This is a genomic window from Microbacterium marinilacus (assembly GCF_019753765.1).
GTDB lineage: Bacteria > Actinomycetota > Actinomycetes > Actinomycetales > Microbacteriaceae > Microbacterium > Microbacterium marinilacus.
In genome coordinates, this window is sequence record NZ_JAIJZW010000006.1 from 1 (window position 1) to 112803 (window position 112803).

Annotated in this window: 110 protein-coding genes and 2 pseudogenes (1 of these 112 only partly in view); 74 read left to right on the plus strand and 38 right to left on the minus strand. The window is 71.7% G+C overall.

Features of this window, described 5'->3' with window-relative positions; translation table 11 throughout:
* Positions 1-92: 92 nt before the first annotated feature.
* On the plus strand, positions 93-1418 hold the full coding sequence (locus K5S26_RS10915; RefSeq protein ID WP_221858022.1) for a transcriptional regulator: 1326 nt from the start codon (positions 93-95) through the stop codon (positions 1416-1418).
* A gap of 19 nt (positions 1419-1437) precedes the next feature.
* Here K5S26_RS10915 and K5S26_RS10920 read toward each other — a convergent pair whose 3' ends face one another.
* Positions 1438-1893: a DoxX family protein gene (locus tag K5S26_RS10920; RefSeq protein WP_246603905.1), complete on the minus strand. Its 456-nt coding sequence runs from the start codon at positions 1891-1893 to the stop codon at positions 1438-1440.
* An 84-nt stretch (positions 1894-1977) separates the two neighbouring features.
* Between K5S26_RS10920 and K5S26_RS10925 the strand changes: the two genes are divergently transcribed.
* Complete coding sequence (locus K5S26_RS10925) at positions 1978-2529, plus strand: TetR/AcrR family transcriptional regulator (protein ID WP_221858023.1); 552 nt, start codon at positions 1978-1980, stop codon at positions 2527-2529.
* A gap of 17 nt (positions 2530-2546) precedes the next feature.
* Here K5S26_RS10925 and K5S26_RS10930 read toward each other — a convergent pair whose 3' ends face one another.
* Entirely contained in the window at positions 2547-2915 is a 369-nt protein-coding gene (locus K5S26_RS10930) for a VOC family protein (RefSeq protein WP_221858024.1), read from the minus strand.
* Between the two features lie 63 nt (positions 2916-2978).
* Here K5S26_RS10930 and K5S26_RS10935 point away from each other — a divergent pair, with 63 nt between their 5' ends.
* From K5S26_RS10935 to K5S26_RS10960, 7 genes are all read left to right on the plus strand, one after another.
* Positions 2979-3437 (plus strand): MarR family winged helix-turn-helix transcriptional regulator, encoded by a 459-nt coding sequence (locus K5S26_RS10935; protein WP_221858025.1) that lies wholly within the window; start codon positions 2979-2981, stop codon positions 3435-3437.
* A gap of 120 nt (positions 3438-3557) precedes the next feature.
* Positions 3558-5105: an acetaldehyde dehydrogenase ExaC gene (gene exaC / locus K5S26_RS10940; RefSeq protein ID WP_221858026.1), complete on the plus strand. Its 1548-nt coding sequence runs from the start codon at positions 3558-3560 to the stop codon at positions 5103-5105.
* Positions 5106-5163: 58 nt separating this feature from the next.
* On the plus strand, positions 5164-5547 hold the full coding sequence (locus K5S26_RS10945) for a DUF779 domain-containing protein (protein ID WP_221858027.1): 384 nt from the start codon (positions 5164-5166) through the stop codon (positions 5545-5547).
* Positions 5548-6101: 554 nt separating this feature from the next.
* Positions 6102-7475 (plus strand): replicative DNA helicase, encoded by a 1374-nt coding sequence (gene dnaB, locus K5S26_RS10950; protein WP_221858028.1) that lies wholly within the window; start codon positions 6102-6104, stop codon positions 7473-7475.
* A gap of 416 nt (positions 7476-7891) precedes the next feature.
* Complete coding sequence (locus K5S26_RS18995) at positions 7892-8023, plus strand: hypothetical protein (protein WP_281427247.1); 132 nt, start codon at positions 7892-7894, stop codon at positions 8021-8023.
* A gap of 119 nt (positions 8024-8142) precedes the next feature.
* Positions 8143-8907, plus strand: a complete 765-nt coding sequence (locus tag K5S26_RS10955; RefSeq protein ID WP_221858029.1) for a TIGR04255 family protein — start codon at positions 8143-8145, stop codon at positions 8905-8907.
* Positions 8894-9358 carry a hypothetical protein gene (locus K5S26_RS10960; protein ID WP_221858030.1) on the plus strand — a complete coding sequence of 155 codons (465 nt, stop codon included), beginning with the start codon at positions 8894-8896 and terminating at the stop codon, positions 9356-9358. The genes K5S26_RS10955 and K5S26_RS10960 overlap by 14 nt, the downstream gene beginning before the upstream one ends.
* 883 nt (positions 9359-10241) lie before the next feature.
* On the opposite strand, the pseudogene K5S26_RS10965 reads toward K5S26_RS10960, so the two are convergent.
* The 3 genes and pseudogenes from K5S26_RS10965 to K5S26_RS10975 all read right to left on the minus strand — a co-directional run bounded on the left by K5S26_RS10965 (position 10242) and on the right by K5S26_RS10975 (position 13615).
* Positions 10242-11504 (minus strand): annotated as a pseudogene (locus K5S26_RS10965) (ISL3 family transposase).
* A 163-nt stretch (positions 11505-11667) separates the two neighbouring features.
* A complete protein-coding gene (locus K5S26_RS10970) occupies positions 11668-12969 on the minus strand; it encodes a hypothetical protein (protein WP_221858031.1) in 1302 nt (433 codons plus the stop codon).
* A gap of 235 nt (positions 12970-13204) precedes the next feature.
* On the minus strand, positions 13205-13615 hold the full coding sequence (locus K5S26_RS10975) for a RidA family protein (protein ID WP_221858032.1): 411 nt from the start codon (positions 13613-13615) through the stop codon (positions 13205-13207).
* 78 nt (positions 13616-13693) lie between these two features.
* Between K5S26_RS10975 and K5S26_RS10980 the strand changes: the two genes are divergently transcribed.
* Positions 13694-14077 carry a winged helix-turn-helix transcriptional regulator gene (locus tag K5S26_RS10980; RefSeq protein ID WP_221858033.1) on the plus strand — a complete coding sequence of 128 codons (384 nt, stop codon included), beginning with the start codon at positions 13694-13696 and terminating at the stop codon, positions 14075-14077.
* Between the two features lie 51 nt (positions 14078-14128).
* Here the strand turns inward: K5S26_RS10980 and K5S26_RS10985 are convergent, their stop codons facing one another.
* Positions 14129-15169, minus strand: a complete 1041-nt coding sequence (locus K5S26_RS10985; RefSeq protein WP_221858034.1) for a DUF418 domain-containing protein — start codon at positions 15167-15169, stop codon at positions 14129-14131.
* Positions 15170-15410: 241 nt separating this feature from the next.
* Here K5S26_RS10985 and K5S26_RS10990 point away from each other — a divergent pair, with 241 nt between their 5' ends.
* The 3 genes from K5S26_RS10990 to K5S26_RS11000 all read left to right on the plus strand — a co-directional run bounded on the left by K5S26_RS10990 (position 15411) and on the right by K5S26_RS11000 (position 17956).
* Positions 15411-16193, plus strand: a complete 783-nt coding sequence (locus K5S26_RS10990) for a siderophore-interacting protein (RefSeq protein WP_308122913.1) — start codon at positions 15411-15413, stop codon at positions 16191-16193.
* 128 nt (positions 16194-16321) lie between these two features.
* Positions 16322-17449 (plus strand): serine hydrolase domain-containing protein, encoded by a 1128-nt coding sequence (locus K5S26_RS10995; protein WP_221858036.1) that lies wholly within the window; start codon positions 16322-16324, stop codon positions 17447-17449.
* 63 nt (positions 17450-17512) lie between these two features.
* Positions 17513-17956, plus strand: a complete 444-nt coding sequence (locus K5S26_RS11000) for a MarR family winged helix-turn-helix transcriptional regulator (protein WP_221858037.1) — start codon at positions 17513-17515, stop codon at positions 17954-17956.
* A 6-nt stretch (positions 17957-17962) separates the two neighbouring features.
* Here K5S26_RS11000 and K5S26_RS11005 read toward each other — a convergent pair whose 3' ends face one another.
* On the minus strand, positions 17963-18928 hold the full coding sequence (locus K5S26_RS11005; RefSeq protein ID WP_221858038.1) for an AraC family transcriptional regulator: 966 nt from the start codon (positions 18926-18928) through the stop codon (positions 17963-17965).
* 191 nt (positions 18929-19119) lie between these two features.
* Between K5S26_RS11005 and K5S26_RS11010 the strand changes: the two genes are divergently transcribed.
* Together K5S26_RS11010 and K5S26_RS11015 are read left to right on the plus strand one after the other, a co-directional pair.
* Entirely contained in the window at positions 19120-20598 is a 1479-nt protein-coding gene (locus K5S26_RS11010) for an aldehyde dehydrogenase family protein (RefSeq protein ID WP_221858039.1), read from the plus strand.
* Positions 20595-21710, plus strand: coding sequence for an NAD(P)-dependent alcohol dehydrogenase (locus K5S26_RS11015; RefSeq protein WP_221858040.1), 1116 nt, complete (start codon positions 20595-20597; stop codon positions 21708-21710). The genes K5S26_RS11010 and K5S26_RS11015 overlap by 4 nt, the downstream gene beginning before the upstream one ends.
* A gap of 14 nt (positions 21711-21724) precedes the next feature.
* Here K5S26_RS11015 and K5S26_RS11020 read toward each other — a convergent pair whose 3' ends face one another.
* The 8 genes from K5S26_RS11020 to K5S26_RS11055 form a co-directional block, all read right to left on the minus strand.
* Complete coding sequence (locus K5S26_RS11020; RefSeq protein ID WP_221858041.1) at positions 21725-22351, minus strand: hypothetical protein; 627 nt, start codon at positions 22349-22351, stop codon at positions 21725-21727.
* Positions 22352-22368: 17 nt separating this feature from the next.
* Positions 22369-22719, minus strand: a complete 351-nt coding sequence (locus K5S26_RS11025) for a transcriptional regulator (RefSeq protein WP_221858042.1) — start codon at positions 22717-22719, stop codon at positions 22369-22371.
* Between the two features lie 79 nt (positions 22720-22798).
* Positions 22799-24103: an MFS transporter gene (locus tag K5S26_RS11030; protein ID WP_221858043.1), complete on the minus strand. Its 1305-nt coding sequence runs from the start codon at positions 24101-24103 to the stop codon at positions 22799-22801.
* 70 nt (positions 24104-24173) lie between these two features.
* Positions 24174-25349 carry an acyl-CoA dehydrogenase family protein gene (locus K5S26_RS11035; protein ID WP_221858044.1) on the minus strand — a complete coding sequence of 392 codons (1176 nt, stop codon included), beginning with the start codon at positions 25347-25349 and terminating at the stop codon, positions 24174-24176.
* Positions 25346-26233, minus strand: coding sequence for an amidohydrolase family protein (locus K5S26_RS11040; protein WP_221858045.1), 888 nt, complete (start codon positions 26231-26233; stop codon positions 25346-25348). Before K5S26_RS11040 ends, K5S26_RS11035 begins: the two co-directional genes overlap by 4 nt.
* Positions 26230-27876, minus strand: coding sequence for an AMP-binding protein (locus K5S26_RS11045; protein WP_221858046.1), 1647 nt, complete (start codon positions 27874-27876; stop codon positions 26230-26232). Before K5S26_RS11045 ends, K5S26_RS11040 begins: the two co-directional genes overlap by 4 nt.
* A 29-nt stretch (positions 27877-27905) precedes the next feature.
* Entirely contained in the window at positions 27906-28811 is a 906-nt protein-coding gene (locus K5S26_RS11050) for an SDR family NAD(P)-dependent oxidoreductase (protein ID WP_221858047.1), read from the minus strand.
* The gene (locus K5S26_RS11055) at positions 28808-29272 is read right to left on the minus strand and encodes a MaoC family dehydratase (RefSeq protein ID WP_221858048.1); all 465 of its coding nucleotides are present in this window, start codon (positions 29270-29272) and stop codon (positions 28808-28810) included. The genes K5S26_RS11050 and K5S26_RS11055 overlap by 4 nt, the downstream gene beginning before the upstream one ends.
* Positions 29273-29504: 232 nt before the next feature.
* Between K5S26_RS11055 and K5S26_RS11060 the strand changes: the two genes are divergently transcribed.
* Both K5S26_RS11060 and K5S26_RS11065 read left to right on the plus strand, forming a co-directional pair.
* Positions 29505-29945 (plus strand): hypothetical protein, encoded by a 441-nt coding sequence (locus tag K5S26_RS11060; protein ID WP_221858049.1) that lies wholly within the window; start codon positions 29505-29507, stop codon positions 29943-29945.
* A 189-nt stretch (positions 29946-30134) separates the two neighbouring features.
* Complete coding sequence (locus K5S26_RS11065; RefSeq protein ID WP_221858050.1) at positions 30135-31109, plus strand: diacylglycerol/lipid kinase family protein; 975 nt, start codon at positions 30135-30137, stop codon at positions 31107-31109.
* Between the two features lie 80 nt (positions 31110-31189).
* Here the strand turns inward: K5S26_RS11065 and K5S26_RS11070 are convergent, their stop codons facing one another.
* Both K5S26_RS11070 and K5S26_RS11075 read right to left on the minus strand, forming a co-directional pair.
* Positions 31190-31825 (minus strand): NADPH-dependent F420 reductase, encoded by a 636-nt coding sequence (locus K5S26_RS11070; RefSeq protein WP_221858051.1) that lies wholly within the window; start codon positions 31823-31825, stop codon positions 31190-31192.
* A gap of 70 nt (positions 31826-31895) precedes the next feature.
* Positions 31896-32237, minus strand: coding sequence for a CBU_0592 family membrane protein (locus K5S26_RS11075; RefSeq protein ID WP_221858052.1), 342 nt, complete (start codon positions 32235-32237; stop codon positions 31896-31898).
* A 145-nt stretch (positions 32238-32382) separates the two neighbouring features.
* Between K5S26_RS11075 and K5S26_RS11080 the strand changes: the two genes are divergently transcribed.
* The 7 genes from K5S26_RS11080 to K5S26_RS11110 all read left to right on the plus strand — a co-directional run bounded on the left by K5S26_RS11080 (position 32383) and on the right by K5S26_RS11110 (position 41107).
* Positions 32383-33315 carry a LysR family transcriptional regulator gene (locus K5S26_RS11080; protein WP_221858053.1) on the plus strand — a complete coding sequence of 311 codons (933 nt, stop codon included), beginning with the start codon at positions 32383-32385 and terminating at the stop codon, positions 33313-33315.
* A gap of 84 nt (positions 33316-33399) precedes the next feature.
* Positions 33400-34953 (plus strand): ABC transporter substrate-binding protein, encoded by a 1554-nt coding sequence (locus tag K5S26_RS11085; RefSeq protein WP_308122916.1) that lies wholly within the window; start codon positions 33400-33402, stop codon positions 34951-34953.
* On the plus strand, positions 34950-35945 hold the full coding sequence (locus tag K5S26_RS11090) for an ABC transporter permease (protein WP_221858054.1): 996 nt from the start codon (positions 34950-34952) through the stop codon (positions 35943-35945). Before K5S26_RS11085 ends, K5S26_RS11090 begins: the two co-directional genes overlap by 4 nt.
* The gene (locus K5S26_RS11095) at positions 35942-36796 is read left to right on the plus strand and encodes an ABC transporter permease (protein ID WP_221858055.1); all 855 of its coding nucleotides are present in this window, start codon (positions 35942-35944) and stop codon (positions 36794-36796) included. The genes K5S26_RS11090 and K5S26_RS11095 overlap by 4 nt, the downstream gene beginning before the upstream one ends.
* Positions 36793-38502 (plus strand): dipeptide ABC transporter ATP-binding protein, encoded by a 1710-nt coding sequence (locus K5S26_RS11100; RefSeq protein ID WP_221858056.1) that lies wholly within the window; start codon positions 36793-36795, stop codon positions 38500-38502. The genes K5S26_RS11095 and K5S26_RS11100 overlap by 4 nt, the downstream gene beginning before the upstream one ends.
* Positions 38499-40490, plus strand: a complete 1992-nt coding sequence (locus K5S26_RS11105; protein ID WP_308122918.1) for a CocE/NonD family hydrolase — start codon at positions 38499-38501, stop codon at positions 40488-40490. Before K5S26_RS11100 ends, K5S26_RS11105 begins: the two co-directional genes overlap by 4 nt.
* Complete coding sequence (locus tag K5S26_RS11110; RefSeq protein WP_308122919.1) at positions 40487-41107, plus strand: TetR/AcrR family transcriptional regulator; 621 nt, start codon at positions 40487-40489, stop codon at positions 41105-41107. The genes K5S26_RS11105 and K5S26_RS11110 overlap by 4 nt, the downstream gene beginning before the upstream one ends.
* Before the next feature lie 27 nt (positions 41108-41134).
* Here the strand turns inward: K5S26_RS11110 and K5S26_RS11115 are convergent, their stop codons facing one another.
* A complete protein-coding gene (locus K5S26_RS11115; RefSeq protein WP_221858057.1) occupies positions 41135-41614 on the minus strand; it encodes a MarR family winged helix-turn-helix transcriptional regulator in 480 nt (159 codons plus the stop codon).
* Between the two features lie 92 nt (positions 41615-41706).
* Here K5S26_RS11115 and K5S26_RS11120 point away from each other — a divergent pair, with 92 nt between their 5' ends.
* The gene (locus K5S26_RS11120) at positions 41707-42330 is read left to right on the plus strand and encodes an NADPH-dependent F420 reductase (protein ID WP_221858058.1); all 624 of its coding nucleotides are present in this window, start codon (positions 41707-41709) and stop codon (positions 42328-42330) included.
* A gap of 74 nt (positions 42331-42404) precedes the next feature.
* Positions 42405-43235 (plus strand): VOC family protein, encoded by an 831-nt coding sequence (locus K5S26_RS11125; protein WP_221858059.1) that lies wholly within the window; start codon positions 42405-42407, stop codon positions 43233-43235.
* A gap of 70 nt (positions 43236-43305) precedes the next feature.
* On the opposite strand, the gene K5S26_RS11130 is transcribed toward K5S26_RS11125, so the two are convergent.
* Entirely contained in the window at positions 43306-44160 is an 855-nt protein-coding gene (locus K5S26_RS11130; protein ID WP_221858060.1) for an SDR family oxidoreductase, read from the minus strand.
* A 104-nt stretch (positions 44161-44264) separates the two neighbouring features.
* On the opposite strand from K5S26_RS11130, the gene K5S26_RS11135 reads away from it, so the two are divergent.
* Entirely contained in the window at positions 44265-44627 is a 363-nt protein-coding gene (locus K5S26_RS11135) for a winged helix-turn-helix transcriptional regulator (RefSeq protein WP_221858440.1), read from the plus strand.
* A 24-nt stretch (positions 44628-44651) separates the two neighbouring features.
* Here K5S26_RS11135 and K5S26_RS11140 read toward each other — a convergent pair whose 3' ends face one another.
* A complete protein-coding gene (locus tag K5S26_RS11140; protein ID WP_221858061.1) occupies positions 44652-45266 on the minus strand; it encodes a TetR/AcrR family transcriptional regulator in 615 nt (204 codons plus the stop codon).
* 127 nt (positions 45267-45393) lie between these two features.
* Between K5S26_RS11140 and K5S26_RS11145 the strand changes: the two genes are divergently transcribed.
* Positions 45394-46983, plus strand: a complete 1590-nt coding sequence (locus K5S26_RS11145) for an MDR family MFS transporter (RefSeq protein ID WP_221858062.1) — start codon at positions 45394-45396, stop codon at positions 46981-46983.
* Positions 46984-47019: 36 nt separating this feature from the next.
* Here the strand turns inward: K5S26_RS11145 and K5S26_RS11150 are convergent, their stop codons facing one another.
* Positions 47020-47580, minus strand: coding sequence for a TetR/AcrR family transcriptional regulator (locus K5S26_RS11150; protein ID WP_221858063.1), 561 nt, complete (start codon positions 47578-47580; stop codon positions 47020-47022).
* Positions 47581-47662: 82 nt separating this feature from the next.
* Here K5S26_RS11150 and K5S26_RS11155 point away from each other — a divergent pair, with 82 nt between their 5' ends.
* From K5S26_RS11155 to K5S26_RS11165, 3 genes are all read left to right on the plus strand, one after another.
* On the plus strand, positions 47663-48880 hold the full coding sequence (locus K5S26_RS11155) for an MFS transporter (protein WP_221858064.1): 1218 nt from the start codon (positions 47663-47665) through the stop codon (positions 48878-48880).
* Between the two features lie 203 nt (positions 48881-49083).
* Positions 49084-50469: an O-acetylhomoserine aminocarboxypropyltransferase/cysteine synthase family protein gene (locus K5S26_RS11160; protein ID WP_221858065.1), complete on the plus strand. Its 1386-nt coding sequence runs from the start codon at positions 49084-49086 to the stop codon at positions 50467-50469.
* A gap of 33 nt (positions 50470-50502) precedes the next feature.
* Positions 50503-51519 carry an aldo/keto reductase gene (locus K5S26_RS11165; RefSeq protein ID WP_221858066.1) on the plus strand — a complete coding sequence of 339 codons (1017 nt, stop codon included), beginning with the start codon at positions 50503-50505 and terminating at the stop codon, positions 51517-51519.
* Between the two features lie 106 nt (positions 51520-51625).
* On the opposite strand, the gene K5S26_RS11170 is transcribed toward K5S26_RS11165, so the two are convergent.
* A complete protein-coding gene (locus tag K5S26_RS11170) occupies positions 51626-51970 on the minus strand; it encodes a carboxymuconolactone decarboxylase family protein (RefSeq protein WP_221858067.1) in 345 nt (114 codons plus the stop codon).
* A gap of 422 nt (positions 51971-52392) precedes the next feature.
* On the opposite strand from K5S26_RS11170, the gene K5S26_RS11175 reads away from it, so the two are divergent.
* Genes K5S26_RS11175 through K5S26_RS18735 form a run of 5 tightly spaced genes read left to right on the plus strand, consistent with a single transcriptional unit; the run spans position 52393 to position 59713 of the window.
* Positions 52393-53949, plus strand: a complete 1557-nt coding sequence (locus tag K5S26_RS11175) for an ABC transporter substrate-binding protein (protein WP_221858068.1) — start codon at positions 52393-52395, stop codon at positions 53947-53949.
* A 58-nt stretch (positions 53950-54007) separates the two neighbouring features.
* Positions 54008-54949, plus strand: a complete 942-nt coding sequence (locus tag K5S26_RS11180) for an ABC transporter permease (RefSeq protein ID WP_221858069.1) — start codon at positions 54008-54010, stop codon at positions 54947-54949.
* 23 nt (positions 54950-54972) lie between these two features.
* A complete protein-coding gene (locus K5S26_RS11185; RefSeq protein WP_221858070.1) occupies positions 54973-57609 on the plus strand; it encodes an ABC transporter ATP-binding protein/permease in 2637 nt (878 codons plus the stop codon).
* The gene (locus tag K5S26_RS11190; protein ID WP_221858071.1) at positions 57606-58613 is read left to right on the plus strand and encodes a LacI family DNA-binding transcriptional regulator; all 1008 of its coding nucleotides are present in this window, start codon (positions 57606-57608) and stop codon (positions 58611-58613) included. The genes K5S26_RS11185 and K5S26_RS11190 overlap by 4 nt, the downstream gene beginning before the upstream one ends.
* A complete protein-coding gene (locus K5S26_RS18735) occupies positions 58610-59713 on the plus strand; it encodes an alpha/beta hydrolase fold domain-containing protein (protein WP_221858072.1) in 1104 nt (367 codons plus the stop codon). The genes K5S26_RS11190 and K5S26_RS18735 overlap by 4 nt, the downstream gene beginning before the upstream one ends.
* Before the next feature lie 114 nt (positions 59714-59827).
* On the opposite strand, the gene K5S26_RS19000 is transcribed toward K5S26_RS18735, so the two are convergent.
* Positions 59828-59953, minus strand: a complete 126-nt coding sequence (locus tag K5S26_RS19000) for a hypothetical protein (RefSeq protein WP_281427252.1) — start codon at positions 59951-59953, stop codon at positions 59828-59830.
* A 25-nt stretch (positions 59954-59978) separates the two neighbouring features.
* On the opposite strand from K5S26_RS19000, the gene K5S26_RS11200 reads away from it, so the two are divergent.
* The 3 genes from K5S26_RS11200 to K5S26_RS11210 are packed head-to-tail and all read left to right on the plus strand — an operon-like array spanning position 59979 to position 61832.
* Positions 59979-60650, plus strand: a complete 672-nt coding sequence (locus tag K5S26_RS11200; RefSeq protein ID WP_221858073.1) for a FadR/GntR family transcriptional regulator — start codon at positions 59979-59981, stop codon at positions 60648-60650.
* Positions 60647-60979, plus strand: a complete 333-nt coding sequence (locus K5S26_RS11205) for an L-rhamnose mutarotase (protein WP_246603906.1) — start codon at positions 60647-60649, stop codon at positions 60977-60979. The genes K5S26_RS11200 and K5S26_RS11205 overlap by 4 nt, the downstream gene beginning before the upstream one ends.
* Positions 60972-61832 carry an amidohydrolase family protein gene (locus K5S26_RS11210; protein WP_221858074.1) on the plus strand — a complete coding sequence of 287 codons (861 nt, stop codon included), beginning with the start codon at positions 60972-60974 and terminating at the stop codon, positions 61830-61832. The genes K5S26_RS11205 and K5S26_RS11210 overlap by 8 nt, the downstream gene beginning before the upstream one ends.
* Positions 61833-61860: 28 nt before the next feature.
* Here K5S26_RS11210 and K5S26_RS11215 read toward each other — a convergent pair whose 3' ends face one another.
* Both K5S26_RS11215 and K5S26_RS11220 read right to left on the minus strand, forming a co-directional pair.
* Positions 61861-62823, minus strand: a complete 963-nt coding sequence (locus tag K5S26_RS11215) for an aldo/keto reductase (protein ID WP_308122921.1) — start codon at positions 62821-62823, stop codon at positions 61861-61863.
* Positions 62796-64091, minus strand: coding sequence for an enolase C-terminal domain-like protein (locus K5S26_RS11220; RefSeq protein ID WP_221858075.1), 1296 nt, complete (start codon positions 64089-64091; stop codon positions 62796-62798). The genes K5S26_RS11215 and K5S26_RS11220 overlap by 28 nt, the downstream gene beginning before the upstream one ends.
* A gap of 111 nt (positions 64092-64202) precedes the next feature.
* Between K5S26_RS11220 and K5S26_RS11225 the strand changes: the two genes are divergently transcribed.
* The 6 genes from K5S26_RS11225 to K5S26_RS11250 all read left to right on the plus strand — a co-directional run bounded on the left by K5S26_RS11225 (position 64203) and on the right by K5S26_RS11250 (position 70344).
* Positions 64203-65042 carry a fumarylacetoacetate hydrolase family protein gene (locus K5S26_RS11225; protein ID WP_221858076.1) on the plus strand — a complete coding sequence of 280 codons (840 nt, stop codon included), beginning with the start codon at positions 64203-64205 and terminating at the stop codon, positions 65040-65042.
* Entirely contained in the window at positions 65039-65782 is a 744-nt protein-coding gene (locus tag K5S26_RS11230) for an SDR family NAD(P)-dependent oxidoreductase (protein WP_221858077.1), read from the plus strand. The genes K5S26_RS11225 and K5S26_RS11230 overlap by 4 nt, the downstream gene beginning before the upstream one ends.
* Positions 65783-65933: 151 nt before the next feature.
* Complete coding sequence (locus tag K5S26_RS11235; RefSeq protein WP_221858078.1) at positions 65934-67154, plus strand: ABC transporter substrate-binding protein; 1221 nt, start codon at positions 65934-65936, stop codon at positions 67152-67154.
* A 13-nt stretch (positions 67155-67167) separates the two neighbouring features.
* Positions 67168-68103 (plus strand): carbohydrate ABC transporter permease, encoded by a 936-nt coding sequence (locus K5S26_RS11240; protein WP_221858079.1) that lies wholly within the window; start codon positions 67168-67170, stop codon positions 68101-68103.
* The gene (locus K5S26_RS11245; RefSeq protein ID WP_221858080.1) at positions 68096-68950 is read left to right on the plus strand and encodes a carbohydrate ABC transporter permease; all 855 of its coding nucleotides are present in this window, start codon (positions 68096-68098) and stop codon (positions 68948-68950) included. The genes K5S26_RS11240 and K5S26_RS11245 overlap by 8 nt, the downstream gene beginning before the upstream one ends.
* A gap of 47 nt (positions 68951-68997) precedes the next feature.
* Positions 68998-70344 carry an alpha-L-fucosidase gene (locus K5S26_RS11250; protein WP_221858081.1) on the plus strand — a complete coding sequence of 449 codons (1347 nt, stop codon included), beginning with the start codon at positions 68998-69000 and terminating at the stop codon, positions 70342-70344.
* Positions 70345-70700: 356 nt separating this feature from the next.
* Here the strand turns inward: K5S26_RS11250 and hutH are convergent, their stop codons facing one another.
* Entirely contained in the window at positions 70701-72251 is a 1551-nt protein-coding gene (gene hutH / locus K5S26_RS11255; RefSeq protein WP_221858082.1) for a histidine ammonia-lyase, read from the minus strand.
* Between the two features lie 81 nt (positions 72252-72332).
* On the opposite strand from hutH, the gene K5S26_RS11260 reads away from it, so the two are divergent.
* The gene (locus K5S26_RS11260) at positions 72333-73121 is read left to right on the plus strand and encodes an IclR family transcriptional regulator (RefSeq protein ID WP_221858083.1); all 789 of its coding nucleotides are present in this window, start codon (positions 72333-72335) and stop codon (positions 73119-73121) included.
* A 46-nt stretch (positions 73122-73167) separates the two neighbouring features.
* On the opposite strand, the gene K5S26_RS11265 is transcribed toward K5S26_RS11260, so the two are convergent.
* Together K5S26_RS11265 and K5S26_RS11270 are read right to left on the minus strand one after the other, a co-directional pair.
* Positions 73168-73668, minus strand: coding sequence for a HutD/Ves family protein (locus K5S26_RS11265; protein WP_221858084.1), 501 nt, complete (start codon positions 73666-73668; stop codon positions 73168-73170).
* 11 nt (positions 73669-73679) lie between these two features.
* A complete protein-coding gene (locus tag K5S26_RS11270) occupies positions 73680-75149 on the minus strand; it encodes an aromatic amino acid lyase (RefSeq protein ID WP_221858085.1) in 1470 nt (489 codons plus the stop codon).
* Between the two features lie 132 nt (positions 75150-75281).
* Between K5S26_RS11270 and K5S26_RS19175 the strand changes: the two genes are divergently transcribed.
* From K5S26_RS19175 to hutI, 13 genes and pseudogenes are all read left to right on the plus strand, one after another.
* Positions 75282-75959 carry an IclR family transcriptional regulator gene (locus K5S26_RS19175; protein ID WP_221858086.1) on the plus strand — a complete coding sequence of 226 codons (678 nt, stop codon included), beginning with the start codon at positions 75282-75284 and terminating at the stop codon, positions 75957-75959.
* Entirely contained in the window at positions 75956-77050 is a 1095-nt protein-coding gene (locus K5S26_RS11280) for an ABC transporter ATP-binding protein (RefSeq protein WP_221858087.1), read from the plus strand. Before K5S26_RS19175 ends, K5S26_RS11280 begins: the two co-directional genes overlap by 4 nt.
* The gene (locus tag K5S26_RS11285; RefSeq protein WP_221858088.1) at positions 77047-77697 is read left to right on the plus strand and encodes an ABC transporter permease; all 651 of its coding nucleotides are present in this window, start codon (positions 77047-77049) and stop codon (positions 77695-77697) included. Before K5S26_RS11280 ends, K5S26_RS11285 begins: the two co-directional genes overlap by 4 nt.
* On the plus strand, positions 77670-78407 hold the full coding sequence (locus K5S26_RS11290) for an ABC transporter permease (RefSeq protein ID WP_308122922.1): 738 nt from the start codon (positions 77670-77672) through the stop codon (positions 78405-78407). Before K5S26_RS11285 ends, K5S26_RS11290 begins: the two co-directional genes overlap by 28 nt.
* Positions 78408-78503: 96 nt before the next feature.
* Positions 78504-79418 (plus strand): ABC transporter substrate-binding protein, encoded by a 915-nt coding sequence (locus K5S26_RS11295; RefSeq protein WP_221858089.1) that lies wholly within the window; start codon positions 78504-78506, stop codon positions 79416-79418.
* Positions 79419-79455: 37 nt separating this feature from the next.
* On the plus strand, positions 79456-81126 hold the full coding sequence (gene hutU, locus K5S26_RS11300) for a urocanate hydratase (RefSeq protein ID WP_221858090.1): 1671 nt from the start codon (positions 79456-79458) through the stop codon (positions 81124-81126).
* Between the two features lie 286 nt (positions 81127-81412).
* Positions 81413-82771: pseudogene (locus K5S26_RS11305) on the plus strand (HAL/PAL/TAL family ammonia-lyase); the annotation flags it as partial.
* Entirely contained in the window at positions 82768-83970 is a 1203-nt protein-coding gene (locus K5S26_RS11310) for a CaiB/BaiF CoA transferase family protein (protein ID WP_221858091.1), read from the plus strand. The pseudogene K5S26_RS11305 and the gene K5S26_RS11310, both read left to right, overlap by 4 nt.
* Positions 83970-84866 carry a 3-hydroxyacyl-CoA dehydrogenase family protein gene (locus K5S26_RS11315; RefSeq protein ID WP_221858092.1) on the plus strand — a complete coding sequence of 299 codons (897 nt, stop codon included), beginning with the start codon at positions 83970-83972 and terminating at the stop codon, positions 84864-84866. Before K5S26_RS11310 ends, K5S26_RS11315 begins: the two co-directional genes overlap by 1 nt.
* A complete protein-coding gene (locus tag K5S26_RS11320) occupies positions 84863-85630 on the plus strand; it encodes an enoyl-CoA hydratase-related protein (protein WP_221858093.1) in 768 nt (255 codons plus the stop codon). Before K5S26_RS11315 ends, K5S26_RS11320 begins: the two co-directional genes overlap by 4 nt.
* Positions 85631-86842 carry an allantoate amidohydrolase gene (locus tag K5S26_RS11325; RefSeq protein WP_221858094.1) on the plus strand — a complete coding sequence of 404 codons (1212 nt, stop codon included), beginning with the start codon at positions 85631-85633 and terminating at the stop codon, positions 86840-86842.
* On the plus strand, positions 86839-88149 hold the full coding sequence (locus K5S26_RS11330; RefSeq protein WP_221858095.1) for a formimidoylglutamate deiminase: 1311 nt from the start codon (positions 86839-86841) through the stop codon (positions 88147-88149). Before K5S26_RS11325 ends, K5S26_RS11330 begins: the two co-directional genes overlap by 4 nt.
* Entirely contained in the window at positions 88146-89306 is a 1161-nt protein-coding gene (hutI, locus tag K5S26_RS11335) for an imidazolonepropionase (protein ID WP_221858096.1), read from the plus strand. The genes K5S26_RS11330 and hutI overlap by 4 nt, the downstream gene beginning before the upstream one ends.
* 142 nt (positions 89307-89448) lie before the next feature.
* Here the strand turns inward: hutI and K5S26_RS11340 are convergent, their stop codons facing one another.
* Positions 89449-90600 (minus strand): ROK family transcriptional regulator, encoded by a 1152-nt coding sequence (locus tag K5S26_RS11340; protein WP_221858098.1) that lies wholly within the window; start codon positions 90598-90600, stop codon positions 89449-89451.
* Positions 90601-90773: 173 nt separating this feature from the next.
* Here K5S26_RS11340 and K5S26_RS11345 point away from each other — a divergent pair, with 173 nt between their 5' ends.
* From K5S26_RS11345 to K5S26_RS11375, 7 genes are read left to right on the plus strand one after another with little or no spacing between them, the layout of a single operon-like run.
* The gene (locus K5S26_RS11345) at positions 90774-92090 is read left to right on the plus strand and encodes an alpha-L-fucosidase (protein ID WP_221858099.1); all 1317 of its coding nucleotides are present in this window, start codon (positions 90774-90776) and stop codon (positions 92088-92090) included.
* Complete coding sequence (locus K5S26_RS11350; RefSeq protein WP_221858100.1) at positions 92087-93355, plus strand: ABC transporter substrate-binding protein; 1269 nt, start codon at positions 92087-92089, stop codon at positions 93353-93355. Before K5S26_RS11345 ends, K5S26_RS11350 begins: the two co-directional genes overlap by 4 nt.
* Positions 93356-93359: 4 nt before the next feature.
* On the plus strand, positions 93360-94289 hold the full coding sequence (locus K5S26_RS11355) for a carbohydrate ABC transporter permease (RefSeq protein ID WP_308122923.1): 930 nt from the start codon (positions 93360-93362) through the stop codon (positions 94287-94289).
* Positions 94279-95154, plus strand: a complete 876-nt coding sequence (locus K5S26_RS11360) for a carbohydrate ABC transporter permease (protein ID WP_221858101.1) — start codon at positions 94279-94281, stop codon at positions 95152-95154. Before K5S26_RS11355 ends, K5S26_RS11360 begins: the two co-directional genes overlap by 11 nt.
* Before the next feature lie 27 nt (positions 95155-95181).
* Positions 95182-96714, plus strand: a complete 1533-nt coding sequence (locus K5S26_RS11365) for a M81 family metallopeptidase (RefSeq protein WP_221858102.1) — start codon at positions 95182-95184, stop codon at positions 96712-96714.
* Positions 96711-97481, plus strand: coding sequence for a copper homeostasis protein CutC (locus K5S26_RS11370; RefSeq protein WP_221858103.1), 771 nt, complete (start codon positions 96711-96713; stop codon positions 97479-97481). Before K5S26_RS11365 ends, K5S26_RS11370 begins: the two co-directional genes overlap by 4 nt.
* Entirely contained in the window at positions 97478-98383 is a 906-nt protein-coding gene (locus tag K5S26_RS11375) for an ROK family protein (RefSeq protein WP_221858104.1), read from the plus strand. The genes K5S26_RS11370 and K5S26_RS11375 overlap by 4 nt, the downstream gene beginning before the upstream one ends.
* A 27-nt stretch (positions 98384-98410) precedes the next feature.
* On the opposite strand, the gene K5S26_RS11380 is transcribed toward K5S26_RS11375, so the two are convergent.
* On the minus strand, positions 98411-99328 hold the full coding sequence (locus K5S26_RS11380) for a J domain-containing protein (protein ID WP_221858107.1): 918 nt from the start codon (positions 99326-99328) through the stop codon (positions 98411-98413).
* Positions 99329-99446: 118 nt separating this feature from the next.
* On the opposite strand from K5S26_RS11380, the gene K5S26_RS11385 reads away from it, so the two are divergent.
* Positions 99447-99698, plus strand: a complete 252-nt coding sequence (locus tag K5S26_RS11385; protein ID WP_221858108.1) for a DUF4287 domain-containing protein — start codon at positions 99447-99449, stop codon at positions 99696-99698.
* A 118-nt stretch (positions 99699-99816) separates the two neighbouring features.
* On the opposite strand, the gene K5S26_RS11390 is transcribed toward K5S26_RS11385, so the two are convergent.
* A complete protein-coding gene (locus K5S26_RS11390; RefSeq protein ID WP_221858109.1) occupies positions 99817-100836 on the minus strand; it encodes a LacI family DNA-binding transcriptional regulator in 1020 nt (339 codons plus the stop codon).
* Positions 100837-100925: 89 nt separating this feature from the next.
* Entirely contained in the window at positions 100926-101456 is a 531-nt protein-coding gene (locus K5S26_RS11395; protein WP_221858110.1) for a CGNR zinc finger domain-containing protein, read from the minus strand.
* A gap of 25 nt (positions 101457-101481) precedes the next feature.
* On the opposite strand from K5S26_RS11395, the gene K5S26_RS11400 reads away from it, so the two are divergent.
* Positions 101482-101685 carry a hypothetical protein gene (locus K5S26_RS11400; RefSeq protein WP_221858111.1) on the plus strand — a complete coding sequence of 68 codons (204 nt, stop codon included), beginning with the start codon at positions 101482-101484 and terminating at the stop codon, positions 101683-101685.
* A 26-nt stretch (positions 101686-101711) separates the two neighbouring features.
* Here the strand turns inward: K5S26_RS11400 and K5S26_RS11405 are convergent, their stop codons facing one another.
* From K5S26_RS11405 to K5S26_RS11415, 3 genes are all read right to left on the minus strand, one after another.
* A complete protein-coding gene (locus tag K5S26_RS11405; protein WP_221858112.1) occupies positions 101712-102308 on the minus strand; it encodes a flavin reductase family protein in 597 nt (198 codons plus the stop codon).
* A 44-nt stretch (positions 102309-102352) separates the two neighbouring features.
* Positions 102353-103312: an ATP-grasp domain-containing protein gene (locus tag K5S26_RS11410; RefSeq protein ID WP_221858113.1), complete on the minus strand. Its 960-nt coding sequence runs from the start codon at positions 103310-103312 to the stop codon at positions 102353-102355.
* Positions 103313-103383: 71 nt separating this feature from the next.
* On the minus strand, positions 103384-104346 hold the full coding sequence (locus K5S26_RS11415) for an alpha/beta hydrolase family protein (RefSeq protein WP_246603907.1): 963 nt from the start codon (positions 104344-104346) through the stop codon (positions 103384-103386).
* Between the two features lie 133 nt (positions 104347-104479).
* Between K5S26_RS11415 and K5S26_RS11420 the strand changes: the two genes are divergently transcribed.
* On the plus strand, positions 104480-105067 hold the full coding sequence (locus tag K5S26_RS11420; RefSeq protein ID WP_221858114.1) for a TetR/AcrR family transcriptional regulator: 588 nt from the start codon (positions 104480-104482) through the stop codon (positions 105065-105067).
* A gap of 85 nt (positions 105068-105152) precedes the next feature.
* Here the strand turns inward: K5S26_RS11420 and K5S26_RS11425 are convergent, their stop codons facing one another.
* Genes K5S26_RS11425 through K5S26_RS11435 form a run of 3 tightly spaced genes read right to left on the minus strand, consistent with a single transcriptional unit; the run spans position 105153 to position 107528 of the window.
* Positions 105153-106133 (minus strand): NAD(P)-dependent oxidoreductase, encoded by a 981-nt coding sequence (locus tag K5S26_RS11425; protein ID WP_221858115.1) that lies wholly within the window; start codon positions 106131-106133, stop codon positions 105153-105155.
* The gene (locus K5S26_RS11430) at positions 106130-106717 is read right to left on the minus strand and encodes an RraA family protein (RefSeq protein WP_221858116.1); all 588 of its coding nucleotides are present in this window, start codon (positions 106715-106717) and stop codon (positions 106130-106132) included. Before K5S26_RS11430 ends, K5S26_RS11425 begins: the two co-directional genes overlap by 4 nt.
* Before the next feature lie 40 nt (positions 106718-106757).
* Entirely contained in the window at positions 106758-107528 is a 771-nt protein-coding gene (locus K5S26_RS11435) for an IclR family transcriptional regulator (protein WP_221858117.1), read from the minus strand.
* 102 nt (positions 107529-107630) lie between these two features.
* Between K5S26_RS11435 and K5S26_RS11440 the strand changes: the two genes are divergently transcribed.
* The 5 genes in view from K5S26_RS11440 to K5S26_RS11460 are tightly spaced (each overlapping or abutting the next) and all read left to right on the plus strand, a layout consistent with a single transcriptional unit that may run on beyond the window.
* Positions 107631-108617, plus strand: a complete 987-nt coding sequence (locus K5S26_RS11440) for a Bug family tripartite tricarboxylate transporter substrate binding protein (protein ID WP_308122924.1) — start codon at positions 107631-107633, stop codon at positions 108615-108617.
* Entirely contained in the window at positions 108614-109255 is a 642-nt protein-coding gene (locus K5S26_RS11445) for a tripartite tricarboxylate transporter TctB family protein (RefSeq protein ID WP_221858119.1), read from the plus strand. The genes K5S26_RS11440 and K5S26_RS11445 overlap by 4 nt, the downstream gene beginning before the upstream one ends.
* Positions 109255-110763: a tripartite tricarboxylate transporter permease gene (locus tag K5S26_RS11450; RefSeq protein WP_221858120.1), complete on the plus strand. Its 1509-nt coding sequence runs from the start codon at positions 109255-109257 to the stop codon at positions 110761-110763. The genes K5S26_RS11445 and K5S26_RS11450 overlap by 1 nt, the downstream gene beginning before the upstream one ends.
* Complete coding sequence (locus K5S26_RS11455; RefSeq protein WP_308122925.1) at positions 110760-111980, plus strand: CaiB/BaiF CoA transferase family protein; 1221 nt, start codon at positions 110760-110762, stop codon at positions 111978-111980. The genes K5S26_RS11450 and K5S26_RS11455 overlap by 4 nt, the downstream gene beginning before the upstream one ends.
* Positions 111977-112803, plus strand: partial view of a citryl-CoA lyase gene (locus K5S26_RS11460; RefSeq protein WP_221858121.1) — the 5' portion only. It continues 7 nt past the right edge of the window; 827 of the gene's 834 nt are visible here — the first part of the coding sequence; it begins with the start codon at positions 111977-111979; its stop codon lies beyond the right edge, outside the window. The genes K5S26_RS11455 and K5S26_RS11460 overlap by 4 nt, the downstream gene beginning before the upstream one ends.

Here is a 112803-nt window from a genome sequence, read left to right on the forward strand (position 1 = left end):
CCCGCCTCTTTCGTCGCCGCCCTGGCCCGCCGCGCGGGTCGCACCTACACTGAGCGTCACACCCGCCTCCCTCGACGACGAACGGAGCGGCCATGGCGTCCACGTGGGTCACCGGTCTCGCGCCGCTGTTCGACGCCCCGAGGTCGCTGCTCGAGCGCGCGCATGACGAGCTGATCGCGGGGAACCTCGAGGATCCGCGGCTGCAGCTGGTGCGTCCGCTCGTGCGGGACTCGTGGGGCCGCTCGATCGCGCGGTTGGTGGGCGCGGAGGCGCTGCCGCCCCTCGACCTGGACGGTGCCGAGCTCGAGCGCTACCGTGCCGAGCACCCCCTCGCGGCCAGCCTGCCGCTGATCCGGCAGCTGCTGCTGCCGGGAGGAGCCGAAGATGCCGGGGTCGTGCTGGCCGTGGGAGACGCGTCCGGCCGGCTGCTGTGGGTCGAGGGAGACGCGGGCGTCCGCGCGCTCGTCGACGGCATGGGCTTCAGCCCCGGTGCGAACTGGGCGGAGGACCGCGCCGGCACCGCCGCGCCGGGCACCGCGCTCGCACTCGGGCGCACGGTGCAGATCCGCGGAGCCGAGCACTTCAACCGGCTGGTGCACCCGTGGTCCTGCACCGCGTCGCCCGTGCGCGATCCGGAGACCCGACGCATCATCGGGATCATCGACGTGACGGGCGGCGACGCCGCCGTGTCGCCGCAGGCGCAGCTGGCGGTCGACGCCACCGTGCGGGCCGTCGAGGGCGAGCTGCTGATCGGCAGGCTGCGGGCCCGGGAGGAGGTGGGACCGCGGCGCATCGGGGCGCGGCGGTCCGCGTCGCGGCGGCCGGTCGCCCTCGGGGTGCTCGGGAGGGATCGCGCCGTCACCGAGTCGACCGGTCCGGTGGCGACGCCGCCGGTGGAGCTGGGGCTCCGCCACTCCGAGATCCTGCTCATGCTGGCCACGCACCCGCACGGGCTCACCGCCGAGCGTCTCGCCGAGCTCGTCTACGGCACGGCCGCGGTGGCGACCCTCCGTCCCGAGATGGTGCGGCTGCGGCGCCGTCTCGAACGGGATGTCCCCGGTCTGCGACTCGAGTCGCGTCCGTACCGGCTCGTCGGTGCGCTCGAGACCGATGCGCAGCATGTGCTCGCCCTGATCGACCGCGGCGCCCACCGGCTCGCGCTCGCGGCGTACCGAGGCGACGTGCTGCCCGACTCGCAGGCGCCCGGGGTGGCGGAGCTGCGCGAGACGCTGCGCCTGACGCTGCGCGACGCCCTGGTCGCGGAGGCGAGCGTCGACGTGCTGCTGCATTACACCGACTCGGACGTCGGGGCCGACGACGTCGAGGCGCTGCGTCAGTGCCTGGCCCTGCTGCCGCCCCGCTCGCCGCGCCGGGCCGGGTTGGTCGCGCGGCTGGAGCGGCTCGAGTCGGACGCGTAGGCGCGTCCTCCGCCGCCGTTCACGTCGCGAGGGCGACGGTCAGCGCCGCGAGCACGAAGAGGGCCTGCAGCGGGGCCCTGAGTCGCAGCGGGGTGTGCGGGGCGTGCGGCGAGCGCCGGGCGCGGGACGCGTACACGTTGGCGGGGAACATCGCGACGAGGAGGGAGGCGAGCGCCCACGCGCCCAGGACGCGGAGGGGGCCGACGGCGGGCGGCACGAGCAGGCAGGCCGCTCCCGCCAGCTCCAGCACGCCCGTCACGGTCACCACGTGCGCCGGCGCGGGGAGGGAGGGCGGCACGATCGCGATGAGTCCCGCCCGCCTCGTCGTTCCGAAGTGTGCGAGACCCGTGACGACGAACATGGCGGCGAGCCCGATCGCCAGCGCGCCCGGCCAGGTCGCCGTGTACTCGAGGCCCCATGCCCCCATGGCGCGCGCCGCCAGGGTGACCGCGACGAGAACGACGAACGGCGCCATGGCATACCCCAATCTAGACATTGACAAGTCGAGCGTACGGCGACCGCTTGTCAATGTCTAGATGCTCCTGCCTACAATGCAGGGATGGGCGACGGCTACCACCATGGCGACCTGCGCCGGGCGCTGCTCGACGAGGCGGTCCGGGCGATCTCCGACTCCGGCGTCGGCGCGCTGTCGCTGCGTGAGGTGGCCCGGCGGGCGGGGGTGTCCCACGCGGCGCCCGCACACCACTTCGGCGACCGGCGGGGCTTGATGACCGCGCTGGCGGCCGACGGGCTGCGACTGCTGGCCGAGGAGCTCGGCGCCTCCGTCGAGCGGGGCTTCGACGAGACGGCGGTCGCCTATGTGCGCTTCGCGCGGGATCGTCCCGGTCACTACGCCGTCATGCACCGCCCCGAGCTGGTCGACGCCGCCGCTCCCGAGCTCGTCGAGGCGCGAGCGGCGGCCTCCGCGCGGCTGGCGGCGGGCGTGCGCTCGATCCCCGCCGCCCGTCGGCGCCACGTCACCGAGGAGCAGGCGGCGCAGGCCGCATGGGCGCTCGTGCACGGGCTCGCGTCGCTCGCCGCGGAGGGCGCCGTCCCCGCAGACGACGTCGAGGAGCTCACCCGGAGCTCCGCCCGCCAGCTCTTCGGCTGAGCCGGCGGGCACGCGGCTCAGCCGCGGTCGTGCAGCGTGACCCGGTATCCGTCGGGGTCGGCGAACGTGAACGTGCGCCCGAAGGGGCCGTCGATCGGCGCCGAGGCGATCTCGTGTCCGTCGGCGGCGAGCGCGTCGTGGATGCCCTGGACGTCGGTGGCGTGAAGCCAGATGGCCACGCCGGCGCCCGGCTGCGCGGTGCTCGCGAGATCGGTGCCGGGCACGATGTCGCGCAGGGCGAAGGCGATCGGCTTCGTCTCGAAGACGACGGCGTGCGGCGGGCCGGCAGGAGAGCGGACCAGGCCGAGGTAACGCTCGTAGAACGCCTGCGACGCGACGAGGTCGCGGACCTGGAGGGAGATGAAGTCGGGGCCAGTGGCGGGCATGAAGGGTCTCTTTCCGTCTGTGTCAGTTTTCTGACATGCATCAATGTATGTCAGAATGCTGACATGAGTCAAGACGGCGCCGGCATCCAGCTGGAGACCTCCCTCGGCTATCTGCTCAAGGAGGCCTCGAGCGCCCTGCGCGTCGCGATGGAGGAGGTGCTGAGGCCGCTCGGCATGAGCGTCACGCACTACTCCTGCCTCGAGCTGCTCGCGCAGCGCCCGGGCCTTTCGAACTCGGAGCTCGCACGGGGGGCGTTCGTGACGCGGCAGTCGATGAACGTCCTGCTCCAGGCGCTGGAACGGGACGGCTATGTGACCAGGCCGGCGACGCCGCCGGCGGGAAAGGCGCTCCCCGCCCGGCTCACGCCGCGCGGGCGGCGGAGCCTCGAGAAGGCCTCCGCCGCGGTCCGATCCGTCGAGCTCCGGATGCTCGCCGGGATGACCGAGGGGCAGCAGGCGGATGCGCTCCGCAGCCTGCGGAGCATGATCCGCTCGCTGCGCGACCCGGCCGGCGACGCGTAGCGCCCCGGGCGCAATCGGGTGCAACCTCGCCGGACGTACCGTGGCGACGATCGCACGGCGACGGCGCCGTCACCCGTGGCGCCCGGCACCTCGCGCGATCCGCAGTCGAAGGAGACAGTGATGACGATCGTGGAAGAGGGCGTCTCGAACGTCTACGCAGCCCCCGGTCAGCGCGGCGCGGTGGCCGAGTATCGGGCCCGGTACGGCCACTACATCGGCGGCGAGTTCGTCGAGCCGGTCAAGGGCCAGTACTTCGAGAACATCACCCCGGTCACCGGCAAGCCCTTCACGGAGGTGGGCCGCGGCACGGTCGAGGATGTCGACCGCGCCGTCGACGTCGCCTGGAAGGCGTTCGAGTCGTGGAAGAGGACGACGCCCGCCGAGCGCTCGGTCATCCTGAACCGGATCGCCGACCGCATCGAGCAGAACCTCGAGCGGATCGCGGTCGCCGAGACCTGGGAGAACGGCAAGCCGGTGCGCGAGACGCTGGCCGCCGACATCCCCCTCGCCGTCGACCACTTCCGCTACTTCGCCGGCGTCCTGCGGGCTCAGGAGGGCACGCTCAGCCAGATCGACGAAGACACCGTGGCCTACCACTTCCACGAGCCGCTGGGCGTGGTCGGCCAGATCATCCCGTGGAACTTCCCGATCCTGATGGCGACGTGGAAGCTGGCTCCCGCGCTGGCGGCGGGGAACTGCGTCGTGCTGAAGCCGGCCGAGCAGACGCCGGCATCGATCCTGTTCCTGTTCGACATCATCGGCGACCTGCTGCCGGCGGGCGTCGTGAACATCGTGAACGGCTTCGGCATCGAGGCCGGCGCGCCGCTCGCGCAGCATCCGCGCATCCGGAAGGTCGCCTTCACCGGGGAGACCACCACCGGGCGCCTCATCATGCAGTACGCGGCGCAGAACCTCATCCCCGTGACCCTCGAGCTGGGCGGCAAGAGCGCGAACGTGTTCTTCGAGGACGTCGCGCGCGACCGCGACGCCTACTACGACAAGGCGCTCGAGGGCTTCTCGTTCTTCGCGCTCAACCAGGGCGAGGTCTGCACGTGCCCGTCCCGTGGGCTCATCCAGCGCTCGATCTACGACCAGTTCCTCGGCGACGGGCTGGAGCGGGTCGGCAAGATCGTGCAGGGCAACCCGCTCGACCCGAACACGATGATCGGCGCGCAGGCGTCGAACGACCAGCTCGAGAAGATCCTGTCGTACATCGAGATCGGCAAGCAGGAGGGCGCGAAGGTGCTCACCGGCGGCGAGAGGATCGACCTGGGCGGCGAGCTCAGCGGCGGCTACTACGTGGCGCCGACGGTGTTCGAGGGCACCAACGACATGCGGATCTTCCAGGAGGAGATCTTCGGTCCCGTCGTCTCGGTCACCTCGTTCGCCGACCTCGACGACGCGCTCTCGATCGCGAACGACACCCTCTACGGCCTCGGGGCCGGTGTCTGGAGCCGCTCGGCCGACACCGCCTACCGCGCCGGACGGGGCATCGAGGCGGGCCGCGTCTGGACGAACACCTATCACCAGTACCCTGCGCACGCCGCGTTCGGCGGGTACAAGCAGTCGGGCATCGGGCGGGAGAACCACCTGAAGATGCTCGACCACTACCAGCAGACGAAGAACCTGCTGGTGTCGTACGCCGAGGGGCCGATGGGCTTCTTCTGAGCCGCACGCGGAGGCCGGCCGGTGACGGTCGGTCTCCGCTCCGAGGAGAGGAACGGACATGGTCGACACGGATCGCGTCGCGGTGACGCCGGAGGCCGCCGCGCTGCTGCGCACGCTCACCGCGCAGCACGGGCCGCTGATGTTCCATCAGTCGGGCGGCTGCTGCGACGGCAGTGCGCCGATGTGCTACCCGGTCGGGATGTACCTGACGGGGCCGGGCGACGTGCTGCTCGGCGCGCTGGACATCGGTCTGGACGACCCCGTGCAGGTGTACATGTCTCGGGCGCAGTTCGACTACTGGAAGTACACGCACCTCACGATCGACGTCGTGCCGGGGCGCGGTGCGGGCTTCTCGGTGGAGGCGCCGACCGGGAACCGCTTCCTGACGCGTTCGCGGATGCTGACCGGCGCCGAGCTCGACGGGCTGGGGATCGCCCGCTGACGGCACGCGGGGGAGGGGCGGCGGGGGGGGGGGGGGGGGGGGGGGCCCCCCCCCCCCCCCCCCCCCCGCCGCGTCGGGGTGCCCGGGTGTGTGGGCTCGCACATGGGTACCCGCCGAATCTTTGTGGACACGAACTGTTCACCGTCTCTTGACATATGCGCCTCAAGCGGGTGCTGGACGGGTCGGAGTTGTACACACCCATGGCGTGTCGCGCCAACCTTCAAGCGCGTGTTTAATCACAACGTCATCCACAGGGTGTGGGAACCCTGAATCCCTGGTCAGAGGCAAAATAAAGCGTTGAAACTCTCGGGCGCGTCGCCGCTCTCCACAGGACGTTTCCACACCCGTGTCCGTTGTTTCCGCAGATACTCCACAGAGTTATCCACAGGCAGGTTTGCGTGGGGAAAACCCCGCGCCTACGGTGAACGGGCGGATGTCGGAGGCCCCTGCTTTCCTTGTCGCAGTCGTGCCGCGCCGATCCCGTCGCCCGACGTCGGATCGACCCGCAGAACCGCTCGCGTCCCGGAGTCCCGTCGGGGAGGAAGGAAGTCAACGTGTCGATCGCCGACATCTCCGACGACCGTCTCGGTGCCCCCCGAGAGCACGAGCGCACGCCCCCGCACGACCTGCTCGCCGAGCAGTCCACGCTCGGCGGAATGCTGCTGTCGAAGGACGCCGTCGCCGACGTCATCGAGTCGCTGCGCGGGGCCGACTTCTACATCCCCAAGCACGAGCTGATCTTCGAGGCCGTGCTGTCGCTGTACTCGCACGGCGAGCCGACCGACGTGGTCGCCGTCACCGACGAGCTCATCAAGACGGGCGACCTGCAGCGGGCCGGCGGCGCCGACTACCTGCACTCGCTGACCTCCATCGTGCCGACGGCGGCGAACGCCGGCTACTACGCCAACATCGTCGCCGAGCGCGCGCTGCTGCGCCGCCTGGTCGACGCCGGCACGCGCATCGTGCAGATGGGCTACGCGGGCGAGGGCGAGGCCGTCGACCTGGTCAACAACGCGCAGGCCGAGATCTACGGCGTCACGGGCACCGAGAAGACCGAGGACTACGTACCCCTGTCCATCGCGGTCGACGCCGCGATGGAGGAGATCGAGGCCGCCGGCGGCCGCGACGGCGGCATGACCGGCGTCCCCACGGGCTTCCACGAGCTCGACGAGCTCACCAGCGGCCTGCACGGCGGCCAGATGATCGTCGTCGCCGCCCGCCCCGCGATGGGAAAGTCGACGCTCGCCCTCGACTTCGCGCGCGCCGCCGCCATCAAGCACAACATGCCGGCCGTGTTCTTCTCGCTCGAGATGGGCAAGGCCGAGATCGCCATGCGCCTGCTCAGCGCCGAGGGCGCCATCCCGCTGCAGAACATCCGCAAGGGCACCCTCGACTCACGCGACTGGACGAACATCGCCCAAACGCGCGGCCGCATCCACGAGGCGCCGCTGTTCATCGACGACAGCCCGAACATGACGCTCGTCGAGATCCGCGCCAAGTGCCGCCGGCTCAAGCAGCGCGCCGGCCTGAAGATGGTCATCATCGACTACCTGCAGCTGATGACGAGCGGCAAGAAGGTCGAGTCGCGTCAGCAGGAGGTCAGCGAGTTCTCGCGCGCCCTCAAGCTGCTCGCGAAGGAGCTGCAGGTGCCGGTCATCGCCCTGTCGCAGCTGAACCGAGGCTCCGAGCAGCGCACCGACAAGCGCCCCCAGGTCAGCGACCTGCGCGAGTCGGGATCGATCGAGCAGGACGCCGACATGGTGATCCTGCTGCACCGCGACTCGGTCTACGATAAGGACACCCGCCCCGGCGAGGCCGACCTGATCGTCGCCAAGCACCGCAACGGCCCCACGGCCACGATCGAGGTCGCCTTCCAGGGCCACTTCTCGCGCTTCGCCGACATGGCCCCCGCGAACGACTTCCAGTAGGGCACCGATCTCCTGGCCGGAGGCTCCGCGGGAAAGTGGCAAGATCCAGCACCACTCAGCAGTCACATGGCAGTCCTCCCGAGTGCAAGGAAAGCCAGACGCGCCGGAATGGCGATGTTCGCCCGACTGCGCGGAGCTGCTGCACTCAGAGAAGCGGCAGAGGACCGCGTTCCGTGCGCCAGGATAGGGAGATGAGGCCCGACCGGTCTCGTCGAGCTATCAGGATTCCCCGCCGTTGGTAAATCACGTCAACTTCATCTGGAGCACCGGTCCGCGCTCGAGGAGATCATCCACAAGCTCAACGAACGCCTCGGCGACAAGTGCGGCGTCGGCGTCATCGACCTCCAGATGAACCACATCGCCAGTAGTCTGCCGAGTCCCCTGCGCTGCCGAAGGCGTTCACGAAGGCACTGCTTGTGGTGCGGGACGAGACGCCGGCATTCGTGGACGACCGGTTCAACGACAGTGGGCTGCACGCCGAGCTCGGGAAGGTTCTTTCAGCGATGCTCTACGAGTACCTCAAGGACAGGGGAGCCGCCCATGGCTGAGTTCCGGCGGCTTCAGGCGGATGTCGACTCCTCCGCCGACCCCCGGGGCGCGATGCCGTCAACGCGTTCGTCAGGCCGCAACAACGTCCGGGCCAGATACCATGCAGTTGTGGTGAACTGTGGCTGACATCAACTACCCTCTCGCGGCGATCTCAGAAGCATCGCTTGAGTTCGTCCTTGCTGACGTTGATCAGGCTGCTTGGGATGAGTTCTTTGACGCGCACATCAAGGAGAGTGCGGAGTTCACGGAGTGGACTCCGGTTCTCAAGTTCACGGCAGAGATCGGCGATCCCGCAGATCCGTCGTCGACTAGCACAGCGTCGACGGAGACGGTCGGTTATGCGGCTCGCGCAGCTGATCGGCACGAGGAGATCCACGTGCGTGAGGATCGCCTCATCCTTTTTCGCCGCGGTCAGTACACAGACTGGCACGCCTTCACCGGATGGGCGCTGCCGTGGATCGAACGCCTCAGGATCTCTTGTCCACACCTGGAGTTGTCGGCAATCGTGGCCGCCTACATCAATGAGCTGCCGGTTCCGGACGAGCCGTACGAGGTGTCGGATTGGGTTCGGATCGCACCACCCATCCCACCTTCGCTCTCGCAGGCGATTCTGAGCATGCGCGCAGCAACCACGATTCCAATCGACGATGGTCGCGCGGAGATCTTTGTGAGGACGGAGGAGTCAGATGAGCGCCTCTACCCTGGTCTCACGCTTAGGATACGAACAGAACTCGAGCGAAGTGTGGCGTTCGAGTCGACCAACTTCGACGCCGAAGTTGAGGATTGGTTGACAGCACTTCGAGACGCCAAGAACGCGGTCTTTGAGGCGTGCATCACCGAAGCAACACGAATGAAGATGAGGGGGCCTGATGACCATCGTTGAAGAGCGGACCAAGAGTACCTCCAGAGTTCGCGTTTCCACTCATCGCAATCCCGGGCTCATGGTGTGGGGCTCAGAGGTTGCGGACGCGTTTGCCGTTCGATCCCAAGAGGTGAGCCGGCGAACCCCAAGCCCCGCGAGTGAGTTCTTTCGTACACGCGCACGTGCTTTCCAGGGGTCGGTATCGGTTGCGGCAATTGATCTCGCGATACAGATCCTGAAGCTTACGACGGACGCTTCGACGCGCTTGCCGAACGTCCACGAGGACGAAGGTGGCGTGTCGCTGTACTGGCGTGACAGCTCGGTTTCAGTTCAAGTCGACGTTACGGGTGGTGCCGATTTCTATGTGAGGATCCGCAACCGGTCAACTGGCGGCGACTTCGAAGCATACGACGGGAAGTTTCCGGTAGCTGAGGTCCAAAGCGCGCTGAATCAAATTCGCGCAGGTGATTGAGGCGCTTCCTGATTCATGAGTGATACTTGGGCCTGGGATGACCCGACGATCTCGGACGACGATTCAATCTTGCGTCGGGTTCCCCCTGCACTCACAAGAGATGTTCAGGACGGCGATGACGGCCTGCCACTCATTGTCCCGGCCTACTTCCAGTACGACTACAGGCGCGAGGTCCCAACCGAGCACGGCGACCACGAGGGGCTATCGTGCAATGTCTTGTCACGCGTGCTTGAGTGCGGTGGAACGGCCGAGCAGCTCCATCCCGAGGAGATGGGCGTAGTCAACGTGCCAGTCGCCGCAATCCGGCCGGGCGCTGGTGTGACGTACGACGATGATCCAGAGGAACCCGACCACGTTCGCCGGGCATCGCATGCTCTAATTCGGTTAGCGGAGCGAATTACGTACCGGAGGAAACACCCCGATTGGCATCGAGTTCGTTCCGACTTCGCGGAGGAGGCAACTTGGGTGGTGGCGCCGCAGTCACACCGCACGGACCTGGCAACTGGAGAAGTAGCGCAAGCGGAAGAAACCCACGAATCGCCCTCCGCGAACTGAACTCCGGAATGGCGACATCATGACCCCTGAGCGCGACCCTTTGGTCTCGCCTAGTCGTTCGCGACTTTCATCCCCCGGGAATCTGAGCTGTCGCGCACTGGATGGTTGTGAATTGCGGGCTGCGACACCGTAGAGATTCTACCCGTGACCGGAGTCCTCGCGTAAGCGCACTATCGCGAAGTGGCGACGGCTTTCTTCGGAGAGGTCTTCTACATCGGCCGGATTGCTGTCGAATTCGGAGGTTAGTTGATCAGCCATCCGGCGCCGGATCGGTTCTGATACCGCTACAGCCTCAAAGGCCGACGGATCGCCGTCCAGCTTTGCGGGCTCATCGCATTTGAGGGTGTAGGTGAGGTCTGAAGCCTCCGGCTTCGAGCAGGCTCCGGGCGATGTAGTTGGTGAGGTTCCGGAATCCGAGGGCGGAGCCGCGGAGGTGTTCGAGGCGGCCGTTGATCGCATCGGTCGGTCCGTCGCTGGTTCCGGGGCGGTCGAAGAACGCGAGAACGTCCGCGGCGCGCTGGCCGAGGGCGCGGCCGAGGCGTCGGAGTTCGACGAGCGCGGCCGGGACGCCGCTCGCGAGTGCGTCGATCACGGCCTGCATGGCCTTCTTCCCGAGCTTCTCGCTTCGACTTCGACATGCTCCTCGTCCGCGAACAGTGCCTCCAGGCGGGCCCGCTGCCGATCGGTGAGCAGGCCCGCGCCGGTGTGGAGGGTGCGGCGGGCCTTGTAAAGCGGATCGCTCCTCCGTCCTCTTCGGCCATGGAGGTGCTGCTGAACGCGGCGGCGGCAGACGTCGAGGGCGTCACCGGCGAGGCGGACGACATGGAACGGATCCATCACTGCTGTGGCCTTCGGCAGTTCTTCGGCGGCGGCGGTCTTGAACCCGGTAAACCCGTCCATCGCGACGACCTCGACCCCGTCCCGCCAAGCCCGGGGTCGTCCGGCGAGCCAGCTCTTTAACACTACCTTGGAACGCCCCTCGACCATGTCCAGCAGTCTGGACGGGCCCGTCTTGTCGCGCACCGGGGTGAGGTCGATGATGACGGTGACGTACTTATCGCCGAGGCGGGTGTGTCGCCAGACGTGCTCGTCGACGCCGATCACGCCGACACCGTCGAACCGGGCCGGGTCATCGATCAGCACCCGGCGGCCTTCGGCAAGGACAGCGTTGTTCGCAGTGTGCCAAGACACGCCCAGGCCGGCGGTGACGCGAGACACGGTGAGGTGGTCGATCACGAGCGCCTCGACTGCCCACCGCATCCCGGCGCGGGACAGCTTCGCCCCGTTCCTCAGTGGCAGCACTGAGGTTCTCCCGCCACGATCGCCCGCAGCCGGGACACCTATAGCGGCGGACACGGACCAGCAGCGTGGTCGGGCGATGCCCGAAGGGCTCGTGCGCGAGACAACGTGTGTCAGTTCCGCGCGCGAGCGCCCGACCGCCGCAACCCCAGCACCACGGATCCGGTTCAGCGACACGGCACTCGAGCACCGTCCGATCCGGCTCAAGCAACTGCCCGACAGCGTGAAGGCCGAGCTCGTCGAGACGACAGAACACCGTCAGATCAGGGGGCGCGAAGGTAGCGTGGAGCACGTCGAGGTCTTCCGGATGGTGAGTGTAGGAACTTCCATCCTCGGGAGGCCTCGACCCTTACCCGGTCATCGACGCGCTCAGCCACCCACCCCCTCAACTGCGAAGAGCCTAGTTAGGGTCCAGTCTCCCGAACTCTTCTACACACGATCACGGGGTGGCGCACTCACGCTCGCCGTCCGCTTTTCCGGGCTCGCTTTACCGCGCGCGACTGCGAAAGGGCATGGACGAGGTAGGCGCGATTTCGCTTGACCTCCTCTTTGGCGCGCACCGTCCGCATCACGGCTTTGATGAGTGGGGGTGCCGCGCCGACGGTGGCAGACAGCGTCGAGAATCCCACCAGCCCCGCTGCAGTCCAAGTGCCGACTGCAAGTCCTATGGACTGGAAGGCCTCGCTGCCCTCTGCGAAGACATCGATCGCGTTGCGCACGAAGCTTGCTGAGCGGACGTGCGCTTCCATTTCGGCGATCGCTGGCGCAACGTTAGACTCCCAAGTCTGCTTGAGAAGCCGCTCCCGCTCGGCATCGTCCGCTCCGCCCCAATCGACGTCCCCTGATACATCGAGTACGAAGCTTCGGAAAGGGCCGATGTAGGCGGCTAAGTCTTCGCGTACATCCGCCATCTCGTCCAACGGGAGCGCTGTGACGCCCTCCACCATCTGAACTAGCTTCACCGCCCCCGCGACCGTCAGTCCCGTGCCCGACGACACCGCAGGGGCGCCGAGGGCGCGCAGTGAATGCTCGAGTTCGTCATCCACCATGACGCTACTTGGAGTGTGCGCCAGATCCTCGGCCATTGTCAGAAACGCTCGTTCGAACTCGGCGTTAGGACCCAATAGGTCGTCCTGAATCTGTCGTGGCCTCGACTTGGGAAGGTCGTCCCAAGGGTCCTCGATTAGCAAGCCACGCTCGGCTAGGCCCGACATCGCCGGACTTTGAAAGGACTCGATCGATTCGCGAAGACGCCTTCGCAGTGCTCGAACGAAGGGTTCCGCACGATCCAGGAATTTATTCCAGTCGTCGTTAAAGCGCGCGAGCTGGGCCCGATTCGACGCCCTCTGCGCGCGGAGCGCTTCGACGTTCGTCGGCAGAGGCACGGAGTTCAGCTTCTCCCGAAGAGCGTTCTCTTCCTCGAGCAACCGTCTGTAGTGCGCGATTTCGGCGTCCGATAGGAGGTCCGCATCTGACAGACCATAGAACGCCAAATCTCTTGGCGCACGACGGTTCGAAATCTCCATGAGTCGGGAGTACACGGGTGCGAAGCGCCCAGTCATCTCAAGGTCGCGCTGCTCGCTAAGAAGCAGATCCAGTCGATGCGACCGAAGGTGCACGCAATCTGCCAAGAGCAGTGCCGGTTTGATCAGATCCTCGTCGTACATCGTCGTTTCGATGTAGTTGTCATGGTGTAGAAATCCGCCTTCCCCGGCTAGGGCATTCAGCGGATTACTGAACACTTCAATCTCAAACACGAGCGACTCCCCAGGGTCGTCGGAACGCGGCAAGGCCGATCGGGCTGAATCTAGCGGACGCGTCCACTCTTGTATGCACCGACCCTCATGGCCCGTGTGACGCGGAGGGGAGCGCCGAGGTGACTGATCGTGTGCCGCGAGCCTCGGCCCAACGCCGCGACGGGCCTTGAAACCTCATCGATGCGGACGGAGAGGCGCGCCAGCGCCGTCGGCGGTCGCGGTGCGGATGCGCGGATCACTCGGCGATCGCGATGGCTTCCACCTCGACGAGCACATCGGGCTCGAAGAGATAGTCCACCCCGATCAATGATGAAGGCGGCAGTGGCGACGGCAGTCGGAGCTCGTCGGAGACGGAGTCGATGCCCGCCATGAACTCCTCGATCTTCTCCGGTGCCCAAGCGGTGACGTAGAACGTCAACCGGACGACATCGTCGAAGGATGCGCCGGCTCCCGCGAGTGCGCGGGAGGTGTTGCGCATCACCTGCGCGACCTGCCCCGTGAGATCGTCCGGTGCAACCGGGTCTCCGTTGCCTGCTCGCGCGATCTGGCCGCTGACGTGGATGTGCCGAGTCCCGGTCGACACGGCGACGTGGTGGTAGGGGGTGTGTGGTTGCAGGCCTTCAGGGCTGAAACGGCTGACGCTCATCGCTCTTCTCCATTGTGGGATTGCGGACGTACCATTGATACCTAGTATCAAAAGGACACTTCAAGGAGACCTGGTTTCATGCCGGATACCGCGTCCCGCACCGAGCGGCTGACCATCGATGTACGCCATCGAGAGGTGCTCGCCCAGGTCCTCGACAAGTGGTCGCTCAGCGTCCTCAATGAGCTGTGCGAGCGACCGTGCCGTTTCAACGCGCTTCGCCGGGCGGTGCCGGAGGTGACGCAGAAGTCGCTGACGGCGACACTGCGCAAGCTCGAGCGCAACGGCATCGTCGAGCGTGTTCTGCTGGCCACGCGTCCGGTTGCGGTCGAATATCGCATCACCCCGCTCGGGAAGACCCTTCGCGGTCCGGTGGACGTGCTCCTGGGATGGTCGGACCGGTACCTGCCCGAGATCGAGCGTGCGCGGGATCGATTCGATGCGCCGTCCGATGGGGACCGATAGCGGGAGTCGTCATCCAGGCCAGCATTCCGATGCTCCTCCTGATCGCCGACATCACCCTGAGACCTGCTGCGGCCCCGGTTCCGAGGGCCGAACCCTCGCGGGGCGCACCCACCATGTCCCGAGTCGCCACAGCCACTCGACAGGCCCGTATCGGTACTTCCGCAACCACAGTCTCGAGATCACGGACTGCAGAGCGATGACGCAGGGGCTGGCGAGGATCACGGGGACGATGCTGGGCATGGTCGGGAAATCGATCACTCTGGCGAGGAGGAAGAAGATCGCGGCAGCACCGACGTAGTTGCTCAGTGCCATCCTCCCGAGAGGATCGAACACGGCGGCCAGCGGCCTCCTGGCGGGGGTGCGCCACAGCAGCGCGAACCCGGTGACGTACAGCGCCGCGAAGATGACCCCGAAGGATCCTCCGATCGTGAAGCGAGGGTCGCCGGGTTCGGTGGACTGCCAGATGAGCGCCGGCACGGCCAGCGTCAGGGAGATCAGGAAGGCGCCGACGACGAGAGCGCCGCGGGTCTCGAGCACCCGTGGCAGGCCGAGCGCAGCGGAGCCTGCTCCGAGGAGCATGAGGCCGAGGACCGTCGGCGGGCCGCCGCCGAACATCACGAAGGTCGCGATCGTGGTCACCCCACCCAGAACGGTCATGACGACGGGAGGCGTCAACATGATCACCGGCAGGACGACGAGGCCGATGAGCCCGTACTCGATCAGGATGTTGCCGGGGTAGACGAGGAGGAGGGCGGCGCCGATCAGGACGAGACCCCCCATCCGTCGGAGGAGCACCGCCCAGGGTCGAGGTGTGCGGGTTCGGCGTCGGGCCGACTGCAGCACGAACCAGAAGCTCATTCCGAACAGGAAGGCGAAGATCGGGACGAACCGGGTCTGCACGAAGAGGTCGAGGATCACGCGGGTCGGCTCGAGCTGGCGGAGGTGAGCGGCGCCCGGGAGGCGCGAGGCCGCCTCCGTGATGTCGATGCTGTTCACGAGCAGGATCCCCGCGAGCGCGAAGCCGCGAACGCTGTCGAGCAGTCTCCAGCGGGAGACGAGCGTTCCCGGTTCGTCGAAAGGCCGGGTGTTCATTTCTCCAGACAACCCGTCACGTCACCGGAGTTCGTCCGCCTCGGGGAGGATCCGGCTCAGCCGTGAGATGTACCGCCCCGCGTCCGGACGCGCTGCGGAGATCTGCCCCTCGGGGCCGGGGCGGGGCCGCGCGGCGGCTAGTCGCGCCGCAGGCATGTGAAGCGGACGCGCCATCGCCATCGGCGTGATCCGGTCGGCCGGATCGAGTCCGACACCGGTCACCGCCGCTAGCGTGGGAAGCGTGGCACTCGCATCCCGCACCTCATCCCGGCCAGTCCGCCCCTCCATCGATCTGACGGTGGTGTCGAGCGAGCGCCTGAGCCCGCACCTCGTGCGGGTGACGCTCGGCGGCGACGGCTTCGCGCTGTTCGAGGACCGCCCGGAGACCGACAAGTACGTCAAGCTGAAGTTCACGACGCCCGCACCGGAGTCGCTCCCTGTCACACGCACGTACACGGTGCGGCGGGTGGACCATGAGGCGCGGACGTTGGACATCGACTTCGTCGTGCATGGGGACGAGGGGCTGGCCGGTCCGTGGGCGGCATCCGCTCAGCCCGGCGCGTCCCTGAGCCTGCTGGGGCCGGGCGGCGGGTACCTGCCGGAGGTGGAAGCCGACTGGCACCTGTTCGCGGGTGACCTGTCCGCGGTGCCGGCGATCTCCTCAGCGCTCGAGAGCCTCCCGGAGGACGCGTCCGGCATCGCTCTGATCGAGATCGACCGCGCCGACGCCGCCCTCGACCTCACGGCTCCTGCGGGGCTCGAGGTGCGCTGGATTATCGACCCGGATCACGAAGCGACCCGCCTCGCCGACGCCGTGCGCGAGCTGGAATGGCGGGACGGCCGCGTGAGCGTGTTCGCGCACGGCGAGCGAGAGTCGATGAAGGCGTTGCGTCGGGTGCTGTTCGACGAGCGCGCGCTCGAACGCTCCCAGGTGTCGCTCTCGGGCTACTGGGCGCGAGGCCGGACGGAAGATCGTTTCCAAGCGGAGAAGCGCGATCCGATCGGCCAGATCTTCCCCGCCTGAGAGACTGCGCGGCTGCACTCGCGCTTCGCCGACATCGCCCCGCGAACGACATCCAGGAGGGCGCAGATCTCCCGGCCGGAGGCTCTGCGGCCCTTCCGTGTGACGCGAGGCTCGGTCAGGCTGAGGGCATGACCTCCCCGATCGAAGAGCTGCTCGCCTCCCACGTCGAACACGGCACGATTCCCGGCGCCGTCGCGATCGTCGGCGGGCCGGATGCCGAGCCGGTCGCGGTCGGACGGGCCGGCGTGCGCGGTGAGGCGCTGCGACCCGACGCGATCTTCCGAATCCAGTCGATGACGAAGGCCGTCACCTCGGTCGCTGCGCTGCGGCTCGTCGAGCAGGGACGCATCCAGCTCGACGACCCGGTCGAGCGTTGGCTGCCCGAGCTCGCCGATCGCCGCGTGCTCGTGTCGCCCGGCGCGGGACTCGACGACACCGTGCCCGCTCCGAGGCAGATCACGCTGCGCCACCTGCTCACGAACACGAGCGGCTACGGGCAGATCATCGACGACACCCCGCTGCACGACGCCATGATCGCGAACGGCACCGAGGCGGGGCCCGAGCCGGTCGAGCTCGGCGCCGACGAGTGGCTCGCGCGGCTGTCGGAGCTGCCGCTCGCCTTCGCCCCGGGGGAGGGCTGGCGCTACCACCTCTCCTTCGGGCTCCTCGGCATCCTGATCTCGAGGGTGACGGGCCGTCGGACCGGAGACCACCTGCGCGACGACCTCTTCGCGCCGCTCGGCATGGTCGACACGGGGTTCTTCGCGCCCGAGGCCGCGGCTCACCGCCTCCCCGCCGCGTACCGGCACGACGGCAGCGGTCTGATCGAGACCGAGCCGGCCGGCGGTGGCTTCTACGCGGGTGAGCCTCCGTTCGTCGTCGATCACGCCGAGCTCGTCTCCACGGCCGCCGACTACGCCCGGTTCCTGCGCATGCTCGCCGCCGGTGGCGTCGCGAACGGCGAGCGGATGCTGTCGGCCGAACACCTGGCGATGATGACGAGCGACCAGGTGCCGGCCGGCGCGAAGACCCCCGAGAGCTTCTTCCCGGGCTTCTGGGACGGCATGGGCTGGGGCTTCGGCGTGGGCGTGCAGACCACCGGGGCGCACGCCGGGCGCTATGGCTGGTCGGGCGGTCAGGGCACGGACTTCTATGTCGACCCCGACGGCACCATCGGGCTGCTGCTCATCCAGGTCGAGATGGGGCCGGCCGTCTTCCCTCTTCTCGGCGAGTTCCAGGAGATCCCGTCCCGGTGACCGGCGAGGGACCGGTCGTCGAGCTGCGGTGGCAGCGCCCACCGCGATCCTAGAGTGGAGCGCATGGAGTCGTTCAGCTTCGTGTACGTGGTCAAGCAGCTCGAGCTGGCGCTGCGACCGCGCATCGAGCACGCCGCGGCCGAGGGCGGCATGACCGCGGCGCAGTACACGGCGCTGACGGTGCTCCACCGGCGTCCGGGCATCACCAGCTCGGAGCTCGCGCGGCGGTCGTTCGTCCGACCGCAGACCATGGCCGGCACGCTCGACCCTCTGCTCGAGGCGGGGCTGATCCGCCGGGAGCGCGACCCCGAGCACGGACGGCGCATGCGCATCTTCCTCACCGACGAGGGCGAGGCGGCGATGGAGCGGACCGCGCCGCCCATCGAGGCCCTCGAGGAGCTGCTGGTCGGCGACCTGTCGGCCTCCGAGCGGGCGCAGTTCGCCGAGTACCTGCGCCGCGCGCGCAACACCATCGACGCGGCCGGGCATCGGGCGCCGTCGGCCTGACGACGGCTATCCGTCGAGACCGGCGATCGTGGCCGACGGGTTCTCGCCGTAGCGCTCGCGATAGCGGGCGGAGAAGCGACCGAGGTGCGAGACGCCCCACCGGCTCACGACGTCCTTCACCGTGCGCCCGCTGCCTGCCGCGTCGAGCAGCGCGAGGCGCGCGTACTCGAGCCGGAGCGAACGGAGGAGCTCGGAGGGCGTCGTGCCCCAGAGCTCGGCGGCCTGCTTCTCGAGCGTCCGCGGGCTGATGCCCGCCTCCCGAGCGATGTCCGCCACCGTGCCGCCCACGACGCCGCGCGTGTGCATGAGCACGAGGGCGTGGCGTGCGGCGCTCTCCGCGCTGTGGCGGGCTGCACGCACCTCGGAGGAGTACTCGTGCGGCGCGGCGCGCAGGAGCGTCGTCATCAGCGCATCGGGAAGCGTCCGCTCCACCGCGCCGTCCGGCCGTCGCGCGCGTCGGGACCACCAGTAGACGCGCCGGCTCAGCACGCTCCACGCCGAGCCGTCCCGAGTCGTCGTGTCGAGCCACCCGTCGAAGCGGACGGGGCGGGACGGCACGCGACCGGTGAGCGTGCCGAGCGCATGCTCGAGGCTCGCGCGATCGAGCTTGACGCCGAGCATGCGCGCCGGCTCGCGCCACCCCTGCAGCGTCGAGGGCTCGACGGGGCCGTGCACCGCCGCCGTCGTCGCCGTCGCGACGCCCTGGCTGCGGCCGTACGTCATCAGCACCCTCCCGTGCGTCATGAGGTTCACCTCGTAGGAGTCCACGAACTCGGCCGAGTCGACCCGCGTCGCGGTGCGGTACTCGAGCGTGCCCACCAGCACCGGGCCGAGGGTCCCTGCCCGCAGGCGCAACCCGAACGTGTCCGCCCTCACGCCGCGCAGGACATGCGGGAAGAAGGCACGCCCGCCCACCGCCCGAGCCTGGTCGATGCTGCGGGTGCTCAGATCGAAGATCTCCGTGTGCGACATGTCGGGACCCCATCGCTGCGACGGTGAGAGGACGGCGTCGTCTCTCGAGACGCAGTCTGCTCCATTTCAGGGAGGCTGACAAGTTCCAGGCCTATCCATTTCGCGAACGGCGCGTTGACCGACGTCGCAGGGAAGCGAAGCATCGTCGGCACACGAGCGGGAGGCCACCCGGTTCTCGACGAGGAGACGACATGACACAGCCGCTGCCCGAAGGCGGGACGACCGTACGAGGCGAGATCTGGATCGACGGGGGATGGCGGGAGGCGAGCGGGGGACGGTACGACGTCGAGGACCCCGCCACCGGGCGCGTGATCGGACGCGCGGGAGCCGCGAGCGTCGCGGACGTGGACGCGGCGGCGCGCGCGGCACGGAGGGCCTTCGACGACGGCCGGTGGTCCGGTCTGCCGGCTCGGGAGCGATCGCGCGTGCTGCTCCGCGCGGCGGCGCTGCTGCGCGACCGGGCCGAGGACTTCGCCCGCGCCGAGAGCGCGGACGTGGGCAAGCCAATCACCTTCGCGCGGATCATCGACGTGCCGAACTCGGCGGATCAGCTCGAGTACTTCGCGACGCTCGTCGCGACGTCCGAGGGCGCCGTCCGCGAGACGCCGCTGCCGGTGCATGCCTACACGCGCCGCGAGCCGCACGGCGTCGTCGGCGCGATCAGCCCGTTCAACTTCCCGCTCATCCTCTCGACGTCGAAGCTCGGGCCGGCGCTGGCCGCGGGCAACACGGTCGTCCACAAGCCGGCTCCCCAGACGCCGCTGAGCGCCCAGCTGCTCGCCGAGCTCTTCGCCGACGCGGGGCTGCCGGACGGCGTCTACAACCTGGTGACCGGCCCCGGGCCCGAGCTCGGCGACGCGCTGGTGCGCCACGACGCGGTCGACGCGATCGCCTTCACCGGATCGACCTCCGTGGGACGCGCCGTGGCCCGCACCGCGGGCGACCTGCTCAAGCCGGTCGCGGCGGAGCTCGGGGGAAACGCGGCCAACATCGTGTTCGCCGACGCCGACCTCGACGCCGCGATCGGCACGATCATCAACGCCTTCGCCTTCAACACGGGTCAGTTCTGCATGGCGGGGCCGCGGCTGCTCGTCGAGCGACCGGTCTACGAGACCGTGCTCGCCATCCTGTCGGAGGCGGTCGGGCAGGTGCCGCTGGGCAGCCCACGGGACGAGGGGACGCTGATCGGGCCGCTCATCAGCGGAGCGCACCGCGACCGCGTCGACGCGCACGTGCGCGACGCCGTCGCCGCCGGCGCGCGCCTCGTCGCGGGCGGCGAGCGCCTGGACCTCGACGGCGGCTACTTCTACGCGCCGACGGTGCTCGCAGACGTCGCGCAGGACGCGGTCGTCGTGCAGGAGGAGGTGTTCGGGCCGGTCCTCACCGTCCAGCCGTTCGACACGGAGGAGGAGGCGATCGCGCTGGCCAACGGCACCCCGTACGGGCTCGCCGCCGGGCTGCAGACCACGAGCATCGCCCGCGCACACCGGGTCGCCGCTCGGCTGCAGGCGGGGATCGTGTGGGTCAACGACTGGGGCCTGCTCGACGCGGCCGTGCCGTTCGGCGGCGTCAAGGCGTCGGGGTGGGGACGGGAGAGCGGGCCCGAGGCTCTGGCCTCGTACACCCACGTGAAGTCCGTCCTGGTGGCGCTCAAGGACGGCGCGCGATGAGCGTCACCGCCCGGGCGGCGGTCCTGCCGCGCGCCGGAGAGCCCTTCGTCGTCCGCGACATCCGGATCGAGGAGCCGCGCGACGACGAGGTGCTGGTGCGTCTCGTCGCGACGGGCCTCTGCCACACCGACCTCGGCGTCCGTTTCGGAGGGATCCCCTTCCCGCTGCCGGGCGTCATCGGCCACGAAGGGGCGGGCATCGTCCTCCGCGCGGGCTCCGCCGTGGACGAGGTCGAGCCGGGGGACAGCGTCGTGCTGAGCTTCTCCTCGTGCGGTGCGTGCGACTCCTGCGTCGCCGGCCGTCCCGCCTACTGCGTCGAGTGGTACGCCCGCAACATCGGCCGCGGGGCGCGCGCCGACGGGTCGACGGCCCTGTCGCTCGCGCAGGAGCCGCTCGGAGCGCACTTCTTCGGCCAGTCGTCCTTCGCGGAGTACGCGGTGGTGGATCGCCGCAGCGTCGTCAAAGTGCCCTCGGACGCGGATCTCGCGATGCTCGCCCCTCTCGGGTGCGGCGTGCTCACGGGGTTCGGCTCGGTGTGGAACGTCCTGGACGTGCAGCCCGCGCACCGGACGGCCGTGTTCGGCACCGGCGCGGTCGGGCTGGCCGGAGTGATCGCCGCCGCCCTGCGCGGGGCGCGCACGCTGATCGCCGTCGATGTCGTGCCGGAGCGGCTCGAGCTCGCCCGCGAGCTCGGCGCCACCCACACCTTCGACGGGCGCGATCCGGCGCTGGCCGATCGGATCCGCGAGGCCACCGGCGGCCTCGGCCTGCATCGCGCGTTCGATACGACGGGCAACCCGGGCGTCGGACGCACCGCGATCGACGCCCTCGGCACCGGTGGCACGGTCGCCGTCTGCGGTGCACCCCCGCCCGGCACGGAGATCCCGGTCGACATCCAGGGCGTCCTCGTCGGCAAGTCGCTCGTCGGGGTGACGATGGGCGCCGCCGATCCTCGAGAGCTGATCCCCGAGCTCGTCCGGCTGCACGCCGACGGCGAGCTGCCGCTGGAGCGACTCGTCGGGCACTACCCCCTCGATCGGATCGAGGACGCGGTGGCGGACATGCACGGCGGGCGCCGCGTGAAGCCCGTCATCGTCTTCGGCGACCGCTGATCGCCGGGGTAGCGTCAGGCGGGCTCGCCCGCCTCGCGGGCGGGGATGTCGACCGCTCGGGCGGGGGAGGGGTGCATCTCCAGCGCGAACGTCGCCGTGCCGTCGTCGAGCTGCGTGGTGAGGACCGCCTCCGCGATGTGCAGCGGGGTGTCGTGGATGCGCACGCGCGCCGTGGTGAGCTCCGGGAACGGTCCGCCGCCGGCCTCGCCGCAGCCCGCGAGCATGTCGTCCAGCGTGCTGCGGAGCTCGGCGGGCACCCGTTCGGTGGCGGAGGAGGCGGAGATCGGCACCTCGATCACGGACCCGTCGCCGGCGACGTGCTGTTCGAGATCTGCTCCGTAGAGGACGGTCAGAAGGGCCAGCGGGCCGAGCGCCGGTCGAGGCAGGTCGATCGTGGTCCACCTGCCACCTGGTGCGCGGGTGTGCAGCACTCCGGCATGCGAGATGTTCTCGGCGCGGCTCGTCTTGGCGGGCGCGTCCGTGTCGGGCATCAGGAAGTCCACCGTGGAGCGGCTCACGTCGTCGCGCGGACTGACGTAGGCGTTCTCGGTGATCTGGATGCCGGCGACGGCCTGCACGTACGAGGCCTCGAACGCCTCCGCGGTGAGCGTCGCGGTCAGGGCCTCTCTGAGAGTGGACATCGCTGTTCCCTTCTGGTCTAGGTCTGGTCGCGGGGCGGGGCCCCGTGGGTGATCTGCGCGAGCCAGGCAGCGTGACGCCGGTAGGACCGTCGCCCTTCGGGCGTCAGCGTCAGGACGGCGACGGGGCGCTGGCGCTCCGCGCTCTGCGCGTGCTGCTTCGACTGCGCGACGAGGCCGGCATCGGCGAGCACGCGCACGTTCTTCGACAGATGCGAATCGCTGATGCCGAGCGCCGACTGCAGGTCCGCGAAACGCAGCGACTCGGTCTCCGCGAGCATCGCGCAGACCTGCAGCCGGATCGGCGAGTGGATGACCTCGTCGAACGCGGGACGATCGTCCGACGGGTCGGAGCGGCGCACGCTTGCCATGTCGGCAAGTCTCACACGGACTTGCCGACATGGCAAGCGTCATCGCCGCGAGGGTCCCTCCGTCAGACGCCCAGCGGACCTACTCGGTGTCGGCCGGTGTGCGGAACCTGCCCCACGCCAGCGTGCACGCCGCGGTCAGCAGCGACGCGACGACGATGTAGATCGCGATGGGGGCGGTCGATCCGGACGACGCCAGCAGCGCGGTCGCGATGAGCGGGGCGATGCCGCCGCCGACGATCGCGCCGAACTGGTACGCCATGCTGACGCCCGTGTAACGCAGCCGGCTCGGGAACGTGCGGGCCAGCAGCGGCGGCACGACCGCCCAGGCGAACGAGGTCGACGCGTGGGCGACGATCGTGCCGGCGGCCGCCAGCCAGATCTCCCCCGTGTCGAACAGCAGGAAGAACAGCACGGCCGTGACCGCCATGAGCACCCCTCCGAGAGCGCCCATCGGCACGAGGCCCCACCGGTCGGCGATCCGCGCGAGCACCGGGATCATCACGATCTGCAGCACGCAGCAGACGATGCCGATCCACAGCAGCGCCGACTGCGCGTAGCCGAGCTCGGCGGTGCCGTAGCTGAGCGCCCACGTCAGCACGATGTACGACAGGATCGACGGCACGCCGGCGATGACGATCGTCAGCAGCAGCTGGGGAGTGAAGCGCGCGAAGACCTCCAGGAACGGCACCCGGGCCGGGGCGTCCTTGACCGCGGTCTCGAACAGCGGGCTCTCCGTGAGGCTGCGACGCGCCCAGATGCCGACCACCACGAGCACGACGCTCACGACGAACCCGATGCGCCACCCCCAGGTGACGAACGCGGGACCCGTCGCGGCGAGCAGGACGATCATCATCAGGTTCGCGAGCATGAGCCCCGCGGGCAGGCCGATCATCGGCGCGGCCCCGTACAGCGCCCGGCGTCGCGGCGGGGCGTACTCGACGGCCATCGTGACCGCGCCGCCCCACTCGGCGCCCACGCCGAGCCCCTGCGCGAGGCGCAGGATCACCAGCAGGACGGGAGCCGCGAGCCCGATCGTCTCGTAGTTCGGCACGAGGCCGATCAGCACCGTGGCGCCGCCCATCACCAGGAGCGAGAGGATGAGCATCCGCTTGCGTCCGATGCGGTCGCCGAAGTGCCCCGCCAGGATGCCGCCGACGGGGCGTGCGACGAAGCCGAACGCGAAGGTCGCGAACGCCCCCAGCTGGCTCGCGGTCGGGTCGTCGGACGGGAAGAACTGCGGCCCGAAGACCAGCGCCGCGCTCGCCGCATAGAGGAAGAAGTCGTACCACTCGATCGTGGTGCCGAGGAACGTGGCGCCGACGACGCGGCGCGCCTCTCGGCGCAGCCGCGGATCCGCGGCATCGGGGGTGGGGGATGTGCTCATGTCGGTCCTCCTTGACCGGTGTGAGGAGCGGCGCGGGTTCGCCGCAGGGGGGATGAGCGGGAGGTCGCGCTCAGCGGGCGAACGCGGAGTGCCCGGTGATCGCCCTCCCGACGATCAGGTGGCTGATGTCGTGGGTGCCCTCGTACGTGTAGAGGGCCTCGGCGTCGGCGAAGAACCGCGCCACGGCGTGGTCGGCACGGATGCCCTCGGCCGCCACGATCTCGCGGCCGAGGGCGACCGTCTCCCTCAGGGCATCGCTCGTCCAGGCCTTGGCGAGCGCGGCGTTGCGCTCGCCCTCCCCGCCCGAGCGGCCCGACAGCGTCAGGCCCACGGCCATCGCGAGCGAGGCCGTCGCGTTGCCGAGCATGCGGGCGAGCTTGTCCTGCACGAGCTGGAAGGCGGCGATCGGCCGCCCGAACTGCACGCGTCCCAGCGCGTGGGCGCGTGCAGCCTCGTACGCGCCGGTCTGCATGCCCGCGGCGAACCACGCGACGTCGGGCCGCAGCGACTCGAAGATGCGCGCCAGGTCGCGTGCGTCCGTCACGCGGGCCAGGCGCGCGTCGTCGCCCACCCGCACATCCCGCAGCTCGATGTCGGCGTTGCGCACGAGCCGCACCGAGATCTTGTCGTCTATCTCGTCCAGGCGCACGCCCGGTGCGTCGCGGGGCACCAGGTAGACGCCCGCGGCGCCGTCCTCGTCCACCGCGGCGACGGCGAGCAGGTCCGAGACGGCGGCGTTGCCGATCCAGCGCTTGCGCCCGCTGATCCGCCATCCCGTCCCGTCGCGCACGGCCCGGGTGGTCATGCCGCGCGTGGCGTCCGATCCGTGGTCGGGCTCCGTGAGCGCGAAGCAGCCGGTCGTCCGGAACGCGGCGATGTCGGCGTCGAGCGCGGCGACCTGGTCGGGCGACCCGCCCTCGCGGACGACCGTCCGGAACATGTTCGCCTGACCGCCGTAGAGCATCGCGACGGACAGGTCGACACGGGCGAGCTCGAAGCCCCGGAACCCGACGTAGAGCGGCCGCGGCCGGCCGTCGGCGCCGAGCACCGCGGGGTCGTCGTCCAGGCGGAGCGTGGCCAGCTCCTCCCGCACGTGCGGCGGGCAGTGCGCGTCGCGCCACCACGCGCCGACGTGCGGGCGCACGTGCGCGTCGAGATACCGCCGCAGCTCGGCGAGCTTCGCGCGCTCGGCGTGGGTGAGCAGCTCGGCGTACCCGAACGGATCGACCGCGTCGTCGGCGCTCATCGGCCCTGCAGCCCCAGAAGGCGTGTGGCGTTCTCCTTGAGGATGCGTGCCACGGCCTGGTCGGGGAAATCGAGCGCCGCGAAGTCGGCGAACCAGCGCTCCGGTGTCAGCGCGGGGAAGTCCGAGCCGTACAGCATCTTGTGCGACAGGTAGGACCGGGCCGCGCGACGCAGGGGCTCGCTGAAGTACTTGGGCGACCAACCCGAGAGGTCGATCCAGGTGTTCAGCTTGTGGGTGGCGATCGAGATCGCCTCCTCCTGCCAGGGCACGCTCGGGTGCGCCATGACGATCTGCAGTGCGGGATGGCGGGCCGCGACGTCGTCGAGCAGCGCCGGGTTCGACAGCCCCAGCCGCAGCCCCAGGCCGCCCGGCGTGCCGGCGCCGACCCCGGTCTGCCCCGTGTGCACCACGACGGGCAGGCCGAGCTCCTCGATCGCGGCGAAGAGGGGGATGTGCGCCGGGTCCGACGGATCGAAGCCCTGCACCGTCGGGTGGAACTTGAACCCCCGCACGCCGAGCTCCTCCGCCTGCCGTCGTGCCTCGTGGGCCGCCGCCTCGCCGAGCAGCGGATCCACGGTCCCGAACGGGATGAGCACGTCTGCGTTGCGCTCGGCGCCTGCCACCAGGTCGTCGACGCTGTTCGGCCGGTGGCCGAGATGGGTGCGCGCGTCGACCGTGAACACCACCGCCGCCACCCGCTGCTCGCGGAAGCGGGCGGCCGTCTCGTCCACGTCGAGCGGAGGGTCGCTCTGGCCGAAGTAGCGGTCCATCGCCTCGAGGAAGGCGGGTGGCAGCGCCCGCCGGCCCGCGGAGTCGATCTGCACGTGCACGTGCGTGTCGATCGCGTCGAAGGCATCGGGGTCGAGGCTGAGCCGGTACGTCACTTCGTCACCCTCATCGTTCCCGTCGGCGCGATCGACGGGTCGATCTGCGGGGCGACGGCGGCCTTGAGACGCGCCAGGTCGACCTTGCCGTGCGGGCTGCGGTCGAGCGTCGAACGGAACACGACGTTCCGCGGGCGCTTGTATCCGGCCAGGCGCGCGTCGAGGTGCGCACGCAGCTCTCCGTCGTCGACCGGCTCGCCGTCCGGCGTGGCGACGACCGCGGTCACGACCTCGCCGTAACGGGCGTCGGGCATGCCGAAGACGACCGCGTCGACGATCAGCGGATGGTCGAGCAGCGCCTGCTCGACCTCGGCCGGGTACACCTTCTCGCCGCCGGTGTTCACGACGGCGCTGCCGCGTCCCAGCAGCTCGACCGTGCCGTCCCCGCGCGCGACCGCCCAGTCGCCGGGCACGACGTGCCGCACGCCGCGGATCAGCGGGAACGCCTCGCGCGTCTTCTGCTCGTCGTGGAAGTAGCCCTTCGGCAGCGTGCCGCGGAAGCCGAGGATCCCGCGACCGCCCTCCAGATGCGCGACGTCGTTGCGCTCCTCGTCGAGCACCACGGCACCCGGCAGCAGCCGCAGCTCGCCGGGCAGGTCATCCGCCGAGCGCGTGACGTTGACGGCGTACGGCCCGCCCTCGGTCGAGGCCAGCAGATCGGTGATCGCGATGTCCCCGACGTCGTGCACGCGCCGCTTGACCTGCGGGCTCAGCCGCATGCCGGAGCTGATGATCGAGGCCACGCGCCCGAACGGCACCAGTCCGAGCGACTCCACCGCCTCCACGAGCGGCAGCGCGATCGCGTCGCCGGCGACGACGATCCGCGTCGCGCCGGCGTCCACCGCGAAGCGCGCCGCGGCCTCGCTGTCCAGCCGCGGGCTCGGGAGCATCAGGATCGATCCGCCGAGCGCCAAGGTGTTCATCGAGGTGAACAGGGCGGTGCCGTGCATGAGCGGGGCGAGGGGCAGCGACACGGTCGCCGGTGTCGCCGGGTCGGCGGCGACCGCCACGGCCTCGTCGAGCGTCGCGGGCATCGGAAGCCCCGCCGTGCCGTAGATGGAGTACATCTGCACGTCGAGGATGTCCGCGGCGTCCCATACCACTGCGCGCGGGCGCCCCGTCGTGCCGCCGGTGAACAGGCGCAGCTCGCCGCCTGCCGGCGGGGTGGCCGGCAGCGGCGCCTCGCCGGAGGTCGCCTTGTCCCAGGGGGTCGTGTCCGGGAGGTCCGCTGTCGGCACGGGGCCGTCGCCGGTGTCGTCGATCTCGACGAGGGGCAGTCGCAGGCCGTCGACGGCTTCGTGCACCACGTCGCGCAGCGAGCGGGGATGGATCAGCGTCCGCACCTCGGCGTCCTCGAGGAGGGGGCGCAGCTCGGCCGGCCGGTAGCGGAAGTTCATCGGCACGGGCGCGAAGCCGCAGGCGAAGCAGGCGAACAGGGCCACGACGTACTCGGGGCGGTTGTAGCTGAAGATCGCGACGGAGTCGCCCGGCTCGACGCCCTGCGTGCGCAGGTGGCCCGCCAGCGCCCCGGCCTCGGTGACCAGCCGGTCGTAGGTGAGCACCTCCTCCGGCGTGACCACCGCCGGCCTGTCGGGGAACGCGCGCGCCACCGCCTGCCAGATGTCGCTGTAATGACCTCTCACCCGAACTCCCTTGTTCGTGTCGCGCCCGGTCAGCCGAGGGTCGGAGGGCCTGATCGCTGGGCCTGCCCGGCGAGCGTCGCGCGCCAGGCGTCCCCGATGTCCTCCGGCGACCACCCGCCGGTCTCGTCCAGCGTGGCGAGGACGGCCGGGTGGGAGTACAGTGTCAGCCGATCGCCGCCGATGCCGATCGCCTGTCCTGTCACGTCCGCGGAGTCGTCGGAGGCGAGCCAGACGACCAGCGGTGCGACGTCGTCCGGGGTGCCGAGGGCGTGGTCCTTCCGGAACTCCTCGGGGATGGGCTCGCCCGCCTGGAACCTCTCCCACACCTCGGCGTAGGCGGGGATCGTGGCGGTCATCGGGCTGAGCGCCGTGGGGATCACGGCGTTGGCCGTGATCCGGTCGCGGACCAGCTCGAGCGACCAGGTGCGCGCCATCGCCACGAGCCCGGCCTTCACCGCCGCGTAGTTGGTCTGGCCGAAGCTGCCGAACTGCCCGGCAGGCGACCCGATCACGATGATCCGTCCGCCCTCTCCGCGCGCCCGCATCGAGGCGGCGGCCGCGCGTCCGCACGTGAAGGTGCCGCGCAGGTGGGTCTCGACCACGGCGTCGAAGTCGTCGTCGCCCATCTTCCACAGCACGCGGTCGCGCAGCACGCCGGCGTTGGCGACGAGGACGTCGAGCCGCCCGAAGCCCTCCTCGGCCGCGGCGACGAGCCGATCGGCCGTCTCTGCCGGGCCGACCGGCGCGATCACCGAGATCGCCCTGCCCCCGTCGCGCTCGATGTCGGCGACCGTGGCGGCGGCCGTCTCGGCGTCGACGTCGTTGACGACCACCGCCGCGCCGGCCGACGCCAGCGCGAGCGCGTAGGCGCGTCCGAGGCTGCGGCCGGCGCCCGTCACCACGGCGACCTTGCCGTCGAGCCGGACCGCGCTCATCGGTAGTACCTCAGCACGAGCTCGGCCGCACAGGCCGGCTTCTCGGACCCCTCGACCTCGAAGGTGACGGGGGTCTCGATCTGGAAGCCCCCGGGGATCTCCTGCACGCTGCGCAGCTCGCCGTGGGCGCGGATGCGCGAGCCGACCGGGACGGGAGCGGGGAACCTCACCCGGTTCAGGCCGTAGTTCACGCCCATGCCGAAGCCCGTCACCTCGAAGACCTCGGCCATCAGCGGCACGACCAGGGACAGCGTGAGCAGCCCGTGCGCGATCGTCGTCGCGTAGGGCGTCGTGGCGGCGAACGCCGCGTCCACATGGATCGGATTGTGATCGCCCGTCACCTTCGCGAACAGGTCGACGTCCTCCTGCGTCACCGGCCGCCAGGACGACGGCCCGAAGCGGCTGCCGGCATGGGCGGGAAGGTCGTCGAGCGCGAGGGACAGGTGTGGCGCGTCGTTCATCCGGAGGTTCCTCGATCCGCTTCGTCGCGAGAAGGGTGTGCACTGCCAATGACAGGTACCCTGAAAAGGTAAGTGTCGCGCCCGCGTCTGTCAACACCTCCGCGCGTGACGGCCCGGTCTAGACTGCGACCGAGCCACGAGAGAGGACGCACGACCGTGACACCCAGAGCCGCCCTCCCGACCGAGGCACTCCCCGCCCCGTCGACGCCCTCCGCGACCTCGCCGCGGAGCGATGGCTGACCTGGCGGGCGCGATCGCCGCGCTGCGCCAGCTGGAGACGCCGGACTCGAGCGTCGCCGTCTCCGGCACGGTCGTCGAGGTCGAGGTGCGCTACCGGGACGTCTCACAGCTCACGGGCGGTGCCGGACGAGGCCGCGCCGCGTTCGTCGTCGAGGTGAGCTTCGACGAAGCCGCCGGCGAGTACCGCCTGCGCCTCGTCGACCAGCGCGCCTCCGCGCAGATCAGCACCGGCGGCCTCTCCGGCTCCTACTCCTCGACGACCATGCTGAGCGGAACGATGCGCACGCGATCCTTCGCCCGGGGCTCCCATGCGGGCGAGCAGGGGTACGGCCAGGACTTCGACTCGAAGCCGTGGCAGGACGCCGTGGTGCAGCGGGTCGAGGCCCATGGCTGGACGAGACGCAAGGGCTTCTGGGGGCGTCTGTTCTCGTAAGGCGCTCCGCGGAGTCCGTGCCGTCGAGAGCGCGTGCGGCGAGCGTCGGGCCGCGACGGCGAGAGAGGTCGACGCCGCGTTCCCTCGCCGCGTTTTCGGAGAGGCGCGCTCTGCACGGGTCCGGCCCGAGTCTGTCAACACCTGGGCGGATGATGGCCCTCACGGGGCTCGGGACGCCATGATGGGGACGTGGACACCACCATCGCGATCGTCTGGAACCCGTCGAAGACCGACCGCGAGACCCTCGAGAAGGGGCTCGCGAAGGCCATCGCGACTCGAGGGAAGGGGATCGGGAAGGCGTCGTCCGGCGAACCGGAGCCCGAGGTCACCTGGTGGGAGACCACCGTCGACGACCCGGGTCAGGGCATCGCCGAGAAGGCCCTCGCGACGAGGCCCGATCTGCTCATCGTCGCGGGCGGCGACGGGACGGTCCGAGCGGTCGCCGAGCACGTCGCCGACGCCGAGGCCGACGTCGCGCTCGGGATCGTGCCGCTCGGCACCGGGAACCTCTTGGCGCGCAACCTGGACGTGCCGGTGGGCAACGTGGCGAACGCCTTCGCCCGGGCGCTGTCCGAGGGCGATCGCTCCGTCGACGTCGGCTGGGTCGAGGTCGACCTGGAGGGCGGCAAGGAGCGCCACGGCTTCGTGGTGATGATCGGGTTCGGCATCGACGCCCAGATGATCGCGGAGACCGACGAGGACCTCAAGGCGAAGGCCGGATGGCTGGCGTACGTCGAGTCGCTCGGGCGCGCCCTGAAGGCCAACGAGATCGTCCCGTTCCACATCGCGAAGGACGACGAGCCCGGACGCGACGAGCAGGGCCACACACTCCTGATCGGCAACTGCGGAGTGCTTCAGGGGGGCTTCCCCGTGCTCCCCGACGCCGACCCGTCCGACGGCGAGCTCGACTACCTCGTGCTGAGCGCCGAGGGGGTGGGCGAGTGGCTCGGAACGCTCAAGACGATGGTCTGGGACAACGGGCTCAAGCGGCTGACCGGCGCTCGCGATGAGGACGCGACGAGCGAGGCGGTCAATCTGGGCCGGGCTCGCCGGATCTCTGTGTCGCTGCCGGAGCCGCGCGGCTTCCAGATCGACGGAGAGGGCATGGGCGAGACGACGTCGTTCGAGGTCTCGATCCAGCCGGGCGCGATCCGCGTCCGCTGACCCTCCGAGTCAGCGGCCCGCTGGCCGATGACCAGACCGGACAGACTCGAAAGTCCCCGCTCCCCGCGGGGACTTTCGAGTCAGCGGGTCGCGCGGTCCAGGTTGTCCCGCAGCTCCGTCGCGTTCTGCCGGACGACGTAGGCGGGCTGGTCCCGCTCCACGCGCCAGCTGTCGGCGAGCGGCGTGATCGCCACCGTGTCGAAGCCGAAGGAGTCGTAGACCTCGGTCACGAGGTCGATGGCCTCGGGGAAGTCGCTCGACGTCGCCAGAGCCCGCCGGTCGGCGCTGCCCGCCGGGGTCCCGTCGGTGAGGATCTGGGTCGACATGATGTGGTTGAAGGCCTTGACGACCCTCGACCCGGGCAGGCGGCGTTGGAGCATCTCCGAGGTCGTCGTCTGCTTCTGGTCGAGCTCGGCGACGTGCCCGTCGCGCTCCCAGTAGTAGTTGTTCGTGTCGAGCACGACCTTGCCGCGCAGCGGCTCGACGGGGATGTCGTCGATCGCGCTGAGGGGGACGGTGACGACGACCCATTCGCCCGCCGCCGCGGCCTCCTCGGCCGTTCCGGCGGCGGCGCGCTCGCCGAGGTCGGACACGAGCTCCGAGAGGGTCTCCGGGCCGCGGGAGTTGCTGACGACCACGTCGAAGCCGCGTTCGACGAGGCCGCGCGCCAGGGTCGAGCCGATGTTTCCTGCACCGATGATTCCCACACGAGTCATACCAGCCTCAATGCATCGGGCGGTGCCGCTATTCCGCAGCTCGCCGCCGCGATCGGGGCGGCTCGGCGGATCAGCCCTCGACGATGCGGATGCCGCGCGTGATCACGTCGATCGGGCTCGTGAGCGCCGCGGGCTCGGCTGCGGGCGTCGCCACCGGCGACAGCGGCGCCGGCCGCCGCAGCGCGCAGGCGAGCGTGTAGAGACCGAGCACCGCCCACACGCCGTTCGAGGCGGCCGCCGGCCAGGCCTGGTAGAGCGTGCTGCCGATCGCGCCCAGGGTCCCGCCGACCGCGTTCATCGCGGCGTAGGCCGTGGAGGTCGCGGCGATCCGGCCGCGCGCGAGGAGCAGGTAGGCGGTGAACGTGCCGATCGTGCCCGACCAGCCGAGAACCCCGGCGATGAGGGTGTCCACCCGTCGAGCCTCCCGCTCCTTGTCCGTGCCTGTGATCCGAGTCCGCTCGGGGCGTCCTCCCGTCGCGTGACGGGTCCACGCTAGGCGGCGGAGAACATTCAGGACAAGTTGATTAATAGCAAGGGGGGATTTAGTGTTTCTGTACATGTCTCTCTCGCCGTCGCGCCTGCCGTACTTCCTCGCAATCGCACGGCACGGCGGCGTGCTGGCCGCGGCGGATGCCCTCCGGGTGTCGCCCTCCGCCGTCTCCCAGCAGCTGTCGCGGCTGGAGGCCGAGGTCGGCCACGCGCTGGTCGAGCGCACGCCGCGCGGGGTGGTGCTGACCCCGGCGGGCCGCGAGATCGTCGAGCTCGCGGAGACGATCGAGCGGGAGATCGACGACGCCGAGCACCGCATCGCCGCCACCGCCGAGGACGCGGTCGGGATCGTGCGGCTCGGCGGCTTCCAGACCTTCCTGACCGCGGTGCTGGCCCCCGCGCTGCCCCGGTGGCGCGCGGAGCTCCCCGCCGTCTCCGTCGAGATCACCGAGGGCACGCGGGGCACGCTCCTTCGCGCGTTGCGCTCGGGCGACCTGGATCTCGTCGTCGTGGAGTACGACGCGGCAGAGGCGGCTCCCGCCCTCGGGGCCGGCGTGCGGGAGATCCCGCTCCTCGACGATCCCTGGCGCCTGGTCGCGCCGGCCGGCTCCTTCGCCGCGATGGAGCACGTCGAGCTCGAGCGTCTCCGCGTTCCCTGGCTGGGAGTCGAGGCGTCCGCGGCCACGTTCGAGGCGGTGCGGCGGGTGCGTGCGCCGCTGGCCGGCTCGACCGAGGCGCACACGTACGGCGATCTGTCGACGGCCCTCGCGCTGGTGGCCGCGGGGGAGGGGATGACCCTGCTGCCGCAGCTGGCCCTGCAGGGCGCCCTGCCGGAGGGGCTGGAGGTCGCCGACGTGCCCGGCCTCGGCGCCCGCCGCCTGGCGCTCCGGCACAGGCTGGGGCGGCACGGGCCGACCCCGGCGATCCAGGCGGCGATCGACTTCCTGCGCGCGTCCGCGGCGTCGTTCCAGGCGGATCCGGCGACCGACGTCGCCGGATGACGTGTGTTACGACCTCGTGACGAGTTGCGGTCTACGGGTGTCCACCCCTTATCGTTCAGGTGAACGACGACAGGAAGGTGCCCCGTGCCCCCCTCATTCGGCCGACGCTCATTGCTGCTGGGCATGCTCGGCGGCGCCGCCGCGCTGAGCCTGTCGGCCTGCGGGGCCCCGCCGCTCACCGTGCCCGACGTCGCCGCGACGGGCCGGGCGCGCAGCGGCGCCAGGATGCGGATCGCGCGGCCGGCCGCCAGCGCCGCCGAGACGCTCGACCCCGCGAGCGCCCTCTCGGCCTACGAGTATCTCGGCGCGCTCTACAACCGCGTCGTGCGCCTGGACCGCGACGGCGAGGTCGTCGCGGACCTCGCCACCGACTGGTCGTCGAACGCGGACGCCACCGTCTGGACGTTCCGGCTGCGCGACGGCGTGCGCTTCCACGACGGGGCGCCCCTCACCGCCCGCGACGTGCGCTACACCTTCGGCCACATCTCCGACCCCGACGTCGGCTCTCCGCAGGCCGGCCCGCTCGCGATCGTCGAGGAGGTCGTCGCCGTCGACACGCTCACGGTGCGCTTCGTGCTCTCGACGCCGAACGCGGAGTTCCCCTCGCTCCTCACCGCCTACCAGTGCTACGTGATCCCGGAGGACTCGGCCGAGACGATCGGCCGCACGGGGATCGGCACCGGGCCGTTCGTCCTCGAGCGCTTCACCGCCGCCGGCGCGGGCGCCGTTCGCGCGAACGACGACCACTTCGCGGGTCGCCCCGCCCTCGACGGGATCGACTTCTTCTCGATCCAGGACGCGACCGCGCGCGTCAACGCGCTGCTGGCCGGGCAGGTCGACCTGCTCGCGCAGACCAACCTCGACAACCCCACCGCGCGCGTCGTCGCCGGGTCGGCCGGGACCACCGTGGCGCGGATCGCGAACGCGCAGTGGTACACGATGCCGATGCTCGCGACCAGCGAGGAGTACGCCGACCCGGACGTGCGGCGGGCGATGCGTCTCGTCTACGACCCGACGGCCGTGCTCGACACCGCGCTGCAGGGAGAGGGGAGCCCCGGGTGGGACAACCCCGTGCCGCCGCACCTGTCGGCGTGGACGGAGGTCGAGCGGCCGTACGACCCGGACGAGGCGCGTTCGCTGCTGCGCCGCGCGGGGCGCGAGGGGTTCAGCACCCGTCTGTACACCTCGTCGTACGACCCGAACTTCACCGCCATCGCCACCGCGTACGCGGAGCAGGCGGCTCAGGCCGGCATCGATCTGCGGATCACCAACGTCGCCGCCGAGTCCTATTACACGCAGGTCTGGATGGCGCAGCCCCTGATGGTCAGCTACTGGTTCACCGGCCGACCCGTCGACCAGCTGCTGAACCAGATCTTCCGCAGCGGCTCGAGCTACAACGAGTCGGCGTGGGCGAACGAGTCCTTCGACGCCCTGCTGGACGCCGCCCGCGCCGACACGAACGACGACACCAGGCGCGAGAAGTACCGCGACGCGCAGCGGATGATCGTGGAGGACGGCGCCTGCCTCACACCGGTGTTCGGCGACCGCCTCGTCGGCCTCTCCGAGGAGGTCGTGGGCTACGACGAGTACGGCTTCGAGATGGACTACCTCGCCCTCGGGCTCAGGGGGAACGCATGATCCGGGTCGTCCTCTTCCGACTGGGGACGGGCGTCATCACCCTGCTGCTCGCCTCGTTCCTCGTGTACTTCGTGGTGCAGGCGCTCCCCGGCGACGTGGCGGAGCAGCTGCTCGGCCAGAACGCGACTCCGGAGGCCGTCGCCGCGCTCCGCGCGCAGCTGGACCTCGACACGAACGTGTGGCTCCGGTTCGTGCAGTGGCTGGGCGGGGCGGCGACGGGCGACTTCGGGACGTCTCTCGTGTCCGGTGAGCCCGTCGCCGGCGCGCTGTGGGGCGCCTTCGGGAGGACCCTCCTGATCGCCGTGCCGGCGATCCTGCTGGGCGTCGGGCTCTCGGTCCTTCTCGGCCTGCGCGCCGGCGCCCGCCGCGGGACCGGGACCGACTCCGGGATCTCGGTGCTCGCGCTCGTCGCGATGAGCATCCCCGAGTTCGTGATCGCGACGCTCCTCGTGCTGGTCTTCGCGATCCTCGTCCCGGTGTTCCCCGCCGTGGTGCTCGAGGGCGCGGACGCGACGGTCGGCACGCTGCTGTCGGCCGCGGTGCTGCCGTGCGCGACGCTCGTGATCTCGATGTCTGCCTACATCATCCGGGCGATGCGCTCGGCCACGATCGACACGCTCGCCACCGAGTACGCGACCACCGCGGAGCTCAAGGGCGTGCCGCGCGGTCAGGTGCTGCGCCGGCATGTGCTGCCGAACGCGCTGCTGCCGGTGCTGCCGGTCGTCTCGATCAACGTCGCATGGCTGCTCGGCGGGGTCGTGGTCGTCGAGACGGTGTTCAACTACCCCGGCCTCGGCAAGCTGATGATCGACTCGGTGTCGACGCGCGACCTGCCGATGCTGCAGGCGATCACGCTGCTGAGCGCGCTCGTCTACGTGATATCCAACCTGCTCGCAGACCTCGTCGCGCTCGCGGTCGACCCGCGCCAGCGCGCCCTCGAGAGCCGCCGTCGCCGCCCGCGGGCGCAGGCGGCGGAGGGGAGCCCCGCATGACCCGCCTGCGCGACCGCGCCCTGCTGCGCGATCTGACCCCCAGCAGCCGTGTCGGCCTGCTGATGGTGGCGGCCACCATCGCCGTCACCGTGCTCGGGCCCTTCCTGGTGCCCTACGACCCCGTCGCGACGAACGCCGACAACGCCCTCGCGGGGGCGAGCGGCGCCCACTGGCTCGGCACGGATCAGTACGGTCGCGACATCCTCGCGCGCACCGTGGCGGGCGGCCGATACGCCCTGCTCGTGTCCCTGTGCGCGACCGCCGCGTCGGTCCTGATCGGAACGGTCCTCGGCACGCTCGCCGCGTCCTCCGGCCGGTGGGTCGACGCCGGCGTCACGCGCGTGCTCGACGCCGTGCTGGCGGTGCCCTCGGTGCTCGCTCTGCTGCTCGTGGTGTCGGTGTTCGGCAACCAGCTGTGGGTGCTCGTGCTCGCCGTCTCGATCGTCTACGCGCCGGCGGTCGCTCGAGTCGTCCGCGGCGCCGCCCGGCCGGTCATGACGTCCGGCTACGTCACCAGCGCCCGCGCGCGGGGCGAGCGCACGATCGCGATCGTCGTGCGGGAGGTGCTGCCGAACATCCTCGACACGATCTTCGTCGAGTTCGCGATGCGCGCGTCGTGGGTCATCCTGCTGGTCTCGACGCTGTCCTTCCTCGGGTTCGGCGTGAGCCCGCCCGCACCCGACTGGGGGCTCATGATCCAGGAGAACCGTTCCGCGCTGACCGTCGCGCCCGCCGGGACGCTGGCCCCGATCGTCGCGCTGTCCGTGCTGGTGGTCGGCGTGAACCTCGCCGCCGACGGCCTCGCCAAGTACCTGGGCGTCGACCGGGCGCGTCGGGGAGTGGCGCGATGACCGGCGGATCGATCGCGGAGGTGCGCGGCCTCACGATCTCGTACCGCGCCGGGAGCGACCGGGTCACGGTCGTCGACGACGTCTCGTTCTCGCTCGCCCGAGGGCGGACGCTGGGGCTGGTCGGCGAGTCCGGCAGCGGCAAGTCCACGCTCGCGCGGACGCTGCTCGGCCACCTGCGCGACGGATCTCGTGTCGACGCGGGGACGGTGGAGGTCTCGGGCGGCGACGTGTTCTCGTCGACGCCCGAAGACCTGCGGCGCCTGCGCGGCGGCGAGGTGTCGCTCGTCGCGCAGAACGCCGGGCATGCGCTCACGCCGTCGATGCGGATCGGCGCGCAGGTGGCCGAGGCCCTGCGCGTGCACGGGCTGCCGTCCGGCGGGCGACGGGTGCGAGAGCTGCTCGAGCTCGTCCGTCTGCCCGAGCCGGACCGCATCGCGCGGCGGTACCCGCACGAGCTCTCGGGCGGTCAGCAGCAGCGCGTGGCGATCGCCATGGCGGTGTCGACCGAGCCGAAGGTGCTGGTGCTGGACGAGCCGACGACGGCGCTCGACGTCATCACGCAGGCCGCGGTGCTGCGCCTGGTCGACGATCTGCGCGACCGGCTCGGCATGGCCGTCCTGATCGTCAGCCACGACCTCGGCGTGGTCTCCGCGCTGGCCGACGACGTGCTGGTGCTGCGGCACGGGCGCGTCGTCGAGCAGGCGCCCACGGCGCGGATCCTCACCGCTCCGGAGGCGGACTACACCCGGGCGCTGCTCGCCGCGGCCCCGCGGCTGGACGCAGAGCTCGTGCCCCGCGAGAAGGCCGGGGACGACGTGGTCCTGCGCTGTCACGACGTGGACGTCCGCTATCCCGGACAGTCGCGTCGCGCGGTCGCGGGGTTCGGCGTGGAGATGCGCCGCGGTGAGACCGTCGGCATCGTCGGCGAGTCCGGCAGCGGCAAGTCCACGGTGGCCGCCGCGCTCGCGGGCCTCATCGATGCCGAGGCGGGCACCGCGTCGCTCCGGATCGACGACGGTGCGGTGCACGATCTCCTCGGCCGCGCCCGGAGCCGCCCGGCCGTCGTGCGCCGGGCCGTGCAGCTGATCTTCCAGAACGCCGACCTCGCGCTGAACCCCCGCCGCACCGTCGGCGACGCCGTCGCCCGGCCGCTCGCGGTCTTCGGCCGGGCGTCGGGGCGCGCCGCACGGCGCGCACGGGTCGCCGAGCTGTTCGACGAGGTCGGCCTCGACCCCGCGATGGCCCGGCGCGTCCCGGCACAGCTCTCCGGAGGGCAGCGGCAGCGCATCGGCATCGCCCGGGCGCTCGCCGCGGAGCCCTCGGTGCTCATCGCGGACGAGATCACGACGGCTCTCGACGTGTCGGTGCAGGCCGAGGTGCTCGCGCTGCTCGAGAGGCTGCGCCGCACGCGTGATCTGGCCTGCCTGTTCATCAGCCACGACCTCGCCGTGGTCCGCGGCGTCGCCGACCGCATCGTCGTGATGCGGCACGGGGTGGTCGTCGAGAGCGCGCCGTCGGCGCGGCTGTTCGAGGATCCCCGCCATCCGTACACGCGCGCGCTGCTCGCCGCCGCCGTGGAGCCGGGGCGGACCGGGCTGCCGCTGCGCGAGGACGAGTATCGCGACGCGCCGCCGGATCCGTCGGCGCCGATGGTGGAGGTCGCCACCGGACACCTCGTCCGCGAGACCGAGGGGAGCCCCCTGTGACCGTCGTCGACATCGATCCCTCCGCCGTCGAGGTGCGCGACCTCTGGATCCCCATGGCCGACGGCGTGCGGCTGCACGCGCGCGCCTGGCTGCCGTGTGACGCCGAGGCGCATCCCGTGCCGGCTCTCCTGGAGTACCTTCCGTACCGCCTCGACGACTGGACGTCGGTGCGCGACAGCGAACGCCATCCCTATCACGCGGCGCACGGCTACGCGTCGGTGCGGGTGGACATCCGCGGCACGGGCAGCTCGGAGGGGCTGTTCGACGACGAGTACTCGCCCGCCGAGCTGGACGACGGCGAGGCGGTGATCGAGTGGCTGGCCGCGCAGCCGTGGTGCGACGGGGCGGTCGGCATGTTCGGGATCTCGTGGGGCGGGTTCAACGCGCTCCAGCTGGCGGAGCGGGCGCCGGCCCCGCTGAAGGCGATCGTCACGGTGTGCTCGACCGACGACCGGTACGACAACGACGTGCACTACATGGGCGGCGCGCTGCTGGGCATCGACATGACGGCGTGGGCGGGCACGATGCTCGCGTTCGCGTCGCGGCCGCCACGGCCAGACGTCGTCGGCGACGGCTGGGTCGAGCAGTGGCGTGAGCGCCTGCAGCACCAGCGTCCGCTCGCCCCCGTGTGGATGTCCCATCAGGAGCGGGACGACTACTGGCGCCGCGGGAGCGTGTGCGAGAACTACGCCGGGGTGCAGGCGGCCGTGCTGGCCGTGGGCGGCTGGTCGGACCCGTACCGGGACACGGTGCTGCGTCTGCTGACGCATCTCGACGCCCCCGCCAAGGGGATCATCGGGCCGTGGTCGCACCAGTACCCGGACCGGGGGCTCGCCCCCGGTCCGTCGATCGGGTTCCTGCAGGAGACCCTCCGCTGGTGGGACCGCTGGCTCAAGGGCGTCGACACCGGCGTCGAGTCCGACCCCGCGCTGCGCGCCTGGGTCAACGACCCCGAGCGGCCCGCCCCGTACGTGGCGGAGCGGTCGGGACGCTGGGTCGGCGTGGACTGGCCGGGAGCGGCGCCCCGCTTCGCCGCCCGGCTCGGCACGGGACGCGTGACCGTGCGTTCGCCGTGGTCGACGGGCCAGGACGCCGGGCGCTTCTTCCCGTTCGGGAACGACGCGGATCTGCCGCCGGACCAGCGGGCGGAGGACGGCCGGTCGGTCTGCATCGACCTCCCCGTGGAAGAGCCCCTGGACCTGCTGGGCAACCCGACCGTGCGGCTGCGCCTGCGTTCGACGCACGACCGCGGTCACGTCATCGTCCGCCTGTGCGACATCGCACCCGACGGCGCGTCCACCCTCGTCACGCGGGGCGTCCTCAACCTGCGCAAGCGCGTGTCGATGGAGCGGGACGATCCGCTCGTCCCGGGCGAGGACGTGGACGTCGACGTCCGGCTCGTCTCCGCTGGGTACCGGTTCGCGGCGGGACACCGCATGCGGATCGCGATCAGCAACCACTACTGGCCCTGGATCTGGCCACACGGCGTGGACGACGCGCTCGACGTCGACCTCGACGAGAGCAGCGTCGAGCTGCCCCTCGTCGCCGAGCCCGCGTCGCCGGTCTCGTTCGAGCCCCCGGAGCACGCCCGGCCCCTGGCGATCTCCAGCCCGGCCGGAGCGGAGCAGCCCGGGCCTGCGCGGGTCATCCGCGTCGACGTGGCCGCGGGCGAGACGGTCGTCGACGTCGATCCCGGCTACGGGGGCACGAGACGGTATCCGGACGGCCTCTCCTTCTGGGAGACCGCCCGCGAGACGTACACGATCCGCGAGCACGACGTCGACTCCCCGCGAGCCGAGTCGCAGTGGCGGATACGGATGGCCAAGGACGACTGGGAGGCCGTCGTCGAGACGTCGATGACGATCACGTCCGACGCCGGCGCCTTCCGCATCGCGGGCTCGGTGAGGGCCGTCGCCTCGCGGGGCGAGGACGTCGAGACGGTGTTCGACGACCGTTTCGTCGAACACGTCGAGAGGACGTCGGCGTGACCGAGCCGGGTGGGACGGCGACCCGTCGGCTGTCGCCGTCCGCACGGCGGGAGCAGGTGGTCGCATCGGCCCGCGCGGTCATCGCCGAGCGCGGCCTCTCGCGCACGTCGTTGCGTGACATCGCGGCGCGTGCCGGGGTGTCTCTGGGCACGGTGACCTACCACTTCACCGGCATCGACGAGATCCTGAGCGCCGTGGTCGTCCGCGAGTCCGAGCGGTTCTACGGGGGCATCGTGCGCGCCGTGGACGCCGAGGAGGACCCCCGGCGCGCCCTGAGCCTGCTCATCGACCCCCTCTTCGGAGACTCCACCGAGCTCGAGGACCACTGGCGGATCTGGTCCGACTACTGGGCCGCCGTCGCGAGGCGGCCGGAGATCGCCGACGCCTACGCCGACAGGATCCGGCACTGGGAGGACTGCTGCGCGCGGACGATCCGTCGCGGCATCGACGCGGGCGCGTTCCGTCCGGTCGACCCCGAGGAGGCCGCGTTGAAGCTCGCCGCCTACGCGGACGGGCTCGGCGCGCAGCGCGCGCAGGGCGTGGCGGGCCTCACCGCCGCCGACGCGAGGTCGTGGCTCGCCGAGCTCGTGGACCTCCTGCTCACGCCGCCTGCCTGATCCCGCCGCGGCGTCGCCGGGAGCGACTCATCCGGGGAAAGGCGCGCGACCGGGGCTCAGCCGCGAGCGGATGGCGTCCGTGATGTCGGCGAGCGCGTCGAGCTGGGCAGGCGTGAGCGCGTCGATCACCAGACCGCGAACCGTGGCGATGTGGTCGGGGATGGCGTGCACGAGGTCGCGCCGGCCGGCGTTCGTGAGGCGTACGTTGGTCGCGCGGCGGTCCTCGGGGCACGGGAACCGCTCGACGAGGCCGCGCTTCTCGAGCCGCGTGCACACGTGGGAGAGCCGGGGGAGGGTGGCGTTGGTGGCCTCCGCCAGGGCCGTCATCCGCATGGTCGACTCCGGCGCGAACCGCAGCACGCTGAGCACGAGGAACTCGAAGTGCGTGAGCCCGGCGTCGCGCTGCAGCTGCGCGTCGAGAGCGGCGGGCAGCAGCTGGCTGACCGCGATGAGGCCCAGCCAGGCTCGGGACTCCTCGGGATCCATCCGCGGCACTTGGAATGACATGACCCCATCGTAGCGTTACTTGTAGCAACAACTGAATCGTGGTAGACCTGTCCCATAACAGTTGTCTCGACAATTATTTTGAAGGAGTGACCATGTCGGCAGTGACCATCATCGGAGCGGGGAACATCGGCGGCGCCGTGGCGGCGCTGGCGGCGAAGGCCGGCGCGAGCCTGCAGATCCTCGCGCGCGACCCCGAGAAGGCGAACACCGTCGCCGCACCGCTGGGCGCGAGCGCCGGCCGCATCGGGGACGCGATCGCGGGGGAGATCGTCGTCCTCGCCCTGCCCTACGGCGCCGTCGCGGAGGTGCTCGGCGCGTACGGCGCGGACCTGAACGGCAAGGTGCTGGTCGACGTGACGAACCCGATCGACTTCGCGACCTTCGACTCGCTCGTCGTGCCGGCCGACTCGTCGGCGGCGCGGCTCATCCAGGACGCCGTGCCGGACGCCCACGTCGTCAAGGCGTTCAACGCGAACCTCGGCGCGACGCTCGCGACCGGCACCGCCGGGCCCGTGCCGACCACGGTGCTCGTCGCGGGCGACGACGCGAGCGCGAAGCGGTCGATCGTCGACCTCGCCGTCGCCGGCGGCCTGCGCGCGGTCGACGCCGGAGCGCTTGCGCGCGCCCGCGAGCTGGAGGCGCTCGCGTTCCTGCAGATCACCCTCGCCGCGGCCGAGAAGACGCCGTGGACGGGCGGCTTCGCCCTCGTCGGCTGACCGTGGCCGCGATCGCTCCCGCCTGGCGTCCGGCTGCCGTCCCCACCCCGGGGGCGGCGCCGGACGACACCCGGATGGATACCGTCGAGCTGCTCGTGCGGGATCTCGACGCCATGACCGCCTTCTATCGCGACGCCGTCACGCTCGACGTGCTCGACGAGTCCGGGCCCACCGCGACGCTCGGCAGGGCCGGCGTGCCGGTGATGGCGCTGCGCCAGGAGAAGGACCTGCCCGGCCGCGACCGCACGGGTGCAGGGCTGTACCACACGGCGATCGTGTTCGAGGACGAGCGCCGCCTCGCGGTCGCGCTCGCCTCGATGGCCGAGCGGGCGGCCGCGCTCTACGAGGGCAGCGCCGACCACCTCGTCAGCCAGGCGTTCTACTTCCACGATCCCGAGGGCAACGGCCTCGAGCTCTACCGCGACCGGCCGCGCGACGAGTGGACCGTCGCCGCGGACGGCACGGTGCGGATGGGGTCGCTGCCGCTCGACCCCGGCGGCTTCCTGAGGCAGTGGTACGAGCCCGATCGCGCCGACGCCGGCCCGTCCGCGGCGATCGGGCACGTCCACCTGCAGGTCGGCGACATCCCGACCGCGCGGCGGTTCTACGTCGACGTGCTCGGCTTCGACGTCACGGCCTCGATGGACACCGCGCTGTTCCTCTCGGCGGGCGGGTACCACCACCACATCGGCATGAACACCTGGCACAGCGCCGGGGCCGGGCCTCGGGCCGCCTCGCTCGGCCTCGGCGACGTGCGCCTCGTCGTGCCCGGGCGCGAGGACGTGGAGGCGCTCGCCGACCGGCTCCGCCTCCACGGCGTCGCGGTCGAGGACGACGGGCGCTCGCTGCGCTTCGGCGACCCCTGGGGCACGCGCCTCGTGGTCACCCCCGACGCGGGCGCCTGAACGGGTCGGGGTCGATGCCGGCGCTCATCCCGCGTCCCGCATCGACCCCGACCTGCCCGGCTCCGACGTGTCAGAGAGCGGCTCGCAGCGCCTCCGTCGGAGTGGCCGCGGGGTGGCCGATCAGGCGTGCGAGCGTCGGGTCGGGGGTGTCGAGGCCGCCGGCGGCGATCCCCGCGTCGAGCGCCGCGACGAAGCCGGCCGTGCCCTCGTCGAGCCCGGCGGCCCGCAGGCCCGAGAGGTGCTCCTCGGTCGTCAGTCGGCGATAGGCCACGGGGCGGCCGATCACCTCGCCGATCGCGTCGGCGAGCTCGTCGTACCCGTAGGCGGTCTCGCCGGCGAGCTCGTAGACCTTCCCGGCGTGCCCGTCCTCCAGCAGCACCGCGGCGGCGGCCTCCGCGTAGTCGGCGCGGCTCGCGCCCGAGACCCGGCCGTCGCCGACGCTCGCGGCGATCTCGCCCGTCTCGCGGGCGCGCTCGAGGTCGGACAGGTAGTTCTCGAAGTACCAGTTGTTGCGCAGGATCACGGCCGGGACCCCCGAGCCGGCGATCGCGGCCTCGGTGGCGACGTGGTCCGGGGCGAGCGGCAGTGGGCTGTCCGCGCCCTTGCCGAGACTGGTGTACGCGAGCAGGTCGACCCCCGCTTCCGCGGCGGCCTCGACGACCGCGCGATGCTGCTCCGCGCGACGTCCCACGTCGCTGCCGGAGATCAGCAGCACGCGGTCCACGCCATCGAGGGCGGCCGCGATCGTGGCGGGGTCGTCGTAGTCGAGCGGCACCACCCGCACGCCCTTGGCGGCGAGGTCTTCGATCTTCTGCGGGCTGCGGGCGCCCGCGACGATCTCTGCGGGCGCGGCGCCGCGAGCGAGCAGGCTGTCGACGACGAGCCGGCCGAGGTGTCCGCTGGCTCCGGTGACGAGAACGGTCATGTGGATCTTCCTTCCCTGTGACGAGGTGTCATCGGGGACAGCCGTCGCAGGCCCGTCGGCATTCCATCCGGGGAGTACCCACTTTCCGGTAAGGTACTGGCGTGATGGTGAGTTTCGCGCAGATCCGGGCCGAGCGCCCCGGCGTCTTCGCGCCGCAGTGCGCGACGCGCACCGTGCTCGATCACGTGATGAGCCGATGGGGCGTGCTGGTGCTCTGGGCGCTGGCCGATCGCACCATGCGCTGGGGCGAGCTGCGACGCGAGGTCGAGGGCATCAGCGAGAAGATGCTGGCGAGCACGCTGCGGCAGCTGACCGCCGACGGCTTCGTGCACCGTGAGTCGTTCGCGACAGTGCCCCCGCACGTCGAGTACCGCCTCACCGATCGCGGCCGCGCGCTGATGGAGCGCATGCTGCCGCTGATGGCATGGATCGCGGACAACGCCGACGAGATCGTCGAGGGCCGGTAGCCCCGAAGGCCGGTCGCGCGGCGATCAGGGCTGCGCGGGCGGCGCCGACTCCGCGATGACGCGCGCCAGGGCGTCGCGGGCTCGGGCGGCGAGCGCCGCGACGTCCTCGCCCGACTCGCTGCGGCTGGCGGCGGTGGCGATCGAGCGCATGGCCCCCGCGAGCAGATGCGCCACCATGTCCGCGTCCGCCTCCCGCTCGACCGGATCGTCCGCGGGGCGCTGGTGCGTGAGGCGCAGCAGGATGATCTCGCGCAGCTCGTCGTCGAGCCTGCCGATCCGCTCCATCTGCCGGGTCATCAGCGTCGGCGACGACGCGATCAGCCGCAGCCGGTCTCGGAAGCGGGGCGGCGCGGCGTCCGCGGTGGGCTGCGAGATCAGGCTCATCGCGTCGATGAGGAGGGGGCCGTCCGACACGATGAACCGTCGCGCGGCGTGCTCGTCCACGTGCGGGTGGTAGCTGCCGAGGATCGCGTCGTCCTTGGTGGGGAAGTGGTTGAAGAACGTGCGCTGGCTGATGCCGACAGCCTCGCAGATCAGGTCGACCGTGAGGCCGTCGTAGCCGTGCTCGAGGGCAAGGTCGACGGCCGCGTTCTCGATCGCGGCGGTGGTCGCCGCTCCGCGTCCGCGTGGCTGGGTCATCGCCTCGGCTCTCCCTCGGGTGCGCACGAGTGCTCACCGTGCTGTCAACGACGATACGGGGTGCGTGCACATGCAGTAGATGTACTCTATTATTGCAGTAACTGCACTTATCCACTTCAGGAGCCGTATGTCCACTCTCGCCGCCGACGCCCCGATGCTGCTCACCAAGCGTCGGATCTGGATCATCTTCTCCGCGCTGATCGCGGGGATGCTGCTCTCGAGCCTCGACCAGACGATCGTGTCGACGGCCATGCCGACGATCGTCGGCCAGCTGGGCGGCGTCGACCACCAGATGTGGATCACGACCGCCTACCTGCTCGCGACCACGATCGTCATGCCGATCTACGGCAAGCTCGGCGACATGATCGGGCGGCGGTGGCTGTTCCTGATCGCGATCGGGCTGTTCACCCTCGCCTCGGTCGGCTGCGCCTTCGCCGGCGACTTCTGGTCGTTCGTGGTGTTCCGCGCAATGCAGGGCCTCGGCGGCGGCGGGATGATGATCCTGTCGCAGGCGATCATCGCCGACATCGTGCCCGCGAAGGACCGCGGCAAGTACATGGGCCCGCTCGGTGCGGTCTTCGGGATCTTCGCCGTCGCGGGGCCGCTGCTGGGCGGCTACTTCGTCGACCACCTCACCTGGCAGTGGGCCTTCTACATCAACATCCCCGTGGGCATCATCGCGTTCGCGATCGGGCTGTTCGCCCTGACACTGCCCACCCACCGTCCGACCAAGCGCGTGGACATGCTGGGCATCGTGCTGCTCTCGGCCGCGACCACCTGCCTCATCTTCTTCACGGACTTCGGCGGCTCGGCCGAGCGCGGCTGGGCCTCGGCCGCCACCTGGGCCTGGGGTGCGGGCATGCTCGTCGCCGCCGCGCTGTTCGTCCAGGTCGAGTCGCGGGCGCAGGACCCGATCATCCCGCTCTCGCTGTTCCGCAACCCGATCTTCGTCAACACCACCGCGATCGGCTTCGTGCTCGGCATCGCGATGTTCGCGGCGATCGGCTTCATGCCCACGTTCCTGCAGATGGCGTCCGGCACCTCTGCCGCCGAGTCCGGCCTGCTGATGATCCCGCTCATGGTGGGACTCATGGGCACGTCGATCGTCTCGGGCGTCCTCGTCTCGCGCACCGGTCGGTACCGCGCGTACCCGATCGCGGGGATCGTGATCGCGACCGCGGCGCTGCTGGCGATGACGACGCTGACGGCCGACACCCCGATCTGGCTGATCTGCGGCTACCTGCTCGTGTTCGGCGCGGGCCTCGGCCTCATCATGCAGATCATCGTGCTCGTGGCGCAGAACTCCGTGCCGGCCGACGAGATCGGCACCGCCACCAGCACGAACAACTACTTCCGGGAGGTGGGCTCGTCGCTCGGTGTCGCGGTGTTCGGAGCGCTGTTCACCACCCGCCTTACCGAGCGTCTCGGGGACGTGTTCGTCGGCGCCGGCGCGAGCGCGGAGGACGCCGCCGCCGCGACCTCGACGCTCGACCCGCAGACCCTGGGCTCGTTGCCCGACGCCGTCCGAGACGGCATCGTCAATGCGTACGCCGACTCCCTCGCGCCCGTGTTCTGGTACATCGTGCCGTTCATGGTGGGCGGGCTGATCCTCGCCTTCTTCATCAAGCAGATCCCGCTGAACGCGGAGTCGGGGCTCGTGGCCCGCGGCGAGGCGATCGGGGGCGAGGAGGCCGAGAGGCTGGCCCGCACCGAGTGACGTCCCGCGCTCCCGACGGCGATGGCGGGGGCGGGGTCAGCGCGGCGCCGAGACGATGGCGTGCACGGTGCGCGCGACGACCGCCGTGTCGAGCGGCTCGCCCGAGAAGGCGCGATGCATGGGCCAGCCCTCGATGAGGGCGTCGAGGGCCTGGCACACGTCCGCGGGGAAGTGGAGCGCGAGGCTCTCGCGGCTGCGCAGCAGCCAGGTGCGCGTCGTCGTCGCGACCCGCGGATCGTGGTTCGCGTACGCGTACATCTCGAAGATCAGGGTCATCTCGCGCTCCGGGACGTAGGCCGGTCCGGCGATGAGCTCGACGACGGCGGCCTCTGCCTCGGCGGGGCCGGCGGCGTCCTGCAGCGTCTGCCGATACAGGCGCGACATCTGGTCGGACATCCGCGAGAACGCCTCGTGCAGCACGTCGCCGAGCGTGGCGAAGTAGTAGGTCACCGACCCGAGCGGCACCTCCGCGCGAGCGGCGATCCGTCGATGCGTCGTCCGATGCACCCCGACCTCCGCGACCACGTCGAGCGCGGCGTCCAGGATGCGCTCCCTGCGCCCCTGGTCGTTGGGGATCTCCCGCCTGGTCCCGGCCATGCCTCCACTGTCGCATGTCCGCGGCGCGCAACAGAGTGTGTACGCTTGTACAGTTTTCGTCCCACGCAACGAGGAGCCCTCGATGACCTCCGCCCTGACGCCGGAGCTGCGCGCTCGCCGCAACGCGATCTTCATGCTGTTCCTGCTGCCGGGACTGACGATCTCGTCGTGGGTCACCCGCACCCCCGACGTGCGCGACCTCGTGGGCGCGTCCACCGCGCAGATGGGCCTGATCCTCTTCGGTCTGTCGCTCGGGTCGATGATCGGCGTCGTGCTGTCCGGCGCGGCCGTGGCCCGCTGGGGCGCGCGACCCGTGATCGTCGCCGGCACCATCGCCATCGCGGCGGGCGCCGTGACGATCGGCGCGGGTGCGGCGGTGGGGCAGGGAGTGCTCGTCGCCGTCGGCCTGGGGCTGTTCGGCTTCGGGATGGGCGGGGGCGAGGTGGCCCAGAACATCGAGGGCGCCGAGGTGGAGCGTCTGCTGGCGCGGTCGACGCTGCCGACCATGCACGGGTTCTTCAGCCTCGGCACCGTCCTCGGGGCGCTGGCGGGGATGCTGCTCACCGCGGCGCGGTTCCCGGTGCTCGTGCACCTCGCCGTCGTCGCCGCCGTCGTGGTCTCGGCGTTGGCGTTCGCCATCCGCAGCACGCCCGCCGACGTGGGGCGGCAGCCGCGGGTGCAGGCGCGGGAGGGCGCGACGCCGCCACCGCGCACGCCGGTGTGGCGCGACACCCGCCTGCTGCTCATCGGCTGTCTCATCCTGGCGCTGGCGCTGGCGGAGGGCACCGCCAACGACTGGCTGCCGCTGGTCATGGTGGACGGGCACGGCTTCGACCCCGCCTGGGGGTCGGGCGTGTACGCGGTCTTCGCGCTCGCCATGACGGTGGGCCGCTTCGCGGGCGGCCGCCTCGTCGACCGGTACGGCCGAGCCGTCGTCCTCTGCGCCAGCGCCCTCGTCGGCGCGGCCGGGCTGGCGCTGGTCGCCTTCGTGGACAACCAGGTCGTCGCCGCGTGCGCGGCGATCCTGTGGGGCCTGGGGGCCTCGCTCGGATTCCCGGTGGCGCTGTCGGCTGCCGGGGACTCGGGGGAGGACAGCGCCGCCCGCGTCTCGTTCGCCGCGACCATCGGCTACATCGCGTTCCTCGTCGGACCGCCGGTGCTGGGCTTCGTCGGCGAGGAGGTCGGCCTGCGCGGCGCGCTCGTGCTCGTGCTCGGCCTGGTGCTCGTCGCCGCGTTCGCCTCGCCCGCGGCGCGCACGCCGGAACGTGCGGACGAGCCGGTCGGCACCGCGCGCGACTGAACGCGTCGTCCGCCGGCCCGGCCCGGCCCGCCGGACATCCACCGTCATATTCGCGCGGTCGTTCGAGGGGCGTCCGTATGCTCGCGCATAACCCGGGAGCATCGACGATGTTCGGTCGGATGGGGCGACCGCGGGGTCGCCGACTCGCCGCGATCGTCTGTCGCTGAGGCGGACCGCCCGGCCACAGGAAAGACGAACCGCGAATGACTGAGACCCCCACGCCGAGCGACGCCCACGAGTTCGGCTTCAGCACCGAGCAGGTGCACGCCGGCTACCTCGGAGAGGGCGGCTACGGCGCGAGGATCACCCCGCTCTACCTCAGCGCCGGGTTCATCTTCGACGACTTCGAGCACGCCAAGGCGCGCTTCGCCGGCACGGACCTCGGCTACGTGTACTCGCGCATCAACAACCCCACGAACGCGGCCGTCGAGAAGGTGCTCGCGGACCTCGAGCACGGCGTGGGCGCGACGCTCGTCGGCAGCGGCCAGGCGGCGGCGACGGTGTCGCTGCTGAGCGTGCTCAAGGCGGGCGACCACTTCCTCAGTGCGCCGAGCATCTACGAGGGCACGCGGGCGCTGTTCCGGGGCAACTTCGCCCGCTTCGGCATCGAGGTCGAGTTCGTCGAGAACCCGAACGATCCCGACGACTGGCACCGACGTGTGCGCGACAACACGCGGCTGTTCTTCGGCGAGGCGATCCCGAACCCCAAGAACGACCTCATCGACATCGAGGCCATCGCCACGGCGGCGCACGAGCACGACGTCCCCTTCGCGATCGACTCCACCGTGCCGACCCCCTACCTGCTGCGTCCCATCGACTACGGCGCCGACATCGTGTTCCACTCCACGAGCAAGTTCCTCGCCGGGCACGGCAACTCGATCGGCGGCGTCGTGATCGACGCCGGTCGCTTCGACTGGGCCGCGCACCCCGACAAGTACCCCCACCTGCACCAGCCGATCGTCGAGGACGATGCGGACGGCGTCACCTGGATCGACAAGTTCGGGGCCAAGGCCAACTTCGCCTTCGCGCGCGCGGTGGTGGCCGGCCGTTTCGGCACGAGCCTGTCGCCGTTCAACGCCTTCCTCGTGCAGCAGGGCGTCGAGACGCTGTCGCTGCGGCTCGAGCGGCACACGCGCAACGCGCTGGCGATCGCGACCTGGCTCGAGCAGCAGCCGGAGGTCGCGAGCGTCGACTACCCGGGACTGCCGTCGAACCCGTTCCACGCCCTCGCCCAGAAGTACTACCCGCGCGGAGCGGGATCGGTGTTCGCGTTCACCCTCTCCGGAGGAGAGGAGGCGGCCAAGGCGCTGTACGACGCCGTCGAGGTGTTCACCCGCATGACGCACATCGGCGACGTGCGCTCGCTGATCCTGCATCCGCCGACGACCACCCACTCCAAGCTGTCGCAGGCCGAGCGGGACAGGGCCGGCATCCATCCGGGGCTGATCCGCCTGTCGGTGGGGATCGAGGACGTCGAGGACCTCCTCGCCGATCTCGATCGCGCCTTCCGCGTGCTGCGCGGCGAGACCCCGCCGTCGCTGCGCGGCGAAGGCGGCGATGCCGAGCTGACCCCGGCGGACGGGCTGTGAGCGCCTACCCCGAACACGACGAAAGGCCCCTTCGTGAGCTACCAGCCCTCCGACGACCGTTACGAGCACCTGAACTGGCGTCACGCCGGCACCACCGGGCTCGCCCTGCCCGAGTTCGCCTTCGGCCTGTGGCAGAAGTTCGGCGACCGCACACCCTTCGAGACCCAGCGCGAGATCGTGCTCGCCGCGTTCGACGCGGGCGTCGTCCACTTCGACAACGCGAACCGGTACGGCCCGCCCCACCGCTCGGCGGAGAAGAACTTCGGCCGCATCCTCCGGGAGGACCTCGGGGCCTGGCGCGAAGAGCTGGTGCTCACGACGAAGGCGGGCAACCCGATCGGCCCGAGCCCCTACCACCGGGGCGGGTCGCGGAAGAACCTGCTGCAGAGCCTCGACCACAGCCTGCGCGATCTCGGCACCGACTACGTCGACGTGTTCTACTTCCACCACCCCGACCCGAAGACGCCGCTCGAGGAGACCGTCGGCGCGCTCGCCGCGGCCGTCCGATCGGGCAAGGCCCTCTACGTCGGCATCTCGAACTTCTATCGCCCCGACGAGGCGCACCGCGCCGCCGAGCTGCTGCGCGAGGCGGGCGTGCCGCTGGCGCTGCACCAGTCGCGCTACTCGATCTTCGACCGCCGTCTCGAGATCGACGACGTGCTCGGCCAGTCCGCCGAGGATGGCGTCGGCCTCGTCACCTACTCGCCGCTCGCGCAGGGACTGCTCACCGACAAGTACCTCGACGGCGTGCCGGACGGCGCTCGCGCGCTCGACAGCGACTTCCTGTCGACGGACGACATCACCGAGCAGTACCGCGAGCGCGCCCGCGCGCTGAACGACCTCGCGCGGCAGCGCGGGCAGTCCCTCGCGCAGCTCGCCCTGCAGTGGGTGCTGCGCCGCCCCGAGGTGACCAGCGCGCTCATCGGCGCGAGCTCCGTGGCACAGCTGCGGCACAACCTGCAGGCCCCGTCGTTAGCGCCGCTGACGGACGAGGAGCTGGCGATCATCGACACGCACGGCGTGCACGGCACGGGGCTGCGGATCGCATGAGCACCGGCGCGGGCAGAACAGGCGTCCGACGCTCCTCGTCGCCCCACGCGACGAGGACCGGGGCCCGCCGCCCCGGTCCTCGCGCCGCATCCGTGCGCCCGGGCGCTCAGTGCTGGTGCTGGTCGCCGGCGAGCTTGAACGCCAGTCGGCCGTGGGCGAAGCCGCCTCCCGCGCGGATCGCGGTCGACACCCACGCGGCCTCGGCGAGCTCGGCCTCGCTGGCGCCGGCGGCCTTGGCCTTGTTCGAGTGCGCGTCGATGCAGTACACGCACTGCGTGGCGAGGGCGACGCCGAGGGCGATCAGCTCGCGGTACTTCAGCGGGATCTCGCGGCCCTCGGCGGCGAACACGGCGCCGTCGAACGCCGCGAACGCGGACAGGATGTCCGGGGTCTGCTCCTTGTAGACGCTCGTGTACGCGCGGTCCTCGGGGTCGTAGTAGTGCTCGGTCATTCTCTCCCTCTCGTCGTCGGAGCGGCGCCGCGATCGTGAGCCGCGGGCCCGCCGAGCATAACCACCGCCGAGGAAGCGTGATCCCCTGTGACGGAGAACGATGAAACACGGTGAGACATCCGATCACGCGTCGCGATCGTCGACGCCGGGCCGGCGCTTCCCGCGCGCCCGGCGTCACGCTCGTGCACGACGCCGGATCGACGGCCGGGTCGGGTCGGATCGGCCGCAGCAGCCCCGGCCGTCACGCCCGATCCTGCAACATGCACGGTGTGCGGTGCCGCGGCGGGGCGGACCGGGCGTCGATGTCGACGTGTAAAACCGTTCACATGAAATATTTCGATGCATTCCCGCGGGGTGCTTGACTCCTCAGCACCGCACACGACGGCGCAACGCCGCTCCGTCGTCCTCGACGAGGAGGTCACATGTCCGTTTCACGCCCCCGCACGATCCTCATGTTCACCGCGACGATCGCGGCCACGGCAGTCATGGTCGCTGGATGCGCGTCGTCGAACCAGCCCGAACCCGCCACGGACGGCTCTGGTGGCACGCTCCGTGTGGGGCTGGCCGCACCGCCGACCAGCCTCGACCCCGCGAACATGGAGCAGTCGACGAGCCCGTTCGCACAACCCGCGTACGACGCCCTCATCCGGGTCGACGAGGACGGCACCCTCACGCCCGGGCTCGCGACGGAGTGGGGCTTCACGGACGACGAGAACCGCGTCTTCGAGATCACCCTCCGTGACGACGTGACGTTCTCGGACGGGGCCGAGCTCGATGCCGACGCGGTGATCGCGAACCTGGAGCATCTCGACACGGGCAACAGCAACGTCGTGAGCCTGGTCAACGGCGGCGAGTACACCAAGGTCGACGACGAGACCGTGCGCATCGAGTGGGACTCGCCGCACCCGCTCGCCCCGCAGGCGTTCACGCAACGCTGGGTGGCGGGGATGATGGCCTCCCCCGACGCGCTCGGGAACGATCCGGGCTCGCTCGCGACGCAGACCGCCGGGGCCGGCCCCTACGTGCTGGACGCGACGCAGACGATCGCGGGCTCGGAGTACGTCTATACGGCGCGGGACGACTACTGGGATGCGGAACGCCAGTACTGGGACGAGATCGTGATCACCGTCATGGAGAACCCCGACCAGCGGCTGAACGCCCTGCGCGTCGGCGAGATCGACTACGCCGTCGGTGACCTCTCCACGGCCGATTCCGCGGAAGCGGACGGACTGCAGGTACTGCACGCGCCGACGATCGTGTACGGGCTCAGCCTGCTCGATCGTGACGGCGAGCTCGGCTCCCCGCTCGAGGATCTGCGCGTGCGGCAGGCGATCAACCACGCCCTCGACCGGGAGGGGATCGCGGAAGCGCTCCTCGGCGACTACGGCTTCCCGACCGAGCAGGTCGTCGTGCCGAGCGAGCCCGGGTACCTCACGAGCCACGAGGGCTACTACGAGTACGATCAGGACCTTGCCCGCGAGCTGCTCGCGGATGCCGGTTACCCCGACGGATTCGATCTCCCCGTCATCGCCAGCACGACCGCGACGGCGGCCCAGTTCGCGCAGATCTACGCGGCGCAGCTGGCGGAGGTCGGCATCACGCTCGAGCTCGACACGCGCCCCGGCCCCGACTACTTCGAGGCCATGACGGGAGGGACGTTCCCCGCCGCGGGCATCGGCTACGGCTCCCAGCCGGTGCCGATGGAGTACGACGGGCTCTTCGGCCCCGACGCGGCGTTCAACCCGCTCGGTGTGACGTCGGAGACGGTGCAGAAGACGCTCGCCGAGGCGGCGGCGATGCCGCAGGACGAAGCCGTCACGCTCTACGAGCAGATCATGACGGAGATCGTCGAGGACGCCTGGTACGCGCCCGTCGCCTTCGCGCCGCAGTTCTACTACGCCAGTGACGCGATCGCCCCCGCGGCGGTCACGGACGCCCGCCCGCAGGTGCCGCTCGCAGAGCTGCGCCCCGCCGGCTGACCCATCCCCGCGTGCCGGCGCCTCGCGCCCGGCACGTCCCCACTCGTCTGGAGCACCCATGTCGCTGAGACGCTTCGTCAACTGGCTCGTCATGAGCGTCATCCTGTTCTTCGCCATCTCCGCCTTGCTGTTCGTCCTCGTCTCGTTGACGCCGGGCGACGCGGCGCGCACGATCGTCGGACCGCAGGCGTCGACCGAGCGCTACCTCGAGGTGCGCGCGGCGCTGGGGCTGGACCTGCCGCTGTGGGAGCAGTACCTTCGCTGGCTCGGGCAGCTCTTCCACGGGGATCTCGGCCGCTCGGTGGTCAGCGGGGTGCCCGTCACGGAGGTGCTCGCCGATCGCATCGAGCCCACGGTCGCCTTGATCCTCTGCACCTTCGTCGCCGCGTCCTTGCTCGGCATCGTGTTCGGCGTCGTCGGCGCCGCCCGTCCCGGTGCGGTCGGGAAAGCGGCGGACGTGTCGAGCGTGATCGGATCGGCCGTTCCGAACTTCTGGATCGGGCTCGTGCTCGCGGCGGTGTTCGCGGTGCAGCTGCGCTGGCTCCCCACGAGCGGATACGCGCCCCTGGTCGACGGCGTCGGGCCCTGGGCGGCGCACATGCTGCTGCCGATCGTCACCCTGACTCTCGGCGGCACCGCACTGCTGGCCAAGCAGACACGCGATGCCGTCGCCGAGCAGCTCGCTCAGCCCTACATCGTGCTGCTGCGTGCCCACGGCGTCAGCGAACGCCGCATCCTGTGGCGTCACGCGCTCCGTGGCGCGGCGGTCCCGATCGTCACGATCCTCGGAATGAAGATGGTCGGCCTGACCAGCGGCACCGTCCTCATCGAGAGCGTGTTCGTCGTCCCCGGTTTCGCGGGGTACGCGGTCAACGCCACGACGCTGCACGACATCCCCGTGGTGCAGGCGATCACCCTGATCTTCACCATCGTCATCATCGTCACCAACCTCGTCGTCGAGCTCGTCTACGCGCGCCTGAACGTGAAAGAGAACGCATGAACGCCACACCCGGGCATGCTCCGATGAGCCCAGACCGCGTCGAGGTCGGCGGTGCTTCGTCGTCGTTCGCCGAGGACCGCACCGAGGCGGTGCGTGTGCCGCGCGACACCCGCGCCGTCCAACCGCTGTGGCGGCTCCTGCTGGGGCGCGCGCAGTTCGTGGTCTGCGGATCCCTCATCCTGGTCCTTGTCGTCGCGGTGACGCTGGCTCCCTGGGTGGCGCCGTTCTCGCCCACGCAGCAGGACCTGGCCCACATGCTCTCCGGCCCCACGCTCCTGCACCCGCTCGGCACCGATGACCTGGGACGCGATGTCCTCTCCCGCCTGCTGTACGGGGGCCGGGTCACGCTCGTCGGCGTCGTCGAGGCGCTCGCCGTCTTCCTCGCCGTGGGCGTCACTCTCGGCCTCGCGGCCGGGATGTCCCGCGGCATCGTGGACGTGATCGTCACTCGGCTGGCGGAGGTGCTGCTCAGCGTTCCGGCGTTCATCATCCTGCTGGTGACCCTGTCCATCCTGCCCGGCAACATGGCCGTGGCGATGGCGGCACTCGGCGTGCTGACGAGTCCTCTGCTCATCCGGGTCGTGCGCGGCACGACCCGAACCGTGCGCGGCGAGTTGTTCGTGCGCGGCGCGCGCACCATGGGGCTGACCGAGACGCAGATCACCGTCCGCCACGTGCTGCCCCGTCTCGCCGGGCCGATCATCGTGCAGGCGACGGTGTTCTCGGGCGTCGTCATCACCTCGGAGACGGGGCTCGGATACCTGGGGTTCGGCGTGCAGCTGCCCGCACCGAGCTGGGGCAACATGGTTCAGACCGCAAGCGAGAACATCACCCGGGGCCCGTGGCTGTTGATCCCCACCGGGGCCGTCATCATCGTCACGATCATGTCGATCATGCTGGTGGGCGACAGCGTGCGCGATGCCGTCGCGGAGCGGTGGACCGGTTCGTCACGCAAACGGCATCGCGCGCGCCACGGGGGCCGCGCGGCCGCGTCGCAGACGCCGGCGAGGGGCGTGATCTCAGAGGCGATGCTCGAGGTCATCGGCCTGACGATCGTCGTCGACGGCCCCGCCGGGTCCACGACGCTCGTGGAGAACGTGTCGTTCCGCGTCGAGCGCGGCGAGACGCTGTGCCTCGTCGGCGAGTCGGGCTCCGGCAAGTCGGTCACCTCCCTGGCGTTGCTCGGCCTCAGCCGCGGGACGCGTGTCGTCGCCGGCAGGATCGTCGTCGACGGCACGGAGGTCGTCGCTGGGGATGAGGCGACCATGCGTCGCCTGCGCACCAGACTGTTCGGATACATCACCCAAGACCCCCAGCCGTCGCTCGACCCGTCGATGCGCGTCGGCGATCTCCTCGCCCAGCTCGTCCGCCTGCACCAGGGGAGCGGCACGAGGGCGGCCCGTGCCGAGGCGATCTCGCTGCTCGAGCGCGTCCAGATCGCGGACCCACAGGCCGTCGCGCGCCGCTATCCGCACCAGCTCTCGGGAGGCATGGCGCAGCGGATCGTCATCGCAGCGGCCCTGAGCGCGCGTCCGAAGATCCTGATCGCCGACGAGCCGACGACCGCGCTCGACGTGACCGTGCAGGCGGAGATCCTGGCACTGTTGCACCGCCTCCGCGAGCAGGAGGACTCGATGTCGCTTCTGCTGGTGACCCACGACTGGGGCGTGGTCGCCGACATCGCCGACCGCGTCATCGTGCTGCGCGACGGCGAGATCGTCGAACAGGCGTCCGCTCACGATGTCTTCACGATGCCGGAGCATCCTCATACCCGTGCGATGCTGGCCGCCGATCCGGCCCGCCTCGATGTGCGTTCCCTGCGGCCTCTCACGGAACGCCTCGTCGCGGTGCGGGGGCTCGAGATCGAGTACGAGGGCCGCGACGCGCGGAGGAGGTCGACGCGCACCACGGCCGTCTCCGGCATCGATCTCGACATCTTCCGCGGGCGAACCCTGGGGCTCATTGGAGAGTCTGGGTCGGGCAAGTCGAGCGTGGGCAATGCCATCGTCGGTCTCGTCACACCGTCCGCGGGCAGCATCATGCTGGGCGACGAGGACCTCGTCGGAGCGTCGCGTAGCCGTCGTCGCCAGCTCAGCGCCCGGGCGCAGATTATCTTCCAGGACCCGTACGGCTCGCTGAACCCCGTGCGCACGATCGGATCGACGCTCGCCGAGCCGCTCGTCCTCGGCCACGGCAGATCGGCCGCCGCAGCGAGGACGATTGTCAGGGACGCGCTCGCCCGCGTGGGGCTGCCGGAGACGGCCGCCGAACGTTATCCGGCACAGTTCTCGGGCGGTCAGCGGCAGCGCGTGGCGATCGCGCGGGCGATTGTGCTGCAGCCTGAGCTCATCGTCTGCGACGAGCCCGTGAGCGCGCTGGACCTGACGATCCAGGAGCAGGTGCTGGAACTGCTCTCCGAACTCCAAAAGGATCTCTGCATCGCTTATCTGTTCATCTCGCACGATCTGTCGGTCGTGCGCAGCTTCTGCGACGACATCGCGGTCATGCACCGCGGGGCCATCGTCGAACAGGGGACGGCGCAGGAGGTCATTCTGGACCCGCAGCACGCGTACACACGCTCGCTGCTCGACGCGGCCCCGATTCCGGACCCGTCCGTGCAGCGCCGTCGCTCCCTCCAGGCCGAGCGGTACGTCGCATGACCCGCGCGGTGACGATCCGCCACGTCGCGGAGGAAGCCCGGGTCTCGATCGCGACCGTGTCCAACACCATGAACCGGCCGAGTCGCGTCGCCGCGGAGACGCGCGGTCGGGTCCTGGAAGCCGCGGATCGGCTCGGCTACGTGCCGCACGCGGCGGCCAACGCGAACACGCCGAGGGCGCGCAGGAAGCTCGGCATCATCGCGCCCTTCCGCGCCTATCCTTCCTACGGGATGCGGCTCAACGGCATCCTCGAGGTGTTCGGAGCCGATCGCACCGACGTCGTCGTCTTCGACCATCCGTCCGCCAGCCGTTCTCCCTCGCCCCGGCTCGCCGCCCTGCCCTTCTCCGGCGGACTGGACGGGCTCGTGATCATGGGCGTCCCGGTCGACACCGGCTTGGGGGAGCGCATCCTGGATCGCGAGCTGCCGATCGTCCTGATCGACTCGACGCATCCGCGATTCTCGTCGGTGGTGTTGGACGAGGCCCGCGGAACGGATCTCGCCGCAGAGCATCTGATCGCGCGCGGGTTCGAGCGGTTCGTGTATGTCACGGAGGGGCAGCTCTCGAACGACTACATCTCACAGGGAAAGCGCCGACTCTCCGGGTTCCTGCGCGCCCTGGCTGCGCGCGGGATCTCCGATGACCGCGTGCAGCGGCTCACGGCGCGCTCTGGGGACGTCGCGGCGGGCAGAATCGCGGCGGATGTCATCGCGACGATCTCGCGCGACGGGCGGGTGGGGGTGCTCGCCGGGCACGACACGCTCGCCGCAGGCATTCTGGCCGGCCTCCGCGAAACGGGCAGAGGCGTGCCGGATCGGATCGGCGTCATGGGGTGGGACGGCGGCGACCTCGTCGAGGCGCTCGGCCTGACCACCGTGCACCAGCCGCTCGTCGAGTCGGGGCGTCTCGGCGCCGAACGGTTGATGGCGCTGATGAGAGACGGCACGTCGCCCCTGGAACGCGTCCTGCTCGCTCCTACCCTCGTAACGGGAGTGACGACGTGATCGTCCCCGATGCGAGACTGCAGCGGCTCCTCGACGCGGTGAGGTCCGAGCGGGTCGATGAGCACGACGGAGAGCCTCCGTTCGCGAGAGACGTCGGCGAGTCGGCGGAGTCGTGGCGGCGCCGTGTCGTGGCCGCCCGCGCGATCGCGGATGCTGCAGCTGTCGCGCGTCGCGCCATCGTCGACCGCGCGGCCTCGCGCCTGTTCGGCGTCTCCCTGCGGGATCTTCTGCCCGGTGCCGTGCCTCTCATCCGCGGAGAACTGCGTGTGAACGTCACGGCGGCCGACGAGCTCGGCGATCTCGCCGGAGGCCTGCCGGACGGCGTCGAGGCTTTCCCGGGACACAGTGCCGGGGAGGTCGTCCGCGTGTCGGTCACGAGGCCAGAGACCGCGTCGGGTGCCGTGATCGTGCGTCTCCACGGCGGTGCGTTCTGGATGGGCGGTGGGGCGGCGTCCGATCAGGTGGATGCCCTGCTGATCGACGCGCTGGCGTCCACCACGGGAGCGACGGTGTTGAACGTCGATCACCGGTTGGCGCCGGAGCATCCGTTCCCCGCGGCGATCGTCGACGTGATGTGCGTGTTGCGGGATCTCAGGGACGGATCGCTCGCCGAGGCGATCGGCCACGATGTCGATCCCGCGCGCATCGCACTCGTCGGCACGTCGTCGGGGTCGAACATCGTCACGGCCGCCGCGATGGCTGACGGACGTGCCAACCCCGCACACCCGCTGGCGGCGCTCGCGCTGATCGTGCCGTCGATGCTCCTCAACGATGCGCCGGGCGGTCTGCGTCGCAACCCGGTGGCATGGTCCGCGCGACAGCGGCAACTGCGGGGTTATCTCGGTGCCGTGGTCGACGCGGACTCGCCGTGGGTGTCGCCTGGCATGGCGTCGACCCTGCCCGGAATGCCCCCGACGTTCGCGGCGATCGCGGCATACGACGAGGTGGCGATGGGTGGGCATGAGGTGTGCCGTGCGATCGTCTCGGCAGGCAGCCCGGCTCTCGCGCGGGAGTACATCATGACCCACACGGTGGCTCTCCCCGAGGAGGAGGCGGCCATGTTCGGTGACATCACGTCCTTCCTCGGACGGCACCTCTGACCACGGACCCGGCGGCCTTGGCCTTATTGCAGTGCGCGTCGATGCAGTACACGAACCGGGCGGCGCACACGGCGCCGTCGCACATCGCGAACGCGGACACGGCGAGACATCCGATCACGCGTCGCGATCGTCGACGCCGGGCTTGCCTGCCCGCGCCCCGGCGTCGCGCTCGCGCACCGTGCCCGGTGCCGCCGGCGGGGCGGATCGTTCCGCCGAGCGGGAGACGCCGCTCGCAGACATCCGATCAATGATTAGGATGGCCGGCATGGCGGTGACCGATGAGGCGATCCTGAAGATCAAGGGCATGATCGTGTCCGGCGAGCTCGGCCCCGGCGATCGTCTGCCGCCCGAGAAGGAGCTGAGCGACAAGCTCGGCCTCTCGCGCAGCTCGTTGCGCGAGGCCGTGAAGGCGCTCGAGGTCATCCGCGTCCTGGACGTGCGTCGCGGCGACGGCACCTATGTCACGAGCCTGCAGCCTCAGCTGCTGCTGGAGGCGATGTCGTTCGTGGTCGACCTGCATCAGGACGACTCCATCCTCGAGATCCTCGCGGTGCGGCGCATCCTGGAGCCGAAGGCGGCCGCGCTGGCGAGCGGCGCGATCGCGGACGACCAGCTGGACGGCATCGAGGCGCTCATCGCCGCGCTCGAGGACGACGCCGACATCGAGGGCCTCGTGGCCCACGACATCGAGTTCCACAGCCGCATCGCGCAGTCGTCCGGCAACGCCTACCTCGCGAACCTGATCGACTCGCTGTCGAGCCACACGGTGAGGGCACGCGTCTGGCGGGGGATCACCCAGGGCGGATCGGTCGAGCGCACGCTCGACGAGCACCGCGCGATCGTTCAGGCGCTCCGCCAACGCGACGGCGAGCTCGCGGAGGCGCTGATGATCGCTCACGTCTCGGGCGTCGAGCACTGGCTGAGGAAGGCGCGATGATGCGCGTCGCGCTGCACTCCGAGATCCGCGACGGGGCGATCGAGGGGTACGTCGCGAACCACGCCCGGATCCCCGACGACCTGGTCGACACGTTCGCCCGGATCGGGATCCGCGACTGGGCCATCTGGCGCTCCGGCCACCGGCTGTTCCACCTGGTCGAGTGCGACGACTGGGACGCCGCCGCGGCCGCCCTGCGAGACGACCCGGCCGACCGCGCATGGCAGGCCGTCATCGGCCCCTATGTGGAGCTCTTCCGCGACGCCGACGGCGAGCCGGGCACCGCGCCGCTGTCGCTCGTCTGGACCCTCGCGGCGCAGCGGGATGCCTGACGGGGGCGGCGACGTGCGCGTCGTCGACGCGCACGTGCACGTGTGGGACCCGGCCGCGTTGTCCTACCCCTGGCTCGAGGGCGACCCGCTCGGGAGCGCTCACCTGCCGCCCGAGATCGACGGCGCGTCCGGCGGCGTCGACGGGTGGGTCTTCGTCGAGGCCGACGCCTCGGCCGCGCCCGAGGTCGAGGCCGACTGGGTCGCGTCGCTGGAGTGGCCCGGGCTGCTCGGCATCGTGGCGGACGCGGAGCTGGACGCGTCCGCGCTTCCCGCGCGGCTCGACGCCCTCCGCGCGCGGCCGCTGGTCCGCGGCGTGCGCCACCTGCTGCAGGGGCTCGACGACGAGCGTCTCGCCGACCCGCGCCTGGCCGAGGGGCTGCGGCGGGTGGCCCACGAGGGCCTGGTGTTCGACGCCTGCGTGCGCTGGACGCAGCTCGAGGCGCTGAGACGCCTCGTCGCCACGGCGGGGGTCGAGGGCGCGCCGCTCGTGCTGGACCACCTCGGCAAACCGCCGGTGGGGGCCGGGCTGGGCTCGCAGGCGGGACGCGACTGGCTCGAGCGGATGCGTGCGCTGGCCCGGGTCGACGGCCTCGCGGTCAAGCTCTCCGGGCTGCGGGCCGAGGCGCCGAGCGCGGGCGTGCTCCGAACGGAGGCGCCGGGGTTCCTCGCGGCGGCGATCGACCTGTTCGGACCGGATCGCTGCCTGTTCGGCACGGACTGGCCTGTGAGCGTCGGCGGCGACGTCACGTCGGAGGAGTGGATCGGGCTCGTGCGCGAGGCGGCCGGCGACGGGTGGCCGGCGGTGGCGTCCGGCACCGCGACCCGCGTCTACGGCCTCGATCCGGTGCGCTGAGCCAGCGGCGTCGGGAGGCTGCTCGGCCTCACGGCAGCAGGCCCTCGTCGCGCAGCGCCGCCCACAGGTCGTCCGGCACGGGCGTCTGCAGATGTCGGATGTTCTCGCGCAGCGCCGACGCCCGTGCGGTGCCGACCACCACGGTGTCGACCGCCCGGTGCCGCAGCGGATACTGGATCGCCGCGGCGGGCAGCGCGACCCCGAACCGGGAGCACACCTGCCGCAGCCGCTCGGTGCGCGCCAGCAGCTCCGCCGGGACCTCGCCGTAGTTGTAGTGCGCGCGAGCGGGATCGGCGGAGGCGAGCAGGCCCGAGTTGAACACGGCGACCGCGACGACGCGCACGCCGCGTTCCTGGCACAGCGGCAGCAGCTCGTCGAGCGCCGGCTGCTCGAGCAGCGTGTACCGGCCGGCGATCATCACCACGTCGAGGTCGCCCTCGCGCACGGCGCGTGCCGCGGCGGCGGCGCTGTTCACGCCGATGCCGATCTGCGACACGACCCCCTCCTCCCGCAGCGCTGCGAGGGCGGGAAGGCCGAGCCGCAGTCCCTCGTCGAGGTCGTAGACGTCGGGGTCGTGCAGGAAGAGCGTGTCGACGCGGTCGAGGCCGAGCCGCTCCAGCGAGGTGTCGAGGCTGCGTCGGACGCCCGACTCGCTCGGGTCGTAGACGCGCGTGAGGTCGTCGGGCACGACGAAGCCGTTCGCCTCGTCCGTCCCGCCGCGTGCGCCCGGGTTGGGGACGAGCAGGCGGCCGACCTTCGTCGAGACGCGGAACGCGTCGCGCGGCTTGGCCCGGAGGAACCGGCCCAAGCGTCGTTCGCTGAGCCCCAGCCCGTAGTGGGGCGCGGTGTCGTAGTACCGCACCCCCTCGTCCCAGGCGGCGGTGAGCACCGCCTCTGCGTCGTGCTCGGCGACCTCGCGGTAGAGGTTGCCGATCGAGGCGGCGCCGAGGCCGAGGCGGTCGATCATGCCGTCGCCCGCTCGGCCGTCCACCGGTACTCCTCGACCGACGCCGCGTGCATCTGCGTGCCGGCGCCCGGCGCGGTCGGAGCCGTGTAGCTGCCGCCCTCGATCACCGTCGGGGTGACGAAGTGCTCGTGCAGATGGTCCACGAACTCGATCATGCGCCCCTCGGTGGTGCCCGACACGGCGACGAAGTCGAACATCGACAGATGCTGCACCGCCTCGCACAGGCCGACGCCGCCGGCGTGGGGACAGACCCGGATGCCGAACTTCGCCGCCAGCAGCAGGTTCGCGACGTTCTCGTTGACGCCGCCGACGCGGGCGGCGTCGATCTGCAGCACCTGGAGGGCCTGCGCCTGCAGGAACTGCTTCACCATGACGCGGTTGTGGGCGTGCTCTCCGGTCGCGACGGGGATCGGGGCGATCTCCCGGGCGATCGCGGCATGCGCGAGCACGTCGTCGGGGCTCGTCGGCTCCTCCACCCAGGCGATGTCGTACTCGCGCAGCGCCCCCACCCACTCGATCGCCTCGGCGACGTCCCAGCGCTGGTTCGCGTCGATCGCGATCGGGAAGCCCTCGCCGACGGTGCGACGCGCGATCCGCATGCGCCGGACGTCGTCGGCCAGGTCGCCGCCCACTTTGAGCTTGATCTGGCCGAAGCCGTCGGCGACCGCCTCGCGGCAGAGGCGCTCGAGCTTCTCGTCGGAGTACCCGAGCCAGCCCGGGCTCGTGGTGTAGGCCGGGTAGCCGCGCTCGAGCAGCAGGCGCTCGCGTTCCGCCCGTCCCGGCTCGGCATCACGGAGGATGCGGACGGCCTCGTCGCGGGTGAGGGCGTCGGACAGGTAGCGGTAGTCGACGAGGTCGGCCAGCTGCTCGGGCGTCATGCGCGCCAGCAGCCGCCACAACGGCTGGCCGGCGCGCTTGGCCTTGAGATCCCACAGCGCGTTCACGACCGCGCCGATCGCCATGTGCATCACGCCCTTCTCCGGCCCGAGCCAGCGCAGCTGCGAGTCGTGGGCGAGCAGCTTCCAGGTCGACCCCATGTCGTCCAGCAGCATCTCCGCGTCGCGGCCGACGAGGTGGTCGGCCAGGAGCTCGATCGCCGCGACCTGGACGTCGTTGCCACGTCCGATGGTGAACGCGAACGCGTGTCCCTCCAGTCCGTCGCCCGCGTCCGTGTGCACGACGACGTAGGCGGCGGAGTAGTCGGGGTCGGGGTTCATGGCGTCCGAGCCGTCGAGGCTGGTCGACGTCGGGAAGCGGATGTCCGCGGTCTCGACCGAGGTGATGATCGTCATTGGTCCTCCTGCGGACATCTAAACATCAGACCTATATGGCGTCAAATGCTACGCTCAAGCAAGTGGACGCCCTCTGAGGGGCGTATAGCTCGGATGTTCAAAGGAGAAGTCATGAGACTTGCCCGCACCGGCGAGCGCGGCGCGGAACGCCCCGTCGTCGTCGCCGAGGACGGTCGCCTGCTCGACCTGTCGGTGATCGCGGACGACATCGACGCGGAGTTCATCGCCCGCACGCTGCCGGGGCTCGCCGCACGGATCGCGGCAGGCGAGCTGCCCGAGATCACCGGCGCGGGCGCGCGTCTCGGTGCTCCGATCGCCCGCCCCGGATCGATCGTCTGCATCGGCATGAACTATGCGGCGCACGCCGCCGAGTCGGGCGCCGAGCCGCCGAGCGACCTCGTGGTCTTCCTCAAGACGGCCAACACCGTCGCGGGGCCGTTCGACGACGTCGCCCTGCCTCCGGGCAGCGAGAAGACCGACTGGGAGGTCGAGCTCGGCGTCGTCATCGGCCGGCGGGCGAGCTACCTCGGATCGGTCGCCGAGGCCCGCGCGCACATCGCCGGCTACGTCACGGCCAACGACCTCTCGGAGCGCGCCTGGCAGATCGAGCGGTCCGGCGGCCAATGGAGCAAGGGCAAGGCCTTCCCCGGGTTCTCGCCGGTCGGCCCCTGGCTCGTCACGGCGGACGAGGTCGATCCGGACCGGCTGCGCATCCGCAGCTGGGTGAACGGCGAGCCGCGACAGGACTCCTCGACGGCCGACATGATCTTCGGCGTCGACGAGATCGTGTACCGGCTCAGTCAGTTCCTGGTGCTCGAGCCGGGGGACCTGATCCTCACCGGCACGCCGGAGGGCGTCGCCCTCTCGGGACGCTTCCCCTACCTCGCCCCCGACGACGTCGTGGAGCTCGAGATCGAGGGGCTCGGTCGACAGCGGCAGGTGGTGCGATGAGCGCGTTCGAGGGGCTCACGGCGATCGTGACGGGCGGCGCGTCCGGAATCGGCGCGGCGATCGCCGCGCGCCTGCGCGCCGATGGCGCGACGGTGGCGGTGTTCGACCGCACCGCCACGGGCGAGCCGGGTCATCACGCGGTCGACGTCTCCGATGACGACGCCGTGCGCGCGGCCGTCGCGGCGGTGGCGGAGCGCCATGGCGGCATCGACGTGGTGGTCAACAACGCGGGCATCGGCGCGCAGGGCACGATCGAGGACAACGACGACGACGAGTGGCGGCGCGTGTTCGAGGTCAACGTCCTGGGGCCGGTGCGGGTGTCGCGCGCGGCCCTGCCCTGGCTGCGACGGTCCCGCGCGGCGGCCATCGTCAACATGTGCTCGATCGCGGCGGGCGCGGGTCTCCCCGGACGCGCGCTCTACGGCGCGAGCAAGGGCGCGCTGCGCTCGCTCACACTCCAGATGGCGGCCGACCACGTCCGCGAGGGCATCCGGGTGAACGGGGTCAGCCCCGGCACGGCCGAGACCCCGTGGGTCACGCGCCTGCTGGACAGCGCCGAGGACCCCGCCGCCGAGCGCGCCGCGCTGGAGGCGCGCCAGCCGCACGGGCGGCTCGTGCGCCCCGAGGAGGTCGCCGACGCGGTGGCCTATCTCGCCAGCCCCGGGGCCGGGTCGACGACGGGCACGATCCTCGAGGTCGACGGCGGGATGGCGGGACTCCGCCTGCGCCCGGCGACGTGAGAGGTCTGATTTTTCATAGGAAATGAGGCGATAGCCGATCATCTGGCGGCGTTTGACAGCTCAGACATCGGATGATTAGATCGCCCTGGCGCGAGAACCCGCACACCACCCGGCCATCGGTCCGGGGAGGGGCTCAATCAAAGGAGATGCCATGAAAGCACGTTCCGCAGCGGTGGCTGCTGTTGCCGCGAGCGCGCTCGCACTCGCCGGATGCTCCGGCGACGCCGGCGGCGGGGGAGACTCGCTCGTCTGGTCGATGTGGATCGGGTCGACGCAGGACCAGCAGGCCTGGGAGAGCGTCGCGTCCGCCGGCGGCGAGGCGGCGGGCCTCGACGTCTCGCTGCAGGGCTCGCCGTTCGCCGACTACTGGACGAAGCTGTCCACGCAGCTCGGCACCTCGAACGCGCCGTGCATCGTCACGATGCAGAGCCTGCGCCTCAACCAGTTCAGCGACGGGCTGCTGCCGCTCGACGACCTGGTCGAGTCGACGGACTTCGACATCGACGCGTTCGACGCCGGTGCCCTCGACGCGCTCGCGCTCGACGGCGTGCACTACGCGATCCCCTACGACACCGGCCCCCTGGTCCTCTTCTACAACCGCGACGCCTTCGCCGCCGCGGGCGTGGACGAGCCGGAGCCCGGCTGGAGCGTCGAAGAGTTCGAGGCCGCGGCCGACGCGCTCGACGCCGACGGGCAGGTGGCCTTCGCGGCGAGCATCGAGGACCTCTACATCCAGTCGAGCGTGCTCGCGTACAACGGCGGCCGCGTGCTCGCCGAGGACGGCGCCTACGATCTCACGTCGCCAGAGTTCGCCGAGGGCGTCGACTGGATCGCCGGCCTCGTGCAGGACGGCAAGGCGACGCGCGCGGACGGGGCCGACCCCAGCGCCGACGACAACGCCTTCATGAACGGCAGCGCGGCGTCGATGGTCGCCGGCCCGTGGCAGCTCATCGACATCGCCACGAAGGCCGACTTCGAGGTCGGCGTCGCCACCATCCCCGCGGGAGCATCCGGACAGGCGACCTTCTCGGCGGGCAGCGGCTTCGGGATCTCCAGCACCTGCGAGGAGCCGGAGGCCGCTTTCGAGGCCATCACGGCGATGACCTCGGAGGACGTGCTGGGGGAGCTGGCCGCGCAGGGACGCGCGCTTCCCGCCCGCACCGCGCAGCAGCCGCTCTGGTTCGACAACGCGGGGATCGAGGGAGCGGACGCGAGCCTCGAGAGCGCGTCCGCCAGCTCGGTGCCGCTGCCCGGCAGCGCGCTCAGCGACAAGTTCAACCAGCTGCTCGCCCAGTACGGCCCGCAGGCGGTGAACGGCGACCGGCCCGCCGCCGAGGTCCTCGCCGACATGGCGAGCCAGCTCGGCGGATGAGCGGCGTCCCCGCATGACCGCCCCGACCGACAACGCGACGGCCACCCTGACGGTGCCGCCGGGGACGCGAGTCCCCTGGCGGCGCCGCAGGCGGAACCCCTGGGGCCCCGCGTTCGCCGCGCCGCACGCGCTCGGCCTCGCCCTGTTCACCCTCGTGCCGATCGGCATGGCCCTCGTGATGAGCTTCCACGACTGGCCCATGATCGGCACCGCCGAGTGGACGGGGGCCGCGAACTTCCAGACCCTGTTCGGCGACCCCACGTTCCGCGCCGCGCTGGGCAACACCGTCCTGTTCGTGGTGCTGTACCTGCCGCTGAACCTGATCGTCTCGCTCGGCATGGCGGCGTGGCTGTCGCCGAAGATCCGGCACCGGCAGATCTTCCGCGTCATCTTCTTCCTGCCGACCGTGACCCCCATCGTCGCGAACGCCGTCGTGTGGCGCCTCATGTATCAGCCGGGCGGAGCGATCGACGGCACGGTGCAGACGATCTTCGGGGTGCCGGCGCCGGCCTTCCTGAGCGACCCGAACTGGGCGATGATCGCCGTGGTCGTGATGAGCGTGTGGCAGGGCTTCGGCTACAACATGATCGTGTTCTCCTCGGCCCTCGACTCCGTGCCGGAGAACCAGCTCGAGGCGGCCGCGCTCGACGGCGCGAACGCGTGGACCACGTTCTGGCGCATCAAGCTGCCGCTCATCTCGCCGTCCCTGTTCTTCGCCACGACGATGACGCTGATCACGTCGTTCCAGGTGTTCATCCAGCCGTACATCATGACCAAGGGCGGGCCGGGCAACTCGACCATGACGCTCGTCCAGTTCATCTACACGCAGGGGTTCACGTTCCAGCAGCTGGGGCTCGCGTCGGCGGCGGCGTTCGTGCTGTTCGTGATCATCCTCGGCGTGACCGCCGTGCAGTTCCTCGGACAGAAGAAGTGGGTGCACTATGACTGACGTCGTCGTCCCGCACCGCGGCACCCGGCGCCTCCGTGCCGCCGTCGGCTACACGCTGCTCTGCCTGATCGCGCTGCTGTTCCTCTCGCCGCTCATCTTCATGGTGGCGACGTCCCTCAAGCCCGCGAACGAGATCTTCTCCACCCCGCCCTCGCTGCTGGGATCGAGCATCGAGTGGGGCAACTACCTCGAGGTCTTCGAGTACGCGCCGTTCGGGCGATACCTGCTCAACGGCCTGCTGGTGGCGGTCGGCGGCACGATCATCACCCTCGCGGTGTCGGCGCTGTCCGGCTACGCCTTCGCGCGGCTGCCGTGGCGCGGTCGCGGCGCGACCTTCATGGTGTTCCTGGCGACGATGATGCTGCCGCAGGAGGTCATCATCGTGCCCGCCTTCGTGCTGATCCGCGAACTCGGCTGGGTCGACAGCTACGCCGCCCTCATCGTCCCCTGGGCGTTCACGGCGCTCGGCGCGTTCCTGCTGCGGCAGTTCTTCCTGTCGGTGCCCGGCGAGCTCGAGGACGCCGCGCGGATCGACGGCGCCGGCACCGTCGGCACCTTCCTGCGGATCATGCTGCCGCTCGCCCGCCCGTCGCTGGCCGTCCTCGCCGTGTTCACGTTCGTCGCCTACTGGAACTCCTTCCTGTGGCCGCTCATCGTCGTCAACGACGTCTCGACCCTCGGCACGATCCCCCTCGGCCTGCAGCAGTTCTTCGGCCAGCAGGGAACGCAGTGGCACCTGCTGATGGCGGCCTCCGTGATCTCGATGCTGCCGACGACGATCCTGCTCATCGTCCTGCAGCGGCACCTCGTGCGCGGCATCGTGACGTCCGGCCTCGGCGGTCGCTGACCGCCGGCTCACCACCCATCACCCAGAGAGAAAGGACGAGCCGCACCATGGCCATGTTCAAAGAGGAACCCGTCCGGCCGGAGGCGTATCGCGCGTTCGAGCACGACACCCCCGAGTGGTACCGGGACGCGAAGCTCGGCATCTTCGTGCACTGGGGCGCCTACGCCGTGCCCGCCTGGGCCGAGCCGATCGGACCGCTCGGCACCTTCGAGCGCGAGTACTGGTTCGCGCACAACCCCTACGCGGAGTGGTACTACAACACGATCCGCATCGACGGCAGCCCGGCGCAGCAGCACCAGCAGGAGGCCCACGGCGGAGCGCCGTACGACGACTTCCTCGACCAGTGGCGCGCGGAGGAGTTCGACGCGGACGCGTTCATGGCGGTGGTGAAGGCGACGGGCGCGCGCTACGTGATCCCGACGACGAAGCACCACGACGGGATCACCCTGTGGGACGCGCCGGGCACCGGCGACCGCAACACCGTCGCACGCGGTCCGCGACGCGATCTCGTCGGGGAGTTCCGCGCCGCGGCCGAGCGCGCGGGCATCCGGTTCGGCGTCTACTACTCCGGCGGGCTCGACTGGAACTTCAGCGGGCATCCGCCCATCGACCGCGACATCGACGACAGCCTGCGGCCCGTCGACAAGGCCTTCGCCGACTACGCGTTCGACCATGTCGCCGATCTGATCGAGCGCTACCGTCCCGAGATCCTCTGGGGCGACATCGAGTGGCCCGACGCCGGCAAGCCGGACGGCGACAAGAGCATGGCCGAGCTGTTCCGCCGCTTCTACGCGTCGCGCCCGGAGGGCGTCGCCAACGACCGCTGGGGGGAGACCCACTGGGACTTCCGCACCAGCGAGTACGAGCAGGGGCGCGGCCAGGAGCACGGGATGTGGGAGAACTGCCGGGGCATCGGCTTCTCGTTCGGGCACAACCAGCTCGAGGACGAGCGCAACTCGCTCGACGCCGAGGGCGCCGTCCGGCACTTCGTGGACGTGGTGTCGCGAGGCGGCAACCTGCTGCTGAACATCGGCCCGACCGCCGCGGGGCGGATCACGCCGCTGCAGCTGCGCACCCTCGAGGGGCTCGGCGCGTGGAACGGGCGCAACGGCGACGCGATCTTCGGCTCGCGACCCCTCGACGCCTCCGCCGCGCGGCCGTCGGACGAGCCGTGGGTGCGGTGGACCCGCACGGGGGCGACGGCCCATGCCTTCGTCGACGCCCCGGAGGGGGCCGACGTGCGCCTCGACGCCGACGCGTCCGCCCTGCGCCTGGACGAGGCGCGCGCGGCGGACGGCGCCTCGGTCTCCGTCGTCGACGGGGCCGTCGTGGTGCGCGTCGGCGCCCGTGAGGTGCCCGGTCCGGTGCGCGTGGACGTCCCGCTCGCCGGCTGAGCCCGACCCGGACCACGGGGCCGCCCCTTTCCTGCCGCTCGTCGTGTCGGGCGAGGCCGCCGCCCATCCCGAGCGAGGCGCGCCCGTCGCGCTGACGCGGGGCTCGACGGCGCTCGTCCCGCACGCCGCAGGCGCGATGCGCGTTTCGGGCGTTGCGGAGATCGTCGTCGCACGCCCCGCGGGAGATCGCGTTCTCTTCCGCTTCCGCAGCCGTCCTCTCCGCGCACAACGCAGGATCGGCGGCCTGGGGCGGCGCCGGAGCGGCCTCAGCAGCCCTGCCCGTCGTGCCCGATCCTGCGTTGCGCGCTCGACAGCCCGCACCCCCGAGCACAGCATGCCCGCAGGACGAGCCTCCCTCACGCCAGCCGTCCGATCGCCGCCTCCACGGCGTCGCGCACCGCGCCCGACCGCACCGCGGCGACGGCCTGCTCCACGGCCGGCGCCAGGAAGCGGTCGGGTCCCGGGGCGGCCGCCGCGGCCACGACCCCCGCGGCCGCCGCCGTGGCGTCGGCCGGACGCAGCGGCGCCCGCAGCGCGAGGGCGCGGGAGGCGGTGAGCAGCTCGATGCCGATCACGCGCGTCAGGCCGTCGACGGCGGTGCGCAGCTTGCGCGCCGCGGCCCACCCCATCGACACGTGGTCCTCCTGCATCGCCGACGAGGGGATCGAGTCGACCGAGGCCGGCATGGCGAGGCGCTTCAGCTCCGAGACGATCCCCGCGGCGGTGTACTGCGCGATCATCAGTCCCGAGTCGACGCCGATCTCGTGGGCGAGGAAGGGCGGCAGGCCGTTGCTGCGTGCGCGATCGAGCATCCGGTCGATGCGTCTCTCGGCGATGCTCGCGAGGTCCGCGACGGCGATGGCGAGGAAGTCCAGCACATAGCCGACGGGCGCGCCGTGGAAGCTGCCGTTCGACTCGACGCGCCCGTCGGGCGTGACCACGGGGTTGTCGACCGCGGACGCCAGCTCGCGCTCCGCCACCGCCCGCGCGTGGGCCATCGTGTCGCGCACGGCTCCGTGCACCTGCGGTGCGCACCTCAGCGAGTACGCGTCCTGCACCCGGGTGCACTCCGGGCCGCGGTGGCTGCGCACGATGGCCGACTCAGCGAGCGCGCGGCGCATGTTGTCGGCGGAGGCCGCGATGCCGGGATGAGGCCGCAGGCGCTGCAGGTCGGCGGCGAACGCGGCATCGGTGCCGAGCGTCGCCTCGACGCTCATGGCCGCGGTGACGTCGGCCGTCGCGACCAGCAGCTCGAGGTCGCCGAGCGCGAGCAGCAGCTGGCCGAGCATCCCGTCGGTGCCGTTGATGACCGCCAGGCCCTCCTTCTCACGGAGCGCGAGGGGCTCGATGCCGGCATCGGCGAGCGCGTGGAGGGCGGGAACGAGCTCGCCGTCGCGGACCCGCACGTCTCCCTCGCCGCATGCCGCCAGCGCGACGTGCGCCAGGGGAGCGAGATCTCCCGAGCAGCCGAGCGAGCCGTACTCGCGGACGACGGGGGTGATGCCGGCGTTGAGCAGGGCGGCGTACGTCTCGGCCACGACCGGACGCGCGCCGGTCCGTCCGGTGGCGAGCGTCGAGAGGCGCAGCAGCGCGAGGGCGCGCACCACCTCGCGCTCGACCTCCGGCCCGGACCCCGCTGCGTGCGAGCGGACGAGGCTCAGCTGCAGCTGCGCGCGGCGATCGCGGTCGATGTAGGTCGTCGCGAGCGCTCCGAACCCCGTGGAGACGCCGTAGTGCGGGGCGGGGTCGTCTGCCAGAGCCTCCACGACGGCGCGCGAGGCGGTCATGGCCGCACGGGCGTCGTCGCCGAGCGCGACCCGCGCGTCGTGGCGCGCGACGGAGACCACCTCTGCGGGGGAGAGGGGACCGGTGCCGATCAGGACGGGCGGGATGGCGGGCGTGGACATGCAGCACAGTCAACCCGCCGCGTTCCGTCGTCTCTGCGCCCCCGGTCGATCCGGTGTCTCGGGTATGAGACAGTCATCCCCATGACGCCGGCCGATCCGCGCGCCGCAGCGCCCGCGGCCGACCACACCCTGCGCGTCCTCGCGTTCCTCGCCCGTCAGCGCGGGCCGGTGGCGGCGCGTACGATCGCCGCGGCGCTGGAGCTGCCCCGCTCGACGGTCTACCGGCTGCTCCGGGTCATGGTCGAGCACGCGTTCGTCGTGCACCTCCCGGAGGAGCGGCGATACGGGCTGGGTGTCGCCGCCTACGAGCTCAGCTCGGGGTTCTCCCGACAGGAGCCGCTCGCGCGCCTCGGCACGCCGGTGCTGACGGGGCTCGTCGACCGCATCGGCCAGTCGGCGCACCTGGCGGTGCTGCACGGGCGGGACGTGGTCTACATCGTCGAGGCGCGCGCACCCCGTCGCCCGCCCCTGGTGACGGACGTCGGGGTGCGCCTGCCGGCCGCCGCCACGGCCAGCGGCCGAGCGCAGCTCGCGGCGCTGCCGGCCGCGCAGGTGCGCGCGCTGTACCCGGACGCCTCGGCGTTCACCGGCGCCTTCCCCCGCGCTCCTCGCGGCTACGTCGCGTTGCGCGAGGCGCTGCGCGACGTCCGCGCGCGCGGCTTCGCGTGGGAGGACGGCGACGTGACCGACGGCCTCGCCTCGGTCGGCGTCGTCGTCCGCGACCACGCCGGGTGGCCGGCGGCATCCATCGCCGTGACGTTCCCGCGTGACGACGTGCCCGAGCCGGTCGTGCCCGCCCTCGTCGCCGAGGTGACGGCCGCCGCCGACCTGCTGGCCCGTCGTATCCACGGCCGCGCTCCCGTCGGATGAAACGACGAGGCCGCGGGCGGCCCCGTGCCGGAGCGCGACGGCGGCGTCAGGCAGGGGGCAGGAGGGCGACGGTCGCGAGACGGGCGCCGCGCGAGTCCAGGAGGGCGGCGGCGTCCGGTGACGTGATCGCGCTGCCGGGCGGCAGCGCGACGCCGCCGACGCGCGCGGTGCCGGTGAGGACGAGCAGGAGATCCCACCGGCCCGTCGCCCGGCCGGTGACGTCGAACACCGCACGCGCGACCGCGCGCTCGGTCATCAGGTTCAGCACTCGGGCGGGGCGGGAGACGTCCGTCGCGCACGCCGGCGTCTCGCCGGCGAACCCGACGTGCTCTCCCGGCGCCAGCGGGCGCGCCTCGCCGTCGAGCTGCAGCGTGAGCGGCTGATCTCCGATCACCGCGAGGATCCGGTCGACGCCGGGGAAGGCCGAGAACGGCACGGCGCCCTCGATGTCGGCCAGGCTCAGCCGCCAACCGTGCCCGCGGCACAGGGTGCGGGTGACGCCGAGACCATTGCGCCACGGCTCGGCCGGCGCCTCGTGCGGCAGCACGACGCCGGCGGTCAGGGCGAGACCTCCGCGAGGCCGTCGAGAAGGGCGTCGGCCGCCTGGAGGGGCGGGCGCAGGTCCTGGTCCTGGTGCTCGGGCATCAGGCCGGCGAGAGCGCCGTGAAGCGGCCTGAGCCGGGGCGGCAGGGTGGCGCCCCGCTGCGCGACCAGCCGCGCCACCGAGAGCAGCTCGCACGACAGCACGACCCGATACCCCTCCACGGCGCGCTCGAGCTGCACCACTCCCTGCGTCGCGAAGCCGGCGTCCTCCTCGGTGCCGCGCGAGAGCGAGATCGTGCCGAGGGAGGCGGGCGACGCCGCGGCGCGGATCTCCGCCAGCGCCGCGGCCGCGGTGTACTCCAGCATCATGAGCCCGGACGCCCCCGCGGGACCCTCGGCGAGGAACGGCCGCAGCCCCGTGTAGCCGGGCTCGTTCGCGAGCCGCAGCCGCGCGTGCGCGTTCGTGGCCGCGCGGGCGATCGCGAGGCTCGCGGCATCGAGGTCGCCGGCGAGCTGCGCCTGGTAGAAGCCGCCGTGGTGCGTCACGGTGCCGGCCGCGGCGTCGAACATCGGGTTCTCCTGAGCCGCCGTCACGAGGCGACCGAGCTGGGCGTCGAGCCGCACCATCGCCGTGACGAGCGCCGCCTGCGTGATCGGGTGCACGCGCAGCCCGTAGGGATCCTGGATCCTCGCGGCGCGCGCGTCGTGCCCGCGCAGGAGCGCGCGGACCTCGGCGGCGACCTCGTCCACGCCGGGCGCCGAGATCGCGGCGGCCGCGGCCGGGGAGAACGCCTCGACGCTCCCCTCGAACGCGACGATCGCGAGCGCGTACAGCACGCGGGATGCGCGGTCGAGGCGGCGCAGCTCGTCGGACGCGAGGACGCCCCGGGCGACGGTGAGCGCGCTGCTGCTGAGGAACGGCAACGCGCTGTCGGCACCCCAGCGGATCGGCGGGACGACGAGCGGCGCGGACGTCGGCCGCTCGCCGGCCAGCGCCAGCGCCAGCGCGGAGAGCGCGGCGAGGTCGCCCGTTCCGATCGACCCGTACCGGCCGATCTCCGGGAGCGCGTCGGCGTTGAGAGCGGCCACGAGCGCGTCGGGCACCGCGGGGTCGATGCCGGATCGTGCCTGGGCGAGCTGGGCGAGGCGCGTCGCCGCCATCGCGCGCACCGCTCGGTGGGGCAGCGGCGTGCCGGCATCGGTGGCGTGGCTGCGCACGAGCAGCCGACCGTGCTCGGCCGCGGCGTCGTCGGCCTCGCTCACGGTGGTGGTGCGGTTGGCTCCGACGCCGGTGGAGCGGCCGTAGGTGGCGTGGGCGGCGCCGATGCGATCGGCTGCCTCCTTCATCCGCCCGACGTCCTCGCGAGAAGCGGGGGAGAGGGAGACTGGAGCGCCGTCGGCGATCGCGACGATGTCCTCCGCCGTCGTGGCGGCCGAGATCTCGACCGGGTTCGGTGCGGGCGAGGGCGCGGCGGAGGGGCTCATGGGACCACTGTGCTGACTTCGGGCTGGTGTTTCAACCAGTGGCATGTGTATTTTACGAAATGGAAACACCGGGCAACGAGGACCGAAACAGCGGGTTCCTATCGTCGACGGTGCCGATGAAGGAGGCCCAGCGTGAGCGAACAGTCGACCCGCACCGTGGAGCGTGCGCTCTCACTGCTCGCCCACGTGTGCGAGGAGGGCAGCTCCTCGCTCGCCGCCGCGGCCCGCGCCGTCGAGCTGTCGCCGAGCACCGCCCTGCGGCTGCTGCGCACCCTCGAGGCCAGCGGGTTCGTCCGCCGCGACGACGAGGGCAGCTACCGCGCGGGCTCCCGGCTCGTCCAGCTCGGCGCCCAGGCGCTCAGCAACGAGTCGCTCATCGACATCAGCCACCAGGAGATGGTCGGCCTCGAGGAGGCGACCGGGGAGTCGGTCTACCTCAGCGTCGAGGGCCACGGCGCGTCGGTGCTGTACATCAGCATCGTCGAGGGGTCCCACTCCATCCGGCACGCCAACTGGGTCGGCCGCACGATCCCCCTGCAGGGATCGGCGGCGGGCCTCGCCCTCACCGGCCAGACGCCCGAGGCCGGCTTCGTGGTCGTCGAGCGCGGGATCGAGCGCGACGTCACCGCGATCGCCGCGCCGATCCTCGTCGGCTCACGCATCGTCGCCTCGCTGAGCATCCTCGTCCCCACCTACCGCATCGACGACCGCTCGACCGACCAGTTCGGTCGGCTCATCGCCGCGGCAGCGCACCGCCTGTCCGCGGGCCTCACCGACCCCGCTCCCGGCCCCAAGGAGAAGCACCCGTGATCAGCTTCGAAGCCGTCACCAAGACCTATCCGGACGGCACCGTCGCGGTGGACGACCTGAACCTAGTGGCGCCGACGGGCCAGCTGACGGTTCTCGTCGGCCCTTCCGGATGCGGCAAGACCACGTCACTGCGGATGGTGAACCGCCTGATCGCGCCGTCGTCCGGGCGCATCGCTCTCGACGGTGAGTCGACCGAGGGCATGGACGTCGCCCTACTGCGTCGCCGGATCGGCTACGTGATCCAGCACGCGGGTCTCTTCCCGCACCGCACCGTCATCGACAACGTCGCGAGCACCGCCCGCCTCTCGGGCACGTCGCGCGCTCGAGCGCGCGCGATCGCGCTCGAGCTGATCGAGCGCGTGGGGCTGCCGGCAGCGTTCGCGAAACGATATCCCTGGCAGCTGTCCGGCGGTCAGCAGCAGAGAGTGGGCGTGGCACGCGCTCTCGCGGCCGACCCGGAGTTCATGCTGATGGACGAGCCATTCAGTGCGGTCGACCCGATCGTGCGCGGTCAGTTGCAGGAGGAGTTCCTCCGCCTGCAGCGCGACATCGGCAAGACGATCATCATGGTCACGCACGACATCGATGAGGCCCTCAAGCTCGGCGACCAGGTCGCGGTGCTGCGCACAGGCGGCAAGCTGGCGCAGCTGGCGACTCCGCAGGAGCTGCTGACGGCGCCCGCCGACGAGTTCGTCGCGGACTTCGTCGGCCGCGATCGCGGGTACCGCTCCCTCGGCTTCGTTCACGGGAGCGGCCTTCGGTTCTCGCCGGAGCCGACCGTGCGTCTCGGGGCGACGGCGGAGGATGCGCGTCGGGCGACGACGGATCGCTGGCTCATCGTCGCCGACGAGCACGATCGTCCCCGCGGTTGGGTCCAGCCCGCCGCGCTGAGCGGCACGATCTCGGAGGCCGATCTCAACCTGAGCGGCACATCCGCGCCGGTCGACGGCAGCCTCCGCCAGATGCTCGACGCGGCGCTCAGCGCGCCGAGCCGACGGGGCTGCGTCATCGACGCCGACGGGCGGCTCGTCGGCACGCTCCGGGTGCACGACGTCCTCGCGGCGATCGAGTCGGACGGGAGCGGCCGATGAACCTCGACTGGATCGGGCGCGAGAGCGGACGGATTCTCGAGCTCCTCGGGTCGCACGTCGTGCTGTCGACCGTGCCGGTCGCGGTCGGACTCGTCCTGGCGATCCCGCTCGGTTGGCTGGCGCACCGCAGCGGGCTGTGGCGACCGGCCATCCTCGCCACGTCCGGCCTGCTCTACACCGTCCCCTCCCTGGCGTTGTTCGTCCTGCTGCCATCGATCATCGGCACGAAGATCCTCGATCCGCTCAACGTCGTCATCGCGCTCACGATCTACAGCCTCGCGCTCCTCGTGCGGACGGTCGTCGATGGGCTCGACTCCGTGCCGACCGAGACCGTGCAGGCCGCGAGCGCTATGGGATACCGCAGCTTTGCGCGCTTCATCGGCGTCGAGCTGCCCGTCGCCGTGCCGGTCATCGCAGCGGGTCTTCGGGTGGCTGTCGTCTCGAATGTGAGCGTCGTGTCGATCGCCGCCATCGTCGGGACCTCTCAGCTCGGCCTGCTGTTCACGCAGGGCGCTCAGCTGCAGTTCCTCACGCCGATCATCGTCGGCATCGTGCTGTGCCTCCTGCTGGCGGCGGTGCTCGACGCGGTCGTCCTGCTCATCGCCCGTTGGCTCACACCGTGGACGCCGAGGGGAGCGCACGGATGATCGAGTGGTTCCTCGACCCCGCGAACTGGGAGGGGACGCGCGGCATCCCAACGCTCGTCCTCCAGCATCTGCAGTACACCGCCGCGGCCCTGGCCGTCGCCGGGCTGGTTGGCGTCCCCATCGGCCTGTACGTCGGGCACACCGGGCGTGGGACGTTCCTCATCGCCGGCCTGGCCAACGCCCTGCGTGCCCTTCCGACGCTGGGCCTCGTGATCTTGCTCGTGATGGTGATCGCGCCGGTCCTCACGTCCGATCTCGCCTTCGTCGTCCCCAGCCTGATCGTGCTCATCCTCCTCGCCGTACCCCCCATCATGACCAGCACCTATGCGGGGGTGCAGGCGGTCGATGCCGCGGTGGTCGACGCCGCCACGGGCATGGGCTACCGTCCCCTGCGTGTCCTGTTGAGCGTTCAGCTCCCGTGCGCACTGCCGCTGATCCTGTCCGGTTTCCGATCCGCGACGCTGCAGGTCGTCTCGACGGCGACGATCGCCGCGTACGTCTCCCTGGGCGGGCTCGGCCGGCTGATCATCGACGGACGCGCGCAGAATGACTACGAGCGCATGGTCGCCGGAGCGGTCCTCGTCGCCCTCCTCGCTCTCCTGACCGATCTCGTCATCGGCCTGCTCTCCCGCGCGCTCGTCTCGCCCGGTCTCGCGCGACGGGACACCCGGCTCGCCCCGGTGCGAGCATCCGGTGTCGCCCCCGGTTGAGCACCACAGACGCCCCACCCCGCTCCATCGATCCACACCGCATCGCACCACACCACTTCCGCGGACGCCCGCGTCCGCCACACCGAAAGGATCGCCATGCGAATCCGACAGATCATCCCCGCGACCGGGATCGCCGCGATCGCGGCTCTCACCCTCGCCGCCTGCACGAGCGGGGGCGGAGACCCGCTCTCGGGAGGCGACTCCGCGACTGCGGACGGCGCTATCGTCGTCGGCTCGGCAGACTTCCCGGAGAGCCAGCTGCTCGCCACGATCTACGCGCAGGCGCTCGACGCGGCGGGCCTCGAGACCAGCACCCAGCTCAACATCGGCAGCCGCGAGGTGTACCTCCCCGCGTTGCTGGACGGGTCGATCACCCTGCTGCCCGAGTACACCGGCGCGACCCTCAGCTACCTCACCGAAGGATCCTCCGACGTCACGGGGCCGGAGGAGGTCGCCGCCGCGCTCGAGGAGGCGCTTCCCGACGGCATCTCGATGCTCACCCCCTCGGCCGCCGAGAACCGCGACGTGCTCGCCGTGACCCAGGAGACGGCAGAGGAGTACGACCTCACCACGATCGAGGATCTCGTTCCGCACGCCAGCGAGCTCGTGCTCGGCGGCCCGCCCGAGTGGGAGACACGGCGGGAGGGCGTCGTGGGCCTGAAGGACGTCTACGGGATCGAGTTCAAGGAGTTCCGCTCGCTCGACGTCGGCGGCCCGCTCACGATCGCGGCCCTCCAGAACGGTCAGGTGCAGGCCGCGGACATGTACTCGACCCTGCCGGCGATGGCCGACTTCGTAGCGCTCGAGGACAACCTCGGCCTCTTCCCGTCGCAGAACATCGTCCCGATCGGTGCGACCGAGGCGCTGTCGGACGAGGCCAGCGAGGTGCTCGACGCCATCTCCGCCGCGCTCACGACCGACGACCTGATCGCCATGAACGCGCGTCTCGACGCCGAGGACAGCATCGACGACGTGGCCGCGGACTGGCTGGCCGACAACGATCTCGACTGATCGCCCGGCCCGACACACACACGAAAGGAACCACCCCATGACTGGAGGACGCACGGTGCGTGCCGCCCGCGGTACGACGCTCAGTGCCAAGAGCTGGCAGACCGAGGCACCGCTTCGGATGCTGATGAACAACCTCGACCCCGAGGTCGCCGAGCGCCCGGAGGATCTGGTCGTCTACGGCGGCACGGGCAAGGCCGCCCGGAACTGGGCGAGCTACGACGCGATCGTGCGCTCGCTGGAGGACCTGGAAGAGGACGAGACGCTGCTCGTCCAGTCCGGCAAGCCCGTCGGGGTCTTCCGCACCAGCACCTGGGCACCGCGCGTCCTCCTGGCGAACTCGAACCTGGTCGGAGACTGGGCGACATGGCCCGAGTTCCGCAGGCTCGAGGCCGAGGGGCTCATGATGTACGGCCAGATGACGGCCGGCTCGTGGATCTACATCGGCACCCAGGGCATCCTTCAGGGAACCTACGAGACGTTCGCGGCGATCGCGCGCAAGCGCTTCGGCGGCACGCTCGCCGGGACGCTCACGGTCACGGGCGGCTGCGGGGGGATGGGCGGGGCACAGCCCCTCGCCGTCACGCTGAACGGCGGCGCCGTCCTCATCATCGACGTCGACGAGAGCCGCCTGCGCCGTCGCATGTCGAAGCGATACCTGGACGTGGTCGAGACCGATCTCGACGCGGCGGTGGAGAGGGTCCTCGCCGCAAGAGCCGCGGGGGAGGCCTTGTCGGTCGGTCTCGTGGGCAACTCCGCCGAGGTGCTGCCCCTGCTCCTCGAGCGGGACGTGACCGTCGACATCGTCACCGACCAGACATCCGCACACGACCCGCTCGCCTACCTGCCTGCGGGGGTCGCCTTCGCTGACTGGCGCGCCGAGGCCGAACGCGACCCCGAGGCATTCACCGTCCGCTCGCGAGAGTCGATGGCACGGCACGTCGAGGCCATGGTGGGTTTCCAGGACGCGGGGGCGGAGGTCTTCGACTACGGCAACTCAATCCGCGACGAGGCGCGACAGGGCGGCTACGACCGCGCCTTCGCGTTCCCCGGTTTCGTCCCGGCATACATCCGCCCGCTGTTCGCCGAGGGACTCGGACCGTTCCGCTGGGTCGCGCTCTCGGGCGACCCGAAGGACATCGAGGTCACCGACCAGGCGATCCTGGACCTCTTCCCCGAGAACGAGGGGCTCAAACGCTGGATCGCCGCGGCGCAGGAGCACGTGGAGTACGAGGGGCTGCCGGCTCGCATCTGCTGGCTCGGCTACGGCGAGCGGGCCAAGGCGGGTGTGCGCTTCAACGAGCTGGTCGCCGAGGGGAAGATCTCTGCCCCGATCGTCATCGGCCGCGATCACCTAGATTCTGGGTCCGTGGCCTCGCCTTACCGCGAGACGGAGGCCATGGCAGACGGGTCGGATGCGATCGCCGACTGGCCCATCCTCAACGCCCTGCTGAACGCCTCGTCTGGAGCGACCTGGGTGTCGCTGCACCACGGGGGCGGGGTCGGGATCGGCCGCTCGATCCATGCCGGCCAGGTCTCGGTAGCCGACGGAACCCCCCTCGCTGCCGAGAAGCTGGAGCGACTGCTCACCAACGACCCCGGCATGGGCGTCATCCGCCACGTGGACGCCGGGTACGAGCGGGCCGTCGAGGTCGCCGCCGAGCGCGGGGTGCGGATCCCGATGCGCGAATGGGAGTCGGCGCAGGCATGACCGTGGTCGTGGGCCCCCGCGTCGTCGAGCTCGGACAGGGACAGAACAGTATCGACGACATCGTGGCGGTCGCGGCGGGAAGCCCCGTTGCGATTGCGCCCGCGGCGCTCGACCGTGTCGAGCGGACGAGCGCCCTTATCGGCACGACGATCGCCCGTGGGGGGGGGGGGGGGGGGGCCGCCCCCGCGGGGGGGGCGGCGCGCGACGCCGCCCGCGGCGCCCCCCCCCACGCCCCCCCCCTGCCGCGGGGGTTGCCCCGGTCCCCCCCCCCCCCACGGGCGTCGGAGACCAGTACTCAGCCGCAGTCGACCCCGCATCGATCGCCTCCACGCAACTGGGGATGCTGCGCAGCCACGCCAGCGGCCTCGGCGCCCCCCACGACGAACCCGCGGTACGAGCCATCATGGCCACGATGCTCGCCGCTCTCGCGCAGGGTCGCAGCGGCGTGGGGGTGGCGCTCGTTCAGAGGCTCGCCGCGATGCTCAACCGCGGCGTCACCCCGTGGGCGCCCTCCCAGGGCTCGGTCGGGTATCTCACGGCGACCGCGCACATCGGTCTTGTGCTGTTCGGTCGGGGGCGCGCGTGGTACGGCGGGCAGCTGCTCGATGGTGCGGAGGCACTGCGACGCGCGGGTCTGGATGTCGTCGAGCCGGGCCCGCGCGAGGGTCACGCCCTGATCAGCGGCACGTACGAGATCACCGGCATAGGCGCGCTCGCCGCGCACGCAGCTCGCGCCCTCATCGACGTCGCGGACGTCGCGGGTGCCCTCAGCCTCGAGGCGCTGCGCGGCAACCAACGAGGATTCGACCCTCGCGTGCAGGTCATGCGCCCGCACCCCGGGCAGGTCGCGACCGCCGCGCGCCTGCGCGCGCTGCTCGAGGGGTCGGAGATTCTTGCCGCGAACAGAGACCACCGGCTGCAGGACGCCCTCAGCCTGCGCTCCATCCCCCAGGTGCACGGGGCCGTGCGCGACGCCCTCGCATATGTCGAAGGTGTGATCGAGATCGAGATCAACGCGGTCACCGACAACCCGGTGTTCATGATCGAGGACGAGGAGCTCGTGGCGCTGCCGAACGGCAACGGGCATGGCGCCCCGACCGCGCTCGCGCTGGACGTGCTCGCGATCGCGATCGCGGAGCTCAGCACGATGTCGCAGGCGCGTTCCGACCGGCTCACCAATCAGCACCTGAGCGAGCTGCCCGCCTTCCTCGTGCCGGATGGGTCCGCCGCGTCCGGTTTCATGATCCCGCCCTACGCGGCTGCGGCGATCGCCGCGGAGAACCGCGCCCTCGCAGCGCCGGCCACCGTGCACACCGTGTCGACGTCCGCGGGGCAGGAGGACCACGTGAGCATGGGCACGACCGCGGCCATACAGGCACGCACGGCCGCCCACAACGCCACCGGCATCCTCGCGATCGAGCTGCTGTGCGCGACCCAGGCGGCGGACTTCCACGCTCCGCTGCGGCCCGGGGCAGGCACACGAGCTGCCCATGCCGTCATTCGACGGGCGGTCGCCTTCCGCGACTCCGACCGCGAGATGGCGCCCGACATCGAAGCTGTGCGGGTGCTGATCGCCGACGGGGCCCTGGCAGGAGAGGTTGCGCGCGCTCTTGCCGAGAACCAGGACCAAGGGAGACCTCTATGAACGAGCCCGCCACTGCACCGCGCCCGCTCGACGGGCTGAAGGTGCTCGACCTCTCGCGCGTGCTGGCTGGCCCGCTCTGCGCTTCCATGCTGGCCGACCTGGGGGCTGAAGTCACCAAGATCGAGGCGCCTGGACGCGGCGACGACTCCCGCGGATTCGGCCCGCACACCGCGGGGGAGAGCACTTACTACATGCTCATGAACCGCGGCAAGCGCAGCATGACGCTCGACCTCAAGAGCGATGAGGGCGCCGAGATCCTGCGCGCCCTCATCGCTGACGCCGACGTGCTCGTCGAGAACTTCCGCCCCGGCGTGACTGCGCGACTCGGCATCGACTACGACAGCGTGCGCGAGCTCAACCCGCGTCTGATCTATGTGAGCATCTCTGGCTTCGGCCAGACCGGACCGCTTGCGCACCGACCTGCGTACGACCACATCATCCAGGCGATCGGCGGCATCATGCAGGTCACTGGGTGGCCGGACGGCCCGCCTACACGGATCGGCGACGCGGTCGGCGATGTGGTCGCAGGCGTCTACGGGGCGTGGGGCGCGCTTGCCGCGCTGCTGCAGCGCGGCGTCACCAACCGCGGGCAGCACGTCGATGTGGCGATGCTCGATGCGCTCGTCTCGTTGCAGATGGTCTCGCTCTCGCAGCTGCTGGGCGGGGCGGGGACGCCGAGTCGCATCGGGAATGCGCACCCGGTGAGCGCGCCTATGGACGCCTATGCGTCGGTGGACGGGCATCTCGTCATCGCGGTCGCGAACGACTCGCTCTTTGCGCGGCTCGCCGCGGCGATGGGGCGCCCGGAACTCGTCTCCGACGAGAGGTTCACCGGGGACGCCCTGCGCGTCGCAAACCAGCACGACCTGCGTGCCGAGATCGAGTCATGGACAGCCGCTCGCTCGCTCGCGGACGTGCTCGCGGCGCTGGAAGAGGCGGGTGTGCCTGCCGCCCCCATCCTCGACATCGCCGAGGCCACCAGCAGCGCGCATGCCACGCACCGGCGTCTGGTGCGTACGGTCGACCATCCCCTAGCCGGCGCGGTGCCGATCGTGCCGCAGCCGGTGCAGTTCAGCGATCCCGGTCCCGAGCCGGACCTGGTGCCGCCGACCCTCGGGCAGCACACCGATGAGGTGCTGGCGGGTCTCGGATACGACGCGGCGCGGATCGCCGCCTTGCGCGAGAAAGGAGTGCTCTGATGAGCGCCGAGAGAATCGCCGTGATCGGAGCCGGCACGATGGGCGCCGGTATCGCCGGTGTCGCAGTCTCGGCGGGATTCGAGGTCACGCTGTACTCGCGCAGCGTGACTACGCTTGATCGGGCGCACGCCGAGCTGGCGAACCGAGTGGGCGACGACGCCGACCGAGTCGTGCGCACCACGGATCTTGCCGCGGCCCTCGACGAAGCCACCCTCGTGAGCGAGAACGTGCTTGAGGACCTCGCGCTCAAGCGTGACATGTTCGCGGCGTTCGAGCGGCACGCCCCGCAGGACGCCGTGCTCACGACGAACACCTCGAGTGTGCCGATCACCGCCATCGCCGAGGGGCTCGACTGCCCGGGACGGGTGGTGGGTCTGCACTGGTTCAACCCTCCCACCGTGATGCCGCTCGTTGAGATCGTGCGCGGGGAGCGCACCGACGACACGACCGTCGAACGCGTGCGAGCCGTGTGCGCGATGATCGGACGAGAGGTCATCGAGGTGCACCGCGACGTGCCCGGCTTCGTCGTCAATCGTCTGCAGTACGCGATGCTGCGCGAGGCGATCGCGCTCGTCGAAGCCGGAGTGGCCAGCATGTCCGACGTCGACCGCGCCGTGGCCACGACCCTCGCGCCGCGGTGGTCGGCATCGGGCCCGCTCGAGCTGATGGACCTCGCCGGCCTCGACACGGTCGAGAAGGTCGCGGGTATCCTGATGCCCGACCTGAGCACGCAGCAGGACGTCCCGATGCTGGTGATCGAGCGCGTCGCCGCCGGCGCGCTCGGCACGAAGGCCGGGCGCGGATTCTACGAATGGACACCCGAGCGGATCGCGGCGGCCGTGGCTGCGCGCGACGAGACCGTGCGCCTGATCACTGAGCGGAGGATCGCGGGATGACCGTGCTGCTGCGAGAGGATCGCGGCGCGATCACCCTCCTCACCCTGAACCGCCCCGACAAGCGCAACGCCCTCAGCCGTGAGCTGCTGGAGTCGCTCATCGACGCCCTGCGCGCGATCGACCGTGACGGCGTGTCCCGTGCGGTCGTGCTGCGAGGGGACGACCGAGCCTTCGCCGCGGGCGCCGACCTGGGCGATCTGGGGAAGGCGGGAGCAATCGACCTCTATACCAGCGGCTTCAGCGAGCTCTGGGACGACGTCGCCGCCATCCGCACGCCGATCATCGCAGCGGTGTCAGGCTATGCGCTCGGCGGGGGGCTTGAGCTGGCGCTGCTCTGCGACATCGTGATCGCTGCCGAGAGCGCACGGTTCGGCTTTCCCGAGACCGGCCTCGGCATCATCCCCGGCGCTGGCGGTACTCAGCGCGTGGTGCGTGCGGTGGGCAAAGCCGTTGCGATGGACTTGCTGCTGACAGGGCGGCGAATGGACGCAGACGAGGCACTGCGCAGCGGGCTGATTAGCCGGGTCACGACGTCCGAAGATCTTCTTCCGACCGCGATCGAGGCGGCCGAGCGGGCCGCCGCCGCCGCACCGCTCGCCGCTCGGATGGCGAAGCACGCGGTGCTGGCCGCACAGGAGACCGGTCTGAGCGCTGGCGTGGCTCACGAGCGCGCGCTTTCGGCGCTCATCGCGGCGAGCAATGACAGGGCTGAGGGGATGCGAGCGTTCCGTGAGCGCCGCGCTCCCGAGTTCGAGGGGCGATGAATGGACACTGAGTACCGGAGCCTGGATGCCCTCGGCCTCCTGCGCGAGATCGAGGGCGTCGGCCGCGACGCGCGCCGCGGCGGCTACTCCCGCCACGTGTTCGACGACGCCGAGCGCACGCTGCGGGACTGGTTCGTCGAGCGCGCCCGGGGTCTCGGCCTGGGCGTCGACACCGACCGCAACGGCAACATCTGGGCGTGGTGGGGCGAGCCCGGTCCCGGCGCCGTGGTGACCGGGAGCCACCTCGACTCGGTGCCCGGCGGCGGCGCGCATGACGGCCCGCTGGGCGTCGTCAGCGCGCTCGACGCGGTCGCCCGGCTGAAGCGGTCGGGGTTCGTGCCGGCGCGTCCGCTCGCGATCGTCGTGTTCGCGGAGGAGGAGGGATCCCGGTTCGGGATCGCCTGCCTCGGATCGCGCCTGCTGTCGGGAGCGATCGATCCTGACCGCGCGGGCACCCTCGTCGACGCCTCCGGGCGCACGTTCGCCGAGGTCGCCTCGGACGCCGGGCTCGGCTCCTTCGGGCGCGACGACGAGGCGCTCGCGCGCATCGGCGTGTTCGTCGAGCTGCACGTCGAGCAGGGGCGCGGACTCGTCGACCTCGACGCGCCCGTGGCCGTGGGGTCGTCGATCCTCGAGCACGGCCGTTGGCGCATCGACGTCCGCGGGCAGGGAAACCACGCGGGCACCACCGAGATCGCCGACCGCCGCGATCCGATGCTGCCCGCAGCGGCCGCCGTCGCCGCGGCCCGCGCCGCCGCGACGCGCCGGACGGGCTCGCGCGCCACCATCGGTCGGCTCGAGCCGATCCCGGGCGGCACCAACGTGATCGCCTCGCGCGTCGCGGCCTGGCTGGACGTACGTGCCGGGTCCGAGGCGGACACGCGCGCGATCGTCGCGGACGTCGCCGCCGAGGTCGCGGATGCCGCCGCCGCCGAGGGCTGCGAGGCGACGGTCGTCGAGGAGTCCTACAGCGGCGAGGTGCGGTTCGACCCCGCGCTGCGCGACCGGCTCGCCGCCGCGCTCGGCGGCGTGCCGGTGCTGCCCACGGGCGCCGGGCACGACGCCGGGGTGCTGGCGGGGAGCGTGCCGACCGCGATGCTGTTCGTGCGCAATCCCTCCGGCGTCTCGCACGCCCCGGAGGAGGGCGCGGACGACGCCGCGATCGAGGCCGGCGTCGCCGCCCTCGTCCGCGCCCTCGAGGAGCTGTCGTGAGCGTCTGGATCGACCGGCTCCTGCGCGACGGCCGGGTCGAACGAGGAGTGCTGCTCGAGGCCGACGCCACGGGCACCGTGGTCACCGAGACCGCCGGCGCGCCTCGCCCGCACGGCGCCCTCGCGCTCGACCTCGCGGTGCCGGGCCTCGGCGACGCGCACTCGCACGCCTTCCACCGCGCCCTGCGCGGCCGCACCCACGAGAGCGGCTCGTTCTGGACCTGGCGCCAGGCGATGTACCGGGCCGCCGGGCGGCTGGATCCGGATCTCTACCGCGCCTTCGCGACGGCGGTGTTCTCCGAGATGGTCGCGAGCGGATGGACCGCCGTGGGCGAGTTCCACTACGTGCACCACCGGCCCGACGGCACGCCCTACCCCGATCACGACATGGAGCTCGCCGTCGCCGACGCCGCCGACGCCGCCGGCATCCGCCTCGTGCTGCTCGACACCTGCTATCTGGCGGGCGGCATCGGACGGCCGCTCGCGCCGGAGCAGGCCCGGTTCGGCGACGGCGACGCGGCGCGCTGGCTCGACCGCTGGCACGCGCTCCGGGAGGCGCTCGAGGGGCGCTCGCCGCTGGTGACGCTGGGCGCCGCGATCCACTCGGTCCGCGCCGTGCCGCGCGAGGCGATCCACCGCATCGCCGGCGAGCTGCCGGACGACGTGCCCCTGCACGTGCACCTGTCGGAGCAGCCGGCCGAGAACGAGGAGAGCCTCGCGGCGCACGGCATGACGCCGACAGCGGTGCTCGCCGCGGAGGGCGCGCTCAGCGACCGGCTCTCGGTCGTGCACGCCACCCACCTCACGGCGCAGGACATCCGGCTGCTCGGCGGCGCGCGTGCGCACGCCGTGTTCTGCCCGACCACCGAGGCCGACCTCGGCGATGGGATCGGGCCGGCGACCGAGCTCGCCGACGCCGGGGTGCGTCTCGCGGTGGGGTCGGACCAGAACGCCGTGGTCGATCCTCTGCTCGAGCTGCGCGGCCTGGAGGCGGGAGAGCGGCTGCGGTCGCTCCGTCGGGGGCGGCTCGCGCCCGAGGCGCTGTGGCGCATCGGCTCCGAGGGCGGCTACGGGGCGCTCGGCCTCGCCGCCCCCGGACGGGTCGGCGGACCGCTCGACCTGATCGAGCTCGACGACCGCTCGCCGCGCACAGCGGGCAGCCTTCCCGAGCAGACCGTGCTGACGGCGACCGCGGCCGACGTGCGCCGCACCGTCGTCGGCGGCTCCGTCCGCGTCGTCCGCCCCGAGGACAACGCGGCGGCGCTCGCCGACGCGATCCACCGCATCTTCGAGGAGGAAGCCGCATGACCGCCGAGATCCTGACGGGAATCGCCGAGCTGACGACGAACGACGCCGAGCTCGGGCGGCTTCACGACGCCGCGATCGTGGTCGAGGACGGGCTGATCGCGTGGGTCGGGCCGGCCGCGGACGCGCCGGACGCCGACGCCCGCACCGACCTCGGCGGCCGCGCGCTGCTTCCGGGCTGGGTCGACTCGCACACGCACCTCGTCTTCTCGGGCGACCGGTCGACGGAGTTCGAGCACCGCATGGCCGGGCATGCGTATGCCGCAGGTGGCATACGAACGACGGTGGCCGCGACGCGCGATGCCGGTGACGACGACCTGCGGGAGGGCCTGAGGGCCCGTCGACGCGCGGCCCGTGCGCAGGGGACCACCTGGATGGAGATCAAGACGGGCTACGGACTGGACGTCGCGGAGGAGGCGCGCCTGGCCCGGCTCGCCTCGGAGGTGTCGCCGGACGTGACGTTCCTCGGCGCGCACGTCGTGCCGCCCGGCGTCGACGCCGACGACTACGTCGACCTGGTCGCCGGCGAGATGCTCGAGGCGGTGAAGCCGTGGGCGCGCTGGATCGACGTGTTCTGCGAGACCGGGGCGTTCAGCCCGGAGCAGTCCCGCGTGGTCCTCGAAGCCGGCCGCGCCGCGGGGCTGGGCCTGCGCGTCCACGGCAACCAGCTCGGCGAGGGCGACGGGGTGCGCCTCGCGGTCGAGCTCGGCGCCGCCTCCGTCGACCACTGCAACCACCTCTCGGCGGCCGACGTCGACGCGCTCGGCGGATCCGACACCGTCGCGACCCTCCTGCCCGCCTGCGACCTCAGCACGCGCGAGCCCTTCCCGCCGGCCCGTGCGCTGCTCGACGCCGGCGCGACCCTGGCGATCGCGAGCAACGCCAACCCGGGCACCTCCTACACGACGTCGATGCCGTTCTGCGTGGCCACCGCCGTGCTGCAGATGCGCCTCACGGTGGAGGAGGCGGTCTGGGCCGCCACCGCCGGCGGGGCCAGGGCGTTGGGGCGCCACACGGGACCCGGCGCCGTCGGCGGCATCGCTCCGGGCTTCCGAGCCGACCTGCTCGCGATCGACGCGCCGTCCGTCGCCCACTTCGCGTACCGGCCCGGGATGGACCTCACGCACGCCGTGTGGGAGGGCGGGGTGCGCGCGGTCTGAGCCCCGGATCCGCGCGAGAAAACACGCGCCCCGAGCCCGCGCCCTCTCGACCGGTCGGCATCGGATCCCGTGCCGGTCGACGGAGGGGAGGCGGGCTCGCCGCATCCCTCCGGCCGGCCGGCCGGCCGCCGCGGCGGAGCGTTCAGGCGACGGTGTCGCGCAGCAGCGCCTCCTCGACGAGCCGGGCGACTCCGACGATGTTCGCGTCGGCGCCGAGGACCGACGGCTCGATGACGAGGTCGCGCGTCATCAGAGGGTGCGCGCCCTCGTAGATCTGGCTGCGGATCGCCGACACGTACGGCTCGAGCGTCGACAGCGCGCCGCCGAGGTAGACGGCGCCGGGATTGAAGAAGTTGACCACGGCGCAGAGCACCTCGCCGAGATGCCGCCCCGCGGTGCGGGTGAGCGTGGTCGCGATGGGGTCGGCGTCCCGCACCAGTCGCAGGACATCGGCCGTCCCGGACGCGTCGTACCCCTTCTCGCGGAGCAGCCGGACCAGGCCCGCCCCCGACGCCACGGTCTCGAGACAGCCGAGGTTGCCGCACGAGCATGGGGTCTCCGCCGCCGCGGCCACCCGGGTGTGCGTGATGTCGCCCGCGGCGCCTCCCGCGCCCCGGTAGACCTGGCCGTCGACCACGACGCCCGATCCGATCGCCGTCCCCGCCTTGACGGTGACGGAGTGGCGTGCGCGCGGCGAGCGGGCGAAGTGCTCGCCGAGGCCCATCGCGTTCGCGTCGTTCTCGACGACCGCGGGCACGTCGAGCGTCTGCTCGAGCAGCGCCCCGAGATCGCGGTCGGTCCAGCCCGGCATGCGCGAGGGGCTCTCCACGGTGCGGTTGCGCACGTCGACGGGGCCGGGCAGCGCGATCCCCGCGCCCGCGAGCGAGCCGTCCAGCCCGAGCGAGTCGAACAGCGTCCGCAGCGCGCGGCCGACGTCCGCGAGGACGGCCTCGGCCCCGGATCGCAGGTCCACCGGAAGCTCGCCGGTGCCGACGACGCCTCCGCCGCGGCGGACGATGCCCAGGCGCGCGTGGCCGCCCCCGAGGTCGATCGCGCCGATGTATCCGGTGCCGCCGATGAGCCGCAGCTCGCGGGGCCGGCGGCCGCCGCTGGAGGCGCCCGCCGGCCCCTCCGACACCAGCTCGCGCGTGATGAGCGCCTGCACGTGCTGCGAGATCGTGGATGGCGACAGCCCCAGGGACTCCGCCAGCTCTCGCCGCGAGCGGGCGCGCCCCGAGCCGATGAGCATGAGGATCCGGTTCTCGGCGGCCGTGGCGGAGGGGTGGCGGGACATGCGGTCTCCCGGGGTCGGATCGGACGGGGCTCTCGTACTTCTTACGGCATAACAGTAACTTCTTCGTTACGCTTCCTGCGTTTTCCGGAATAACTTCTGTCGATAGCGTGCAAAGCACTACGGCGGAGCGCGATCGCGACCGCAGTCCGGAAGATCCAGCGAAGGAGCATGGGATGGCGCATCCCCACGAGTGGTTCACCCGCGACCGCTTCGGCCTGTTCGTCCACTTCGGCCTCTACAGCACTCTCGGCCGGCACGAGTGGGTCATGACGCGCGAACGCACCGCTCCGGACGACTACGAGCGCTTCGCGCCGTTCTTCGACCCCGATCGCTTCGATGCGCCGGCGCTCGCCAGGGCCGCGAAGGCCGCCGGCATGAGGTACGGCGTGCTCACCGCGAAGCACCACGAGGGCTTCGCCATGTACGACACCGGGCTCTCGGACTACAGCATCACCGCGACGACCGGCCGTGACATCGTCCGCGAGTTCGTCGACGCCTTCCGCGCGGAGGGACTGCGCGTCGGGCTCTACTTCTCGCTGATCGACTGGCACCACCCCGACTTCACGATCGACTACCACCACCCGCTCCGCGACCGCCCCGACGCCCGCGCCCTGAACGAGGGCCGAGACATGGTCCGCTACCGCGAGTACCTGCACGGCCAGGTCCGCGAGATCCTCACGCGGTACGGCACGATCGACTACCTGTTCTACGACTTCACCTATGTCGAGCCGCGCGACGGCTGGGACGGCAAGGGGCCGGGCGACTGGGGCTCGGAGGCGCTGCTCGCCCTCACCCGCGAGCTGCAGCCCGACATCGTCGTCAACGACCGGCTGTGGGTGCCCGGCGACGTGGTGACGCCCGAGCAGTACCAGCCCGACGCGCCCATGGAGCGCGACGGCTCGCCGGTGATGTGGGAGGCCTGCCAGACGCTCAACGGCTCGTGGGGCTACGACCGGGACAACCTGGACGTCAAGAGCCCCGATCTGCTGATCCGGATGCTCGTCGACACGGTCTCGAAGAACGGCAACCTGCTGCTCAACATCGGCCCGGACGGGCGCGGCGGCATCCCCCCGCGCGACACCGCGGCGCTCGCGGCGCTCGGCGAGTGGATGACGCTCCACGAGCAGTCGGTCATCGGGGCCGGGGCGACCGAGCTGGTCGCCCCCTCCGGCACGGTCCTCACCCGCCGCGACGACCGGCTGTACGTCCATCTCCTCGCCTGGCCCTTCGGACACCTGCACCTGCGCGACCTGGCCGGCAAGGTGCGCTTCGCCCGTCTGCTGAACGACGGATCCGAGATCCGCACCAGTGAGATCTCGCCCGACCAGCAGGCGTGGAACACCGAGCCCGGCGGCCAGCCCGCCGGCACCCTGACGCTCCACCTGCCGACGGTCCGTCCGGACGTCGCGGTCCCCGTGATCGAGCTGTACCTCGCTTCGGACTCCTCGGCATCACCCGCCCCCACCCCTCGAGACAGGACACCATCATGAAGACACCCAAGCCGCTCGTGGCCGCGATCGCCGCCGGCGCCGCGCTCACCCTCACCGCCTGCGGAGCGCCGTCGGGAGGCGGCGGAACGTCGTCCGGAGGGGACGGGAAGCCCCGCATCGTCTGGGACATGTGGGCAGCGGGAGAGTCGGACGTCGATGCGCTCGAGGCGCAGCTCGCCATCGCCCAGGAGGAGAACCCGGACGTCGACATCCAGCTGCAGCACGCCCCCTGGAACGACTACTTCACGAAGCTCACCACGAACCTCGCATCGGGCAACGTCGCCTGTGTGACGTCCATGAACGGCCAACGGCTCTCGGGATACTACGAGGCGTTCATGCCGCTGACCGCCGAGGACCTGGCGACCGCCGGCATCGACGAGGCCGACTTCACCGAGGGCTCGCTCGACATCATGAGCTACGACGGGCAGCTCTACGGTCTGCCCTACGACGTCGCGGCCATGATGGTCTATTACAACAAGGACATGTTCGCCGAGACGGGCACCGCCGAGCCCGAGGCGGGCTGGTCCTTCGACGACTTCGACGCCGCCGTGGCCGGCGCCACGACCGACGCGCACCCCGGCTTCGGCATGGGCATGGGCGAGTTCCAGTGGATGTCGCTGCCCATCGCCCGCTCGGGCACGCAGCCCGTCGACGAGTCGGGTGCGCTCGCGCTCACCGACCCCGACTTCGTCGAGGCGTCGGAATGGTACGCGGCCATCGCCGAGGACGGATACGGATCGCTGCCGCCGTCGGCTTCGGACACCGGCTGGGGAGAGCAGGAGTACCAGGCCGGCAACGTCGCGATGGCGGTCGACGGCACCTGGAACGCCGTGAGCTACCTGAACAACGAGGCGGGCTTCGAGGCCGGCATGGTCGATCTGCCCCAGCAGGGCGGCGAGCGCCTGGGCCTGATCCTCGGGTCCGGTTACGGCATCTCCGCCGACTGCGAGGACAAGGAGGCCGCGCTGAAGGTGCTCGGCTCGCTGGTCGGCGAGGCGGCGCAGGACCAGATCGCGTCCTCGGGGCGCAGCTATCCCGCGCGCATCGACTCGCAGCCGCTCTACTTCGAGTCGCTGGAGGAGGGCGTCCGCGACGAGGTGCAGGCCGCGTTCGACGCGACGTTCACCGGGCTCGAGGGACAGCGCTCCACGCCCGACTGGGCCCAGGTGAACGAGGCGATCCAGCCTCAGCTCGTCTCCGTGTACACGGGGCAGACGACGATCGCCGACGTCCTCGAGCAGGCGCAGCAGCAGTTCGGCGAGTGACCACGTGACCACCACCTCCGTCATCACGGTGCCCGCGCGCCGACGGGGACGCGGGCGGCTGCGGAAGGTCGAGTCCCGCCAGGCGCTGGGGTTCATCACCCCGGCCCTGGCGGGCCTCACCGCCTTCACGGTGGTGCCCGTCGTGCTCTCGGTCGTGATGAGCCTGTTCGACTGGCCGGCCTGGGGTGATCGGGAGTTCGTCGGCCTCGGCAACTACGCCGAGCTGTTCACCTCCCATCCCGACTTCTGGCCGTCGCTTCGCAACTCGGCCGTGTTCACGCTGCTGTTCGTCCCGCTGAACCTCGTCGTCTCGCTCGGGCTCGCCCTGCTGCTCGGGCCGCGCCTGCGGGGCCGTGCGGCCTTCAGAGTGCTGTTCTTCATCCCCGTCGTGACGCCGATGGTCGCCAACGTGCTGGTGTGGAAGATGCTGCTCCAGCCCAACGGCCTGTTCAACGGCGTCACCACGTCGGTGTTCGGGGTCGAGCTGCCGAGCTTCCTGAGCCACCCGCAGTGGGCGATGGTGATGGTCGTCGTGATGTCGGTCTGGCAGGGCATGGGCTACAACATGCTCATCTTCTGCGCGGCTCTCGAGCAGCTGCCCGAGTCGGTCATTGAGGCGGCGAAGCTCGACGGTGCGAAGGGGATCACCATGTTCCTCCGGATCACGCTGCCCCTGCTGTCGCCCGCGATCTTCTTCACCACGGTGATGACGATGATCTCGTCCATGCAGGTCTTCGCGCAGCCCCAGCTGCTCACCGGCGGCGGGCCCGGCAACGCCACCATGCCGATCGTGATGTTCATCTACGACCAGGCGTTCACCTTCCAGGACATGGGCCTGGCCGCCGCCGCGGCATGGATCCTGTTCGCGGTCATCATCGGGCTCACCGCCCTGCAGTTCACGGCCCAGAAGAGGTGGGTGCACTATGAGGTCTGACGCACAGCCCGCCGTCGTCGGCGGCGGGGCCCCGGCTCGGCGCTTCGAGCCGCGGCTGATCCTGCAGCACGTCGCGGTCGTGATCGCCGCCGTGCTGTTCGCGACCCCGTTGGTGTACGCGCTGTTCTCCGCGTTGAAGCCCAACGATCAGATCTTCGCCGTGCCGCCGACCCTGATCGGCAGCGAGGTCCGGTGGGAGAACTTCCTCGAGGTGTTCCGCTACGGGCCCTTCTTCACCTACATCGCGAACTCTTTCCTGGTGTCGGTCGCCGGCACGGCGGTCGTCCTGGTCGTCTCGACGACGGCCGGATACGCGTTCGGACGCCTGCAGTGGCGCGGTCGCGAGGTCGTGTTCGGGCTGTTCCTCGTCACGCTGATGGTGCCGCAGGAGGTGCTCGTCGTGCCGATGTTCCAGCTGATGCAGTGGCTCGGCTGGGTCAACACCCCGCAGGCGCTGATCCTCCCGTTCGCGTTCACCGCCTTCGGGACGTTCCTGATGCGGCAGTTCTTCCGCGGCATCCCCTTCGAGCTCGAGGAGGCGGCCCGCGTCGACGGCGCCGGCCCGTTGCGCACGTTCCTGCAGATCATCCTCCCGCTCGCCCGTTCCGCGGTCGCCGTGCTGACCGTGTTCACGTTCATCGGGTTCTGGAACAGCTACCTGTGGCCGCTGATCGTGGTCAACGACTACTCGTACCTCGGCACGCTGCCGATCGGCCTCGCGACGTTCTCGGGCCAGTTCGGCACGCGCTGGGATCTGCAGATGGCGGCGTCGATCATCGCGATGATCCCGACGGCGCTGATCGTGATCCTGTTGCAGAAGCACCTCGTGAAGGGCATCGCGACCGCAGGCATCGCCGGCCGCTGACCCCTCACGACCACCGGAAGGCCTCACATGTCACACCCCCGCATCGCCATCGTCGGGCTCGCGATCGAGTCGAGCGCGTACGCCGCGCATCGTGCCGACTACCGCGACTTCCCCGTGTTCACGGGGGAGGAGCTGGTCGCCCGGTACCCGCACCTCGCCCCCGGGTCGCCGCTGCGCGAGGCCGCCGAGTGGATCGGCGTGTTCTCCGCGCGCTCCATCCCGGGCGGCGCCGTGCGGCGCGAGGTGTACGACGACTTCACGGAACGCATCGTCGCCGGCCTGCGCGAGGCCGGGCCGGTCGACGGCGTCTACCTCGACATCCACGGGGCGATGAGCGTGGTCGGGATGGACGACGCGGAGGGCGCCCTCGTCACGGCGGTGCGCGGGGTCGTCGGTCCGGACGCGCTGATCACCGCTCCGATGGACCTGCACGGCAACGTCTCGGAGACGCTGGCGCTCGCGCTGGACCTGCCCACGTGCTACCGGCTTGCGCCGCACGAGGACGCGTGGGAGACACGGGAGCGTGCCGCCCGGCTGCTCGTGGAATGGATCCGCCGTCACGCCGAGACCGGTGAGCGTCCGCTGCGCGCCTGGGTGCGCGTGCCGATCCTGCTGCCGGGCGAGAAGACGTCCACGCGGGTGGAGCCGGCGCGCAGCCTGTACGCCGAGATCCCGGGGGTCGAGTCGCTCGACGGGGTGTCGGACGCGGGGATCTGGATCGGCTACGCGTGGGCTGACGAGCCGCGCTGTCACGCCACGGTGATGGTGACCGGGTCGGATGCCGGCGTGATCGTGCGCGAGGCCGAGCGGCTGGCGCGACGACTGTGGGACGTGCGCGACGACTTCGGCTTCGTCGGCCCGCCCGGCACCCTCGGCGAGGGGGTGGCGGCGGCGCTCGCGCACCGCGCCGCCGGGGGAGCGCGGCCGTACCTGATCAGCGACTCGGGCGACAACCCGGGTGCCGGCGGCACGGGCGACGTGACGTGGACGCTGACGCGGCTGCTGGGGATGCCGGAGCTGACGGGCCCCGACGCGCCCGTGACGTACGTCGCCTCGGTGTTCGACGCCGTCGCGGTGGACCGCCTGTTCGCGCATCGGCCGGGTGATCGCGTCGAGGTCGAGGCTGGCGCGCGCGTCGACAGCCGCGTGTCCGGGCCGGTGCGTATCACGGGCGAGCTGCTGAGCCTGCACGGGGGCGAGCCGGGAACGGCCGACCCGCAGGCGGGTCGCATCGCCGTGGTCCGCGTGGGCGGGATCCGCGCCGTCGTGACCGAGTTCCGGAAGGCGTACCACTCCACGACCGACTTCGCCCGCATCGGCCTGGACCCCGCGGAGGCGGACATCATCGTGACGAAGATCGGCTACCTCGAGCCGACCCTGTACGACGTCGCACAGGGATGGACCCTGGCGCTCACCCCGGGGCCCGTGGACCAGGACCTCGAGCGGCTCGGGCACGCGCGCATCGAGCGCCCGATGCACCCCTACGACGACTTCCCGGCGGAGCCGGCGCTGAGGGCCCGGCTGCTGCGCGAGCGCGGCTACGCGGAGGCCGCCTCGTGACGGCGTTCGAGCTGGCGGTGCAGGATCGCGCGGGCATCGCCGTGGCCACGCGCGTGCGCCCCGACCGGATGGAGCTGTGCGCCGCCCTGTCCACCGGTGGGCTGACGCCGTCGGCCGGCCTCGTCCGGGCCGCGGCGGCGGGCGACGTGCCGGCGCACGTGCTGGTGCGTCCCCGCGAGGGCGGCTTCGGCTACGACCCCGACGACGTCGGCGTCATCCTCGCGGACGTCCGTGCGGCGCTGGCGGCCGGCGCGGCCGGCGTCGTGGTGGGCGGCACCGTGCCCGACGGAGAGGGAGGCCTGCGAGTCGACGACGGCCTCATGCGGCGGGTCGTGGACGCCGCGGCGGACGTGTCCGGCGGCGCGGCGGAGGTCACCTTCCACCGTGCGTTCGACGTGGTGGCCGACCGCCGGGCGGCGCTCGAGGAGCTCGTCGCGCTCGGCGTCACGCGCGTCCTCACCTCGGGCGGCGCGTCCCGCGCCGCCGACGCGCTCCCCGAGCTGCGCTCGCTCGTGGCGCACGCCGCCGGCCGCATCGAGATCCAGGCGGGCGGGGGCGTCGACGCGACCAACGCCGCAGCGGTCGTCGCGACCGGGGTCGATGCGGTGCACGCCTCCGCGAAGTCGGTGGTCGTCGAGCAGGTGCCCGTCGCCCTCGGGTCGGGCGTCGCCGCGGGCAGGGTCGAGCGGGAGTCGACCGACGAGGCCGTCGCGGCGGCGGTCCGGGACCTCGTGCGGGCAGCGGGGCCGGGCGGGGTCGTCGCGTGACGGCACTGCTCGGGATCGACTACGGCGGCACGCACACGAAGCTGCTGCTCGCGGGCGCGGACGGCGACCCTGCGGCCACCCGACGGCGCACCGTGCCGTCGGCATCGGCTGCCGGCCTCGACGGGCTCGCGCGCGAGGTCGAGGCGTTCCTCGGCGGCAGCAGCGTGGCCGCGTTCGGGGTCACCGTGCCGGGCACGCTCGACGTCGAGTCGGGAGTGGTGGGGCACAGCGCGAACCTGCCGTGGCTCGACGGCCTGGCGCCGGCGACCCTGCTCGGCGAGCGCATCGGCGCTCCGGGCGTGGCCGTCCAGGACGGCGTCGCCGCCGCGATCGCGGAGGCGCGGTCCGGTGCCGGACGCGGCCACGACGACATCTTCGTGGTCGCGCTCGGCACGGGCATCGCCGGGGCGCACGTGGTGCGCGGCGAGGTGCGCCGCGGGGCGCACGGCGGCGCCGGCGAGGTCGGGCACACGGACGTCGGCGGCGACCTGCCGTGCAGCTGCGGCCAGCGCGGCTGCCTCGAGACGCTGATCGGAGGCGCGCAGCTCGGCCGCCGCTGGCGCGAGCGTCTCGGGAGCGAGGGAGGCGACGCGGCGTCGGCCGTCGACGTCGTCCGGGCCGCGCGGGGCGGCGACGCCGCGGCGATCGCCGTGCTGGACGACGCGACCTCCGCGCTCGCCCGAGCGCTGCTGACGATCTCGGCGCTGATCGATCCGGCGCTGTTCGTGATCGGCGGCGGTCTCGCGCGCTCGCCCGAGTGGACGGTCGACCCCGCGGTGGCGAAGGCGCGCTCAGGGGCGACCTTCCACCGCCTGCCCGACGTGGTGCCGGCCGGCCTCGGCGTGTGGGCGGGCGCTCAGGGCGCCGCGCTGTCGGCCGCCGACCTCGTGCTCACCGGCTGACGCCGGTCGGGACGCCGACTCCGCCGCTCAGACGAAGCGGACCGACTGCTGCAGCCGCGTGCGCACGTCGAACAGCTCGTTGCCGCCGATCGGGCGGGCGCCGGGGACGCCGGCGCGCAGCAGCGGGCCGAGACTGCTGCGGCTCGCGACCGCCACGGGGACCCCGCGCACGCGTCCGAGAGGCGTGACCGCCTGCGGGAGGTCGTCGTCCGGCAGCACGAGGATCGCCCCGCCGAAGCGCACCCGCGCACTCCTCGCGACCGCCCTCATGCGCGACAGCAGCTCGGCGACGGGCGCGCGGGCGCCGACGGCCTCGCCGATGACCTCGCCGCGGCGGAAGCGCACCTCCCCGCCGAAGTCGGACGACTCGACGCCGTGCAGACCCGACGGGCCGAGGACGACGTGGTCGAGCTTGCTGTCGGCGTCGTCTCCCGCCGCGACGTCGTGCCACACCGTGAAGCCCATCCCGAGGTCGGCGACGGTGCGCGCCGTCGCCTCCTCGGCCAGGGCGTCGGCCAGCAGCCGGCGGATCTCGGCGGGAGCGGAGCGCACCAGCTCCGGCGCATACGGATCGGCGAGCTCGACGCCCCGCCCCGCCCACTCCCGGATCAGGGTCAGGTAGCGCTCTCGCCGCCAGCCGCCCGGGTGGCCGTACGACCGGGCGCGCGGGCGCGTGTCCCGGCGCGCGCTCGGCTGGTCGGCCGATCCGCTCCAGGACGTCTCGGCGGACGGACCGTGACCGCGGTCGTACGCCGCGCGGTCGGCGGGGGTGCCGACGAGCTCCCAGGCGCGCTGCACACGGACGAACTCGGCCGCGTCGCCGCCCGTGTCGGGGTGCGTCTGCCGCAGGCGCAGCCGGTAGGCGCGGCGCAGCGCCTCGTCGTCCACGTCGGGTTCGACCCCGAGCACCTCGTAGGCCGAGGCAGAGAGCGGCCCGCCTGACATCCGTCTCCCTCCGTCCCGCGCGTCTCTCAGAGTAGGACACGCGGTGAGGTGCGAGCTGCGAGGGCCGGGTCGGCGGCGGGGCTCGACGGGGTCTCGTCGCGTGCCCTAGCTTGGCGTCATGACAGAGCATCGCGTGACCGCGCCCGTGATCGCGCCGGGCGAGAAGGTCGCCGGGCCGGCGTCGTACTTCCCCCGCATCGAGGAGGTCTACGGTCGCCCGATCCAGGAGTGGCTCGACCTGATCGTCGACCGGCTGGAGGGCGGGCGCGCGCACATGGAGGTGGTGGCCTGGCTGAAGGGCGACCACGGGCTGGGCCACGGTCATGCCAACGCGCTCGTCGCCTACGCCAAGGCCGCCCTCGCGAAGTAGCCGCGATGTCCTCGTGGGATGAGCTGCCGGCGGGGGCGCGGGCCGCGCTCGAGGCGCTCCGCGACGTCGCCCCCACGATGCTCCGCTGAGTCTGAGGGCCGGGAGGCGCCCGGCGAGGTCAGGACGCGGTGCTCGCGCGCACCACGAGCCCGCAGGCGAACGCGGGCCGCCAGCCCGGGCCGGCGGTGCCGTCGAGCAGCGCCTCGACCGCCGCGGATGCCATCTCCTCGACGGGCTGCCGGATCGTCGTGAGCGGCGGGTTCGCGTAGACGGCGGCGATGGAGTCGTCGAAGCCGACGACCGCGACGTCCTCCGGCACGCGTCGACCCGCCGCGGTGACGGCCTGAACGGCCCCGGCGCCCATCATGTCCGACGCCACGAACAGCGCGTCCAGGTCGGGATGGCGTGCCAGCAGCTCGGCCGCGGCACGGCGCCCGCCCTGGAGGCCGAAGTCGCCGTCTGCCGTCACGACGTCCAGGCCGAGGGCGGCAGCCGCCTCGAGATGGCCGGTACGGCGGGCGAGCGCGCACTCGTTGCCGGCCGGCCCGTGGACGGCTCCGATCCGGTGGCGGCCGAGCGCGTGCAGGTGCTCGACGGCGGCGCGCGCGCCCTCGCGGTTCCGTGCGAGGACGCCGGGCACGCGGGGGTCGGTCGGGGTGAGCGAGACCACCGGACCGCGGGCCTGCCGCGCGAAGCGCTCGGCCAGCGACACGGGGACGTTCACGATGACGGCGCCGGCGGTGACCGCGGGGGCCAGCTCGCGCAGCTGCGCCGCGGCGTCCGTCTCGTCGATCCGCCGGATGCGCAGCGGCAGCCCCTCTCGGTCCAGCGCCGGCATCAGCCCCGCGATGATCCTGCCGTAGTACGGATCGGCGGCGAGCCACGTGGTCTCGCAGTCGTCGGGCAGCACCACCACCAGGTCGATCGTGCGGCGGCGCCCGGAGGCGAGCTCGCGCGCGGCGAGATCGGGGCGATAGCCGAGCTCGGCGACGGCGCGAGCCACGCGCTCGCGCACCTCGGCGGAGGCGCCGGGCTGTCCGTTCAGCGCCCTCGACGTCGCGGCGCGCGAGACGCCCGCCAGGCGTGCGACGTCCTCGATCGTCGGCCTGCCCGAGCGGTCGTGCGTGGCTCTGCTCATCCCTGTGCGCTCCCCGGCCATCCGTCCGGCGCGGGTGTCCCTCTCAGGACATTAGGCATGGGAGCGCTCTCATGCGCAACCCCTGGGCATCACGATCCGCGGGCGGAGCGGGCGCGGTGGCGCCGCACCGCCGCGCGGTTGGCGCAGCGCACGGAGCAGTAGCGCTGTCGACCGTTGCGGGTCACGTCCACCACCACGTTGCGACACGGGGCACCCGCCGCGCACCGCCCCAGTCGTGACATGCCGCGCGTCGACAGGTGCAGCGCGGTGCCGACGCTGAAGACCGCCGAGAGCACGTACGCGAGCGTCTGGTCCGGATCGCGGTAGTGCAGGTGCCACCCCTCGCCGTCGTGGTCGGTCAGGCGCGGGTATGCGGCCACGGCGGCCATCCGGTCGTTCAGCAGCCCCGCCCGCCGCTCGTGGTCCTCGGCGTCGACCACCTCGAGCCAGTCGTCGATCACGCGCCGGGTCTGCGCGTGGTCGTCGGGGTTCTCGAGGAAGTCCATCGTCATCCCGAACTCGCGCGCGCGTCGCTCGATGCCCGCCCGGTCGTCCGGCCAGTCGTTCGCCAGCGAGGCCGCCAGCAGCACCGCGTACTCGCCGTAAGGGTTGAGATGCATAAGACCATTACAGCATCGTGGAGGAGTGACCACGCTCCTCGGAACCCCGGATCCCCGTCCCGCGCCCATCGCTCCCCATGAGCACGCGTGGCTCACCGAGTCGAGGCACGCGACGTCCGAAGGGGTCGTCGTGTACGTGCGGTGCGCAGGCTGCGACGTCCGCCGCGTCGACCTCCACGCGCTCGGCGCGCCCGCGCCGGCGGCGATGAGCGTCGACGTCACCGGCTGAGCGCACCGCCGGTGCGCGGCCGGGCCTCAGTGGATGCGGGATCCCTCGCCGAGGCGGTGCCACGTGCGGTTGTGGTAGACCAGCGGCGCGTCGTCGCCGCCCTCCGGGTGCCCGACGCCGCGGGTGGTGGCGCCCTGCAGGGCGTGGGCCACGATGACGGTGGAGGCGCCGGCCTCGAGCCGCCCCACGATCGTGCACCGCGCCCAGGCGCGCACGCCGGGGAAGAGCGGCTCGCCCGTCGGCAGCCGGGTCCACAGCGACGTGTCGGCGAACCGGTCGACCCCGCTCGTCGAGGCCAGGCGCGCCAGCGGCAGGTCGGCGGCGTCGAGCAGGTGCACCACGATCGTGTCGGCGGCCAGGATGGCCGGCGTCGCCGAGGACAGCGCCGAGACCGAGAAGACCAGCATCGGCGGCTCGGCGCTGACAGAGGCGACCGACGTCGCCGTCAGCGCGACCGGCCCGTCGGGTCCCTCGGCGGTGATGACCGCGACGCCGCCGGGGTGCCCCCGGAACAGCAGCTTGAAACCCTCCGCGTCCAACGCGGGCGGCGCGGCGGCGCGCTCGCCCGGCGACGCGAGCCGATCGGCCCGGTCTTCGCTTCGCGGGGAGGTGGTGTCGGTCATGTCCTCGACGTTACCCGCGCCGGAGGCCGCCGGCGCGGGCGCCATCAGGCCGGGACGGGCTGCTCCGCGCGCAGCAGCGAGCCGAGGAAGCGCGCGATCTCGCCCGGGCCCGAGCGCGGCGCCACGGCCTCGACGTCCGGGTTGTAGTTCGTGTTCGTGTTGACGTCGTACGTCACGAGCCGACCGTCGAACGTCTCGGCGAACTCGATCCCGGCGATGCGGATGCCGGCCCTCTCGAGGAACGCGCGGTGCTGAGCGACCAGCGGGTGCTCCGGCGTGATCTCGTCGCGCAGCTGGAACAGCGGGGGCGCCGGCGTCCCGTCCTCCCCGTCGACCGCGCAGGCCTCGGCGGGGCACAGCTCGAAGCTGCCGGCGCTCGTGTCGACGCGCACCGCGTAGACGAGCTCGCCGCCCACGTACTCGGCGCGCGTGATGAAGGGCTCGCGGGTCCAGAGGTACTCCTGGATCAGCGTGATCCCGTCCGGCGACGGCTCGAAGTCGGGGCCGTCCACCCAGGCGTCGAAGTCGTCGTGGGCGTCCCAGCGGCGCACGCCGAGACCCTTGCCGCCCTGGTTGTGCTTGCTGATGAAGGGGGCGGAGAACTCGCGCGCCCGCTCCTTGAGCGCGGCGGTTCCGAAGACCGCCGTCGTGCGTGGCACGTCCACGTCGGCGGCGCGCAGCGTGGCGTGCTGCGCCACCTTGCTCACCTCGAACTCGAGCACGTCGCTGCCGTTCACGACGGTGCGGCCCCACGACTCGAGCCAGCGCAGCACCGCGCGACCGTACTCCTTCGACGCGGCGTGATCGCGCGTGTGCGCGGAGGCCGACAGACGTGACCAGAAGACGCCCTGGGGCGGCTCGGACGAGAGGTCGATGGCCCCGTCCGTCAGCAGCCACTCCTGCGCGGGGACGCCCTGATCCGCGAAGGCGGCCGCGAACGGCGGGAACCACTCGGCGTTCTCGTGGATGACGTAGACGCGGGGTTCGGTGGCCTGCTCGCTCATGTCGTCAGGCTAACCGCGCCGGGGAGGGAGCGGGCCGTCGATGACGCCAGGTGACGACCCGCGCCGCGCCCCTACTCGGAGGCGTTCTGTGCGGTCGCGGTCGCCTCGCTGCCGGACGCCTTCGAGTCGACGCGCCCGACCGCGGACGAGGGGGTGGCCGTCAGCTCGGCCCATGCGCGGCCGTCGACGCCGAGGGCGTCCTGCAGGAAGGCGGTCGTGGCCCGGCGGACCAGGTCGACCCGCTCGGGGCTCTCGTCGGTGGTGGCCGTCGACCCGTAGTCCTGGATGCCCCCGAGCGAGTGCTCGCCGCCGAACAGCGTGACGAGGTGCCTCGCGCCGGGCGCGTAGCGGTACACGTCGGTGAACCAGTCCGGCCCGCGGGTCGACAGCGCCGACTGGTCGTGGTCGCCGGCGACGACGATCGACGGGGTCGTGAGGCCGTCGAAGTCGGGGCTCATGAAGGCGAAATGCTCCTGAGCGAACGGCGCCAGGTCGCCTCGGGACACCCCCGGGGTGGCGAGCAGCACGCCCGCCTTGACGCGTCGGTCGGTGCGGTCCTCGCCGGGCAGCCCGTCCGGGCCGATCACGCGGGCGCCGAGGAGCATCGACACCGACTGCCCGCCCCACGAGTGACCCGCGACCGCGAGCCGAGCGACGTCGACGCGCTGCGGGAGCCCCGGCACCTCCGCCAGCACCGTGTCGAGGTGGTCGATGACGCGGACGAGATCGCTCACGCGCGTGCGCCAGATGTCGGGATAGCGCGGGTCGGCCGGGCTCAGGCCGAGAGTGGCCGAGTCGAGGAACGTGGGCTGCACGACGACGAATCCGTTCGCGGTCCAGTGGTCGACGAGCGGGTCGCCCGAGGTCATGGAGCCGCCGAAGCCGTGGGCGAAGACGATGACGGGCAGCCGGGTCCCGTCCACGGGGGCGGTGACGCGGACCTGCAGGGGGGTGCCGCGGTCGGCTGCGGGAAGGGTCACCGGGCGGACGCCGATGATCTGAGCGGCGGTGCGGGAGGTGGGGAGCGTGGACAAGGAGATGGCCCTTCGTGGGGAATGGGGATTCGAAACGGATCAGTGTTCCGTGACTATACGGAACGTTGATCCGCTTTGCAAATGAAACGGATCAACGTTCCGATATGCCCGCCGGGCGTGGGATGATCGACGGATGACCGTGCCCGTGAACGACGCTCCGCGCCCGCGGCGGGACGTCGCCCGGAACAACCAGGCGCTGCTCGACGCCGCGGCCACGGTCTTCGCGCGCTCCGGCGTCGGCGCGTCGGTCCGAGAGGTCGCCGGCGAGGCGGGGGTCGGCGTCGCGACGCTGTACCGGCACTTCCCCTCGCGCTCCGATCTGGTGGCGGCCGTGTACCGGCATCAGGTCGAGGAGTGCGCGGAGGCCGGGCCCGGCCTGCTGGCCTCGTCTGCGACGCCGTACGACGCCCTGGTCGCGTGGGTCCGCCTGTTCGTGGACTTCCTCGGCACCAAGCACGGGCTCGCGCGGGTCTGGGAGGGCGACTCGGCCGGCTTCACCGCGCTGCACCGCATGTTCGTCGAGCGCCTCGTTCCCGTCCTGTCGGACCTGCTCGACGCGGGACGCGAGGCCGGGCAGATCGTCGCCCCCACCAGCGCCTACCAGCTGCTGCGCGCCATCGGCGACCTCGTCGCGTGGACCTCTCCGGATCCCGACTACGACGTCCGGGCGTCCGTCGCGCTCCTCGTCAGCGGTCTGCGGCAGCGCCCGCCGGCGCTGTGAGTCGTCTCGGCCGTGAGCCGGCCGGGCCGGCGGGCGCGGTGTGGACCGCCGGCCCGGTCGCCCCGGCTGATCGCTCGGCCGCAGCTCAGATCGTCCCCGCGGTCTGAGCCGCGGCGGGGGAGAGCGCGTCCCGGAGCGCGTCGGCGGCCTCCAGCGCGACCCGCCGCATCGCCTCGGCGGTCTGACCGCCCACGTGCGGCGTCACGACGACCTGCGGGTGCCGCCGCAGTGGATGGTCGCCGGGCAGGGGCTCCACCGTCGTCACGTCCAGTCCCGCCCCGGCGAGGTGCCCGGACGCGATGGCCGACAGCAGCGCGTCCTCGTCGACCACGCCGCCGCGCGACGTGTTGACGACGACGGCGCCGGGCGGAAGGCGCCCCAGGAAGCCCGCGCCCACCACGCCGCGGGTCTCCGCCGTCAGCGGGATGTGCACGCTGACGGCGTCGGACTCCTGCGATATGCGCGCGAGCGACGCGCTCTCGACCCCGGCCGCCGCGAACGCCTCGGCCGGCGCGAAGGGGTCGTGCGCCAGGACGCGCATGCCGAAGCCGTCGCGAGCGATCCGGGCGACCTCGCGCGCGATGCGCCCGAAGCCGAGGAGACCGAGGGTGGCGCCTCCCAGCTCGCGGCCCGTCAGCAACGCACGGTCGGCCGCGGCGCCCTCGCGCGCCGCCACGCCGATCCCGCGCCTGACGGCGAGCAGCAGCGCGACAGCGTGCTCGGCGACGGCCCGGGAGTTCGCGCCGGGGGTGGTCGTCACCCGGATGCCGAGCTGCGCCGCCGTCTGCTGATCGACCGTGTCCGCGCCGGCCCCGTGCCGGGCGACGATGCGCAGGCGCGGCGCGCGGCGCATCATGTCGCCGTCCACGCGCTCGGTGCGCAGCAGGATCCCGGACACGGTGTCGCAGATCGCGTCGAAGCCGACGGGCCGGTCGCCCCAGCCGCGCGCCACCTCGGCCCAGGACTCGAGGCGCGCGAGCGCGTCGTCGTGCACCGGACGCGGCACCCACACGACGGGGCGTTCCGTCTCGGTGCTCCCGGTGGTGCCGGTCGTCCCGGCGGTCACGGCCGCGCCACCAGGGCGCGGTTCGCCTCCCGCCGCTCTTCCTCCCCGCGCAGCAGCTCCTCGGTCGCCGCGACGGTCTCCTCGACGCGCGCCCGAGGGACGACGGCCACGCCGTCGTCGTCGCCGACGATCCAGTCGCCGGGGGCGACGGGGACGTTGCCGATCGCCACGGTCTCCTGCAGCCGGAACGGGCCGGTCTTCCAGGGCCCCGCCGGCGACACGGCGCGGGCGAACACCGGCACGCCGACCTCGCGCAGCCCGATCGCGTCGCGGGCGGCGCCGTCGAGCACGATGCCCCCGACCTCGAGCGCCTTCGCCTTCTCGGCCACGAGCTCGCCGATCAGCGCGCGCGACACGTCGCCGTCGCCCGCGACGACGAGGATCTCGCCGCGCCGGATCGTCTCGAACGCGGCGTGGATGCCGCGGTTGTCGCCCGGCCGCGTCCACACCGTGAAGGCGGGCCCCGAGATCGTCGCGCCCTCCCACAGCGGTCGGATGCCGGGCGCGACGCCGAAGCGGTCCATCGCGTCGGAGACGGTGGCGGCCGGGTAGGCGCCGGGGCGGGGGAGAGGCGGGACGGTCATGGTTCCTCCTGGGTTCGGGCCGCGCGTCGGCGCGCGGCGATCAGCCGCTCGTCGCCGCGGGCGGCAGGCCGGTGCGCCGGATGTCGGCGGCCGCGGCCTGCAGAGCGCGGACGAAGGCGGGCACGCGCTCGTCGGTGAAGCGCGCGGTCGGGCCGCCCAGGGCGAGGGCGACGGGCTGGGGGTCGGACAGGAGCGGCACGGCGACGCCGCTGATGCCGGGCTCGCGCTCGCCGTGGGTCGCCGCCCAGCCGCGTTCCCGCGCCTCGGCGACACGCATCCGCAGCGCGGCGGTGTCGAAGCCGGGCAGGTCCGGGTCGGCACGCAGCGTCGCGAGCAGGTCGTCGAGCGGCTCGGCGGCGCCGGCGAGCAGCACCATGGAGGACGCCCCGCGGGAGAGCGGCAGGCGGTCGCCCACCTGCACGACGTGTCGCAGGGCGGAGGGGCCCGGCGCCTGCGCCACGGCGACGCGCCGCGTGCCGCTGCGCACGTACACGCTGACGGTCTCGCCGGTCTCGAGCGCGAGGTCGGCCATGCGCTCGCGGGTCGCCTCGGGCACCGCCCACGCCTGCTCGGCGAACATGCCCCACAGCGCGAGCCGCGGGCCGATGGTCAGCGCGCCGTCCTGATGCTGCAGCACGCGTTCGGCGACCAGCGTGTCGGCCAGGCGCAGCACCGTCGTCCGCGGCAGCCCGGAGACGCGCACGAGATCGGCGATCGTGAGGTGGGTCGCGCCGCGCGCCGCGAAGGCGTCGATGACGGCGAGCGCGCGGCTGACCGCTCGGACCGTGCCGCTGTCGTTGGCGTCGCTCATCCTTCGTCCTTCGGCGGTTGCGGGCTGAACTCCGTCAGGATACTGTCAGGCGGACAGAAATGTCCATGTAGTGGATACCCCCAATGTCACGAGGGAGTGACTGTGAAGGCAAGACGCAGGATTCTCGCCGGGCTCGGCATCGCGGCGACCGCCGCGCTCGCCGGCTTCGCGGCGGTCGATGCGAGCGGATCGACGACGGGTGCCTCCCCGCGGTCCTCGCTGACGGTGATGGCTCCGGCCGCTCCCGGCGGCGGGTGGGACATGGCGTCCCGCGAGGCGCAGCAGGCGATGCGGGCCGCCTCGATCGTCAACAACGTCCAGGTCGTCAACGTGCCCGGCGCGGGCGGGACGATCGGGCTGTCGCAGTTCGCCCGGCTTCCCGCCGACCCGACGCAGCTCATGATGACCGGCACTGTCATGGAGGGCGCGATCACGGTCAACGGCTCGGACGTCGACCTGCTCGACACCACGCCGATCGCGCGGCTCGCCGAGGACTACGAGGTGTTCATCGTCCCGGCCGACTCGCCGTTCGAGACCCTCGACGACCTGCTGGAGGCGTGGCGGGAGGACCCGCACGGCATCGCCGTCGGCGGCGGCGGCCTCGGGGGCACCGACCACCTGCTGGCCGGCCTCGTGGCGCGCGAGATCGGCGTCGAGCCGACGCAGATGAACTACATCTCCTACGCCGGCGGCGGCGAGGTGCTCACGGCGCTGCTCTCGCACACGGTCGACGTCGGCGTCAGCAGCTACAACGACTTCCGCGACCAGATCGAGGCGGGCAATCTCCGCGCCCTCGCGCTGTCGGCCGACGAGCCGGTCGACGGCATCGACATCCCGACGTTCATCGACGCCGGCGCCGACGTCTCCCTGCCGAACTGGCGCGGCCTCGTCGCCCCGGCCGGCATCAGCGACGAGCAGCGCGACGAGCTGGTCGAGATCCTCGACGAGCTGATGGGCTCGGAGCAGTGGCAGGAGGTCCTCGAGCGCAACAACTGGGTGCCGGTGCCGCTGCTCGGCGAGGAGTTCGAGGAGTTCATCGCGGAGGACCAGGCGCGCATCGACGAGATCATCGAGGAGCTGGGACTGTGACCGGGATCGTCAGGCTCGTGCCGCACGCACGAGGACGCAGGCTCTCCGACGGCTTCTGGCGTCGGCGCACGGGGCTCATCGCCCCGGCCATCATGCTGCTGATCAGCGGCGCGCTCGTCTACGGCATCGTGACGATGGAGATCCCGGAGAACATCTCGTTCCCCGGGCCCACGGTCTTCCCGTCCTTCGTCGCGGCGGCCTGCGCGATCATCGCGGTGCTGCTGGCGATCGACGTGATCCGCAAGCCCGAGGCGGCCGACGTCGCGTCCCCCGCGGACACGTCGCTGGAGGCCACGCCGTCCGCGCTCGACGAGGACGACCTCGCGTTCATTGCCGACGTCCAGAAGGACGAGGCGGAGGCGGAGCCCTCCGACGAGGCGGCCGTCCGCACCCGCAGCAACGTGCGCTCGCTGCTCAGCGCCGTCGGCGTGGTGGTCGTCTTCATCGCCGCGCTGACGCCGGTCGGCTGGCTGCTCTCGGGGGCGTTCCTGTTCTGGGGCGTCTCCTGGGCGCTCGGCAGCCGTCGCCCGGTCTTCGACATCTTCCTCGCGGTCGCGGTCTCGTCGATCGTGCAGCTCGCGTTCTCCGCGGGGCTGGGCCTCAGCCTGCCTCCCGGAATCCTGGCAGGAGTGATCTGATGGACGTCCTCTCGAACCTCGGCGACGGATTCCTCGCCGTCCTCACCCCGATCAACATGCTCTGGGTGTTCGTCGGAGCGCTGCTCGGCACCGCCGTCGGAGTGCTCCCCGGCCTCGGCAGCGCGATGGCCGTCGCCCTCCTGCTGCCCGTGACCTTCTCGCTCGACCCGATCGGCGCCTTCATCATGTTCGCCGGCGTGCTGTTCGGCGGCCTGTTCGGCGACTCGATCGCGGGCATCCTGATGAACACGCCGGGCAACAGCACGGCGATCGCGGGCTCGATCGAGGGCCACCGGATGGCCCGCAACGGCCGGGCGGCGCAGGCGCTCGCGACCTCCGCGATCGGCGCGTTCATCGGCGGCATCATCGCGTCGACGCTCGTGGTGTTCTTCGCGCCGCGGCTCGCCGAGCTCGCGACGCTGTTCGGCCCGGCCGAGTACCTCGCGCTGGCGGTGTTCGCCTTCGTCGCCATCTCGGCCGTGGTGAGCGACTCGGTGCTGCGCGGCCTGGCCTCGCTGGCCGTCGGCCTGGCGATCGCGGTGGTCGGCATCGACGGCATCTCCGGGGCGATCCGCTTCACCGGCGGCGTGCCCGAGCTGTTCGACGGCATCGACATCGTCGTCATCACGGTCGGTCTGCTCGCACTGGGCGAGGTCTTCGCGGTCGCGGCCCGACGAGGCACGCGCGAGGACACCGGCGTCATCCCCTCGGGCGGCCGGCTCTGGCTGTCGTGGTCCGAGCTGAAGCAGGCCGGGCCCGCCTGGCTGCGCGGCACCGCGATCGGCGTGCCGTTCGGCATCATCCCGGTGGGCGGCTCCGAGGTGCCCACGTTCCTGGCGTACGGCACCGAGCGCCGCCTCGACCGTCGCCGGCGCAAGCCGATGTTCGGCAGGGGAGCGATCCAGGGCGTGGCCGGACCCGAGGCCGCGGGCAACGCCACCGCCGGCACCGCGATGGGCGCGCTGCTCGCCCTCGGCCTGCCGACGTCCGCCACGGCGGCGATCATGCTCGCCGCGTTCCGCCAGTACGGCCTCCAGCCCGGCCCGCTGCTGTTCGAGCGCGCCCCCGACCTCGTGTGGGCGCTGCTGGCCAGCTTCTTCATCGGCATGGTGGTGCTGCTGATCCTCAACCTGCCGTTCGCGCCGCTGTGGGCGAAGCTGCTCAAGGTGCCGCGGCACTATCTCTACGCGGGGATCACCGTGTTCGCGATGCTCGGCGTCTACGCGACGAGCAGCAAGATCATCGACCTCGTGCTGGTGCTGGTGATCGGCCTGCTGGCGTTCATGATGCGCCGCTACGGGCTGCCGCTCGCCCCGATGCTGATCGCGATCATCCTGGGCCCCCTGGCCGAGACCGAGCTTCGCCGGGCGCTCGCCGTGAGCGAGGGCGACCCGTCCGTCCTCGTCTCCAGCCCGATCACCATCGCGCTGTACGGGATCCTCGTCGTCACCCTGGCGATCGTCGGGGTGCAGCGCTTCCGGGCGCACCGCCGGGCGGTCGCCGCGTGACCGGGGCGCCGTCGCCCGGCGGACCCCTTGCCGGGATCCGCGTGCTCGACATGACCAACGTGCTGGCGGGGCCGTACGCGGGCTACCAGCTCGCGCTGCTCGGCGCCGAGGTCGTGAAGATCGAGACGCCGGGCGGCGGCGACCTTGCCCGCAAGCTCGGCAGCTCGAGCGAGCTCAACGCGCGCGAGCTCGGCATCTCCTTCCTGGCGCAGAACGCCCAGAAGAGGTCGGTCACGGTCAACCTGAAGAGCGAGGAGGGCCGGGAGGTCTTCCGGCGGCTCGTCGCCGGGGCCGACGTGCTGTGCGAGAACTTCCGCCCCGGGGTCCTCGCGCGCCTCGGCTTCCCCTGGGAGGCCCTGCGCGAGATCAACCCGCGGCTGGTGTACTGCGCGATCTCGGGCTTCGGCCAGACGGGGCCCCTGCGCGCCAAGCCCGCGTACGACCAGATCATCCAGGGCAGCTCGGGGATGATGAGCGTGACGGGCGACGAGGAGACGGCTCCCCTGCGGGCCGGATACCCCATCGCCGACACCCTCGGCGGTCTCGCGGCGGCCTTCGCGATCTCCTCCGCGCTCGTCGGACGTGAGCGCAGCGGGCGCGGCTGCGAGATCGATGTGTCGATGCTGGAGACCGCGGTCACGGCCATGGGATGGGTGGTCTCGAACCACCTCATCGGCGGGCGCGAGCCGCGCCCGCTCGGCAACGACAACGGCACCGCGTCGCCGTCGGGAACGTTCGCCACGGGCGACGGCGCGCTCAACATCGCCGCGAACAAGCAGGAGCAGTTCGAGACGCTCTGCGGCATCGTCGGCCTGCCCGAGCTGATCCACGACCCCCGCTTCGCCGAACGCGAGGCCCGCAAGACGCACCGGGCCGAGCTGACGGCGCTCCTCGAGCGGGCGCTCGCGGCGCGCGGGGCCGACGACTGGGCCGAGGAGCTCAGCGAGGCCGGCGTGCCCGCCGCGGCCGTTCTCACGGTGCCGCAGGTGCTGGAGAGCCCGCAGATCCGTGCGCGGGGGCTCGTGCACGAGCTGCCCTTCCCCGGCGGGGGCAGCGAGCCCCTGCGGGTGATCGGCAACGGCATCCGCGTCGACGGCGAGCCCAGCGTGCCCCGCGCGGCGCCCCCGCTGCTCGGAGAGCACACCGACGAGATCCTGACGGAGATCGGCTACGCGGACGACGAGATCGCCGCGCTGAGGAGGAACGGAGCGGTATGACCGACACGACAGACGTCGACGTCGCGCAGACGACGCAGTGGTGGGCGACCGCGGTGACGCGGATCGCGCCCGGCGAGATCGAGTACCGCGGGTACCCGGTGCAGGACATGATCGCGTGCGCCGACTTCGTCAGCACCATCTGGCTCATGACCCGCGGCGAGCTGCCCGACGAGACCACGAGACGCCTGCTCGACGCGGTTCTCGTCGCGAGCGCCGACCACGGCCCCCAGGCCCCGTCCATCGCGAGCGCGCGCATGGCGATCACCTGCGGGGTGGGGATCAACTCGGCCGTCGCGAACGGCGTCAACGTGCTCGGCGACGTCCACGGCGGCGCCGGTCAGCAGTGCGTCGCGCTGCTGACCGACCTCGTCTCCCGCGCTCGCGAGGGAGAGGGCGCGATCGACGACCTCGCCGCGGACGCCGTGGCCGCGTTCCGCGAGCGCGGCGCGTTCGTCCCCGGCTTCGGCCACCGCTTCCACCCCGTCGACCCGCGTCGCGACCCGCTCCTGAGGCTCGTCGAGGAGGCGGTGGCGGCCGGACGACTCGAGGGCGACGCTCTGCGGGCAGGGCTCGCGCTCGAGGCGGCGCTGGCGGCGCGGGGCCGTGCCGTGCCGATGAACATCGACGGCATCTCGGCCATCGTCTACGCCGAGCTCGGCGTGCCTCCCGAGCTCGCGCGCGGGCTGTTCGTGCTCTCGCGCTCGGTCGGCATTCTCGCCCACGCGTGGGAGGAGTCGCAGGGCGGGCGGCGCATCAAGGGCCCGCTGCCCCCGCCGCTGCTCGCCGACTACCGCGGCGAGGCCACGCGGCGGCTGGGCGACGG

Bases quoted from the DNA above. Each gene is read 5' to 3' on its own strand.
- K5S26_RS11390 (WP_221858109.1), bottom strand. From the start codon at position 100,836: ATGAGCAGAGCCACGCACGACCGCTCGGGCAGGCCGACGATCGAGGAC.
- K5S26_RS11260 (WP_221858083.1), top strand. From the start codon at position 72,333: ATGACGCCGGCCGATCCGCGCGCCGCAGCGCCCGCGGCCGACCACACC.
- K5S26_RS10995 (WP_221858036.1), top strand. From the start codon at position 16,322: ATGACCTCCCCGATCGAAGAGCTGCTCGCCTCCCACGTCGAACACGGC.
- K5S26_RS11245 (WP_221858080.1), top strand. From the start codon at position 68,096: ATGACTGACGTCGTCGTCCCGCACCGCGGCACCCGGCGCCTCCGTGCC.
- K5S26_RS11140 (WP_221858061.1), bottom strand. From the start codon at position 45,266: ATGACCCAGCCACGCGGACGCGGAGCGGCGACCACCGCCGCGATCGAG.
- K5S26_RS11095 (WP_221858055.1), top strand. From the start codon at position 35,942: ATGACCCGCCTGCGCGACCGCGCCCTGCTGCGCGATCTGACCCCCAGC.
- exaC (WP_221858026.1), top strand. From the start codon at position 3,558: ATGACGATCGTGGAAGAGGGCGTCTCGAACGTCTACGCAGCCCCCGGT.
- K5S26_RS10985 (WP_221858034.1), bottom strand. From the start codon at position 15,169: ATGAACACCCGGCCTTTCGACGAACCGGGAACGCTCGTCTCCCGCTGG.
- K5S26_RS11130 (WP_221858060.1), bottom strand. From the start codon at position 44,160: ATGACCGTTCTCGTCACCGGAGCCAGCGGACACCTCGGCCGGCTCGTC.
- K5S26_RS11135 (WP_221858440.1), top strand. From the start codon at position 44,265: ATGGTGAGTTTCGCGCAGATCCGGGCCGAGCGCCCCGGCGTCTTCGCG.
- K5S26_RS11405 (WP_221858112.1), bottom strand. From the start codon at position 102,308: ATGACCGACACCACCTCCCCGCGAAGCGAAGACCGGGCCGATCGGCTC.
- K5S26_RS10930 (WP_221858024.1), bottom strand. From the start codon at position 2,915: ATGCCCGCCACTGGCCCCGACTTCATCTCCCTCCAGGTCCGCGACCTC.
- K5S26_RS11410 (WP_221858113.1), bottom strand. From the start codon at position 103,312: ATGAGCGAGCAGGCCACCGAACCCCGCGTCTACGTCATCCACGAGAAC.
- K5S26_RS10935 (WP_221858025.1), top strand. From the start codon at position 2,979: ATGAGTCAAGACGGCGCCGGCATCCAGCTGGAGACCTCCCTCGGCTAT.
- K5S26_RS11155 (WP_221858064.1), top strand. From the start codon at position 47,663: ATGACCTCCGCCCTGACGCCGGAGCTGCGCGCTCGCCGCAACGCGATC.
- K5S26_RS11420 (WP_221858114.1), top strand. From the start codon at position 104,480: ATGACCGTGCCCGTGAACGACGCTCCGCGCCCGCGGCGGGACGTCGCC.
- K5S26_RS11225 (WP_221858076.1), top strand. From the start codon at position 64,203: ATGAGACTTGCCCGCACCGGCGAGCGCGGCGCGGAACGCCCCGTCGTC.
- K5S26_RS10945 (WP_221858027.1), top strand. From the start codon at position 5,164: ATGGTCGACACGGATCGCGTCGCGGTGACGCCGGAGGCCGCCGCGCTG.
- K5S26_RS11385 (WP_221858108.1), top strand. From the start codon at position 99,447: ATGACAGAGCATCGCGTGACCGCGCCCGTGATCGCGCCGGGCGAGAAG.
- K5S26_RS11200 (WP_221858073.1), top strand. From the start codon at position 59,979: ATGGCGGTGACCGATGAGGCGATCCTGAAGATCAAGGGCATGATCGTG.
- K5S26_RS11145 (WP_221858062.1), top strand. From the start codon at position 45,394: ATGTCCACTCTCGCCGCCGACGCCCCGATGCTGCTCACCAAGCGTCGG.
- K5S26_RS10980 (WP_221858033.1), top strand. From the start codon at position 13,694: ATGCCGGATACCGCGTCCCGCACCGAGCGGCTGACCATCGATGTACGC.
- K5S26_RS11180 (WP_221858069.1), top strand. From the start codon at position 54,008: ATGTCGCTGAGACGCTTCGTCAACTGGCTCGTCATGAGCGTCATCCTG.
- K5S26_RS11450 (WP_221858120.1), top strand. From the start codon at position 109,255: ATGGACGTCCTCTCGAACCTCGGCGACGGATTCCTCGCCGTCCTCACC.
- K5S26_RS10975 (WP_221858032.1), bottom strand. From the start codon at position 13,615: ATGAGCGTCAGCCGTTTCAGCCCTGAAGGCCTGCAACCACACACCCCC.
- K5S26_RS11395 (WP_221858110.1), bottom strand. From the start codon at position 101,456: ATGCATCTCAACCCTTACGGCGAGTACGCGGTGCTGCTGGCGGCCTCG.
- K5S26_RS11430 (WP_221858116.1), bottom strand. From the start codon at position 106,717: ATGACCGTCCCGCCTCTCCCCCGCCCCGGCGCCTACCCGGCCGCCACC.
- K5S26_RS11345 (WP_221858099.1), top strand. From the start codon at position 90,774: ATGGCGCATCCCCACGAGTGGTTCACCCGCGACCGCTTCGGCCTGTTC.
- K5S26_RS11010 (WP_221858039.1), top strand. From the start codon at position 19,120: ATGACACAGCCGCTGCCCGAAGGCGGGACGACCGTACGAGGCGAGATC.
- K5S26_RS11100 (WP_221858056.1), top strand. From the start codon at position 36,793: ATGACCGGCGGATCGATCGCGGAGGTGCGCGGCCTCACGATCTCGTAC.
- K5S26_RS11350 (WP_221858100.1), top strand. From the start codon at position 92,087: ATGAAGACACCCAAGCCGCTCGTGGCCGCGATCGCCGCCGGCGCCGCG.
- K5S26_RS10915 (WP_221858022.1), top strand. From the start codon at position 93: ATGGCGTCCACGTGGGTCACCGGTCTCGCGCCGCTGTTCGACGCCCCG.
- K5S26_RS11080 (WP_221858053.1), top strand. From the start codon at position 32,383: ATGTCTCTCTCGCCGTCGCGCCTGCCGTACTTCCTCGCAATCGCACGG.
- K5S26_RS11320 (WP_221858093.1), top strand. From the start codon at position 84,863: ATGACCGTGCTGCTGCGAGAGGATCGCGGCGCGATCACCCTCCTCACC.
- K5S26_RS11285 (WP_221858088.1), top strand. From the start codon at position 77,047: ATGAACCTCGACTGGATCGGGCGCGAGAGCGGACGGATTCTCGAGCTC.
- K5S26_RS11250 (WP_221858081.1), top strand. From the start codon at position 68,998: ATGGCCATGTTCAAAGAGGAACCCGTCCGGCCGGAGGCGTATCGCGCG.
- K5S26_RS11170 (WP_221858067.1), bottom strand. From the start codon at position 51,970: ATGACCGAGCACTACTACGACCCCGAGGACCGCGCGTACACGAGCGTC.
- hutH (WP_221858082.1), bottom strand. From the start codon at position 72,251: ATGTCCACGCCCGCCATCCCGCCCGTCCTGATCGGCACCGGTCCCCTC.
- K5S26_RS11090 (WP_221858054.1), top strand. From the start codon at position 34,950: ATGATCCGGGTCGTCCTCTTCCGACTGGGGACGGGCGTCATCACCCTG.
- K5S26_RS11190 (WP_221858071.1), top strand. From the start codon at position 57,606: ATGACCCGCGCGGTGACGATCCGCCACGTCGCGGAGGAAGCCCGGGTC.
- K5S26_RS11210 (WP_221858074.1), top strand. From the start codon at position 60,972: ATGCCTGACGGGGGCGGCGACGTGCGCGTCGTCGACGCGCACGTGCAC.
- K5S26_RS11125 (WP_221858059.1), top strand. From the start codon at position 42,405: ATGGATACCGTCGAGCTGCTCGTGCGGGATCTCGACGCCATGACCGCC.
- K5S26_RS11025 (WP_221858042.1), bottom strand. From the start codon at position 22,719: ATGGCAAGCGTGCGCCGCTCCGACCCGTCGGACGATCGTCCCGCGTTC.
- K5S26_RS11360 (WP_221858101.1), top strand. From the start codon at position 94,279: ATGAGGTCTGACGCACAGCCCGCCGTCGTCGGCGGCGGGGCCCCGGCT.
- K5S26_RS11380 (WP_221858107.1), bottom strand. From the start codon at position 99,328: ATGTCAGGCGGGCCGCTCTCTGCCTCGGCCTACGAGGTGCTCGGGGTC.
- K5S26_RS11020 (WP_221858041.1), bottom strand. From the start codon at position 22,351: ATGTCCACTCTCAGAGAGGCCCTGACCGCGACGCTCACCGCGGAGGCG.
- K5S26_RS11150 (WP_221858063.1), bottom strand. From the start codon at position 47,580: ATGGCCGGGACCAGGCGGGAGATCCCCAACGACCAGGGGCGCAGGGAG.
- K5S26_RS11115 (WP_221858057.1), bottom strand. From the start codon at position 41,614: ATGTCATTCCAAGTGCCGCGGATGGATCCCGAGGAGTCCCGAGCCTGG.
- K5S26_RS11205 (WP_246603906.1), top strand. From the start codon at position 60,647: ATGATGCGCGTCGCGCTGCACTCCGAGATCCGCGACGGGGCGATCGAG.
- K5S26_RS11035 (WP_221858044.1), bottom strand. From the start codon at position 25,349: ATGAGCGCCGACGACGCGGTCGATCCGTTCGGGTACGCCGAGCTGCTC.
- hutI (WP_221858096.1), top strand. From the start codon at position 88,146: ATGACCGCCGAGATCCTGACGGGAATCGCCGAGCTGACGACGAACGAC.
- K5S26_RS11060 (WP_221858049.1), top strand. From the start codon at position 29,505: ATGGCTGACCTGGCGGGCGCGATCGCCGCGCTGCGCCAGCTGGAGACG.
- K5S26_RS11005 (WP_221858038.1), bottom strand. From the start codon at position 18,928: ATGTCGCACACGGAGATCTTCGATCTGAGCACCCGCAGCATCGACCAG.
- K5S26_RS11230 (WP_221858077.1), top strand. From the start codon at position 65,039: ATGAGCGCGTTCGAGGGGCTCACGGCGATCGTGACGGGCGGCGCGTCC.
- K5S26_RS11340 (WP_221858098.1), bottom strand. From the start codon at position 90,600: ATGTCCCGCCACCCCTCCGCCACGGCCGCCGAGAACCGGATCCTCATG.
- K5S26_RS11160 (WP_221858065.1), top strand. From the start codon at position 49,084: ATGACTGAGACCCCCACGCCGAGCGACGCCCACGAGTTCGGCTTCAGC.
- K5S26_RS11435 (WP_221858117.1), bottom strand. From the start codon at position 107,528: ATGAGCGACGCCAACGACAGCGGCACGGTCCGAGCGGTCAGCCGCGCG.
- K5S26_RS11325 (WP_221858094.1), top strand. From the start codon at position 85,631: ATGGACACTGAGTACCGGAGCCTGGATGCCCTCGGCCTCCTGCGCGAG.
- K5S26_RS11175 (WP_221858068.1), top strand. From the start codon at position 52,393: ATGTCCGTTTCACGCCCCCGCACGATCCTCATGTTCACCGCGACGATC.
- K5S26_RS11030 (WP_221858043.1), bottom strand. From the start codon at position 24,103: ATGAGCACATCCCCCACCCCCGATGCCGCGGATCCGCGGCTGCGCCGA.
- K5S26_RS11120 (WP_221858058.1), top strand. From the start codon at position 41,707: ATGTCGGCAGTGACCATCATCGGAGCGGGGAACATCGGCGGCGCCGTG.
- K5S26_RS11270 (WP_221858085.1), bottom strand. From the start codon at position 75,149: ATGAGCCCCTCCGCCGCGCCCTCGCCCGCACCGAACCCGGTCGAGATC.
- K5S26_RS11000 (WP_221858037.1), top strand. From the start codon at position 17,513: ATGGAGTCGTTCAGCTTCGTGTACGTGGTCAAGCAGCTCGAGCTGGCG.
- hutU (WP_221858090.1), top strand. From the start codon at position 79,456: ATGACTGGAGGACGCACGGTGCGTGCCGCCCGCGGTACGACGCTCAGT.
- K5S26_RS11240 (WP_221858079.1), top strand. From the start codon at position 67,168: ATGACCGCCCCGACCGACAACGCGACGGCCACCCTGACGGTGCCGCCG.
- K5S26_RS11055 (WP_221858048.1), bottom strand. From the start codon at position 29,272: ATGAACGACGCGCCACACCTGTCCCTCGCGCTCGACGACCTTCCCGCC.
- K5S26_RS11220 (WP_221858075.1), bottom strand. From the start codon at position 64,091: ATGACGATCATCACCTCGGTCGAGACCGCGGACATCCGCTTCCCGACG.
- K5S26_RS11310 (WP_221858091.1), top strand. From the start codon at position 82,768: ATGAACGAGCCCGCCACTGCACCGCGCCCGCTCGACGGGCTGAAGGTG.
- K5S26_RS10960 (WP_221858030.1), top strand. From the start codon at position 8,894: ATGACCATCGTTGAAGAGCGGACCAAGAGTACCTCCAGAGTTCGCGTT.
- K5S26_RS11015 (WP_221858040.1), top strand. From the start codon at position 20,595: ATGAGCGTCACCGCCCGGGCGGCGGTCCTGCCGCGCGCCGGAGAGCCC.
- K5S26_RS11050 (WP_221858047.1), bottom strand. From the start codon at position 28,811: ATGAGCGCGGTCCGGCTCGACGGCAAGGTCGCCGTGGTGACGGGCGCC.
- K5S26_RS10920 (WP_246603905.1), bottom strand. From the start codon at position 1,893: ATGGCGCCGTTCGTCGTTCTCGTCGCGGTCACCCTGGCGGCGCGCGCC.
- K5S26_RS11070 (WP_221858051.1), bottom strand. From the start codon at position 31,825: ATGACTCGTGTGGGAATCATCGGTGCAGGAAACATCGGCTCGACCCTG.
- K5S26_RS11295 (WP_221858089.1), top strand. From the start codon at position 78,504: ATGCGAATCCGACAGATCATCCCCGCGACCGGGATCGCCGCGATCGCG.
- K5S26_RS11235 (WP_221858078.1), top strand. From the start codon at position 65,934: ATGAAAGCACGTTCCGCAGCGGTGGCTGCTGTTGCCGCGAGCGCGCTC.
- K5S26_RS19000 (WP_281427252.1), bottom strand. From the start codon at position 59,953: ATGTCTGCGAGCGGCGTCTCCCGCTCGGCGGAACGATCCGCCCCGCCG.
- K5S26_RS11365 (WP_221858102.1), top strand. From the start codon at position 95,182: ATGTCACACCCCCGCATCGCCATCGTCGGGCTCGCGATCGAGTCGAGC.
- K5S26_RS11185 (WP_221858070.1), top strand. From the start codon at position 54,973: ATGAGCCCAGACCGCGTCGAGGTCGGCGGTGCTTCGTCGTCGTTCGCC.
- K5S26_RS11315 (WP_221858092.1), top strand. From the start codon at position 83,970: ATGAGCGCCGAGAGAATCGCCGTGATCGGAGCCGGCACGATGGGCGCC.
- K5S26_RS10925 (WP_221858023.1), top strand. From the start codon at position 1,978: ATGGGCGACGGCTACCACCATGGCGACCTGCGCCGGGCGCTGCTCGAC.